Here is a 115,343-nt window from a genome sequence, read left to right as displayed (position 1 = left end):
GCCCGTACCCGTTCGATGTTCTTCGGGCTGATGGTCTCGGCGTGATCAAAGAACCAGGGCAATCCGTTGAAGGGAATGTCACGGTTGACCTTCTCGAACACATCGAGCATCCGCGAAATCGACTCATCGTAGGTGGCATGCAGGCGAAACGGCCAGCGCTGCTCCACCAGATGGCGCACCACCGGTTCCAGATCACCTTCCATGCCGCCTGCTAGGTCCGGCCGTGGCTCGAGAAAGCCTTCGAAATCGGCAGCCGAAAACACCAGCATCTCCCCGGCGCCGTTGTGCCGCAGGAAATCGTCGCCCTGGCCGTACTTGACCGTGGACGTCCAGTTGCGAAAGTCGGCCAGCTCTTCCTTGGGTTTCTGGGTAAACAAGTTGTAGGCAATACGCACCGTCAGTTGCTTGGCCTTGGCCAGTTGCTCGATCACCGCATAGTCATCGGGATAGTTCTGGTAGCCGCCCCCGGCGTCGATGGCGCTGGTCAGGCCCAGGCGGTTGAGCTCGCGCATGAACTGGCGGGTGGAGTTGACTTGATACTCCAAGGGCAGTTTCGGGCCCTTGGCCAACGTCGAATAGAGAATCATCGCGTTGGGCCGGGCGATCAGCATGCCGGTGGGGTTGCCATTGGCATCGCGCTGGATCTCGCCACCCGGCGGGTTAGGTGTATTGCGGTCATAGCCGACCACCCGCAACGCTGCCCGATTGAGCAAGGCTCGGTCATACAAGTGGAGAACGAACACCGGGGTGTCGGGTGCCGCCTGGTTGAGTTCGTCGAGGGTGGGCAGGCGGCGTTCGGCAAACTGGAATTCGTTCCAACCACCGACCACCCGCACCCACTGCGGTGCAGGCGTGCGCAGCGCCTGTTCCTTGAGCATGCGCAAGGCGTCAGCGAGCGACGGCACACCCTCCCAGCGCAACTCCAGGTTGTAGTTCAGGCCGCCGCGGATCAGGTGCAGGTGCGAGTCATTGAGCCCGGGGATCACCGTGCGTCGTTGCAGGTCGATGACTTGCGTGTCGGGGCCACGCATCACCATGACCTGCGCATCGTCGCCGACCAGCACAAAACGCCCCTCGCGGATCGCCACAGCGGTGGCCTGCGGCTGCTCGCGGTCTACCGTGTGCAGGCGGCCGTTATGCAAAATCAACTCAGCGGGGACAATACCCTGAGTGCCCTTAAGGATGGCTCCGGCTGCCAAGGGGGCGGCCGAGTACATCGCCCCGGCGGCACCCAATACGGAACTGGCGGCGATAAAGCGGCGACGGCTTTCCTGGTCTTCGTTCATGGCGGCTCCCTTGGTGCGGAATAAAGCGGCAGCGGCAAAAAGCTAAACGATAGACCAGTCTTGCCAGCACACCCGCTAGCGGCGACGAAACAGCGGGCGCGGCTCGATCACCGAACGCCCATACAACACACTCATCCCCGCCAGCCCCTTCAGTGCGTCCTCGGTGCATTTGTCTTCGCGCACCGCAAAGCTGTCGAAACCGCATTGGCGCATATGGCTGAGTTGATCGCGCAGCACATCACCAATGGCGCGCAACTCACCCTGCCAGCCGAGCCGGGTCCGTAACAGGTAGGCCTGGCTGTAGCCGCGGCCATCGCGAAAACTGGGGAAATCAATGGCGATCAGCGGTACATGAGGCAGCCACGGCTGCAACGCTTCAACCTCGTCATCCGGCCCCAGCCACAGACCATCACGACCATTGGGCTGCGCCAGCCAGGTGTTGAGCGGCACAATCCGCAAGCCCTCAGGCAAGGCTGTTTCCGGGTCGCGCAGCAGTTGCCAGGGATCTTCGCTCAGCCGTTGCGCCTGACCGTTGCGCAAGGCGATCACATTACGCATATCAGCTCCTCGGGGCGCTTGGCATACACCCGCTCCTTGAACGGCTCCAGGCCAACGCGGCGCACGGTGTCGACAAAGGGCTCGTCCAGCTCGCGATAGGCGCAGTAGGTGGCGATGATCTGCTCGATGACACTCGGAATTTCGGCGGCGCTGAAGGACGGGCCGATGACTTTACCCAAGGTACTGTGCTTGCCCTGCGCGCCCCCCAGGGTCACCTGGTACCACTCACTACCGTTCTTATCGACGCCAAGGATGCCGATGTTGCCGATGTGATGATGGCCACAGGCATTGATGCAACCGGAGATGTTCAGGCTCAGTTCGCCGAGGTCATGCAGGTAGTCCAGGTCCTCGAAACAGCGCTGGATCGACTGGGCAATGGGGATCGACTTGGCGTTGGCCAGGGCGCAGAAATCGCCGCCGGGGCAGGCGATGATGTCAGTCAGCAAACCAATGTTGGCGGTACCCAGGTCGCGCTCGCAGGCCAGGCGCCACAACGCGTGCAGGTCCTGCTTGCGCACGTCTGGAAGGATCAGGTTCTGTTCATGGGCAATACGGATTTCGCCGAAGCCAAACTGCTCGGACCAATCCGCTACCGCCTCCATCTGCGCGGCGGTCAGGTCGCCCGGTGGCGACGCGGCGCCAGGCTTGGTCGACAGCACCACGCTGGCATAGCCAGGGACCTTGTGCGCTTTGACGCAGCATGACACCCAGCGCGCGAAGGCGTGATCCTGGGCCAGGTGGGTTTCGTATTTCAGCTCACTGTCGACCACGCTGGCGTAAGGTGGCGGTTCAAAGGCAGCTGCCACGCGCTGGAACTCATCTTCGGTGAGCTGCGCCGGGCCGTCCTTGATGTGTTGCCACTCCTGCTCCACTTCCTGCGCGAAGGCCTCGATACCCAAGGCTTTGACCAGGATCTTGATCCGCGCCTTGTACTTGTTGTCGCGTCGACCGTGGCGATTGTAGACACGCAGGATCGCCTCAACATACGACAGCAGGTGCTGCCAGGGCAGGCCTTCGCGGATCTGCAGGCCGAGAATCGGCGTGCGTCCCAACCCACCGCCCACCATGACCCGCAGGCACATCTGCCCCTGCTGGTCGCGGTACAGGTACAGGCCGATGTCATGCATCATAATCGCCGCACGGTCATCCACGGCCGAGCAGATGGCGATCTTGAACTTGCGTGGCAGAAACAGGAATTCCGGGTTAATGGTCGACCACTGACGCAGGATTTCGGCCAGCGGCCGTGGGTCGAGCAGCTCATCGGCGGCGACCCCGGCGAAGGCTTCGGTGGTGATGTTGCGCACACAGTTGCCGGAGGTCTGGATGGCGTGCATCTCGACCTCGGCCAGGCGTTGGAGAATGTCGGGCACCTGGGCCAGCTCGATCCAGTTGAATTGAATGTTCTGGCGGGTAGTGAAATGGCCATAGCCGCGATCGTAGTCGCGGGCGATCTGCGCCAGGGTGCGCATCTGGCGGGCGCCGAGGGTGCCATAGGGAATCGCCACGCGCAGCATATAGGCGTGCTTTTGCAGGTACAGACCGTTTTGCAGACGCAGGGGCAGGAACTCTTCTTCACTCAGCTCGCCGCCCATGAAACGCTGCACCTGATCGCGAAACTGCGCCACGCGCTCGAACACCAGCGCACGGTCATACTCGTCATACTGATACATGGTTCGGACCTCATCACGGAGGCCGTTACTATGGCGCTGGGGTGTACTGGGTTACAGATTCAGGTTTGGGGGATTTATACGGATCAGATGGCGATGGGCCGACGCGATACAACGCTGCAACCCCCTGTACAACTGCCGTCATCCAGACACCTTGATTGCCTGGATGACGGCCGCTGAGTCAGGTGCTACGCATCGACGACATCGTTGGAGTGGCCGCAGCGCCCGAGGGCGATGCAGGTGCATGCACGCCTTCAGCCATGCCATGACACGCGACAAAATCCTCCTTACGCAACACCACCAAAGCGATCAGCGACACAATCCCGGTGCCGATGTAGAAGTACCACGGCGAAGAAATATCCCCGGTCTGCTGAATCAACCAGGTCGAAATCAACGGCGCGCTGCCGCCAAACACCGCCACAGGAATGTTGTAAGCCACCGCAATCCCCGTGGAGCGAATTCGCGTAGGCAACAGTTCACTCATGGTTGCGTAGGTAGACGAGGCATACAGCCCGAAAAAAATCGCCACCGCCATCAACGGCCAGAAGAATGACGCCGGCGTGGCCGTGGGCGCAGCCTTGAAGAACCAGAACATCGCCAGCGTCGCCAACACACCTACCACCATCAAGAACGGTTTACGCCCGTACTTGTCGGTGAACATGCCGCCAAACGGCATGACGAACGCCGCTGACAGGCTGGCAATGAACACGTAGAGCAAGGTGGTGCCACTGTCGAACTTGAGGATCCGCGACATGTAGGTGGAAGCGAAGGTCAGCACCAGGTAGAAGATCGAGCTGTGCAGGGTGATGATGAAGAACACCAGGGTGATCGCCCGCTTCCACTGCCAGACTTCCCGCAGCGGCGCCTTGGAGGTTTCGCCGGCTTTCTGCAGGGCGAGAAACTCCGGGCTGTCTTCGAGCTTGAGACGGATGTACATCGAGATCAGCCCCATGGGCCCGGCCACCAGGAAGGGAATGCGCCAGCCCCAGGCCTGCATCAGGTCGGCGCCGAGCATCCAGGTCATGCCATTGGCGACCACGCCGCCGAGCACCAGCCCCAGTACGGCGGTAACCATCAGCCAGCAGGTGGAAAAACCCCGCCGTCCAGGCCCGGCGTATTCGGAAATAAAGCTGGTGATGGTGCCGATCTCACCGCCGGCAGAGAAACCCTGCACACAACGAATCAGCACCAACAAGATCGGCGCGGCAATGCCGATGGAGGCATAGGTGGGCAGCAAACCCAACAGGCAGGTAGAGCCCGCCATCATCACCAGCACGGTGATCAAGGTTTTGCGCCGGCCGATCTTGTCGGCCAACGGCCCAAAGAACAACCCGCCCAAGGGCCGGATGAAAAAGCTCAGGGCGAAGGCGGCAAAGCTGCTGAGCAAACTGGTGGTCGGGTCGTCGGAGACGAAGAACGCTTGGCCGATGTACACCGCCAGAAAGCCATAGACGCCATAGTCATACCATTCGATCAGATGCCCTGAAGTGGCGCCAATAAAGGCGCGCCGCCGTTGCCGGGCCGGGTTGTGCTGATGCGTTGCCATAGAGGTATTCCTGTCTTGTTCTTATTGATGGAAAACAGTCCCGGGGGCGCCCCTCACGGGGCAACAACAGTGTCGGCAGCCTCCTGCAGCCTTTGACGCAGTGTGGTTTTGAGCACCTTGCCGTAGCTGTTCTTCGGCAGCTCGTCGAGGAACAGGTACTTCTTCGGTTTTTTGAACGAGGCCATGCGCTCGATGAACCAGGCGGTGAGCGAACGCTCATCCAATGGCTGGTTATCACGGGTAACCACAAAAGCCACCACTGACTCGCCCCACTCCGCGTCCGCTTCGCCGACCACGCACACCTCGAACACCTGCGGGTGCAGCGCCAGCACCTCTTCCACCTCGCGCGGGTACACGTTGCTACCGCCGGAGATGATCACGTCCTTGCAGCGATCGGTGAGGGTCAGATAGCCCTGATCGTCGAGGTAACCGATATCACCCGTCAGTAACCAGCCATCGACCAACGCCTCACGGGTTGCGGCTTCATTGCGCCAGTAGCCATGCATCACCGTCGGCCCGCGCACGGCGATCTGGCCCGGCTGCCCTGCGGCTAGCGGGCACAGTTGCGCGTCGAGCACGCGAAGCTGCACGCAGGAATGCGCCAGCCCCACCGACGAAACGATACGTGCCCAGTCTGGGCGCTGACGATCGGCGATCAACTCGCGGGGCAACGCGCTGATGGTCATTGGGCTCTCACCCTGGCCGTAGATCTGCACCAGGCGCGGGCCGAAGGTACTGACGGCGGCCTGCAGGTCGGCCAGGTACATCGGCGCACCACCGTAGACGATGGTTTTGAGGCCTTCACCGGCATAGCCCGACAGCCGTGCCTGCTCGACCATGCGCTTGACCATGGTTGGCGCGGCAAACAACGTCACATCGCCCAACTGGGTGGCCAGTTCGAACAGCTCATCAGCATTGAAACCACGCGACTGCGGCAGCACATGCCGAGCACCACAACGCACATGAATAAAGTTGTACAGCCCGGCGCCATGGGACATCGGCGCGGCATACACCACGGCGTCCTTGGCGCTGACCGCATCGACATCCAGCGGATAACACAGCGACATGGCCACCAGGTTGCCGTGGGACAGCATCACCCCCTTGGAGCGCCCGGTGGTGCCGGAGGTGTAAAACAGCCAGGCCAGATGATCAGCCTTGCACAGGTAAGGTGTGGTTTGATGATCGCCTGCGCCCTCCACCTCCCGTCCACGCCCGGCCAACTCGCGGCAGTTCAGGGCCAGCTCGCCTGGCGCAAACACCTGACCGTCATCGGTAAAGATCACTCGCGCCTGAGCGTTATCGACAATCCAGCCGGCCTCACTGCGGTGCAGCTTACAGTTGATCGGTACCGCTACGGCACCGATCCACCACACCGCATACATCAACTCCAGGTACTCGCAGCAGTTTTTCATGAACAGCGCCACGCGATCCCCCGGCTCGACCCCGTGTTCGTGCACCAGTTCATGTGCCAAGCCACGCACGTTGGCGGCGAAACCTTGGTAGTCGGCAACCTGTCGAGTCCCCTCGAACAACGCCGGGCGCTGCGGCCAGCGCTGGGCGGCAGCGTGCAGCCAATTGGCAATATTCACCGTCACGCCCTCCGCGCTTGCAGCACCGAGGCGTAGTTGGCCACCGCCATCCCGCCCATGTTGAACAGCAAGCCGAACTCGGCATTCGGCGCTGCCAGGCCAATCGGATTGCCCGTCAGTTGAGCAAACGCCAAGGCGTGCATCGACACCCCCGTCGCCCCCACTGGATGCCCCTTGGCTTTGAGGCCGCCAGAGAGGTTCACCGGCAACGTGCCGCCGTGCTGAACAATACCCTCCTCCAACGCCCGATGGCCCTGACCGTGCGGTGCCAGGCCCATGGCTTCATAGATGAGTAATTCGGCGATGGTGAAACAGTCGTGTACCTCAGCAAAATCCAGATCGGCGAGGGTCACCTGCGCCTTGTCCAAGGCGCAGCGAATCGCCCGCTGCGGCCCTTCAAAGGCCAACACGTTACGCTGCGACAACGGCAGAAAGTCATTGACCTGAACCATGCTGCGTATCGCCACCGCACGGCGGAACTGCTTGGCGCGCTTGGCCGACGCCAAGACAATCGCCGCCGCGCCATCGGTGACCAGCGAACAATCGGTCAAGCGCAGCGGCTGGGCGATGCAGGGATTGCTGTCGGACACCGTATTGCAGTGATCAAAACTCATTGCCTTGTGCATCTGCGCCAAGGGGTTGGCCATGGCATTGGCGTGATTCTTCGCGGCAATGGCGGCCATGGCCGCCAGCGGGCTCTGAAACAGCTGCTCGTACTGTGCCGCTGCCAATCCGAACAATTGTGGAAAGCTCAACCCTGCTTCTTCCACATCATGCTGATAGCCCGCTCCGGCCAGGGCCTGGGTCACTTGCGCAGTGGTATTGGAGGTCATCTTCTCCGCCCCCACCACCAGTACCAGGTCTGCGCTGCCAGACAGAATCGCATTGATCCCCGCCTGAATCGCTGCCGCGCCAGAGGCACAAGCATTCTCGCAGCGGGTAGCCGGTTTGAAGCGTAATTCCGGATCGGCCTGCAACATCAACGAAGCCGCAAACCCGTCAGGCACCAGCCCTGAATTGAAATGGCCGAGAAACAGCGCATCGACCTCCGACGCCGCCACCTCAGCATCCGTCAGGGCGGCACGGGTGACGTCGACAATCAGGTCTTCCAGGGTAGCGTCGCCAAGGCGGCCAAAGCGCGAATGCGCGGCGGCGACGATGCTGACAGAATCGGTAGCCATGGTTTTTATCCTTCTGGTTGAACAGGCGTTCCTTACAATGGCCCCAACCCCGAAGCCCTCGCTATTCGTGCAACTACGTATAGGGATGAGTAGCCCGACTGATGGATACTGCGAGGCAACACATCATCAGCACGCGGGAGGCCTGCGCCATGACCGACCCAGCCCGACAACTGCAAGACCTTGAACGCCTGGCCTTCCAGGTATCGCCTGCACCGCAAGTGATCACCGGCAACCGGCGCATGCTCGACCTCAACGAAGCCTTCCAGAGCCTGTTCGGCTACCAGCGCGACGACCTGCTGGGCGAACTGATCCTCAAGCTCTATCCCTCAAAGGCGGACTACCACGCCATTGGCGAACGCAGCCTGAGCTGGCTGCGCCATGCCAAGAATGGTGCGTATTCGGATGAGCGCTTTATGCAGCACCGCAGCGGCGAAGTGTTCTGGACGCGGGCCAACGGCTACACCCTGACCCCGGAAGATCCCTTTCAGTTGATGGTGTGGCACTTCGAACGCATGGACCGGGTATTTCGACCCACGGTCAACCTCACGCCCAGGGAACGGGAAATCTCTGCGCATATCGTCAACGGCCTGACCTGCAAGGAGATCGGGCGCAAGCTGGCTATATCGCACCGCACGGTGGAGGTGCACCGAGCGCGGTTGATGAAGAAGTTGCAGGCAAAGAACAGTGCGGAGTTGGTGTCGAAGATCATCGTATTGAACTGACGACGCCTGGCGGTTTCGGGGCTGTAGCAGCGGGAACTTCAGGTCACTGGCCTAGTCTATAAAGCGCCCAAACCACCCCCAGCCGAACAGCGTTTCAGCCGAGTCCCCCTGATGCCCACCAAGAGTCTTCTGCCAGGTCTTATCCTGGCGTTCTGCGCAGCCGCATCGCTAGGCTCGGTTGCAGCCGAACGCAGAACCTCCGCGCACAGCAACAACGCCTCTACCACCCTGATTGAAACCGCCTCGCAGCAGTATGCCGATGGCCAGTTGGACCAGGCTGCTGCCACGCTGGAGCGTGCGCTGCATATTCAGCCGAACAATCCTGCAACGCTGCATTACCTGGGTGTGCTGCGCCTTCAGCAGGGCGAGTACCAGCAGGCCGAAACGCTGGCGATGCGCTCCAACCTGCGAGTTGGGCGCAACATCCAGCTACGCAACCGCAACATGCAACTGATACAGGCGGCGCAGCGGGCCCAGGCTTCGGCAACCGCGCCCCATGCCGAGCCCAAACATCAGACTCCGCTCGGCGCCTATCTGGTGGGGGGTTGAGTCGCTGCAACTAGTTAACCGCTAGGCATCACACTCGACGTAGCTCGATTACCAGGTCCAGGGTTTCCACCAGTTCGGTGTCGCCCCACCGCCGGGTACTGCACCGGTATCGCCAAGTTGCATGTTGATCTCGTGAATCTCGTGCGAAAGCCCCGTAATCATTGAGGCCGCCGCACGCCCACACTTCTTGTACAGCGCAATTGCCTCCTTCATCTGCGCGCGAGCGTTCTCCAATCGGGCAACTCTCTTGAGCACCATGCCGTACACGCTCAGGCAGTCGGCAAACGCCCGGATGTCTGCCTTTCTGACGCTTCTGAAGGTTGCGACACCACGCGCCAGATAGGTCTCTGCCTCCTCATAGCGCTCTTGCTTGAAGTAGACCGAGCCGAGCAGGTAGCACGAATGAGCGATGCGCTGATCGTTGCTGGCAAATGCCGATTCACGCAAATACAACACTTGCACAAACAGCTGCTCGGCCTCCTCCAGGCGGTTCTGTTCTTCACGCAAAGCCGCCAGGCCATTGAACACGATGGCGCGGTCAGCCGTGTCTATCTCACTCAGGTCTTTGGCGATGTCCAGGGCTTCCAGGAAGCACTGTTCCGCCATCAAGAACTGACCACAGTTTTTATATTCCACGGCCAGATTGTTCAGGTACATCACCAGACCGCAGCGTGTAGCCGAGTCTCTGGCCATGAGCCGACGGTGTGCCAGCTCAGCCTTAAGGTGCTGTTGGTCCAACCTGAACGTAAGGCACTGGTTGAACATCTCCTGGGCGCTACTGGCGTCCCCGGTCGCGGAAGGAAAGTGTCGACTGCGCTCAACGGCATTGCCCAGCACCTCTTGCGCTTCAACCAGCATGCCTTGCTTGAGCAACAATTGCCCCAGGTTGCACTCCAGGGTGTAGAGCTGTTGATGGTCATCGGGCGCCGTATCAAGAAAGATTGCGTACGCTGTCTGGTAGGCCTCAATGGCATCCTTGACCTTGTCCAGGCCCGCGCACACGTTCCCATGAGTTACGAGTGCATGGATGCGGGTCGGATGCCAGCTGGGTAGCGAGTTTCCAGCAGCCTCCAGCGCTTTGGCAGCGAATGCGCGAGCTCGGATGTAGTCCTGTTTATCACAGTAGGTGTCCGCCAGAACGACTGTCAGGGTAATGAAGTCGATGTCGAACGCGTCGAAAACCTTGGCCGCCATTTTGAAACCATCGAGCAGCATTGCTTCTGCCGCGTCGAGTTTCCCCAGGTCCCTGTAGGTCAAACCGAGGTTGCTGAGTATCTGTACCAGGTCTCGATTGCCGTGCGGATAAGCCGCCAACTGGATCTTGTAAGCTTTGCTCCCGAGGCTCGCCGCCTCGGCAAGATCACCTTGCTGATAGCGGGCAAGCGCGATGACCGCCAACACCTTGCCGACTTCTGGGTGGTCCTTGCCGAACGCGGCTTCAAACTGGGCCAACACCTGCCGTTCAAGGCGTTCCGCCTTTTGCGGACGTCGACTGGCAATGTACATCGCGGCCAGGTTGGCGTTGTTACGCGCCTGCAGCGTGAGGTTGTTGTTAAAGCGGCCGGCAATCAATTCGGCAACAAATGCGCACCAGGCTTCGCACAGCGCGTTGTACGAAAGGTCGATGAACTGGTGGGTAATCTGGTTGCAAACCGCCAGATCCTCGACCGCCAGCGGAAACCAGAGCGGCGAGCTGGTTTTCCAGGCGGCGGTGATATTCGCTATCGCCTGAGCAGGCTCTGGCTGTTGAGCACCGAGCGTGGCGAAAGCTTGCATCAAGGTTGCCGGGGCAGACTGGTAGCAGGCCACGACGCAAAGCGGCTTTTGCAGATCCCAACGCAGCGTGTCCAAGGCCACGGCGTCGTCAGAATCCAGGGCAAGCAGCTCACAGGCTTGGAAAATGCGCTCGGCGATCACCAGCGGGGTGAAGCTGCCCAGCGCATTACTCAGCGACGGATGCTGGCCATTGCTCGCCCACCCCACGATGTGAATGATCTCCTGGCGAATAAGGATTTCATCTGCACCCTGCATGACGGCAGACTGCAGCGACGAATGCATCAGTTGCTCACGCCCCTCATAGCGCACCAGGTAAGGACGCAAAACCGAGAGCACGCGACTCATGAGCAGCTGCGGGGCGCGCTTCTGCCCGCTATCGCCTTCGGGCTCATCGTTGTCGCTTGCCAGCAGCAAGGCAAGTTGGCGCTCGGAAAGCCCCGCCCGCGAAGCGCACAGGTATTGTGCCGCCTGGGTCACGATCTGCGGATGGTTTGCCGTGCTCAGGTCAAGGTCCCACGCGGTGAGCATCGAGCGGAACAGGCTTCCAACATCCGCATGACTCAGCAACCCCTGAATATCTTTCTCAAGCGTTTCATGGGCCGAACGAATGCGCATTTGTTCAAGGACAACCCGCATGTACACCGGCAAGGTCATTGCTGGCGCCTGGATCAGCTGGTTGACCAGCGCATCCGGTAAACGCTTACGGTAGTTGAGGGTGTAGGTATCGATCATTGTGCGCAGAAGCGCAGCATCCGCGCGCTCAAGCCCATAGCGCCAGACCGCTTCCTCGCCTGCATCCAGGCTCGGTGTCGCCGACAGAATGACGATGACCTGTCCAGGCAAGGACAGCTTCTGGAACTGCCGCAGCGCCTGGCTTGGGTTATCGAATCGCTCGACACCATCCAAGAGCAGAATAAGCGGCTTGCCTTGCGCTGTGGCGACGCTTCGCGACAGCAACTGGACCAGTGCCTGCCACTTTTCGTTTCCAGAAGGCACTTGCGTCAATGCTTGCTCTGGCGTTACGCGGCCTTCAAGCAACACCTGAATGTCGTCAAGCCACTGATCGATTCCCCGCTTACCATCGGCACCGATGTGAAAGTCGAGGACTCTGGCGCCTGCAAGCACTGACTGGCGCGGCAGGTTGCGTGCCAGATAAGCCATCAAGGCGCTTTTACCTGCTCCCGGCTCACCGATAATCAACGCAGGTCGTTTTTCTTTGCCGCTCAGCCGGCTATGGCAATAGCCCAATACCGCCTCGCAAGACCCTGCTGGCGGCACATAGAATTTCAGGCGCGTGCTGGCAAAGTTCTCATGCGGGAGGCGCAGCAAAGCCAGGGCACCCTGCTGTTCCGGGTAGCGGCGCTCCAGCTCCTGCAGCAACTGAGCCTTTACCGACTCACCAAAGACTTCAACCGACGCGTAATTATCGATTTCGATGACGCCTGAGGCGCGAAGCTTGTGCTTGAGCACCTCAAGTTTGCCGTGGCCTGGGTCATAAAAATCGGTGGACTGCGCGCCGCCTGACTGACTGTACAGCTCACTGGTCAGCGCTTTGCTACGTAAATAGAACAATGCTTCGGCACGGCCCTGCTGATGCCCCTCAAGCGCGTAATCAAACTCAAGCTCAGTCACGCTGATGTTCTTGTCCAGCGCCGTCTGGATCTTGCCGACGTACTCACTGAGCTCCTTACCCTGCAGGTAGTCATTGAGCATCGCCTGGTCTGGAACCCAGCCGTAGCGCTCGCCCAGAAAACCGATAAAGAACGGCGGGAATTCACGGCAGCGGTCGATCTCTTTCAGACAGACTGCGACGGTTGTGCCTTTTTCAGCTTCCTGCTCGGTGATGCCCCAGCGCAGATCAATTTCAGTGAACCCCACCCCTCGGCTTTCACACGCCTCACGCACTTCGGGAAATACCCGTGTCAGCAGGTAGTGTCGCTCGGCCTGCATATCCTTGAATGTTGAGGAAAGGAAGACCCTGATTTCCCTGACTGTGCTGCTGTCATTTTGCATGAAGACGTCCGTGAGCGAGCTCGAAGCCGATAATGGCCAATCAATATCAAGTAACATTTAAAGCTGAATTGGAGCTGCCACGCAATAATCGGAAAGTTTTTCATAATAATGTCCATCTACGCCTCCTAATCCTTATCTCACCTCGATATGCTGGCGCTCTTTGAGTAAAGGCACATTGATGTCATGTCGAGTTTAGGCAGTAGCCCCAGTGCGCCGGATGCTCTCCAGTTGATGAGTGAATCCACAGGTATGAGCCAACCCCTTTCCATTGTCATTGGTGTCAGCGGGCATCGCGACGTTCTCACCCAGGACGCTGCGCGGATTGAACGTCAGTTCCGTGAGCTGATTGCGTCATTGCGCCGGCAGTACCCCGACCTGGCCCTGCGGGTGATCACCGGGCTTGCCGAAGGGGCCGATCAACTGATCGCCAGAACTGCCCTGGCGCTGCGAAAGGAAGGCTTGCCGGTTGAGCCGGTAACGGTGTATCCGATGCCGCTGGCGCACTACCGCGAAGACTTCCACGGCGCAGCGCTGGAGGCGTTCGATGCGCTCCACGCAGAGCTGGAGGCGCTCGGCCTGCCGGTACTGGAACTGCCGCAAGTGAGTGAGCGCCAGCAGGCCTACTGCAACCTGGGTGACTACCTGCTTAACAAGTCCGACATCCTGGTGGTGATCTGGGATGGCAACCTTTCAGCCAATCGCGGTGCGCAGCCCAAGCCTGGCGGCACTGAGCACCTCACCTTGCAGGCACTGCAACCGCTGGCACTGTTGGCGCGCACACGAGACACCGCCAGCCAGCTGCGCAACGACATCAGCCGCTACCTGCACGATGTCGACACCGTGCCGGTTTACCGCATCAGCGCCAATCGTCAATCTGCCAGTGCCATCGATCAAAACTGCGGCTACATCCTCAGTGCCGGCGCTGAAGGTGTCAGCGTCAGCGACAAACCGCCGGCCAACACCCTGGAACATCTGCGCGAGTTGAACCGCTCAAGCCAAGCCCTTGCCCACACCAGCAAGAGCCAAGGCCATTGGCCGAGCGGCGACCAGCCGTTCTACAGCCAGCGCTCTGCCGACCTGAAATCGATAGGCGAACTGTTCCAGCGTTTCGACGGCCTGGCCAACGCCATGCAACTCAAGACCGACCGCACCCACCGTACCGTGGCCGGGCTGACCCTGCTGTTGACCAGCGTGTTCCTGTTCTACGCAAAGATCCTCCCTGTCGCCCTGGTGCTGGCGGGCTATGTCTGCCTGTTTGTGCTGTCATTCCTCTGGTACCTGCGGGCCAAGCCCAACCGGACCAAATTCCGCTACGCCTTTTACCGCGCGGTTTCCGAGTCGTTACGTATCGAATTCTTCTGGCAAGCGCTGGGCCTGGTCGATCCGCAAGGCAACGCTTCGCTGGCGCAACGGCTACCGGCCCAAGGCCAGGACAAACGCCGCACCATCGTCTCCCTGATCAGGCAGGCGTCGCTGGGTGGCAACCACACCAGCGTGCTTCCCGTAGAGCGCAGCAAAGTGCTTAACGACTGGATTGCCGCCCAGCGCGCGTACTACCACAAAGCCCGCCATCGCCTGCACCTCAAGCACGAGAAAATCGAACGCGTAGTCAAGGCGACCATCTGCATTCCAGTGATCCTCTGTGTATTGCTGCTGTCCTTCTATTCCTTCTTCAAGCACACCACCTTGCCTGGGCTGGAGCTGGCCTGGAAAGACCTGATTGTGTTTGCAATCGGCTGGATTCCGGTGATCGGCGCGGTGCTGGAGCTGCACGCCAACAACACCTCCATCAAGGAACTGCACGCGCAGTACCAATCGACCGAGCGCTACCTTGAGCGCGTCGAAGCGCTGGTGGCGAGCCCGCAAGCCGAGGGCATGGGCCCAGCCGTGTTCGAAGTGGTCGGTGTTGAACTGTCCCGTGAGCACATGAGCTGGTTGGCCACCACCGAACGCAAGGCCATTGTTCCCGCCCACGGCGGTTGAGCGCCAATCAACGACACAAAAGGAAGCCTGTAGTGAATTCAGTCCTTCAGGGCATGGTCCGAAGCGAGGGCAAAAAGCGCCTGCTGACCATCGACGGCGGTGGCATACGCGGCGTGATCGCGGTAGAGATACTGGCCGAGATCGAACGCTTGCTGCGCGTGAGTACCGGCAACCCGCAGTTGCGCCTGTCCGACTGGTTTCACTTCGTCTCCGGCTGCAGCACCGGCGCCATTCTGGCAGCCGGATTGTCGCTGGGCATGGAGGTCGATGAACTACGTGACCTGTACAACACCTCCGGCCAGCGCATGTTCAAACGTGCGGGCTGGTGGCAACGCATGGGTTTTCATCGCTATGTTCACGGCGAGCTCGAGCGCCTGATGAAGGAGCGCTTCGGCGAACACACCACCCTGGGCTCCGAGCAACTGAAAACCCTGCTGATGGTGGTACTGAAAAACGCCACCACAGACTCACCCTGGCTGCTCACCAACAACCCCTATGCCCAGTACAACCAGCCGGGGCCAGGTTGCAACCTGGACCTGCCACTGTGGCGTATTGTGCGCGCCAGCACCGCGGCACCCACCTTTTTTGCCCCGGAAACCATCCATTTTCCGGGGTTGAAAAAACCGTTCGTGTTTATCGACGGCGGCCTTACCCCCTACAACAACCCGGCGTTCATCTCCTACCTCAGTGCCACGCTGCCGGCCTATCGCATGGGCTGGAAAACCGGTGAAGACGACATGCTGCTGGTGTCGGTGGGCACAGGCCTGCATCCGGCCTCGGCACCGGAACTGACCCCCAGACAGATGAACCTGCTCTACACCGCAACCTCGACACCTGCCGGCCTGATGCTGGCGTCGGCAAACCAGCAAGACATGCTTTGCCGTGCCTTTGGTAAATGCGTCGCGGGTGACCCGCTGGACAGTGAACTGGGCGACATGATCGGCCTGCAGCACAGTGCGCCGCTGTTCACCTATGCGCGTTACAACGTCGACCTGACCAGCCAGGGTCTGGCCTCAATAGGCTGCGAAGAACTGATTGGCCGCAACCTGCACCGCCTCGACGCCACCGACCTGATCCACGACATGCAGACCGTGGGCCGGGCCGTGGCGAAAAGCAGAGTCCGCCTGGAACATTTCGAGCGCTTCATCGAGCAAGTACCTGCGCATCAGCGGCAGGTAGTTGCTTGACTGAGTAGACGCAAACAACCCAAAAGCGCCCTGCAATTGCGTCCTGTCAGCCGCATCGCGGGGCAAGCTCGTGCCTACAATGTATCCCCACCGACAACGTTGTACCCCACCATGAACAAGGCCCGTTCAAGGTCCAGCAACCTGACAGATTGCCCCTGCGCACGAAGTGTCGAAGCCACCTGACGCAAGATCCGATTGCTGATGCGCACCAGATTCGCCCATTCCAACACCTGCTTGGGTGTGTATCCCAACTTGGAAAAACGCAGGCGGCCCAACGAAGGATTACGCGTGTCGGCCGGATCATCACGCTTACCGCCCCAGCAAAAGGCGAGATCATCTGGCACCGACTGCTTACCGTCTGCCAGCAACCAGCGCCGGGCCAGCAGCCCCAACGCGGCCCCTACGCGTCCGTCATAAATGATGATGTTGAGTGGATCAGCAGCCGCATATACCTTGGTCATCGTCGAGTTCATCAGCAAACGCTCGTCATCGAACGCCTCCAGCGATTTGCTACAACTCGGTTGAAGCAATTCGACCGCCAGCAGAATCGACTCACACAACGTCGCGCTGGCCACCTGTGCGTTAATCCAGGCGCGCGCGCCACCGTCCTTGCCCAACGCCACATTGCCCCAAGCGAACAATGCTTCGCAGGCCTGTTGCGCAGCGCGACAATCATTGGCCGCCAGCGCGACGCGCAGACGCGCTGCGATGCTGGCGAAATCATCAGGTGCCGGCTTTTCATACCAGGAGTAATGCGCGGCTGCCTGAGGCAAGGTATTGCACCACCACTCACCACGATGCCCGCGTTTTTTCCAGGTGTTCCAAGCACGGTGATCGGTAATCGCATAGCGGTGAACAAACGAATCCGCCTCACCCGCCCACAGCACCGCCAGGTGATCGGCGAAGGCGTGTTGGATAGGTGTCAAAAGGGATGCACCGGCATCGACCTTCACCGCCTCTTCAAGACCAGGACCGGCCACAGGCACAGCTGTCTGGTTCACCAACCAAACGCGGGAAGGCTTATCCGCATTGATCTCCACCACCCCGAGCTGTTGCAGAATCGGCAGCACATACGTGATGTTGCGAACCCCATATTTCCCCGACGGCAGCAGACGCGAGGCCAAGCACAGCGGGCCGGCCTTCTCGGGCGCATCGGCGGCGGCAATCTCACAGGGATTGCCAGCGTGATGGCCATGTGTGAGCAGATAGCCCAGAGCTGCTTCAAAGGCCATTCGGGGAAGCACCACCTTGGTTTTCGCCGACTTGCCGGTGCGAACTACAACACGATCGGCCGTCACCTCGCCGACCTCAAACGGTGAATTACGCGCTGGCGTACCCAGCGGCCCCACCCCCTGCATGTGCGGCCATAGCGAGGCGACTGTTTGCGCGGCCATCTGATTCATCGTGTGTTCAAACCTTGGGTATCAAATCGTGGCACGGATAATGGCAAATAGATGGCAATCTTCAAAGCCAGCAGTGTGAAATAGCGCCACTCGTCGCATTTGAAATTCCGTCACAAAAACCCACCAATCTCTGGCTTGGCTATTGCACAATGCGGCTCCAGCGGCCCGGAAAAGACATAATTCTGACGCGGCAGCGGCCAACACTAACGCTTGAGCACGCCCAACGAATGGCCTGCTCAGTTATCGGAGATGTACCGTGTCAACGCTCAATGAAATCGCAATGAACCACGCGAGAATGGTCAAACGGCTGGCGGAGGAATCGATCGTACTGGAACAGCGGCAGCCCCTGGTCGTGGGCGGTTTCGAGGTTACCTCCATTGACACGCCACACCCCCTGCCGCTGCCCTTCATCATTGATGCTCAAGACAGAAGCATGGACTTGGTTGCTGTAGCGGTCTGATCGCCAGACTGCACACCTGCTTCAACACGGGGCCGGCTTTCACTGCCAGAAAACCGGTCCAGCCTTATGCTGATGCTGGCAGGCCATGCACCAGATCTTCGACGGCTGTTCGGCATTACTCGCGTTATGTCGTAAAATGGCCGGTTGCCGAAAGAACCGTCATGGCCATAGCCATGAAGGGCTTTCATTCTTTCCAAATAACTGTGGTGAAGATGAACAAGCCTTTCATTTCGCTGTGCCCGGAAATTACTCGGGCACACGCACTGACACTGATGGATTGGTTGGAAGATGAGCGCGTTACCTGCTATCTGAGCGATTCGCGTCATGTCTCCCGCTCCATCGAGCAAGTCATTGATCGAACTCAATTGCCGATCCTGACCCATTTATTCAACCGGGGTGGCCGATTCTTCATGGCCTACGACCGGCATGATGCCCCGGTGGGCTTTGTCCGTCTGATCAAGACCGGCTCCAATTGCGAGATAGTTCTGGTTATCGGAGACAGCGACAAATGGGGCCGAAACCTTGGCGCCCGCACGATCCGCGAAGGCATGAAACTGGCCTTCCTCGACATGCGGGCCGAGAAGCTCATCGCCAAGATCCACCCGGACAACACGCGCTCGCTGAAAGTTTTTCTGCGCAGCGGTTTTCTGCTTGAGAGCGAAACGCCGACATTGAAGTCATTTTCCATGACGGCGGGGCGCTATCTCCAGTGCTTGCGTGAAGGTGCCATTGGCGACTCCACTGAGATCTACATCACTGAAATCGACAAGGCCAGGCTCGAGAGCCTGATCGCGCTCGAGGAAGGCCCGACCGTTGTTGAACTCGAACATGAGCTTGAGCGAGCCATTGTCGTCACGCCGCAGCAGGTGGCGCGCAATGTTGTCACGATGAACTCCAGGGCCTTGCTGCAGTTGGACGACGAAGAGATCGAAGTGGCCCTGGTCTACCCTGAAGACGCGGACAGCAGCGCCGGGAAGTATTCCGTGTGTTCCGACATCGGCGCCGCCATCCTGGGCTATCAGGAGGGGGACGCCATCGACTGGCGAGTATCTGACCGGACCCGCCGGATCGGGATCAGGAAAGTGCTTTACCAGCCGGAGGCCGCGGGCGATTTCCACCTGTAATTGCGCCTTTAGCTAAGTGTTCGACCATCAGGCGCGAAAATCCCCCAAGGCTTTCCGTGCCTGATGCGGGCCCTCTGCCACAGGCTGCGCCGTTCACCGCCTATGATCGGGCTGAAGCGGACGACTGGCCCCCGACTCAACGACCATGGCATGGGCCACATCCTCAACCAACGCCTTGGCCATCCCCACCAGATAATGCGCTGCCCACGCCGACGTACCGTCCTGCTCAAGGCCGGCTTGCAACGTCAGGTGGTGCGCACAGCCCATCATGATCGAAACCTGCTCCAGCACAAACGCCGCACCGTGCCCAGGTTGGACCCGAAACAACCGCTCAGCGCCTGCCCCGCCCTCGCCTTCAGCGAAGGTGCCGACGCCTAGCGTTTTGAGACTCGACCGCGAATCCTCATCCATCCCAACCTCCCTAGCCCTCAATGCAACTACAGGGCGACGCCAATACCTGTAGGAGCGGGTGTTGCCCGCGATCGAGCGCAAAGCGCTCGCCTATGCCAGACCAGCCACCCTCGCTCGACCACGGGAAACCCCGCTGTTACAGCCGCCAGATCAATGCCGCAACTGAACCTTACTCAACGCCACTTCAACCAAAGCGCGGGCGTTGTCGATTTCATGCATGGTGGACAAGGTCAGGATCTGGCCCGGAGAGCTGGAATGAAGCAGGACCGTCTGCTGTGCCACGGTCATGGCGCAGACCAGGTATTCGGAGATTTGGACGAGGATGTCTTCGAGGGATTGGTTGGGGCTGAGGGGTGGGTCTGGGACGATTTTTAGCATTGGTATTGCTCCGTTTGGATGGAGCTACCACGCCCATGCTGTCAAACAAAGGGTGGCAGCTGTACGCAGGTTGACAGACCGGTAAACGAAGAAACCCGGCGCACACGAAGGTGCCCCACGCACAGCCGCCATTACGCAGTTGCACTGATGGTTTCATTTGTTGCGGCCTGTCAAAGCCGGTCGTTGAATTGGCAACGACCTGCCGAGACTAGAGCGCTAATGGCACCATCGCAATGGCTTAAAGGCGGGGGGAGTATGATTCGGAAATGGACTACAGGGAATCGGGAAATTCTGAGAATTTGCATGCCACGGATTGCAAATCCGTCGGCAACCGGGAGCGAAAGCGTATTGCGGTGCACGGAAGTTGGTATGAGTTCCTGTGCTGAAGGAAAGCGAATAACCCGATGTAGGACCTGCCCTTCAGTTTTGTAGGATCTCGCGCTATCTTCGCTGGCGATATGCCACGATTTTAAGGACGCGAGATGCAATTTTTCTGGGTAAACCTGGGTACGACTCACAAGGAAGCGAGAGAAGGCAAATTTCTCTGGGCCCCGCTAAGCTCGCGTTCACAAACAGGCAAGGAACAAACCCGCCGTCACTGGGACAACGTCGGAAAGGTCAAAGTTGGAGACTTGATCTTCTGCTACCACGACAACTACCTACGGGCCATTGCTACGGCCGAACGAGATGCCTATCAAGCAGAGCGCCCCCGCTACCCGCTCGTTCAACGAGTGGAGTAACCAAGGGAACCGCGTTGATATTGCGCTCACCGACCTCAAGCGACCGTTACGCAGCGACAACATTGCACCAACCTATCAAGCGCAATTTGATGTCAACACTGAGCCGACCCTATTCAACAGCAAAGGTAGTGTGAATCAAATCTACATGGCACACCTGCCTGCTGATGCAGCACTGTACTTGTTGGAGCAGGCCGAAGTTATTGCTGACTACGAAGACCAGCTCATTGATGCTGGATCGCCAGGAAAAGCCCCTACCGTTACGACACGAGAAGCGCTCGTAAAGGCTCGAGTTGGCCAAGGCGCATTTCGAACGGGATTGCTCAAACGCTGGGAGAAAAAGGGTGCGTTGACCGGGCTAAAAAATCCCAATCTGTTAGTAGCCTCGCACATTCAGGCTTGGGCCTTAGCCGACAACCACGCCCGTTTGGATACAGACAATGGATTGCTGCTGGCCACCCACATTGATCGACTCTTCGACTGCGGGTTGATTCATTTGGTGAGAATGGGCAACTGCTGATCAGCGACGACTTGGCAGCGGAGGAACACAAAATCCTCGGGCTGGACCAATACGCATCGATTCCTACCTTGAGTGAAGGCAATCGACGCTATCTTGAGAAGCACCGGAAGCGATTTAGCTTTTCATAGGGGGCATTTTTCAGTTCGGGTAAACTCCCGCTTTTAGCTTTCACCTTTCTGACTTACGCGGCTCCATTGGCCCGAAATCTGAATCAACTGACAAGGCAAACGATATGGCACGGATGTGGATGGTTCGCGGCGAAGGGGGAAGCTTGTACGAAGCTTTTCGCGAGAGAGAAGTTGCGGCCATCGGATGGGTCCAATTAGCCCCCCATGCCAAGCCAGGTATTGGACGCAAACAATTGATGTCCTTGTATCAGTCGATCGAACCTCAAATGAAACAAGGCACCATTGTTTCAGGCGCCTCTCAGGTTTGGCGTTTCGTGAACGAAATCCAGAGTGGTGATTGGGTCATAACCTACTCTCCTGCTAACCGCCTCTACCTGGTCGGCACAATCACTGGGATGGCAGAGCACCACCCAGAGTGGGCAGAACAAGGCATGGCGCTGGTTCGAAAAGTACAATGGCAACGGCTTGAACTGTCACGCGAGAAACTGGGTGTAACCACCAAAAACAGCTTGGGGTCTACCCTGACCGTTTTCGAAGTGCCAGCCCGAGCTGCAGCAGAAGTCTTGGCAGCATTAAAAGGTGGCCCAGCTCCAGAGCCCGATGACGTCACCGATGAAGCTATTGCCGACCCACTCGCTGATATCGAATCTCAAGCAGTGGAGCGCATCAAAGACCGGGTGAGCGAGATTGATTGGGACGAAATGCAGCATCTCGTTGCGGGAATTCTACGTGCGATGGGTTACAAAACTCAGGTTTCACCACCAGGCTCGGACCGTGGGAAAGACATCGTTGCTTCACCGGACGGATTTGGGTTTGAGAACCCTCGTATTGTTGTCGAGGTGAAACACCGCAAGGGGCAGATGGGTAGCCAGGATATTCGTAGCTTCCTCGGTGGCCGTCATAAAGACGATCGTGGCCTGTACGTCAGTACGGGTGGTTTCAGTAAGGATGCACTTTACGAAGCGGACCGCGCTTCTATTCCGTTATCGCTGTGGACGCTGGATCATGTAGTTAGAGCGTTGATTGAGCACTACGATGCTACGGATGCTGAGTCCAAGAGGATTGTACCTTTGAAGAGGCTTTATTGGCCTGCTTAATCCCTGTGCGAAAAGAGTTGTTTGTAGACCCCGAAATACTGAACAAAGGCGAGACGGGGGTTCAAATCCCCTCGGCTCCACCAAATGATCAATCAAAGACGTCCACGGACGTCTTTTTTTGTGCCTGGAAGCCAGTTAAATCAAGGGTTTACTGCTCTTTTGAGGGCCACAACGGTTTTTTGAGTTCCAGCCTCCCCGGTATTCCCGGTGGTATTCCAGCCTACCTGGGGCTAATCTCGGGAATACCAAAAGGTGTCATGGAGCTCTCCCATGTGCGCTCAAACAGCTCGCCTCTCCGACCGCCAGCTCAAGGCGGTCAAGCCCAAAGACAAGGACTACGTCCTCACGGATGGCGACGGCCTCCAGCTCCGAGTCCGGGTCAACCGCTCGATGCAGTGGAATTTCAACTACAGGCATCCGGTCACTAAAAATAGAATCAACATGGCGCTCGGCTCCTACCCTGAGGTCTCTCTGGCGCAAGCTCGGCGAAAAGCGGTTGAGGCTAGGGAAGTACTTGCGCAGGGGATCGACCCAAAAGCTCAGCGCAATGATCTCGCGCAGGCCAAGCTAGCCGAGACGGAACATACGTTCGAGAAAGTAGCTACCGCCTGGTTCGAGCTGAAACAGGACTCGGTCACGCCGGCCTATGCCGAGGACATCTGGCGCTCACTCACGCTGCACGTGTTCCCAAGCATGAAATCGACTCCGATCTCGGAAGTCAGCGCACCGATGGTGATAAAGATCCTTCGTCCTATCGAAGCCAAAGGCCGCTTGGAAACGGTGAAGCGGCTTAGCCAGCGCCTCAACGAGATCATGACCTACGGGGTCAATTCGGGAATGATTTTCGCGAACCCGCTCAGCGGGATTCGGGCGGTATTCAAGAAACCGAAGAAAGAAAATATGGCGGCGCTACCACCCGAGGAGCTTCCTGAGCTCATGCTGGAAATAGCGAATGCCAGTATCAAGCGCACGACCCGCTGCCTGATCGAGTGGCAGTTGCACACGATGACTCGCCCCGCCGAGGCGGCAACTACTCGCTGGGTAGACATCGACTTTGAAAGGCGAGTCTGGACTATCCCACCGGAGCGGATGAAGAAGCGCCGCCCACACAGCATCCCGTTGAGCGATCAAGCCATGTCATTGCTGGAGATACTGAAGTCTCACAGTGGTCATCGGGAATACGTCTTCCCGGCAGACCGAAACCCTCGTACTCACGCCAATAGCCAGACCGCCAACATGGCGTTGAAACGCATGGGCTTCCAGGACCGCTTGGTCAGCCACGGCATGCGCTCGATGGCCAGCACCATATTGAATGAACATGGGTGGGACCCGGAGCTCATCGAAGTGGCGCTGGCGCACGTCGACAAGGATGAGGTGCGCAGTGCCTACAACCGAGCCGACTACATCGAGCGACGGCGGCCGATGATGGCTTGGTGGAGCGAGTACATTCTGAAGGCGTCGACGGGTAATCTATCGGCCAGCGCGATGAATGTGGCTAGGGATCGGAACGTAATACCCATCCGATAGGGCGCGGCTACAACGGCGACACTGGCGACAGACCGCGTGCCATCTACATCCTTGCCGTCTGAGCGGATGGCGACAGTCGCCAACTCGCCTCGATTTTGGCTTCTCCGGCTAAGCCCGTGAGCATGGGGAGGCTTCGCATCCCCATGCTCACGGGCTAACACTAGAAAAGCGACAAACGGCCACTCTGCCACTGACACCCACCGACTTCCAAGGCACGCCAGAGGTGGAATCTGGCGCATTTCCATGTGCCCGTCAACAATTGACCCGTGCCGCGGTGACCGATAGAACGAAGATTCAAAGCGCTGCCTTAGGCAGCACCCCAGATGACCAGAGCCTTCAAGGTCATGCCGCTAATCCGGTGGTTCATCCCAAAGTGCGATTCGCGCCCGGAGGCTCGCACGGTCATTCGCCAGAATGATGGACGCCCTCTAAACAATCCGCCTAGTGCGGCTGCCCACTAACCCTTTAGCCCTGCAGCAATGAACCTGCTCGGCCAACGTATTGCGCCAACCGTTCGCCCGTCTCTTTTTCCAGAAAAGAGACGGGCGCTCCTACCACTGCTGCAGCCCTGATCGCACAGGGCTTTGCGGCAATTCCCCGCGTGACAATCGGCGTGACAAACGCCGATGTCACCAGCAACAGCGCTGTAGATGATGGTGCCGCAGCCCAGGGAATGGACTGCACCTGACTGACAGTCAGGCATGTCCCGGTCATCGCAGTGCTGCTTGCACCTGGCTCAGGATCTCGCGGCACTGGTCTCGTCAGCCAATGCAGCCTCCACCCGCCCACCGGCAACGGTGCTCAGGAGGCCAGATCATGAGATGCCCTTGCTCCTGGTAGTAAGGAGCCGCCAGTCCCGCGTCAGTGGACACCCTCACAGGTCGCAGGGGCCTTGATCCCTGATAACACTCAGCATTCTTGGCGGGATGACGTGAGGGAGAGATCGGTAATTTATGGAGGAAGGCTATGCAACTGCGCGAAGTACAAGGGCCACCACGCCCCTTGTTGGAACAGCAGGTTACGCCCCTACCCTACCCGGTCGCGGCGCTGGGCGATCTATTGGGGTCTGCCGTGGAACGCATGGCCGATGTGATCGGCGTGCCCTGCGCCATGGCCGCGCAATCTGTTCTAGCCACGACAGCTTTGGCGAGCCAGGCGCACGCCAATGTTCACCTCGACGGCCGAATTTATCCGTTGCCGCTGTACTTGCTGACGGTGGCTTGCTCGGGTGATCGCAAGAGCGCGGTGGACCATATTGCGCTGCAGGCCGTACGCGACTGGGAAAGACAGCAGTGGATCGCCTATGGCGAACAGCTCAAGGCGCACCGAGCTTCAATGAGCCTCACCGCGAAGTCACCGACCTCGAAAAAGTCAGCACAGCTAGCGCTGGACGCCCAACCTGAACCCGTCCAACCGAGACTCCTCAGTGCTGAGCCGACCATTGAGGGCCTGGTCAAAAGCCTGTGCCACGGCTTGCCCAGCATGGGTCTGTTCAGCGATGAAGGCGGCCAGTTTTTAGGCGGCAGCACCATGAGCAAGAACAACATGATCAAGGCGATCACTCACTTGTCGACGCTGTGGGACGGCAGCCCGATTGATCGGTCGCGCGCGATGGCAGGGGAAAGTCTGCGTGCCTATGACCGCCGTCTCAGCATGCACTTGATGCTGCAACCCCGGCTTCAGGACGCAGATATCAAAGACCAGGGCATCCTGGGGCGCTGCCTGATCAGTTGGCCCGAGCGTCTGGTCGGACAACGGCTGTACAAAGCCATCGACCTGACCCGAGATCCAAAGGTGCACCTGTACCAGCAGCGCATCGCCGCGCTGATGCAGAAGCCTTGGTCACGGCATACAGATGGTGGCCTCACACCTGCGGTCATAGAGTTGAGCCCACGCGCCCGTGAAGCATGGATTGCCATTCACGACACCATTGAATGCGAGTCTGGGGAATTCGGCGAGCTGGTCAACGTGCAAGCTGCAGCGAGCAAAGCCGCCGCGAACGTACTACGCATGGCTGGTGTGATGGCGGTGGTTGAGGAGTCGACTGTATTGGAAGACATGCACATTCAGCGCGCCTCCACGCTGATGGATTACTACCTGGCCGAAAACCAACGCCTGACTGAACAGGAACCACTGAATAAGCTTCGCGCAGAGGCTGATTGCCTGCTGCGCTGGTTGATAAAGAAGAACTGGCCACCGTTTCGCCTGCGCGATCTCACGCGAAACGGCCCTCGGTTTGCCCGTAAAAGTACGCGGCACACCTTCGAGTTATTGCTGCAGCTGGTTACCCATAACTGGCTGGACAATGATGGGGATATATTCGAGGTGCGCCATGTTCCGACTCAATGACGCCGTGCGCCGCTATCAAGCGCAACATCGCTCGCCGACCGAGTTAAGGTGTGTCGCCGCCACAGCCACCACTTTGTCGCCACGTGCCAATCCAGATGCGGCGGGGGTTGTCGCCAGTGTCGCCGCTGTCGCCGCTCCAACATCTGAGTCAATCGACCTCGCTCGCCTCATCGAGCAATTGCAAGGAGAAGGGGCTTTGCTGCAACACAGCGAAAATGCCCTTCTTATCCGCCCAGCACACTTGGGACAATTGGACAGCATCAGCGCCCACTGGAAAGCCCTGCTGCTGCACCTACAAACCAACGATCAAGGTGAAGACAATGGTGCTGGTCGGTCGGCGTGACGGTCGCAACTTTGGCTATGGTCGCCAACTGAGCTATGCCGGGCGGCAGGCACTCGAGGATATGTTCGCAGGCGCCCACTTCGCCACCGTGAAAGCACACAGCGATCGCTGGCAAGCCTTCGTGCGCTGGTGCCGGTCACAGGACGGCCCCGGTTACAACGATGCGCGTCAGATCGATCGGCAGACGCTAAATGACTATGCCGCTTATCTTCGCCGAGAGATCCAGAATGGCGCACTGTGTATCGCCACCGCGCAAAACCGCCTGAGTAGCGTTAACCGAACCCTCGCAGCGCTGCGCGGTGATCAGAACGTGAGAGTTATCAGCCCGAGCCTGGCGTTGGGGCTGCAGCGCTCCAACGTACGCTTCCGAGCTCCAGATGGCCAAGAGCATGAACAGGTGCAGCGAGTAGTGCAGATATTGCTCGAACAACAGTACGAGCGAGTGGCAGCGATTGTCATGTTGAGCCGAGCAACCGGTATGCGCCTGCGCGAAGCGATCCTGGCGGACCTGCCGCGCTTGCAACACAAGGCCAAGCACTTGGGTCGTATCAATATCCAGGAAGGCACCAAAGGCGGCCGATCAGGCGCATCTGCACCGCGCTGGATCGCGGTAAATGAAAAGGTGAAAGCGGCGCTTTCCCTTGCCCAAAAAGCCTCGCCGGATGGAAGCCGCAATCTCCTAACCCGGGCGGAAACCTACGCTGCGTTCTTGCAGCAGACCGTGCGCTCGTCCCGTCACATGCTTAAAAAGCATGGATTGAAGGGATTCCATGACCTACGAGCAGCCTACGCATGCGAGCGCTACAAACAACTCACGGGGCATACCGCCCCGGTCAATAGCGGCGAAGGGGCTCGCATCGATCGCAATCTTGACCAAATTGCCCGCCAGCAAATAAGCCTTGAACTAGGGCACGGCCGAATCGATGTAGTGACTGCGTACCTTGGAGGCAGATCATAAGCAAGCCTTTCGACATGGAGCTTTTCTTAAGTGGTGTGCTGACCGGATCAAAATCGGTACAGCAACGACACATCCGCCAAGCCAAGATCATGCAGGCGGCAGTTCGTCAGCGCTGGCATCGAGAAAACCCTTGGACGTGGCAATATAAGCACTTTTTCTGGTTTCTCACTCAGCATCTGAAAATGCGGGCGAAAGACACCAGATATTACTACTACCTTACGGTTCTACTGATCCGGAAACGGCTCGGAGCCAAGAGCCAAATGAGAATCAATATCGACAGCAGAGATCCGCGCTTGGGTCGAGCACCGCGAACGGGAAAATCGCTGACTAACCGCCAGTGATTGAGAAAACCGCGGTTACAATTCACGGCTGCAGCGTTGACCAGATCGAAAGCTGTTTATAAATACAGTATAAACTTTGCATCAGAATCCGCCTGCACAGCGTCGAAGCTGTCTCGACACAGTCAATAAATCGGCTAGCTGTCAAGGGATTGACCCATATTTCTACACTGGTTGAAGGAACGGTCTTAGGTTTCCCTCACCACCCTGGCCTAAAGGGACTCGGTCATGCATCTACCGGTTGGCAGGAGAGAACATCCCGACCAGCAAAATAATCCCATAGGAATCAAAGGGATAAATTTGGATTCTCATCATGCTGTATCTGGGGGTTGCTTGCAGGCAGATCCATTTTCTAACACTATTGTGCCATTACGCCCTAATAAGGTCGAACCCGACGAGATGTCAAGTAAACTTTTTAGCCTAAGTATGGATGAGGCCCACGATGCGGCCGCAGCTATTGGCCAATCCTTTGGTTGCGCCCACGAGACGTCCGCTAGCTCGAACCCCGCCATACCCGGGCAGGAGAACATGAAAATTACCGATTTTTGCCCACTGCCCAGTGATGGGCAACCTCTACAGTTCGCGGACCTCTTCGCAGGCTGTGGAGGGCTATCACTTGGCCTGTCTATGGCGGGCCTCAGAGGTGTCTTCGCCGTCGAACGCGATAAAATGGCGTTTTCGACGCTATCAGCAAACTTGCTTGAAGGCCGGGAAGTACCAGTTAATCAATTTTCCTGGCCATCATGGTTGGAAAAAAAAGCTTGGGGTATTGATGACATCCTTAAGCAACACCCTGCCGACCTGTCCACGCTGAAAGGAAAGGTTCATATCTTAGCCGGGGGACCACCTTGCCAGGGCTTCAGCTTCGCTGGAAAGAGAGTAGAGTCTGATCCTCGGAACAAGCTTTTCGAAAAATATGTGGAAATGGTTGAAGCGATTCAACCGGCTGCGCTCGTTTTGGAAAACGTACCAGGCATGAAGGTAGCTCATACTGGTAAAGCATGGAAAGCGCTTGGGATTCAATTAAAGCCCCAGTCTTATTATGACAAGCTTGTAGAAAGCCTCAATAAAGTCGGCTATCAAGTTCTTGGAAAAATCGTTGACTCATCTCTCTTCGGCGTACCGCAAAAGCGACCACGCTTAATCGTTATAGGATTACGCAAAGATCTGGCGCTGAACCTCAAGGGAGGAGTTTCTCGGGCATTCGAGTTGCTAGAAAACTCTAGAATCCAACAATTGGAAGAATTCGACCTGCCAGAAAAAGTAAGTTCATGGGACGCTATTTCCGATCTTGAGACAGTGCACGCGGGCACTCGTCCATGCACGGACCCTTATTCTCGCAATGGGTTTCAAGAAATTGCTAACGCCAACGCTAGAACCACCTACCAACGACTTATGCGTGCTGGCAGCGGTACCGTACTAGATAGCGCTCGACTCGCCAAGCACAAACCCGAAATTCGTGAACGTTTCATGAACATCATTAACGATCCTGACTGTGTAAAAGGGTCATTGATGAATGCAGCGCAACGAGAAAAATATGGTCTGAAGAAGCATCGGATCTGTCTGATGCGTTCTAGCAGTCCCGCACCAACAATCACAACGCTTCCAGACGACGTCCTTCACTATAGCGAGCCGAGAATCCTAACTGTACGTGAGTCAGCTCGAATACAGTCTTTCCCTGACTGGTTCCACTTCCGAGGAAAATTCACCACAGGTGGAAGCCAGCGAACTAAAGAGTGCCCAAGGTATACTCAAGTTGGTAATGCAGTTCCTCCATACCTTGCGAGAGCAATCGGCTTGGCTTTAACGGCTGCGTTGAAAGAGGCGTCAGAATATGTCGATAGTGAAACAACAACACCAATGATACAAACCACATTAGATATAGCTTGATCTAGCGCTTAGTTAACCACTTGTCAAGCGCAAATGACGAGCCTAACTTTACTTCATATCTGGGCTGCGTGCATTGCGCGCGGCCAGATGCATCAAGGGTCTTTCTTCCCTCCAGGCTGTGTAAACTCAAGCGACACCTGGTCCGTAGAATCACTAAGATTTAATCTATAGCAAAGGGTTAATATGGAATCCAAAGAGCAAGAGGAATTGCTGTACCCAGAGGGTCTAATTAACTGGTCGGGCGCCAAAGACGGCGGGGTCAGAAAGCCGTTCCAGAAACAAACAGGACGGCCTGTTAAAGAACAGTTGACAACACCTCTCGTTGAAAAACTTTCAGAATGGGTGGACTCAATTTTAAACGGAGAACCAGAGGCACCAACGGCAATTCTACTGGTTGGGGGACCAGGAAATGGGAAAACCGATGCTGTGGAAGGAGCAATTGAGAGTTTTGACAAACTATCCGGCGCAAATGGTCAATTGCTAGCAAAGTTCGCAGCACAGTACGAACTACACTCTGACAGCCTCCCCCCTCGACGAACTGAAGTCATGTTAGATGGCCCACTCTTCGGGCTAAGCACCGTCACACCAACAATTAGGCTTGTGCAAGACGCCACTGACAAAGACCCAGCTCGCCCCGAGGAAACAGCTGAATCACTGCTGCTCAATGAACTTCGTGAAATTAAGGACGGCGAGTACACCGGCATATACATTGGCTGTGTGAATCGTGGCATTCTCGCAAACACCTCAGCATTGGCAATCCGAAACAACGACACAGAAATGGCGTCGTTTATTTCAAATATAATTTCTGCTGTGAGTGGCGGCGTGGATGCGCCTGCATGTTGGCCTCTCCTTGGAAGTCGCTTGGCGATCTGGCCAATGGATGTAGATTCGCTGGTGGCCCCTGTAAACAGTGCTACCAATAGAGCTGTCGCACATCAAATATTAGAAAAGGCATTAGCAGACTCCCAATGGAAACCAGCCTGCATCAATAGATCTGACTGCCCATTTTGTCAAAATAAAATGTTGCTTGCAAACGAAAAGGCTCGCGACAATCTAATTAAATTCCTTTACTACTATGAGCTGGCATCAGGAAAAAGGTGGACCTTCCGCGACCTCTACTCTCTAATCTCTCATCTTTTCATTGGTGAGCCTGGATCTTTAACGATAGACAGCAGAACCTATTCTCCGTGTGAGTGGACAGCCAGAATGCTCCTACTGGAAGATAAAGGTCCATCTACATTAGTTGGCGTGCGCGCGCGATACTTACTAACCTCCCGACTTTATCAACATAGGTTGTTTTCTAATTGGCCACGGCTTGCCTCAGGCAAACACCTTGAAGCATATCAGGCTGTGCTAGCTAGCTCTAAGCCCCCAGAACTACTGGACATCAAAGCTTTTAACAAGGCAAAGTATCATTTCGGATCTATCAAGACATTGTCCGAAAAAGAGCACAATGACATAAGTGAGCTTCTAGCTGGAGATTTCGCTACATTTCTAGATCCTGCACTACTGCACGGAGAACAACTTTTATATATAGATAAAGAAGAAGACTCAATCACAGCCAATACTGTAGACGAAAACTTCAGTCTATCCGTAAAAGATGGGCTAGCGCTCGTATCTACCAGGCTAACGGTAAGCGAGCGAAAACTACTATTGCAGCTTTCGGAAGCGGACGACGCCTTGATGGGCCAGTACCACCCGACGAAAGTATCGAAACAGGCTCGCCGCTTGCAATCTTCGATTAGGCAATTTGCGGGACGGCTAGCAAAAAGAAGCCTAGGTGTCAAATATGGCATCTCGAAGGATCTCGACTTATTTAGCCAATATGCCGACCTCTATAAAGCTGACGCCCAACATGAGTCCCTTGAGGATTTAGTCGAGCAGTTAGTCAATGATGACAGATCGTTCTTCAGAATACCTCTCTCGACGACATTCGGTCAGCCTGTAGCACATTGGGATCGAGAGGTTTCTCTTCGAGTGCGGAGTGTAAGAACCTCGATGGAAATGTTTAGAGGGGATATTCATCGCCCTGCTAATCGCTTTCCTTTCATGAAAGTCCACAACCGCTATATACCGGTAACTTTTGCGTTATACAAAGCATTAGTAGAGCTAGAAGAAGGTCTGGACCCAGCATCATTGCCAAGAGAAGTTTTCGCTTTATTCGACGAGGTAAAATCGGTAACCGCAGGCCAAATCGCGAGAGACAAGAGCTTTGTAGACGGCAACGTAGATCTCATCATCGGCAGAGACATTTTCCCATTGAAGGTGGGAAATATCATCAGATTCAAGGGGTAAGTACCATGGATAAATTGACTGAGTATTTGAATGATCCATGGAAACAAACCTACCTTCATGAGGCGTATAAAGATAGTTTTCTTCATTTGACGCCATCCCCTGAAGTAGCAACAGGCGAGATTCTGCTTGCGTCGCTATACCGCAACGTCGGCTTTTCTGATCACCAAAAGGTGGGGGAAAAGGTATGGGATTTAGGCACCCCGTACAAGAAACAACTATTGACCGAAAAACGCCCAGGTGATGGATCGAGTAGTGTAGCGTTCGATACCAAATTGTGGGCCACGGTGGTAGATCGTGTTATCGCAGCTCCGAATCTATCTGGACAATCTCGTCAGCGAGGAAACCAGATTGCTCCTTTGGTGCCAGACGCCACACTCTATTCCATGTCCGCCCGCCTAAAGGGAAACCCATGGAATCCTGGGAAACTAGTAGCGAAGATGATTGCGATTGGTTCCGGTGATTATGAGTCGGCGCTGAAATTGTGGTGCAAGCTTTTTGACAAGCTTAGCGTTTCTATTGAAGAGGATGACGTTTGGGCGAGAATGCTCCAGACAGAATTCGAATCATGGCGTGCAAGCAGCATCAAAAATGCCTGGCAAATGCCAAGCAAATTCCCTTTTGACGAAACACATTTCAACGACTTGCTAAATCTGGATTGCCCGGCAATACGTTTTGTAGAAGATCTTAAAATTGTCTTAGATCTCAAAAAGAACCTCACTCGTAGACAGTGGTCCAGCATGCTGGAGTCTCTCTGTAGAATAGGTTCAGCTTCCCATGTAACCTGGTGTTGTCATGCCAATGATAAGTGTCGTCAACTTATTGAAAATGCGCTTACGAATGACGCCCCGCCTACAGAGCAGGATGTTATTGAAATTCTATCAACTGGCAATGGATTTTGGAGCCTTGGCCAGCTTACGTCTAAGCCTTTGAAAGAAGCCGCTCGCCATTATATAGAAGGGCGCGGCGCCTTAAACTTGTTGCTACACATGCTTGAGCAAGCCAGTTTCGATATGCCAAGCATTCGACTTAAGTCAAGCTCAGACATAGCTGAAACGCTTAAATACTTAAGCAAAAATCGGTCTAAGTTTAACTTCAATAGCTACCTAAAAAACTTCAATCAAATAATTGAAAGTGATCCAAAAGTAGCTGATTGCAAGAAAGGCTCCTCAAAAAATGTTTTGGAATTTCTGGAGCACATTGTTCGTCAACGCATAACTTCAGAATCTGGTCTTGAAGGCTACGACCAAGGCTATTACATCGAGAAGAGAGGCAATTACGCCAGCTCTCCCTGGGTTGTAGGACTTGGTCCATTATCCACAATATTAATGGTTCACTGTGCCGCCAGCAGAGTCACTGGCCCTTGCACTGTCCAAGATTTATGCCACCAGTTGGCTGGATACGGCATAAACGCAGAGCTGGCCTTAGGGAAGGGTGAAATTTTGAATAAGAGATTACGAGACATGTCCATTGCTATTGATAGCCCTGACGCAGAGGGCGGCATGGTTATCGCAAGTCCGTTAGCTAGCAGAAACATGGAGGTTATTTAAGTGAACGGGGACTTCATCGAATATCTCGCATCCAAAATCAAAAACGACGCAGCCAAATTCATATCATCCGATGATAACAATCTTCGAGTGACGTTCACGGCACCTCCCTCAGGTATCCTTGACGAAATTTACGAAAAGTTTTCCACATGTGGTGACCGTTTAGAACTTACATCCAATGGGCATGTAAAATCTGTACCGGTGCTTCGCGTTCAAGAGGGAGTTGAAGATCCGCCACACCAGAACACTGCTCGTTGCTCAAGCAATCATGTAGTTTCGGTCCGTACTTCTTACGGGTCATATCTGGCGCTTTCAACACTTAATACTCCCCCTCTCCTTTCAACTGGGACCACCGCAAACAAGCTTGGCCTAAACCGGGTAAACCATGTGTCCTTTTCCACCTGGAAGGACGAACCATTTGTAAATGATGTCGTAACAGAAGTGTTGGCTAGGTTCTCCTATACCGAGGATGTGATCACCGAGCTGGTTTGGAAAGCCCTTGAGGAAGCGTTCATCGAATCCGCGCAAGCAGGAGACATGAGAGAGCCTTGGGAGCTACTTCAGGAACTATATGACCTTGGAGGTTATGGTAAAACTGGTCATGATCTGTGCCATGCTCTGGGAGTGCCTAAACTCGCTGAGGGTGAGATACCAGACACCACTATCAACCAAAATATTGCTAACTATTTGCAAGTTCAAGGTTTCACAGCTGGTACAAAGCTACTGCAAGAAGACGCAGGCTCAGAGCAAATTTCCGAGGCGCTAGCACGCTTCAGTCAGCACCTTGTAATGCTGTACCGAACGCCACAGCGATTTGTAGCGAGTCCGATACGAAACTACGCTAGCGTACGTAATATTCCTGACAGCTCATGGTGGGATGCACTGACGCAATCTATTTGGATTAAGCTATTAAACCAAGAAGAAAGCAAAACCTTCGGAACTCTTAAAGTAGCCTGTGAGAATGGGCTATTCCGCCCCACTCTGCCTAGCCAACAGGTAGTGGTGAAGGACACCCCAACATTCTCTCTCACTGCGGACGAGGAATTATTAGGGCAAGAGGTATCGGTTTATAGAGCCTCCGGACGAAAAGCTCTCGAACTCATTGACTCCATAAAAGTCGAAAAGTCAAAGACGGAGTGGTCCGACGACTCGTTGCCATGTAGCCACGAGCAACATCTTCGCTATGAGTTTATTTGCAAGAGCTTAGAAAAACCCGTCTCAATTAAGATAATATCACTTGACTCGTACACTCCCGCGATTGTTTTAAATTGCCGCTCAGCACAAAAATTAACTTCATTCAAGAGAAAAACCGTTGGCCGGGGAACAAATCTCAGCTCAGTATATGAATGCGAGCTAATCACCAATGGGTCCGGAACCCAAACCATCGAGTTATTCTACAATTGTGTAGCAAGTCTGTCCTCTAGTATATCCGGAACAACTGTAGAAGAGAGTGATTCCACCCCTACCAATTGGCCAATTACTAACTCTGAAGCAGAGAGCGGCCAGTCGCTAGCCGTCGTCGAAATTAGTGAAGATGGTCAACTTAATTTTGAAGTAAGGCTTCCAAATAGTGAAGTCACTACAAAATTCATTATCAATGTAAGCCCAAAGGAATTCACTGCCAAGGGCGCGCCCAGCGAATTTGCTCGACTAGTGATTAACAACTGTTCTCGATCGGAAAGCGTTGCGAAAACAGATGTTGAGCAGACCATGCTGACCTTACTTGAGCAATGGATATTAGATTCTGAAGATTCACACCAGCCTTTAATCATTGGCCCGGGATTTAAGGGTAGTTGGAGCCGCCCTGATTGGAAGCTGCGGCCGAAACTTTCCAATCTTGAAGTCTCTTTAGACCCACGCCCGAGAGCTGAAGAACTTTCTCCGACTGAAGAGTATTTGCGCTCGAGAGCGCGTGCATTGAAACTTTTAAGAGAACTTTGTAATGATAAAGGCTGTAGCATTGAGGCGCTCAGCCTCGGTCAAATCCTCCTCGACCAAAGCAACAGGGAAGTAATTGAATCATACATCCGCGAGTATGCGGAGTGGCTAGCAATCCCTAACTCTCTAGCTGGCTGGGCTGAGTTAATTACCGTCCACAAGTCTCAGTTCAACAGTGGATTTCTCGAATCAAAACCTGTAGCGATATTGCTGTCCCCATTCCATCCTGTACGACTAGCATGGCAGTGTAACGCTCAAATGCTGATGCAAGGCTCGATCAACGAAGGTTTGCCATGCCCGATAGCAGGCATCATCGAGCCATATAGTTTTCCTGACTGCCTCGCATTGAAATGCCGGGATATGGATGGTCGATTCACTCCAGTAGGGTATGTTGCCGTTAAAAGCTCTTCCGACTACTGGTCGGTATTATGGCGTACCGACCTTATCCATGAAGTTGCTCAAGCAAACTTTGTAGGGACATTCGGAGATGATCTTGGTATTAAACTAGAGGGCATGGTTAATGGATTCAATAAGCAGCAGGTAAAGCGCTCGCTAGACGAAATTCGACACCTGTACCCGGCAAAGTCTACCATTAGAGTCTCGCTGCATAGTGACCTGTCCGGGCATAGCTCCTGCAATGAAGGCATAGATGAGTGGTGCCTTGAAAATCTCGGCCCTGAGGTTGATGAGTGGTCCCCAGCACAAGGCTTAACGCTGAGGATTATTGACAAGAGACCACTCGACGAGCAGCCTAAGCCGGCAGTTCTAGCGTCTTTAACCGAACGCTCAGGCACTCAGATTAGATGGTACTCCAAGAGTACAGAAGGCCACGCCGAGCGTGACCTCTCAATAGTCGACCATCTACAGACTATGGACCAGCAGTTCCGTAAAGATGGCGTGCTCTCACCGGTCGATCCTACCTGCGTATCAAGATTCAGCATTAAAAAGAATGCGACTTCTCACAAGCAATACTTGTCCCTCTCCAGAGCAGGCCAATACGTTAGAGAACTGAGCGGTGACGGCCTACTGGAAAGTCTATCCAGAGCGCTCGATTTGCTGGAATCGCAGTGCGTCAATGAGGCTCAGTTTGACTGTTTGAGCTTTGCTCCAAACCTTCAAACTCTAAATGCTTCATTGAAGGACACCAGGTACAGCGCAATTTCCTCTGCGGCCGTAGACTCTACGTGTTTCCATAGCCCAGGCAACAATGCTTACCTTTGGGATTTTGAACTTCCTCGTTATGCTCCGGGCGCAGGTCACTCTAGCGGATTTTACTTGGTTGCGAAGCAGTCGCCTACAATGATTACGGCAGTTAGAAATGTTTTGATGCAGCTACCCGGCATCGAAACTACGAGCGACGAGCAAATATCTTCGCTACTTGACGAAATTTCTAAGAGAGGAATACCAACCCTTAAACGACTAACCAGCGGAGGTGCTGCTAGTTTAGGTGAAGTTGGTATGCTTATCGCTGCACGATTGCTCCAATCAAACTACAATACCAACGGGAAATTTGGCGGCTTAATCCCAGTAATCGGCAATCGGACTGTGAACCTTATTATTCCTGCCGATGTATTTCAACCTCGCTTTGATGAACTTCGTAAAGCACTGGGGGCGGAAACTAGAGAAAGACCAGACCTACTTGTTTTAAGTATCGCCTTTGGCATAGATTCCGGAACCAACTTCTTTGAGCCAAGCGCTCTTAAAATCACCCCCATTGAAGTAAAAACCCGATCCAATGAGATGACCGAAAAACAGCGTGATGATGCGTTAGCACAAGCGCAGTCATTTGCGACTTTCCTCTCTGAGCTGCAGGAACGCGCAATTGAATCCCCTCTATGGGGAATCGCTTATAGGGATCTAATTGGAGGCTGCGTGGATTATGGTTTCCGTGTCTACGGCGATACCGATGCAGCTCGCGCTAATCCTCACTGGGTAAATTACCATCAGCAAACAATCGCGGGATTGATGTCGGGAAGCTTGGAAACTGAAATAGATCAAGCGGGACGACTGATTTCTATTGAAAACACGCAAAATAGCAGAGTTCTCAGTTCAGGGAGCTCCCTACTAAAAAATATTGCCATCTTGGGATATGACTATGCTGGAGCATTGCTGGCTACAAATCAGCTAAAATCAATCAGCGACATGATAGATCAGGTAGATGACTGGGGGTTACTCGCTAAGATTAACACCGAATCAGTAGAGAAAACTTCTATTAACACTACCTCACAAGAAGGTGTGATAGAGCAGAATACTCTGCATGACGCGCATCCTTATCCTTTCATCCAACCCGAGTCAGCTTTCAAGGTCGCTGAACAGCATGAGACCGAGGAAACTTTCGAAACAATTAATCCATTATTTACAAAAGGATTAAACTTCAAGATCGGGGATACAAAAGACCTGATCGGGAGCAAGGAAGTATATTTCAATCCAGGCAATACAGAGCTTACCAATATCAACATTGGCGTAGTAGGTGACCTAGGCACTGGAAAAACCCAACTGCTAAAGTCACTAGTATATCAGATGGTAAAGCAACCCGAGCAAAACAGGGGGACTGCTCCTAAAGTCTTAATTCTGGACTACAAACGAGACTTCAGCGACCAAGAGGACACTTGCGAGTTTATCGAGAAGTCGAAGGTTAAGATTGTATCCCCATATAAAATTCCGCTCAATCTATTTTCAACTGGCGGAGACAGTTCTAACCGGGCGATGCTCGATAAAATTGGGTTTTTCAGAGACATTCTGCGTAAAATATTTTCAGTAAATGCACCAGTGCAAGATAAAAATCTCAAGGAAGCTATCAAAGCCGCTTATCATGACACTCGAGCAGCAGAAGACCGCGACCCCACCATATATGACGTGAGCAAACAATATTCTGCGCTCGTTGGTGACAAGCCTGACTCTGTCTTAGGCATAATCAGCGACCTGGTAGATTATGAGATCTTTGAAGAAGACCCTTCTAAAATTGTTAGTTTCGATGAATTTTTCGAAGGTGTAGTCGCGATAGACCTGAAAGACCTGAGTGATGAGAAATTAAAGAAGATGGTTGTGGTTATCTTCCTCAACCTATACTTCGACTACATGCTAAAATTAAAGAAAAGACCATTCATTGGGAAAAACCCGCAAACAAGATACATTGACTCTTATCTTTTAGTAGATGAGGCCCACAACATCATGCCATATGACTTTGATGTATTAACAAAGTTATTGGTACAGGGTCGGGCCTTTGGTGTAGGTGTTATTTTAGCTTCTCAGTATTTCAGTCACTTCAAAACTTCCAAGACAGACTATCTTGAGCCTATTGGCAGCTGGTTCATACATCAGGTACCTGGTCTAACGGCACGTGACTTGGACAAAATTGGATTACCTGCAGCGTCTGACAGCATAGTAAATCGCATCTCTAGTCTTGATAAATTCAATTCACTATGCAAGACACTTAACTGGAGCGGTGAATTCATTGAGGAAGTTCCATTCTACAAGCTTGACTAGTTAGATCTCACTACAAGCATGCCGGCACTTACGCATCAGTGCCGGCATGCCAAACTAAAACATCGACTGCTATTCTCACAAAACGAACCACAACATAAGTTCTCTTCAGAGCGGTACGCTACCACACTATTAGCTATACTTATATACATTCTCTCTGGAGGTTAACTATGGCAGACTTCCTAACCCCTGAAGAGCGCTCCGAAAGAATGGCCCGAATCAAGAGCGCCCACACTCGACCAGAAGTAGCCCTACGCAAGACTCTCCATAACCTCGGCTTGCGTTACCGGCTGAACAGCGCGACCCTACCAGGAAAACCAGATTTAGTTTTCCCTCGTTACAAAGCAGTTGTTTTTGTACATGGCTGCTTCTGGCATCGTCATCAGAATTGCAATATCGCTACGACGCCCAAAAGCAATACATCATTCTGGGTTGCTAAGTTTTCCAAGAACGTTGCACGTGACGAACGAGTTATTTCACTTCTGAGATCATTAGGATGGAGAGTTTTTGTAGTGTGGGAATGTGAAGTCAGCTCTTTAAAAAAAGCAAAAGCTACCGGACTTAAACTGTCCAATCTTATTCGCAGCATATAGAAGCACCATAGCACCTTGATTCTTCAAGGCCAAAACGCCTATGAATTGAAATTTCTTTCAGCTTCAAATTCTGGTTCGCGACTGCTCCCTCATAGCAATTGTATCGTGAACAGAGATAATCAGCACACCGTATCGACCTCTTGCTGACAGGGCTAGATACTCATTCAGATAAACTGTATTCCGGACGGCATTCCCAAAAGTTTTTATTGTTGAAAAAATTCATTAAGATCATAAATTTATAGAATCTGTTCAACTTACCCCGGCACGTCGACTCACATTGATGACCAGGCATTTGAGCCTTTCATCAAAGCTCTTCAGAGCGAAAGCAGGAGAAAAACCTACGCCCTGCTGGCCTGGGCATGCCTCCATCAGGCTTCACGATCTCAAGCGCACGGAGTAGCAGAGGAAGACCGCAAGGCACTTCTAGGGCACAAGAACGAAAGCATCATCAGTCATTACTCTGGCGACAAGCTAGGTCAGCTGATCGAGGCAGAAAAATTGGTATTGGCCACTGATTCGGGAGGACCAGTGCTGACGATTCTGACGAGAAGGTCGGGATGAAAAAACGCCAAGTCACTCAAAAAATCACTAAGACCAGAAACAACAAAGCCACCCGAAGGTGGCTTAGTCGTTCTAAATAATGGTCGGGACGGAGTGATTCGAACACTCGACCCCTTGCACCCCATGCAAGTGCGCTACCGGGCTGCGCTACGCCCCGACTGGGCTTGAAGCATGTTCCCCTAGTTACTGAGAACGTTGAAGAATGTACCCTAACCTTTTGAATTTTGGAAGCATTTTTTCCAAAATTCCCGGCCCGATACGGGCTACTTCTTCAGCACCACCAACACATCTTCCAACTCGACAATCATCTGCCGGATCAGCTGTTTGTACTGGGTGGTGTCGTCCTTGGCTTCATCGCCAGAGAGGCGCAAACGCGCCCCGCCGATGGTGAAGCCCTGGTCGTACAGCAGCGCGCGGATCTGGCGGATCATCAGCACGTCTTGGCGCTGATAGTACCGCCGGTTACCGCGGCGCTTCACCGGGTTGAGTTGGGGGAATTCCTGCTCCCAGTAGCGAAGCACATGCGGTTTTACCGCACAAAGCTCACTCACTTCACCAATGGTGAAGTAGCGTTTGCCTGGAATCGGCGGAAGCTCGTCGTTATGACTTGGTTCCAGCATAGGCCTCAACTCGGGCTTTCAACTTCTGCCCTGGACGAAAGGTGACGACTCGACGCGCCGTGATCGGGATCTCTTCCCCTGTTTTGGGGTTGCGGCCCGGCCGCTGGCGTTTGTCACGCAGGTCAAAATTGCCGAATCCGGACAATTTGACCTGCTCGTTGTCTTCTAGAGCGTGCCTGATTTCCTCAAAGAACAGTTCAACCAATTCCTTGGCTTCACGTTTGTTCAGGCCCAGCTCCTCGTACAGCCGTTCGGCCATCTCAGCTTTCGTCAGAGCACCCATACGCTATTTCCTTAACGTGGTGTTCAACCTTTGTTCGAGCGAGGTGAGGATGTTTTGCGTTGCAGTATTCACCTCTTCATCGTTAAGAGTGCGCGATGGATGCTGCCAGGTCAAGCCAACGGCCAGGCTTTTTCTATCAGGATCAATGCCTTTACCCTGATAAACATCAAACAGCCTGAGGTCCGTGAGCCATTCGCCTGCATTGTCACGAATTACTTCAAGCACCGAGCTCGAAGCAACATCACGTCCTGCTACCAAGGCCAGGTCACGACGCACTTCCGGGAATTTCGACAGTTCGCTGAACTTTGGCAGGCGGCCATCGGCCACTTCACCCAGTACCAGCTCAAAGACGAACACCGGACGGTCGAGGCCGAGGGTCTTGGCCAGCTCTGGGTGGATGGCACCCAGGTAGCCGACTTCGCGACCATCACGCTCGATGCGTGCGGTTTGGCCCGGGTGCAGCGCCGGGTGTTGGCCCGGTACGAAGCTGAACTCGGCCAAAGAGCCGGAGAAGCCCAGCACCGCTTCTACGTCTGCTTTCACGTCGAAGAAGTCGATGGTGTCGCGACCGTTTGCCCAGCCTTCTGGCAGGCGGCTGCCGCAGACGACACCGGCGAGCATTGGCTCTTGCTTGAGGTCGCCCAGCTGGCCGACGAAGCGCAGGCCGCTCTCGAACATGCGAACGCGGTCTTGCTGACGGTTGAGGTTGTGCTGCAGGGACTTGACCAGGCCCGGCCACAGGGAGGCACGCATGGCCGCCATGTCGCTGGAGATCGGGTTGGCCAGCAGCAGCGGCTCGACGCCAGGGGTGAACAGTTCGAACAGTTTCGGGTCGATGAAGCTGTAGGTGATCGCTTCCTGGTAGCCACGGGCAACCAGCAGACGGCGCAGGGCCGGCAGTTCGCCACGGGCTTCGGCCTTGGCTTGTGGGGCCAGGCGCGCTTGCGGGTAACGTACCGGCAGGCGGTTGTAGCCGTACAGGCGAGCCAGCTCTTCGATCAGGTCGACTTCCAGGCTGATATCGAAGCGGTGGCTAGGTACTTCGACCTGCCACTGCCCTTCCCCGGTGGTGGTTTTCAGGCCCAGGCCGTTGAGCAGTTGCTCGACTTCGGCGCTGGCCATTTCCATGCCCAGCATCTGGGTAAGGCGCTCGGCGCGCAGGGTGATCGGTGCAACCTTCGGCAGGTGCGCTTCGCTGGTGACGTCGACCACAGGGCCGGCTTCGCCGCCAACGATGTCCAGCAGCAGGCCAGTGGCGCGCTCGATGGCTTCGCGGGCCAACTGCGAGTCGACACCGCGCTCGTAGCGGTGCGAGGCATCGGTGTGCAGGCCGTAGGAACGGGCCTTGCCAGCCACCGAAATCGGTTCGAAGAAGGCGCTTTCGAGGAAGATGTCGCGGGTGGTGGCGGAAACACCGCTGTGCTCGCCACCCATGACGCCGGCGATAGCCAGGGCGCGGGAGTGGTCGGCGATGACCAGGGTGTCGCTACGCAGCGCCACTTCCTGACCGTCGAGCAGAACGAGCTTCTCGCCCTCCTCGGCCATGCGCACGCGGATACCGCCGTTGATCTCGGCGAGATCGAAGGCGTGCATCGGCTGGCCGAGTTCGAGCATCACGTAGTTGGTGATGTCGACGGCAGCGTCGATGCTGCGCACGTCGGAGCGACGCAGACGTTCAACCATCCACAATGGCGTTGGGCGCGACAGGTCGACGTTACGGATAACGCGGCCCAGGTAGCGTGGGCAGGCCGCTGGGGCCAGCACTTCAACCGGACGCACTTCGTCGTGGGCAGCAGCAACGGCCGGCACCGCCAGGCGGGTCACCGGTACGTCGTACAGGGCACCGACGTCACGCGCAAGGCCAGCCACCGACAGGCAGTCGCCACGGTTCGGGGTCAGGCCGATTTCGATGCTGGCGTCGTCCAGGTCCAGGTACACGCGAATGTCTTCGCCAACCGGGGCGTCGGCCGCCAGCTCGAGCAGGCCGTCGTTTTCTTCGCTGATCTGCAGCTCGGCCGCCGAGCACAGCATGCCGTTGGACTCAACGCCACGCAGCTTGGCTTTCTTGATCTTGAAGTCGCCTGGCAGTTCGGCACCGATCATGGCGAACGGGATCTTCAGGCCAGGGCGCACGTTGGGCGCGCCGCACACTACCTGGAAGGTCTCGCTGCCGTTGCTGACCTGGCACACGCGCAGTTTGTCGGCGTCGGGGTGCTGTTCGGTGCTCAGTACCTCACCGACGACGATGCCGCTGAATTGACCCGCCGCTGGCGTTACGCTGTCGACTTCAAGGCCGGCCATCGAAAGACGGGCAACCAGATCGTCTCGGGATACCTGCGGGTTGACCCAACCGCGCAGCCATTTTTCACTGAATTTCATCCTGCTCTCCTGAAAGATTCGTTACGGGTGCGCGACCTAGCGAAATTGCGCAAGGAACCGCAAGTCGTTGTCGAAGAACAGGCGCAAATCGTTGACGCCGTAACGCAGCATGGCCAGGCGCTCGGCGCCCATGCCGAAGGCAAAGCCCTGGAACTCTTCAGGGTCGATGCCCGACATGCGCAGCACGTTCGGGTGAACCATGCCGCAACCCATGACTTCCAGCCAGCCGGTCTGTTTGCACACGCGGCAACCTTTGCCGGTACAGATCACGCACTGGATGTCGACTTCAGCCGATGGCTCGGTGAAGGGGAAGAAGGACGGACGGAAGCGTACCGCCAGTTCCTTTTCGAAGAACACCCGCAGGAATTCTTCGATGGTGCCTTTGAGGTCGGCAAAATTGATGTCGCGATCGATCAGCAGGCCTTCGACCTGGTGAAACATCGGCGAGTGGGTCAGGTCCGAGTCGCAGCGATAAACGCGGCCCGGGCACACAATGCGGATTGGCGGCTGGCTGGACTCCATGGTCCGCACTTGCACAGGCGAAGTGTGAGTGCGCAGCAGCATGTTGGCATTGAAGTAGAAGGTGTCATGCATTGCCCGCGCCGGGTGGTGGCCGGGAATGTTGAGGGCTTCGAAGTTGTGGTAGTCGTCTTCGACCTCAGGGCCTTCGGCGATGCCGTAGCCGATGTGGGTGAAGAACTGCTCGATGCGCTCCAGGGTGCGGGTGATCGGATGCAGACCACCGGAGGTCTGGCCACGGCCCGGCAGGGTCACATCAATGCACTCGGCCGCCAGACGGGCGCTGAGTTCGGCTTCTTCGAAGGCCGCCTTGCGCGCGTTAAGCACCTCGGTGACGCGTTCCTTGGCGTCGTTGATCAGCGCGCCAACTTTTGGCCGCTCTTCGGCAGGCAGGTTGCCCAGGGTCTTCATCACCTGAGTCAGTTCGCCTTTCTTGCCAAGGAATTGAACCCGGATCTGTTCCAGGGCATTGATGTCTTCAGCGCGTTCCACGGCCTCCAGGGCTTGGGAGACCAGCGCGTCCAGGTTTTCCATGTACAGACTCCAGATACGAAATAGGGGAAGAGCGCAGGCTCTTCCCCTATTAAGACGTTTAACACCTGGCGCCGGAAATGACGCCAAGTGATTGTCGGGGGTACTTAAGCCAGCGTGGCTTTAGCTTTCTCGACAATCGCAGCAAACGCCGCTTTTTCGTTCACTGCCAGATCAGCCAGAACCTTACGGTCGATTTCGATCGACGCTTTTTTCAGGCCAGCGATCAGGCGGCTGTAAGACAGACCGTTGACGCGAGCACCAGCGTTGATACGAGCGATCCACAGAGCGCGGAACTGACGTTTTTTCTGACGACGGTCGCGGTAGGCGTATTGGCCTGCCTTGATGACCGCTTGCTTGGCAACACGGAATACGCGCGAGCGTGCACCGTAGTAGCCTTTAGCCAGTTTCAGAATTTTCTTGTGACGCTTACGAGCGATGACGCCACGCTTTACACGAGCCATGAGTAACTTCCTCTATCTTTAACCAAAAATTAACGAAGGCGCAGCATGCGCTCGACTTTTGCCACGTCCGACGCGTGCAGCAGGCTGCTACCGCGAAGTTGACGCTTACGCTTGGTCGACATTTTGGTCAGGATGTGGCTCTTAAAAGCGTGCTTGTGCTTGATGCCGTTAGCCGTTTTCAAGAAACGCTTGGCTGCACCGCTTTTGGTTTTCATCTTTGGCATGTTCGGATACTCCGCATTCAGTTGATAAACATAACCGCAAGGCCTGCCGTGCCCTGGTGGTTATTTCTTTTTCTTGGGGGCGATGACCATCAAAAGCTGGCGTCCTTCCATCTTAGGATGCTGTTCGACGGTCCCGTATTCGACGAGATCAGCTTCGATCCGCTTCAACAGTTCCATACCCAGCTCCTGGTGGGCCATCTCACGACCACGGAATCTCAGAGAGATTTTGGTCTTGTCCCCATCACTAAGGAAACGTACCAGGTTGCGTAGTTTTACCTGGTAATCCCCTTCCTCCGTCCCTGGACGAAACTTGATTTCTTTGATCTGGATGATCTTCTGGTTCTTCTTCGCCGCAGCCTGCTGCTTTTTCTTCTCGAACAGGCTCTTGCCGTAGTCCAAGACTTTGCACACAGGGGGTACGGCGTCAGCAGAAATTTCTACCAGATCCAGCTTCGCTTCTTCAGCGATACGAAGCGCTTCTTCAATCGAGACGATGCCCAACTGCTCGCCGTCAGCGCCAATTAACCGAACCTCACGTGCCGAGATATTCTCGTTGATCGGGGCCTTCGGTGCAGCTCGTTTATCGTTTCTCATTTCACGCTTAATAGTAATTACTCCGAATCTTGGCGACCACGCCGGGAAACCGCTTGCGCGAGCAAGTCCGCGAACTGGGCGACGGGCATCGAGCCCAGGTCTACACCTTCGCGGGTACGCACAGCGACAGTTTGCGTTTCGACTTCCCGATCCCCGATAACCAGGAGATAAGGAACCTTGAGCAAGGTATGCTCGCGGATCTTAAAGCCAATTTTCTCATTTCTCAAGTCGGACTTGGCACGGAAACCGCTTTCGGCCAGAGTTTTTTCCACTTGCTGAGCAAATTCAGCCTGTTTGTCGGTGATATTCATGATCACCGCCTGGGTTGGCGCCAGCCAAGCCGGGAACGCACCTTCGTAGTGCTCGATCAGAATTCCGACGAAACGCTCGAACGAACCGAGAATGGCGCGGTGCAGCATCACAGGGTGCTTGCGGCCGTTATCTTCGGAGACGAATTCTGCGCCCAGGCGGATCGGCAGGTTGAAGTCGAGCTGCAGGGTACCACACTGCCAGACGCGACCCAGGCAATCCTTGAGCGAGAACTCGATCTTCGGACCGTAGAAGGCGCCCTCGCCCGGCTGCAGGTCGTACGGCAGGCCGGCGCTGTCGAGTGCGGCAGCCAGTGCGGCTTCGGCGCGATCCCACAGCTCATCGGAACCCACGCGCTTTTCAGGGCGAGTGGACAGCTTCATTACCACGTCGGTAAAGCCGAAGTCGGCGTAGACGTCCATGGTCAGCTTGATGAAGGCTGCGGATTCGGACTGCATCTGCTCTTCGGTGCAGAAGATATGCGCGTCATCCTGGGTAAAACCACGCACACGCATGATGCCGTGCAGCGCACCCGACGGCTCGTTACGGTGGCACGCACCGAACTCGGCCAGACGCAGCGGCAGCTCGCGGTAGCTCTTCAGGCCTTGGTTGAACACCTGCACGTGGCATGGGCAGTTCATTGGCTTGATGGCATAGTCGCGGTTTTCCGACTGGGTGGTGAACATGTTGTCGGCGTAGTTGGCCCAGTGGCCCGACTTCTCCCACAGCGAACGGTCAACAACCTGCGGAGTTTTGATCTCCTGGTAGCCGTTGTCACGCTGCACCTTGCGCATGTACTGCTCGAGCACTTGGTACAAGGTCCAGCCGTTAGGGTGCCAGAACACCATGCCCGGCGCTTCTTCCTGGAGGTGGAACAGGCCCAGGCGCTTGCCGATTTTACGGTGGTCGCGTTTTTCTGCTTCTTCGATGCGCTGAATGTAAGCCGCCAGCTGCTTCTTGTCGGCCCAGGCGGTGCCGTAGACGCGCTGCAACTGCTCGTTTTTAGCGTCGCCGCGCCAGTAGGCGCCGGACAGCTTGGTGAGCTTGAAGGACTTCAGGAAACGAGTGTTCGGCACGTGCGGACCGCGGCACATGTCGACGTATTCTTCGTGGTAATACAGGCCCATGGCCTGTTCATCCGGCATGTCTTCGACCAGGCGCAGCTTGTAGTCTTCGCCACGGGCCTTGAACACTTCGATCACCTCGGCGCGCGGGGTGACCTTCTTGATGACGTCGTAGTCCTTTTCGATCAGCTGCTGCATGCGCTGCTCGATGGCCGCCATGTCATCAGGGGTGAAAGGACGCTCGAAGGCGATGTCATAATAGAAGCCTTCGTCAATGACCGGACCGATGACCATTTTGGCGGTCGGGTACAGTTGCTTGACCGCGTGGCCGACCAGGTGGGCGCACGAGTGACGGATGATCTCCAGCCCCTCTTCGTCCTTGGGCGTGATGATTTGCAGGCGAGCGTCGTGTTCGATCAGGTCGCAGGCGTCGACCAGCTTACCGTCGACTTTACCGGCAACGGTGGCTTTGGCCAGGCCGGCACCAATGGATGCGGCGACTTCAGCTACGGATACGGCGTGGTCGAAAGAACGTTGACTGCCATCGGGAAGAGTAATAATGGGCATGGCGCCTCCTCTCCTAGTGGTGACCCCTACCAAAGGTCACGTGGGTTGGGATGAGCCAGTACGCGATCCGCCCCTGTCTTTGCCAAAAGCAAAGCCTGCCTCACAGTGGCAGAAGCCCGAAAGCCTGCCAGGGAACGAACCAGAGTGACTGGAATAGTAAAAATACAGGTGTGAGCTGCAAGCCACTAGCTGCAAGAAAAGCTGGCGGCGAACTCAAGCCAGGCATGCTAGCACAAAGCTTTGCGGCGATTGCGGGCAGATTGACCGAGAGGGCAGAAAAATTCGGAAATTGCGCCGCTGGGGTGAACTTGCGTGGTTTTTTTCCGCTCAGAGTGGGTGAAGCGTCCTACTCTTGTGAGACTCGACCCCAAGGAGTGTTTGGTTATGCGACTTCAGTCTCTTCTGGCCCTGGCGGCTGCCTCTGCCCTGTTGCTGCCGCTCGGTGCACACGCCGGCAAGCTGCCTCCCGACTACCAGTCCACCTGTGTTGCGCAAGCGCAGAAGCAGAACCCAAAACTTACAATGGCCATGGCCGATGAGCACTGCGATTGCGCAGGCAAGGTGCTCGAACAGAAGCTTAGCGATAAGGAGATCAAAGACCTCGACACCCTGCAAGATGGCATAGACGCCGCTGTAATGGAGCGCGCGCAAAAAGAAATTGCAGCCGCCTGCCCCCCGAAAAAATAGGCCTTTGGCCGGGTTATCTATCGCTATTTTGCTCCAGATCAGCAATCTGCGAAGGTAAAAGGGGCTACAAGCCCATAATTAGACTATGATGGTCGGGTGCACCCTGTTGGCCTCGGCAACACCGCACTACTGAAAATCATGTTTCTTGGAGATACACCCATGTCTAATCGCCAAACCGGCACCGTAAAATGGTTCAACGATGAGAAAGGCTTCGGCTTCATCACTCCACAAGGTGGCGGCGACGACCTGTTCGTACACTTCAAGGCTATCGAAACCGACGGTTTCAAAAGCCTGAAGGAAGGCCAGACCGTTTCCTTCGTTGCCGAAAAAGGCCAGAAGGGCATGCAGGCTGCACAAGTTCGTCCAGAGTAAGCTCTGACCGAATAAAAAAACCCGTCCATGTGACGGGTTTTTTTGTGCCTGTTTTTTGGAGGGTACGCACCGTAGCCGCTGCCGCCAGGCTGCGATCGGCTGCGTGGCAGCCGCAAACGGGCCAGCGCGTACACTCAGCGGCGCTGTGACCGCTTCGCGCCCAATCGCAGCCTGGCGGCAGCGGCTACGTCTGGCGTCAGCCGCAGTTGACGCGGGTGACTACGCCTTGAGCATCGGCGTTTATGTTCAGGCGCTCGGAGCGGTACTCCAGGGTCACAACATCATGCGGGCCAAGGGCACGGGCCATTTGCGAGCCGCTGGCTTTGCGCGCCTGCTCAACCAACGCCGGAGTGACCTGCTTGCCGACGGCGAACTCCGCCCCGCGGGCCTCGCAACGACCATCGTTGTTCGCCGCTGCCGATGGCGCCGCCGACGACGAACCGCCTGTGTTGCTGCAACCGGCCAGAACGGCGACCGCCAATAGGCTCATCAATGATGCACGGAACATGAATCCTCCTTTGAATACGGGAATACTGCTGCCCATGAGACAGCCTCGCTGGTTTTTCGTTGCAAAACCCGTCAAGTCTGCCTGAGCCAGCGCACTCAGGTAAAAACCCAATCGTCACGGGATTTTGCACAACAGCCAGTACAGCTCAGTACAGATCGATGTAATCGCTCGAAGGTTTTGGCCAGTTGGCCTTCAACACGTTGAACACCTGCAACACCCAGCGCTCGTCCGCTGCCGCCTGTTCGCCAACGCAACCGGAGCCGGCCGACCAGGTTTCCAGACGAAAGGCCAAGCCCTCCAGGTCACGCCCACCGACCACGGGCGACAACCAGGCGATACCACCGCGGTTGACCCGCAACTGGTTGTGCACGGCATTGCTGCCAGCAGCGAGCAAGGCACGCACAGCCTCAAGGGTGAACTGTTCGGGGTTGTTCAAATCGATCTGCACAGCGCTGTTCCGACAAACTGGAAACCGTTAGTTTGCCATGCCCCCTGCTCTTATGCCTAAGTCGCAGTGCCCTGGCCAGCAACGGCATGATTTACTGCAGCCTTGGGCGGAGCGCAATCAGGCCTCCCCTTCAAACGCCAGGGCCCGGCATTTGAACCTACAGCGCGCGCAGTTTTATCCGGAATAAATCATGACAAGCCACATCATCGATGCCGACATCAAGGTCAAGTGGCCCGAGGGCCAAAGTGCCTACAGCCCCGCCAGCGCCGAAGAATTGATACTGATTGCCGTCGACCTGCTGGTCAAAGACCTCGGCTACGAGGCTGCCCGCAGCTTTGTGGCCCAGGTCTTCGAACACCACAAGCAGGCTACTTCAGACGCGCAAGCCGCGTACTGAGCAGGTCAAAAAAGCCCTGGGCATCGCCACTGTCGATCCACATGACGTTGCTCGGCTGTTCCAGCGTGTTGTACCAGTCAGCAATGGTCTGGCCATAGGTCGGGCCTTCGCGGCTGTCGACCTGCATGTTGATCTGCCGGCCCTTGAACAGCTCGGGCTTGAGCAGGTAGGCGATGACGCTGGCGTCATGCACCGGCCCTCCCGGCATGCCGTAGTGTTCCATGTCGGTTTTGACATAGGCATTGAGGATATCCACCACCAGCTTGCTGGCCTGGTTGTCCACCGCTGCCAGTTGCTTGAGCCTTGCTTCGCTGGTGAGCACCTTGTGGGTAACATCCAGCGGCAGGTACGTCAGTTTAACCCCGCTGCTGAGCACCACTTCGGCGGCTTCAGGGTCGGCATACAGGTTGAACTCGGCCACCGGGGTGATGTTGCCACCGTTGAAATGGGCGCCGCCCATCACTACCACTTCCTTGATGCCCCGCGTGATGTCCGGTGCCTGGATCAAGGCCAAGGCGAGGTTGGTCTGCGGGCCGAGCATGGCCACGGTAATGCTGTGCGGCTCAGCCTTGCTCAGGGTGTCGATCAGGTACTGCACGGCATTGCCTTTGGCCAGGCCTTGCTTGGGTTCATGCACCGGAACACCTGGCAAGCCCTCCTCGCCATGGATGTTCGCCGCGTAGATCGGCGTGCGCAGCAACGGCTTGGGCGCACCGGCGTATACCGGAATGTCTTCACGCCCGCCCCACTCCCGCGCCAGGCGCGCATTGCGCGAGGTCTTGTCCAGGCGCACGTTGCCCGCCACCGTGGTGATGGCGCGAATCTTCAGTTCATCCGGTGAGGCCATGGCCAACAGCAACGCCACGACATCGTCGGCACCCGGATCGGTATCGATGATCAGGTCGATCGGGGCGGCCTGGGCGGTACCCGCCGAGAGCAGAGACATAAGCACAATTCCTTGAAGCAAACGTTTGGCAGGTTGAATCAATTCAATCATCGGACACGTCCTTGTTGAGGCAAGAATCTAGAAAGTGACGCCAGCGATCAAGACGATATTGCTGTAGGGCTGGCATTCACCGGTGCGTACCACTGCGCGGGCAGCACGGCTGAGCTGTTTGAACTCGGTATGGCTGAGCAGATTACGTGCACCAAGCTGGCCATGGGCAAAGCTTTGTTCGATGGCGGTCAGGCCTGGGGGATTGGCTTTGAACATTTCCTCGGCGAGTACATGACTCTCGACCTGCATCTCGCTCAACACGGCACGCAGCACGCTGGCAAAGTCGGGGATCCCTGGGGTCAGCGCCAGATCAATCAGCTCGACGTTTGGTGGCACCGGCAAACCGGCGTCGCCGATGACCAGGATGTCGCCATGCCCCAGCGAGGCAATGACCCGTGACAGGGCGATATTGAGCAAGGGCGTCTTTTTCATGGCTGCAGCTCGGCCAGGTAGGGAATCGACGGTTGCGCACCCGCACGCGTGACAGACAGGGCGGCGGCACGCTGGCCGAAGGCAATTGCCTCGCCCTCCTCCACGCCCCGCGCCAGCGCGGCGGCGAAACCGCCCACAAAGGTATCACCCGCGGCGGTGGTATCGACGGGCTGAACCACCGGCGCCGGGAAGTGCCGCATGCCCTGGGCACTGGCAAACAATGCGCCTTGCGCACCGAGGGTGACAATCACGTTTTTGACGCCAAGGCTGCGCAAGTGACTGGCGGCAACTTCGGCGCTGGTCAGGTCAATCACCGGAAGACCGGTCAGCGCTTGTGCTTCACTCTCGTTGGGGATCAGGTAGTCGATAGCGCTGTGCCAGTTCAACGGCAATGGCCCGGTGCACGGTGCCGGGTTAAGGATCACCGTCTTGCCCAGGGCACGGCCGCGTTCCAGGGTGTAGGCCACCGTCTGCGGTGGTACTTCCAGCTGACAGATAATCACCTCGGCGCCCTGCAGCATGGCATCGAACGCCTGCACCGATTCCGGCAGCAACTGGCCGTTGCCACCGGGAATGATAACGATGGAATTCTGGCTGCTGGCATCGACCACAATCAGCGCCAACCCGCTCGACACCCCCGGGCACACCGCCACACCCTGGCAGTCGATCTGCTCGTCAAGTAGAGCCTGACGCATTTGCTGACCATAGGCATCGTCGCCAACATTGCCGATCATCGCCACCGACGCCCCGAGCCGCGCGGCAGCCACGGCCTGGTTGGCGCCCTTGCCGCCCGGCACCGTGGCAAACGACTCACCCGCCAGGGTCTCGCCGGCACGCGGCAGGCGCTGGGCGCGGGCGACCAGGTCCATGTTGAGACTTCCTACCACTACAACCTTGGCTCGCATGTGCATGTCGCTCTTAGCGGTAATCATTGAAAAGATCTGGTCGTGGCGCCGTGGACTCGCGCAGGACGATTTTCGGCTCGACGATGCGCTGCTCCGGCGCACCGCGCAGGGGCTGAGCGATACGCGACAGCAACAGCGCCGCGGCGCTTTCACCCAGTTCACGAATCGACTGACCGACTGTGGTCAGCGCCGGGAACACGTAACGGCTGAGCTGAATGTCATCGAAACCAATCACCGACAGCTCGCCAGGTACGCAGATATTGCGCTCGGCAGCAGCGCGCAATACACCGATACCGATCATGTCGTTACCGGCGAAAATCGCTGTCGGCCGCTGCCCTTCGAGCATCTGCGCGGCGGCGGCGTAACCGCCGAGGCTGGTGAAATCGCTGGTGGTAATACGCTCATCGGCCACCGTCATCTGCGCTTCGTGCAACGCTCGCTGAAAGCCCGCCAGGCGTAGCTGGGCGACGCTGGTGCTGGCGGGGCCGCCGATGTAGGCGATGTCCTGGTGGCCCAGTTCGAGCAGGTGCCGGGTCGCCAGGTAAGCACCCAGTTCATGGTCAATGCGCACCAGGTCCGCCTCAACGCCTTCCAGGGCCCGATCGACGATGACCATCGGCGTGCGCACATTGGCCAGGCTGCCCTGCAGGTCGCTGTCTTCACCGACTGAGGCAACGATCAGGCCGTCGATGCGCTTTTCCAGCAGCACGCGCAAATAGCTGCGCTGCTTTTGTGGGTTGTCGTCGGAGTTACACAAGATCACGCAGTAACCGTTGCGCTCGCAGGCATCCTCGATACCCCGCGCCAGCTCGGCGAAGTACGGGTTGACGCTGTTGGGCACCAGCAGGCCGATGGTGGCGGTGCTGCGCGCCTTCAGCGAGCGCGCCACGGCGCTGGGCACATAGTCAAGCTCGACAATGGCCGCCTCGACTTTCAGGCGCACCTGTTCGCTGACCGGGCGGGTCTTGTTCAGTACATGCGACACAGTGGTGTAGGAAATCCCCGCCAGTGCCGCGACATCTTTGATCGTTGCCATTGTTCAGTTCCGCCGACTTGCACGTCGGCTACGGTAGGTGTCGAGGACCACGGCGATGACAATCACCGCCCCGGTAATAATGCGTTTAGTCGGCTCCGATGCGCCGATCTGGGCCAGGCCTGCGGCCAGCACCGAGATGATCAGTACGCCGAAGAAGGTGCTGATCACCGAACCGCGCCCGCCCATCAAGCTGGTGCCGCCGATCACCACGGCGGCGATGACTTGCAGCTCAAGGCCGGAGCCGGCATTGGGGTCAGCGGCCTCCAGGCGGGAAATCTGGAACAGCGCCGCCAGGCCGGCCAGCAGCCCCATCAGCGAGAACACCAGAATCTTGTACGGGCGCGGGTCGATACCGGCCAGGCGCACCGCTTCTTCGTTGGTGCCGATGCCGATCAGGTAGCGGCCGAACACGGTGCGAGTCAGCACCAGTTGGGCGAGGATGATCACCAGCAGCGCGATGATGAACGACGGCGATACGCCAAATGCCAACGGGTTGGACAACCAGGCAAAGGCGTCACCGATATAGGCGGTGCGCGAGTCGGTCAGCTGATAGGCCAGGCCGCGAGCCATCTCCAGCACACCGAGGGAGACAATGAACGATGGAATCCGCCAGGCGACGGTAATCGAACCGGTGATACTCCCGGCCAGCGCCGCCACCCCCATGCCGAGCAAGGCTGCGGGCAGCACACTCCAGCCCCAGCCAAGCATCGCCACACTGACCGCCGACGCGGCCAGGGCCAGCACCGAACCTACCGACAGGTCGATGCCGCCGATAATCAGCACGAAGGTCATGCCTACCGCCAGCACCATCAGGTCGGGGATCTGGTTGGCCAGGGTGCTGAAGGTGCCGTAGGAAAGGAAGTGGCTGCTCAACAACGAGAACAGCACGATCATTGCCAGCAACGCGCCAGCCAGGCCCAGATAAGTTCCGAGACCGAAATAGGTGGCGCTGCGCTTGCTGCTGGGGGCAGCGGTGTCCAATGGCGTGGTTTTCATGGGGTTGTCCTGGGGGCTGCTTCATGCAGCAATGCATCACGTTTCTGATAGCCGGCGAAGGCCGCGGCGAGTAGTTGGTCCTGGCTCCAGTGATCGCGCTCGAAGGTGTCGATCAAGCGCCCGGCACTGAGCACCGCAATGCGGTCACAGATCAGCATCAGTTCGCGCAAATCGCTGGAGACCACCACCAGCGCCTTGCCCTGGCGCGCCAACTCAGCGAGCAGGCCGTAGATGTCGAACTTGGCACCGACGTCGATACCGCGCGTTGGCTCATCGAACAGCAACACCGCGCAGTCGCGCTCCAGCCAGCGGCCAATCACCACCTTCTGCTGATTGCCGCCCGACAACTCGCCGACCACTTGTTCGGGGCTGGAGCTGCGAATGCGCATGGCCGTGATCTGACGCAGGGCCAGCTCACGTTCGGCGCTGCTGTCGAGCACACCCGCGCGAGAAATGGCCGGCAGGTTGCCCAAGGCGATGTTGGCGCTGATCGATTGCGACAACAGCAGGCCTTCACCCTTGCGGTCTTCGGTGATCAGCGCAATGCCTTCACGCACTGCGGCCGAGGGTGAATCGATCTGCACCGGGCGCGCCGGATTGCCCAGCTCGATACTGCCGCTGTCGGCTTGGTCGGCGCCGTAAATCAGGCGCAACAACTCGGTACGGCCCGCGCCAATCAGCCCGGAGATACCGAAGATTTCGCCGCTGCGCACCTGGAAGGACACATCGCACACCTTGTCGGCGCGACTCAGGCCATTGACCTTGAGAATCGGCGCACCGATCTGACGCCGCCCCAGGTCGATGTGTTCGGCCAGTTCGCGACCGACCATCAGGTTGACCAACTGCGCGCTGCTGTAGCGCGCCATAGGCTCGACACACACCAGCTTGCCGTCGCGCAGGACGGCGATGCGCTGGGCGATACGCTTGAGTTCTTCCAGGCGGTGAGAGATGTACACGATGGCCACCCCACGCTGCTGCAGACGTTCGATTTGCGTAAACAGCAACTCGACCTCGCGCGCCGTGAGCATGGCCGTGGGCTCATCGAAAATTAGTACATGGCAGTCGCCGATCAGGTTGCGGGCGATTTCCACCATCTGCTGGTGACCGATGCCCAGCTCGCCGACGGGCATGTCCGGGTCGATGGCCTCCAGGCCGACTTGGGCCATAGCCGCCTGGGCCAACTGGCGCAGGCGCTTGCGATTGATCCAGCCAGCGCGGCTGGGCAGGTTGTCGAGAAACAGGTTCTCGGCCACCGTCAGGGTCGGCAGCAGGTTGAGCTCCTGCATGACCATGCGCACGCCAAGACGCTCGGCAGCGGCGCGGCTGCCAGGCTTGTACGGCTGCCCCTGGTAGTGCATATGGCCGGTGCTGGGCAGCTCAAGGCCACCGATGATTTTCGACAGGGTACTCTTGCCCGCGCCGTTCTCGCCGGTCAGGGCCAATACCTCACCGCGATACAAGCTCAAGTCGATATCGCCCAGCACCGGCTGGGCATATGTCTTGCCGATGGCGCTGACTGAAAGTACGACATCCGTGGTCGCTGACATTGCCTTTTTCTCCTGGCGCCTGCCACTGGCAGGCGCGCATTGGGCGACTACGGTTGGGTCACCAGCTCGACCGGGGTCTGGATGACATTGTCAGCGTCAACTTCCGTTTTTTCGCCTTTGAGCATCTTCAGCGCCGCTTCAATACCGAACACCGCCTGCTTGGCGGCGTACTGGTCGGCGGTGGCGAGGACACGACCGTCCTTGAGCATCGGCTTGATCGCCTTGATATTGTCGTAGCCCACCACCTGCACCTGGCCAGCTTTGCCCGCCGCACGCACGGCCGAGACCGCGCCCAGGGCCATGCTGTCGTTACCGGCAAGCAGCGCCTTGATATCGGGGTGAGCATTGAGCATGGAGGCGGCAACCGCGTTGCCCTTGGCAATTTCCCAGTCGCCCGATTGCACCGAGACGATCTTGATCTGTGCGGCCTCCATCGCATCCTTGAAACCGGCGGTACGTTGCTGGGCGTTGGTGGTAGTCGAAACACCTTCGATGATGCCCACCTCGTCACCCGCCTTGAGCTTCTGCTTGGCCAGGTACTCACCCACCAAGCGTGCACCTTTGCGGTTGTCGGGGCCCACGAACGGCACACTGAGGTTTTTGCTCTTGAGCACCTCGGGGTCGAGGCGGTTGTCGATGTTGACCACAGTGATGCCGGCATCCATGGCCTTCTTCACCACCGGCACCAAAGCCTTCGAGTCAGCAGGCGCAATGACCAGGGCATTGACCCCGGAGACGATCATCTGCTCGACGATGCGAATCTGGTTGCTCGAATCGGTCTCGTCCTTGATGCCGTTGGAGACCAGGTCAAAATCGGCGGCGTGGTCTTTTTGGTAAGCCTTCGCCCCCTCTTCCATGGTCAGGAAAAACTCATTGGCAAGGGATTTCATCACCAGGGCAACCTTGGGCTTTTCGTCAGCCTGGGCCTGGGACAGGGGCATAGCGAGGGACAGTGAGGAAAGTACGGCGACCGCCAAGAGGCGTCCTGCGAACGGCAGCTTCATGAATTCACTCCGGATCTTATGATTTTTATCGGGGTCGCAAACGTTTGCGTTAACTCACTATGCGAATGCCATCTGGCTTTGTCAAATTCACAGCCGGAAACACTCTTAACGTTACATGTCGGAATTATCGTCAAAACCACCGGAAAACCGAACACCCTTTACAAGAATATTCGGCAGGCCGAACATTCGCGGGCCAAGCGTGCGTTTCCATCTTAAATAAAACTCATATAAATCAATAGACTGGAGATGAAACACGACGAACGGCAGAGCTGGCCCGTTTTCTGCTCCCTCCTGCATGTTCACCGCAAACACCATTAATAAGAGAGATCAACAATGAAAGCTGCGCTTAACACCCTCCTTCCGGGCGCTTTGGCCCTGATGCTGCTACTGCCCGCCGGCGTCAACGCCAAAGAAGTCGAAAACCAACAGAAACTGGCCAATGTGGTGATCCTCGCCACTGGCGGCACCATCGCCGGCGCTGGCGCCAGCGCGGCGAACAGCGCGACCTACCAGGCCGCCAAGCTGGGCGTAGACAAGCTGATCGCTGGTGTTCCGGAACTGGCAAACCTTGCCAATGTGCGCGGCGAACAGGTGATGCAGATCGCCTCCGAAAGCATCAGCAACGACAACCTGCTGCAACTGGGCAAACGCGTCGCCGAACTTGCCGACAGCAAAGACGTTGACGGCATCGTCATCACCCACGGTACCGACACCCTGGAAGAGACCGCCTACTTCCTCAACCTGGTCGAGAAGACCGACAAGCCGATCGTTGTCGTCGGCTCGATGCGTCCAGGCACCGCAATGTCCGCTGACGGTATGCTCAACCTGTACAACGCTGTCGCTGTGGCCAGCAACAAGGATTCGCGTGGCAAAGGCGTATTGGTGACCATGAACGACGAGATTCAGTCGGGTCGTGATGTCAGCAAAACCGTCAACATCAAAACCGAAGCCTTCAAGAGCCCATGGGGCCCGCTGGGCATGGTAGTGGAAGGCAAATCCTACTGGTTCCGCCTGCCAGCCAAGCGCCACACCATGGATTCGGAATTCGACATCAAGAAGATCGACAGCCTGCCTGCGGTGGAAATCGCCTACGGTTACGGCAACGTCTCCGACACCGCCTACAAGGCCCTGGCACAAAGTGGCGCCAAGGCGATTATCCACGCTGGCACTGGCAACGGCTCGGTATCGTCACGCGTTGTGCCAGCGCTGCTGGACCTGCGCAAACAAGGCGTACAGATCATTCGTTCCTCGCACGTCAACGCCGGCGGCTTCGTGCTGCGTAACGCCGAGCAGCCTGACGACAAGAACGACTTCGTCGTGGCTCACGACCTGAACCCGCAAAAAGCCCGCATCCTGGCCATGGTCGCTCTGACCAAGACCCAGGACAGCAAAGACCTGCAGCGGATCTTCTGGGAATACTGAGTCCAGCTCCCGGCAACGCTTGCCCGCCCTGTAGGACGGGCAAGCGCACCTCCCCCCACCCTCAGCAAAAAAACTTTAAACAGGCCGCAGCAAACAGCGCGGTTTGCGGTCACATGCGCTCTTTCACTGACAAGCTGTTGCGAAAATGCCTACAGTAAAATACTGTATGCGCATACAGCTAAATAAGGAACGTTTCGTGGCCACCACTTCCGCCCCTGCCAGCAGTTACGAGCAACTGGGCATCCGCATCCAGAAAATCATCAATTCACCGACCGCACAAAAGGCGCGAGCCGCACTGATCTTCCGCCTGGAGCATGAGTCGCCTGACGATTGGGCAACCCTGCTTGAGGAAATCGCCGAGAACGACAACGTCACCCTCGCCTACCGCGATGACGGTGGCGTGCAGATTTTCTGGGTTGTGCCAAAGGAAGATTGACCGCGCATGAGAGTTTCGTTTTTTGCAGTCGCTTGCCTGCTGTTCAGTATTACTGCCGCCCACGCCGATGCACCCCGCACCTTCAGCGAAGCCAAGAAGATTGCCTGGCGCCTGTATGCGCCGCAGTCCACCGAGTTTTACTGTGGCTGCAAGTACAACGGCAACAAGGTCGACCTTGCGGCGTGCGGCTACGTTCCACGTAAAAACGCCAACCGCGCTTCGCGCATCGAATGGGAGCACATCGTCCCGGCCTGGCAAATCGGCCATCAGCGCCAGTGCTGGCAGGACGGCGGGCGCAAGAACTGTACCCGTAATGACAGGGTCTTCCAGCGCGCTGAAGCCGACCTGCACAACCTGGTGCCGAGCATCGGTGAGGTCAACGGTGATCGCAGCAACTTCAGTTTTGGCTGGTTGCCCGAACAGCGCGGACAGTACGGGTCGTGCCTGACCCAAGTGGACTTCAAAGCCAAGAAGGTCATGCCACGCCCGTCAATCCGCGGGATGATTGCACGCACCTACTTCTATATGAGCAAGCAGTACAGCCTCAAGCTGTCGAAACAGGACCGCCAGCTCTATGAGGCCTGGAACAAAACCTACCCGCCACAACCCTGGGAGCGCCAGCGCAATCAACGTGTGGCCTGCGTGATGGGCCACGGCAATGAGTTTGTCGGCCCGGTTAACCTCAGCGCCTGCGGCTGAGGTTCAGGCCAGCGCCTGCAGGTAGGCGCTGGCCTGCTGGTAGCGGGCCAGCCGTGCCATGTCTTCCGGGCCAGGCATGGCGATGCGCGAGAGGTCACTGTTATCGGCAAGGTCGGCAAGTTTCACCACCCGCGCCAAGGGGTCGCCACCCAGGCGGATGACGAATGCCTCATAGCTTTCTTCGTCCCGGCGGCTCAGTGCCTGCACTGCCGCCAGGATCTTCAGGGCAAAGCCCTCACGGGCCAGGTCCGACAAGGTCATGGCCGAATCTTCAAGCACATCGTGCAACACGGCGACGATGCGCTGTTCGGCAGTCGAGACCCGCAGCATCACCCGCAACGGATGCAGGATATAAGCGGCGCCGCCCTTGTCCTGCTGCCCCTCGTGCGCCCTGGCCGCCACTGCAATGGCCCGCTCCAGTGTAGACATAAGGCCCTCCTGCTCAACGTTCACGTCGTTTCAGACGTGCCATGCTGTAAACGTCGGTCAACCTGCCGTCCCGCAAAGCATAGTCAAGCAATTGTCCTTCGACATCAAAGCCATGGCGCTTGTACAAGGCCAGCGCCGGTTGATTGTCGGTGTAGACCGTAAGCTCAACCCGCTGCAGGCCCATCCAGTTGTCCGCCACCTCAAGCGCCGCCGCCAGCAAGCGACTGCCCACGCCCTGCCCTTGCCAGGCGGGCGCCACGGCCATGCCGATACTGCCACTGTGCGCGCGACGCACGCGGGTGCTCTGATCCAGCGAGCAGTTGCCGATCACTTCACCTTGATGCACGGCGACCAGGGGCAAGATGTGCTCATTGTGCTGGCTCAGGCGCTGGCGCCAGAGATCGCCTGACAGAAAGGGCAGTTGCGTGGTTTGGCGGGTGACTTGCGGGTGGCTGTACAGCGCGACCAAGCCATCGATGTGTTGAGCGGTGGCGCGCTGCAGGGTTATGGCGGGGGATGCATCCTTCATCACGGCTCTCCTTGCGTTGAGCCGTGAGTGTACGGGGCCGGGGAAGGCCCTGGCTAGCGGGTGACGCCGTGCTGGATGACTACCGAGTCGGTGCCCAGGCGCGCCATGACATCCTCTTGGCGGGTTTGCGCTTCGGCCTTGGTAGGGAACGGGCCGAGCAGAACAACCGGTTTGCCGTCACGGTATTCAACGGACGAAGGGATCTGCTTTTCGATCAGGCGCGCGGTCATGTCACTGAGGGCGCCCATGTTCGGGCCCTGGACGATTTCGACATCCCAGCCTTCAGGCGCCGGCTGCTCAGCCAGGGCGTCGGCACGGCGCTGCAGATCGGCACCACCACAGATGTCGCGGATACGCAGGTTGCTGCCCTTGTCGGCGAGGATGATTTCGTAGCCGTCGGCCTGCTTGATGGCGACATAGCTGCGGTAAGGCAGGAAGGCACCGGCGTCGTCTTTGCTGCGCACCTGGCCGCAGATGGCGCCCTGCTTGTCGATCCGCACGTTGCCGAACTTGGCTGTTTTGGGGTTGGGCAACTGCTCGGCAATTTGCTTGTGCACGCCTTCGACTGCATTTTCGCAGCCGGCCAGAGCCAATACCGCCATTACCATCGCCACTTTGCGCACGCGTCTACCTCCTGAATTCAAGCGGCGGATTTTAGCATTTGTGGGCTACCCCAGGGGGTACAATCGGTGGCCTTGCCGGCGATTGGGCTGCAACGCAGCCCCGATATTGCAGTAATCCGAGCGCAGCAGAATGCAAAAAGGGCGATCCTTTCGGATCGCCCTTTCTGTCGAGATTTGGTAGGCACAATTGGACTCGAACCAACGACCCCCACCATGTCAAGGTGGTGCTCTAACCAACTGAGCTATGTGCCTGCTGTGGGGCGCATAATACGCAGGTCTGTACCTGTCGTAAAGCGAAATTTTATAAAAAAATCAGCAGCTTTGAACTTTTACACAAAACGCCGCAAAACAAAAAAGGCGACCCTCTCGGATCGCCTTTTCAGCACCGCCAGCAGGGGCGGATTTGATTTGGTAGGCACAATTGGATTCGAACCAACGACCCCCACCATGTCAAGGTGGTGCTCTAACCAACTGAGCTATGTGCCTGCTGTGTGGCGGCATTCTACGCATTCGTCAGACAGTGTCAACTGTTTTTTTCAAGCTAACTCACTGAATATCAAACGTATTTGCCAAAACCGGGGGGGTAAAGGATTTTTAACACACGACTAGCGGGTGTTTATTATTATTGATAGCATCGGTACAGTCGTAAAAAATATAAAACAGAGGTTTCGCAGCATGTCCAATACCCCCTACCCTCAGTCCTACTACGCCGCATCGGCCAATCCGGTACCGCCGCGCCCGGCGCTGCAGGAAGAGGTACAGACCGACGTCTGCGTGATCGGCGCAGGCTACACCGGTTTGTCCAGCGCCCTGTTCCTGCTGGAAGCGGGCTTTAGTGTGACCGTGCTGGAAGCCGCCAAAGTCGGTTTCGGCGCTTCGGGCCGCAACGGTGGCCAGATCGTCAACAGTTATAGCCGCGACATCGATGTCATCGAACGCACCGTCGGCCCTAAACAAGCACAGCTGCTCGGCCACATGGCTTTCGAGGGCGGGCGCATCATCCGTGAGCGCGTGGCCAAGTACAACATCCAGTGCGACCTGAAAGACGGTGGCGTATTCGCTGCCCTGACCCCCAAGCAGATGGGCCACCTGGAATCGCAAAAACGCCTGTGGGAGCGCTTCGGCCATACCCAACTGGAACTGATGGACCAGAAGCGCATTCGTGAAGTCGTCGATTGCGATCAGTACCTGGGCGGCATGCTCGACATGAGCGGCGGCCACATCCATCCGTTGAACCTGGCCCTGGGCGAAGCCGCCGCGGTCGAGTCGCTGGGCGGCAAGATCTACGAACAATCTCCAGCGGTACGCATCGAGCGTGGCGCCAACCCGGTTGTGCACACTCCGCAAGGTAAAGTGCGCGCCAAGTTCATCATCGTGGCCGGTAACGCCTACCTGGGCAATCTGGTGCCGGAACTGGCCGCCAAGTCCATGCCGTGCGGTACTCAGGTGATCACCACTGAGCCACTGGGCGACGATCTGGCCCGCCAGCTGCTGCCGCAAGACTACTGCGTCGAAGACTGCAACTACCTGCTCGACTACTACCGCCTGACCGGCGACAAGCGCCTGATCTTCGGTGGTGGCGTGGTGTACGGCGCGCGTGATCCTGCGAACATCGAAGCCATTATCCGGCCGAAAATGCTCAAGGCCTTCCCCCAGCTCAAAGACGTGAAGATCGACTACGCCTGGACTGGTAACTTCCTGCTGACCCTGTCGCGCCTGCCTCAGGTCGGCCGTCTGGGCGACAACATCTACTACTCGCAGGGTTGCAGTGGCCACGGCGTCACCTACACCCACCTGGCGGGCAAGGTGCTGGCCGAGGCCCTGCGTGGTCAGGCTGAGCGTTTCGACGCCTTCGCCGAGCTGCCGCACTACCCGTTCCCGGGTGGCCAGCTGCTGCGCGTACCGTTCAGCGCCCTGGGTGCCTGGTACTACAGTCTGCGCGACCGCCTGGGCTTCTAAGCCCAAAGCCCGCCCGCGCCGTCACTGCCCCAGGGCGCTGACGGCCTGGCGGGCTGCTTGTTCCTGGCCCGCCTGGGCCAGGTCATTGGCCGCCTTCAGCCAACGCTGACGGTCAACTTGGGCCGGCAATTGGCCCGGCGGCTGCACCAACACTGCCCAACTCCCCTGCTCATTCCATGCCGATGTGAAGTCATCGAAGTCCATCAACATGCGCCGGTGCATACCGGCACGCAGCAGTACCCGCTGCTTGTAGCTGTCGTAACCGACCAGCACGGCATAGCGCGGTTCAGAGAAGAACGTCGAGCCTTCGGCATAGCGCAACAGCACTGGATTACCTGCGGCCACCTGGGCCAGCAAGGCGTTCAGTTTCGGCTCCAGTGGATAGACCACCATGCCGTACTGACGGGCGACGTTTTGCATCGAATCCTGCAGTTTGTCCACGCCCTGCGGCAGACCCAGGGGTTGCTCAAGCAAACCTGGGGTAATGCGCACGCCCTGTTGCGAAAGGATCGCTGCCAAGGCCATCGGCGCGCTCTGGTTGGCGTTGCCGCGGTAGAACGGCACTGAGCCGATTTCGACCCGCTGCGGCAAACCCTTGATCGGCGCTGCAGGCTGACTGGCACAACCGGCCAGGGCTAATGCCACCGCGCAGGCGGCCAGCAGGCGCCGCGGGGCGATTGAAGAACATCGGGTAGACAGTGGCAGCATGAACGCTCGCTTGTGCTGATGCCTGGCAGACAGCGCCCGGCCCTGGAGTGCGATCATAGGCTGGCTAGCGTCGTGGGTATAGAGTGCAGGCGGCTTAGAACAAAGCGGCCCAAGGGCCTAGACCATCGGTCAATAGCCTGCAACATGGCTTCGGCTAGACTCTAGGGGTGTCCGCATGGCAAGCATTATGGGCTGGCCAGGGACCTGAGGAGGCAGACATGAGCCTGACAATGGCGATCATCATGCTGGTAGGCGCCTGGTTGAGCGTCGCCGCCGCCATGCTGTGGGGCGTGCTGCGGATTGCCCGCCGCCATCACCCGCATCACACCTTGCCGAAGAACACCAGCGAGCCTGTACCGACCCGGCGTAGCCGCCGGCATGCCAATGCACATTGACCTGCAAAAAAACCTGTGGGAGCTGGCCCTGCCAGCGATGCAGGCACTGCGCGGCAACTGACACCGCGTCGAGCCCATCGCCAGCAAGACTGGCTCCCACAAGGGACCACTCCACAAGGGCAAAGCCCTTAGTGACTACTGCGCCTCGCCTTCAGCCGCTTCGCGCTTCAAGCGCGCCCGGCGCGACATGATGTTCAGCGCTTCAATCGCAGTAGAGAATGCCATCGCTGCATACACATAACCTTTCGGTACGTGAGCGCCAAAGCCTTCAGCGATCAGGGTCATGCCGATCATGATCAGGAAGCCCAGGGCCAGCATCACCACAGTCGGGTTGTCGTTGATGAACTTGGCCAGCGGGTCAGCGGCCACCAACATCACAACCACAGCGCTAATCACGGCGATGATCATGATTGGCAAGTGCTCAGTCATGCCCACTGCAGTGATGATGCTGTCGATCGAGAAGACGATGTCCAACACCAGGATCTGGCCGATAGCGGCAGCAAAGCCGAGGGTGATGGTCGAGGACGCCTTGCTTTCAGCCTTGGCCCGCGGGTCGACACTCTCGTGGATTTCAGTAGTTGCCTTCCACAGCAGGAACAGACCACCGGCAATCAGGATCATGTCCTTCCAGGAGAAGGTATGGCCGAACACATCAATGACCGGCTCGGTCAGCTGCACGATCCAGGCAATGGTACTGAGCAGACCCAAGCGCATTACCAGCGCCATGCTGATACCGATGCGGCGTGCCTTGGAGCGGAATTGCTCAGGCAACTTGTTGGTCAGGATGGAGATGAAGATCAGGTTATCGATGCCGAGCACGATCTCCATGGCCACCAGGGTGGCCAGAGCTACCCAGGCGGTCGGGCTTGCAGCGAGTTCCAACAAGTATTCCATGAATCAATCCTGCATCGAGGTAAGGGGTGGGTCAGATTTCTTTAGCGTTGTCGTCGCTTTCGGGCTTGGCAGCCTTGTCGCCTTCGGAACCGGTGGCTTCGCTGAGGGCCTGCTGGGCGGCTTCGTTGGTTTGGTCGATGGCTTGCTTGGCCGACTCCGCTGCTTGGTTGAGCATCTGCTGAGCGGATTTTTCCGCCTGCTCGCAGCCGCTCATGGTCAGCAGTGCCAGCAGCAACACCAGGGGTGTACCGATGGATTTGAGGTAAAGCATAGGTAGATCTCCATGTCATAGATCAGTGCCTGCTTAAAGGCACCGTGATGGCTGGGGATTCTAAATATCTTGATACATCAGGAAAATTCGTATTTTTACCGTTTATACTTCGGTTTTTTCGAATCGAGAAACAGCCATGCTCAATTACCGGCAGCTACATTACTTCTGGGTGGTGGCCCGCACCGGCAGTATCGTGCGTGCCGGCGAGCAGTTGAACCTGACGCCGCAAACCATCAGCGGGCAGATCAGCCTGCTCGAACAGACCTACGGCATCGAACTGTTTCGCCGGGTCGGGCGGCAGTTGGAGCTGACCGAAAGCGGCCGTCAGGCACTGACCTATGCCGAACAGATGTTCCAGATTGGCGGTGAGCTTGAGGCGATGCTGCGCACCCGCCCGGATGAGCAGCAAATTCTGTTTCGAGTCGGGGTGGCGGATGTGGTGCCCAAGTCCATCGTCTATCGCCTGTTGGCGCCTACCATGGACATGGAAGACGCCCTGCGCCTGAGCTGCCGCGAAGACAAGCTCGAGCGCTTGTTGGCCGACCTGGCGATTCAGCGCCTGGACTTGGTGATTTCCGACAGTCCGATGCCCAGCTACCTGGATATCAAGGGCTACAGCCAGCGCCTGGGTGAATGCGGCATCAGCTTCTTCGCCACCCCTGCCCTGGCCGCGGGTTTGGACAAGGATTTCCCTGCCTGCCTGCAACACGCACCGCTGTTGATTCCCGGCCAGGAAACCGTGGTTCGTAGCCGCCTGCTGCGCTGGTTCGCCGAGCAGCAAATCCAGCCGCGGATTGTCGGCGAGTTCGACGACAGTGCACTGATGCAGGCCTTCGGCCAATCCGGCAGTGGGATCTTCATCGGCCCCAGCGTGATTGCCGATGAGGTCTGTCGACAATATGGTGTTGAGCGGATCGGCCAGACCGACGCGGTCATCGAGTCGTTCTATGCCATTTCGGTGGAGCGCAAGGTCAAGCACCCGGGCATCCTCGCCATCACCGAAGGTGCCCGACGCCAACTGTTTAACTGGTAGCGCGGCTGTCACCCATGCGCATCAGCCCCAAGGCCAGCAAGACCGAGGCGCCAATCAACACCGCGGCGGCATAACCGAGGCTGGCCAGGCCCAGGTTGTCGATCACCCGACCGCCAATCATCGCCCCGAGACCAATCCCCAGGTTGCCCCCGGCGATGTTCAGTGACGCGGCAAACGCCGGTGCCTGGGGCGCAGCCTTGATCAAGCGTACGTGGCTGACCAGAAACAACGCAGCCTGAGTCGCCCCCCAGATTGCCAACGCCGCCATCAGGCCATAGGTGGAATGAATGCTCGGCACCAGGGCGATCAGGCCCACCAGCATCAGCGCACAAAAGCCGCCGGAGGCCAGCAGTGGATGGCGGTCCACAGCGCGACCGCCGAGGCTGTTGCCGATCAGACCCACCGCGCCAAAGCCCATCAGGTACCAACCGACCCGCGCACCGTCGAAGCCGGCCAGGCGCTCGAGGATATCGGCCAGGTAGGTGTAGACGGTGAACATGCCGCTGAACACCAGCACCGAGAGCAGTACATGGCCTTGCAGCAAACGGCTGCGCAGGATGCCAAACTGCCCACGCAGCGAGGTAGCCTGGTTATGCCTAGGCGTGCGGGGCAGATAAAGGTGCAGCAACAACGCCTTGGCCAGCGCCAAGACGGCCAGCAAGGCAAAGGCTGCGCGCCAGCCCAGGGCATCGCCCACCAACGTGCCGACCGGAATGCCAAATACCGTGGCACAGACCACACCAAAGCTGATTTTCGAAATGGCCCGCCCGGCATAGGCCGGCCCGACAATGTCCACCGCTGTTTCACTGGCCAGCGCCCAGAACACCGGCAACCCCAACGCTGGCAGCAACCGCGCCACACCCATTACGTAGATATTCGGGGCCACAGCAGCCAAGGCATTGCAGGCGGCGAACAACACCAGGATGCCGACGAACAGACGCTTGCGATCAAAGCGCGCGCACCAGGCGGTGAGAAACGGGCCGAAGCACGCCACGGTAAAGGCAAACAGGGTCACCAACAGCCCGGCCTGAGGCACGCTGACCGCCAGGTCACGGGCGATGCCGGGCAGGAGGCCAACAATCACGAACTCGGTGGTCAACACGGTGAAGCCGGCCGCAGCCAGCAACAGAATCGGCAGTAACATCTACACTCCAAAGCGCTAAACATCCACGGCGCTGGGCCGTTTCCAAGGGGCGCGCATACTACACGCCTGTCCGTCGGTCTGACACAGGGCAATCACCGATCGTGCCCTGCTGTGCTAAAGTCGCGCCCCTTTCGTGGCCCTGATCGCCCGACGCCCTCGTATTTCCCGGCGTCGCGACGGGCCGGCTGCCCTTTTACAAGACTGAGAAACACCCGACATGACACCTGTTCTAAAGATGTTGAACCGTACCAGTCTGGTGGTACAGATCATGATCGGCCTTATGGCCGGTATCGCCCTGGCCTTGATCGCCCCCGAGGTTGCCTTGAGCCTGGGCTTTATTGGCAAGGTGTTCGTCTCCGCCCTTAAGGCCGTGGCGCCGATTCTGGTGTTCATCCTGGTCATGGCCTCGATTGCCAACCATAAACACGGGACCGAAACCCATATTCGGCCGATTCTGGTGCTGTACCTGTTCGGCACTTTCGCCGCTGCCGTGGTCGCTGTGGTGGCCAGCATGGCCTTCCCGTCGAACCTGGCCTTGAGCACCTCAGATGTAGCCCTCAGCGCCCCAGGCGGTATCGCCGAAGTGTTGCAAAGCCTGCTGCTGAGCGTGGTCGACAACCCGGTCAGCGCGTTGATGAACGCCAACTTCATCGGCATCCTGGCCTGGGCTATCGGCTTGGGTGTGGCTATTCGTCACGCTGGGCAAACCACTCGCACCGTGGTCGAAGACCTGTCCAATGGTGTCACCCTGATCGTGCGGGTGGTGATTCGCTTTGCGCCGCTGGGTATTTTCGGCCTGGTGGCCTCAACCCTGGCGCAGTCCGGCCTGGACGCCCTGCTCGGCTACCTGCATTTGCTGGCCGTACTGATCGGCTGCATGCTGTTCGTCGCCCTGGTGGTCAACCCGCTGATCGTGTTCTGGAAAATCCGCCGCAACCCATTCCCGCTGGTACTGCTGTGCCTGCGCGAGAGCGGTATCACCGCGTTCTTCACCCGCAGCTCGGCGGCTAACATTCCGGTCAACCTGGCCTTGAGCGAACGTCTCGGCCTGCACGAAGACACCTACTCGGTATCGATTCCACTGGGTGCGACCATCAATATGGCCGGCGCTGCGATCACCATTACCGTGCTGACGCTGGCCGCCGTCCATACCCTGGGCATTGCCGTCGATATTCCAACCGCCATCCTCCTCAGCGTCGTCGCTGCGGTGTGCGCCTGTGGTGCTTCAGGTGTGGCCGGTGGTTCGCTGCTGTTGATTCCGTTGGCGTGCAGCCTGTTCGGCATTCCCAGTGAAATCGCCATGCAGGTGGTTGCCGTGGGTTTCATCATCGGTGTGCTGCAGGATTCGGCGGAAACCGCGCTGAACTCCTCCACCGACGTGCTGTTTACTGCCGCGGCCTGCATGGCCGAGGAACGCCGGAGCGCCTGATCCTGAGCAGCAGCCGGTGCGCCCTGCACCGGCTGCTTGTGTTTTACCCTGTCACGCACCTAGGCTAGAGGCCTTTCTTCGCATAGAGACAGGGCCATGTCCGCTGAAACCGAATCCCCCGCACAAGCGCGTTTCAACAGCAGCGAAATTCGCGTGCTGGGCTCGTTGATTGAAAAGCAAGCCACCAGCCCGGAAACCTACCCACTGACCTTGAATGCCCTGGTTCTGGCCTGCAACCAGAAGACCAGCCGCGAGCCTGTGACCAACCTCAGCCAGGGCCAGGTTGGCCAAGCCTTGCGCGCTCTTGAAGGCCAGGGTCTGACCCGCCTGCAGATGGGCAGCCGCGCCGACCGCTGGGAGCAGCGCGTTGACAAGGCGCTGGAGCTGGTGCCCGCCCAGGTCACCCTGCTCGGTCTGATGTTCCTGCGTGGGCCGCAGACGGTCAACGAACTGCTGACCCGCAGCAACCGCATGCATGAGTTCGAGGACGCCGAGCAAGTCGTGCATCAGTTGGAGCGCCTGATCGCCCGTGGCTTTGCCCTGCACTTACCGCGCCAGGCCGGCCAGCGTGAAGACCGCTATACCCATGCACTGGGTGACCCGGGTGAGATCGAGGCCATTCTTGCTGCCCGCCAGCAAGGGCCGGAGCGCAGTAGCACGGGTGCCGTGTCACTGGAGCGGGTCGAAGCGCTGGAGGCGCGGATTGCAGCGCTGGAAGAGCGCTTGGCGGCGCTGGAGTAAGGCCGACTAGCCCCAAGCCGCCATCCGATTACGTATGGCGGCGCAGCCTAGGCCCTGTACGAAAAGCCTTGATACTCGATGATGCTGCGTTGAAAACAGCCTCGGATGCTCATTTACAACCCGTAAACTCCGCTTCCTCGGCTGTTTTCGCCTTGCCTGACCTTCGTCTCAAACTTTTCATACAGAGCCTAGTCACTTGGTAAGTTAACCATTGCGACACAGCTATAATAGTTACCACGCTGCAACTTTATTACAAGCGTGTTACGTAGCAAAAACTTACAGTTGCCACGTCGCTATTTTACCGAGCACTCATTAATATTTATCTGGGCGCGAGGTCGATCTTAACTATGCAGGATGCGTATAGATACGGGGCAATTGACCTCGCACTCTCCTAAGCTGAATTTTGTTCCCCAAGAACATTTACCGTGAGCATGTTAACGCGTGCTCGCGGTTTTTTTGCTTTCTGCCCCCTGCCTACTGACGCCCACGCCGTCGCACATTCAAGCCACACAGCAAACATAATTACTTAATGGAAACAATATTTCAAACTTGAAACCGTACATAACACTATCACTTCAAGTCTGTTACGTAGTAAAAAATTACAGTTAGCCCATCGATATTTAAACACCCATCATTTAGTATTTCACTCAGCGCGAAGTGCAACTCCAGTGTCGGCACTGTTTCAGGAGAAGCTCCTCGCGCTGAACTCCTCTAGCTAAATATTTACCGTGAATTCTTGAGCGAGAATTCGCGGTTTTTTTATACGCCGAATATCGCGGCGTCAGCACTTACACCCGCGCATAAGCCACCGCCAAGGCCACCTGCTCAGCCGTCGGCCGTACACCGGTGTACAACACAAACTGCTCCAGCGCCTGCAAGGCAATGACTTCCAGGCCGGTGATCACGGCCTTGCCCTGCCGCTGCGCCTCAATGATCAACGGTGTGCGCGCCGGCATCGCCACCACATCAAATACCCGCTGCGCTGCCGCGATTGCATCATGGCTGAACGCTAATTGCTCAGCGTCCACCCCGCCGGCCATGCCGATCGGCGTGACGTTGATCAGCATGGGTGGGCACAGGTCGCCTAGGTCTGCCTGCCACCGATAGCCACAGCCATCCGCCAATTGGCGACCGGCCTGCTCATTACGGGCAACAATGATGCCCTGGCTGAAACCGGCATCACGTAACGCGCTGGCCACGGCTTTGGCCATACCGCCGCTACCGCGCAGGGCAAAGGCGGTGTCAGGGTCGACCTGGTGCTGTTCGAGCAGTTGGCGCACCGCCAGGTAGTCGGTGTTGTAAGCTTTGAGCCGCCCTTCGTCATTGACGATTGTGTTGATCGACTCGATAGCTAGCGCCGACGGGTCGATCTCATCGACCAGCGCCATGCAGGCTTCCTTGTACGGCATTGATACCCCGCACCCGCGGATACCCAGCGCGCGTATTCCCCCCACCGCAGCGGGCAAGTCCTGGGTGGTCATGGCCTTGTAGTAAAAATCCAGGCCCAGCTGTTGGTACAAATGGTTGTGAAAACGTACACCAAAGGTGCCTGGACGGCCGGCCAGTGAAATGCACAGGACGGTGTCTTTACCAGGGACATGGGCCATTTACGCTCCTTTGAAATCAAATCGGCAGACTAATAATTAGTTTGCTTGGTAATTTTGGGTTTGCTCGCGTAACTCACATGGGGGAGAATTGAGCACCGGCATTTGGCCACCACACGCGCGTAAGAGCCAAGTACAGCTGAGATTGGAGTGAGAGATTGAGATATTTTTTCCTTGGGTGGATCGCAGATTATGAGCAGACGATGATTAAAAATCTATCGCTGCGCCATAGCACCAAGATCATCAGCACGCCCAAAAAAACCAAACGCCTCAATCGCTACATCACAAAAATTAATAAATTCTTCAAGGCCAACGTCATCAACAATGCGTGGTTGGCAAAAAAGTTATGGCGGCCGCACAACGTCACCACCCGCGATATCCTTATCTGCAATGATTGGCAGTTCAAACGAAGCTTTCAGCCAACCTTGATTAAGCATTTCAACGGCAAAAAAGTACTGTTGGTTAGAAACATAGTCGACGCAGACTTCATGCACAGCATCGAAGGGATTTTTGACAAGGTCTACAGCTTTGACGCGGCGCAATGCCAAGCGTTCGGCATGGACTACATGAATCAATTTTTCCCTTATGGGGTTGACGATGCCAAGCATCTGCATAACCAGGTAGCCGAGCCCAGCCATGCAGCGAAGTGCTTCTTCTTAGGCCGCGATAAAGGCCGCACGGCGGCTATCGAGTCCATCGCGGAAAAGCTTCGCCATGTAAATTGCATCGCCGATTTCCATATCGTCAAGGACGATAAAACCCAGGCAGTGTCGCAATACCATATCGACGAAGGCCTTTCTTATGACGAAAACCTCAGAAAGTCGATTAACGCTACGGTACTGGCAGACATCAACCAGGCCGGACAAACCGGTATTACCTTGCGGGTACTGGAGTCGATGTTTTTCAACAAAAAACTTATTACGTCAAACCCTACGATTGCGGCGCATGACTTTTACCGCCCGGAAAACGTATTCATCATTGACCAGCACAACGCCGACAACCTTGATGCCTTCATAAATACCGACGCAACAGCCCTACCCAATGAACTGCTGCATCAGTACAGCCCTGATTACATGCTGGAAAAAATCACTCGCGACACATCACACACGGCCCATGCATAACCCGAGCGGCCGGCTGCCCACGCTTTATAACCTTATGACTGAAATCGGCCCGCGGCAGGCGGCGACTGGGTATATGGCGGGGCAGCTACCGGGTACGCAAAAGGGCACAAGATTAAATTTCGTTCATCTATGGCCCAAGGCTCACGGGCGAATCGACAGACTCTAGGCCATATTCCAGAGATGTTTTTTGCGGTTGGCTGAGTTCCTGAATGTGGCGAAACCCAGCAAAAATGGGCCTTTCGCCACCCTCCATCACGCTCGACAACCCACCGAAACACAGCGATTGGTACAAAAATTGGTACGAGATCGTTACCCGATCTGCGGCGTTCTGTCGACCGAACTGAACGTCCTAAATCATAGTAGCCACTGGCAAAGCCAGTAAAACCAATCCGTTGAGTCGCCCGCAGCTGTTCACGTTTGTCTCATAAGACCTACAGAAGTACACGCTGACAAACGGCGTGATTCACGATCTGTACACGCTACCTCTCCGGCGTTCTGCCACCAGGGAGCTGCTTCCATTCCAACGTTCTCCTCGGCAGCAAGGAGATGAGTTTAATACTCCTCGCTACCTATAGCCGGCCGCAAACTACCTGAGCAGGCCCGCAAATACCTTCGCCAGATTCTCCACCGAGGCGCGCATCTCGCTAGGCGTGTGTGCCGCGAACCCCATCAACACGCCAACATCATTCCTCGGTGTCGCATGCAACCTGCCGAGCCCCAGCAGGTCGATACCAACCGCTTTTGCCGCCGTGACCACAGCATCTTCCGGCAGGTCCTGGACGAAATGGCAGGGCATCTGCAATCCTCCGGCAGGGATGCGCGGCGCTAGAAACTCCCCCAGACGCTTGTGCAAAAGTTCAGCTAGTACGTCCCGTCTCTCGGCATACAGCGCCCTCATGTTCCGCACATGAGCCGTGTAGTGCCCGCCTTCCATAAACCTTGCCAATGTCAGCTGGGCAATAGACGCCGTATGCCCATCCTGCAGCGTGCGTGCACTCGTCATCGGGGCGACGAGGGAGGGTGGCAACAACATGTAGCCAATACGTAGCCCCGCGAACAGCGACTTGGTGAAGGTGCCGATGTAGAGTGTCCGCTCATGCGGATCCAGGCCCTGCACGCAAGCAGTCGGCCGGCCTTCGTAGTGGAATTCGCTATCGTAGTCATCCTCAATGATCCAGGCACGCTGCTGCCTTGCCCATTCGATCGCGAGCAACCGTCTATCTAGCGACAACGTCGCACCAGTTGGATATTGATGGGAAGGCGTAAGAAAAACCGCCCTGGCATTAGTGGCCAGCGAGCTCATACCCTCCACCTGCATGCCGCTATCATCCACCGGCACAGGAACGCACTTGAGGCCTGCGGCGACGACAGCTTTGTGGGTGCCTTGGTATAGCGGGTCTTCGACCAGCACCTGGTCGTCCGCATCCATGAGTATTTGCGCACACAGGCCAAGCGCCTGTTGTGAACTGGTGAGAATCAGCACCCGATCGGCGGACGCCTTCGCCCCACGCTCAAGGTTGAGGTAGTCAGCGATTGCAATCCGCAGTGAGGCCATGCCTTGGGGCGCACTGTGCTCCAGAGCCTGGGTGCCATATTCCTTATACACTTGGCGCTCCAGCTTTTCCCAGATCGCCAGGGGAAAGCGCCGGGTCTCGGCTACCCCAGGTGCGAATGGGCGTGGCGCTTGAAAGTTGTCCACGCCCCCGCCCTGAAGCACGCCCATCGCCCTGCGGCTAAGCGGAGGTGGGCCATCGCAGACGGCCTCACGTTGGCGCTTTCGTAATGGCAGGTGCCGAGCGCGTTGCGACACGAAACTTCCACTGCCCACGCGGCGCTCGATGTAGCCCTCTGCATGCAACTGGCTGTAGGCAGCCTCTACGGTATCCCGTGACACGCCTAGGGAGTGGGCCAACGGACGTGAGGCAGGCAACGCCTTGCCGACCGGCAGCGCGCCATCAAGAACCAATTGACGAATCGCCCTCTGGATACGTACATGCAACGACAATGCTCCGTGGGCGGGATCGCTCATCCAGGCTTTGACTGACTGCAACTGTGAGTGCTTGAACATTGGTCTGGTTCATTTGAAGAAAGTGGTAGGGCAATTCCTGCCATTCTATCGTTATAAATGCACCTGTTTTCCAACCATCTCTCACACTGAAAGGGGTTTCACGATGACAGCTGCACAACAATTCGTTTCCGTTCGCAACTTGGAGCAGAGTGATTTTCAACAATGGTCCGTGTACTGGGATCAGTATCAGGCGTTCTACAAGGTGGCACTGGACAAGGAAACGACGGAGCTGACCTGGGCTCGTTTCTTCAACTCGGCAGAGCCCGTGCACTGCGCCGTTGCCACGGACGGTAGCCGGCTTCTCGGCTTCGTCCATTTTGTTTTCCATCGCTCGACCTGGGCGCGTAACGACTTTTGCTACCTGGAGGACCTGTACGTCTGCTCTAGTGCCCGAGGGAAAAGGGTCGGCAAGCAGTTGATCGAGTTTGTTCAAGGCCAGGCGCAGGAGAAACGCTGCGATCGGCTCTACTGGCATACCCAGGAGACTAACCAGACCGCACAGCGGCTGTACGACTGGATAGCCGAAAAGCCGGGGGTGATCGAATACCGGATGGCGCTGCCTGGGCAGGACTAAAGCGAACATCATGCAGCGCTTGAGGATAGAAAAATTTCGGAGCTCACACCCCAAAATTTCTGAACTCCGAGCTTTTCGAGCGCGCAAAGAAAAACCCCGCAGACGTTAATCTGCGGGACTTTCAGTAATTGAGGCCGCGGTCGGAATCGAACCGGCGTAGACGGAACTGATTTTCACCCCTCCTCCGGCGTCCTGCCGACCGAAAACAATCCCCTCCTCCCTGCAGCTCGTCACACTGAGCTGAAGAATCGACAGATGCGCGGCTGCTCGCCTACCTGGGGCGGTACTCCGCCCGCACCAGATAACCGTCAGACCTGACATCCACACATGCAGAACCGCCAAGCAGGCGCCGCAGCAGAACCAGCAAGGCACAAACGGCCCAGGGATGAACCCGGCATTCATTGCAGGCCAGCTTGGACACTCTGTCCAGGTACTGCTGTCAACCTGTGCGAAGTGGCTGAACTCGGCCAATGACTGGTCCGAACTGGAGAAGTTTGAAATGCAGCTAATTGGTACAGAATTGGTACAGGATTAAATTTCGTTCATGTTTGGCCCAATGTTTACAGGCTAATCGACAGACTCTAGGCCATACTCCAGAATGCGAGCGTTTTTTTGGGGGAAAACCCTTGCACAGCCAACGACATAACAACTTTTAGTGAGCCTCGACGTGAAAACTTCCCTGTCCATCCTAAGCCTACTGCTAATGCTCACAGGTACGGCGACTGTCACTTCGGTCGCTGCTGCGCAACCCCCGGTCCAGGAAAAACGCGATCCCTCCAAGTTGCGCCTGGCTTCTGGCGCCGCCTTGCTGATCGACCTGCAGACCAATCAGGTGCTGTACGCCAACAATGCCGACCGAGTAGTGCCTATCGCTTCGGTCACCAAGCTGATGACCGGCATGGTGGTGCTTGATGCCAAGCAGAACATGGATGAGATGCTTACCGTTACCATCGCCCAGAACAAGGAGATGAAAGGCGTGTATTCGCGGGTGAAACTGGGCAGCCAGTTAAACCGCAAGGAGATGTTACAGATCACCCTGATGTCGTCAGAAAACCGTGCAGCTTCAACCCTGGCGCACAACTATCCAGGGGGCTACAACGCTTTCATCAAAGCGATGAACGCCAAGGCCAAGGCATTGGGCATGGCCCACACCCGGTACGTGGAGCCCACCGGTCTGTCGACCTACAACGTGTCTACCGCACGCGATCTGGGCAAGTTGTTGCTGGCGGCGCGCAACTACCCGATGCTGAGCCAGTTGAGCACCACCCGCGAGAAGACCGTGGCGTTTCGCAAACCCAACTACACCCTGGGTTTTCGCAACACCGACCACCTGGTCAACAAGAGCAATTGGGACATCAACCTGACCAAGACCGGCTTTACCAACGATGCCGGGCATTGCCTGGTGCTGCTGACCCGAATGGACAACCGTCCGGTGGCCATGGTGATTCTCGATGCTTTCGGCAAGTACACCCACTTTGCCGATGCCAGCCGCATGCGCCAGTGGCTGGAGACCGGCAGTACCAAACCGGCACCGGCAGTAGCCATGCGCTACAAGTCTGATCGCAGCCAGAACCGTCCCGCGCTTGACTGAAGTCAGCGGGCCTGAGCGCGTTACGCGCCAGGCCTGCTGGGGTCAAGCGCTGGTGCTGACCATACTGCCCGAGCTGCTGCCGCCGCTATCGAGCAGGGCCTTGAGCAGTTGCGCGGTGGCGGACTGAATCGCGCCCATGGTCGAACTCACCGCTGACTGCGCGGCAGCGATCGCCGATGCCTTGGCAGTTTCTTCCATGTTGCTGGCCATCACCGCCTGCAACTGCTTCTGCTGTTCTGCCAATTGCTTTTGCAGCTTCTCGATCATCTGGCGCAATTGCTTGATATGGGCCGGTTCGCTGCTTTCGCTGCTGTCACTCGACTGTGCCTTATTACTCTGAGCAACGCCGGCAAGATCAACCTTGAGGGTGCCCTCTTGCTCACTCGCCGTCGGGTCTTGAGCGCCAACATTGACGCTCGCCGCGCTCGCGCCGCTCAAAGCGTTGCTATTGATCGAAACCGCACTGATGCCAACCATGTGCTTATCATCCTGATGGTCTATGGGTTGTCCTGTCTATCGGCGATGTGCGCGCGAACTTTAGCCATTTGTGGTTAGCGGGCCTGCTGCGCGAGCGCCTCCACAGCCCGGACAAGCCGCGACGCGCCATAAATTTACCCCCACCTCATTCGTCCTCCTGATACCCAAGCTTTGCCCAAAGCACACCGGTGCGCCGGGCAAGCCGTTCCGATCAGCCCAGCGTTGAGATGGCAATGACCCAGACCAAATCCCGTTCCCGCAAAGCCCTGTACATCGGCCTGCCGCTTGCCCTGGCAGTGGCCGTGGGCGCCGCTGCGGGCTACTTGTACCTCAGCACAGAGCCCGCTTACCCCGCCAAGATCGTCGAACAAGCCAACACCCTGCATGAACATATGCTCTCGTTCGACAGCCATATCACCGTCCCCCTGAGCTTTGGCAGTGCTGGCCACGAAGCCGACAAGAACGGCAGCGGCCAGTTCGACTTGGTCAAGGCCGGTCAAGGCCGGTTGTCGGGCGCCGCCCTGACTATTTTCGGCTGGCCGGAGCTGTGGAATGGCCCCAATGCCCCGCACCGTCCTACTCCCGGCTTTGTCGACGAAGCCCGGCACCAGCAGGAAGTGCGCTATCAGATCATCAGCACGATGGTCCGCGACTTCCCCAACCAGGTCGGCATTGCCTATACCCCCGAGGACTTCCGTCGTCTCAACGGTGAAGGCAAATTCGCCGTGTTCATCAGCATGCTCAATGCCTACCCGCTGGGCCACGACCTGTCGCAACTGGACCTGTGGGCCAAGCGCGGCATGCGCATGTTCGGCTTCAGCTACACCGGCAACAACGACTGGGCCGACTCCTCACGGCCACTGCCGTTTTTCAATGACACGGCCGATGCCCTCGGCGGCCTGTCGCCATTGGGTGAACAGGCGGTCAAGCGCTTGAACCAGTTGGGCGTGATCATTGATGTCTCGCAGATGTCGACCCTGGCCCTGGAAGATGTTGCGCGCCTGAGTCATGCCCCCATCGTCGCCTCGCATTCAGCGCCACGCGCGCTGGTGGATATTCCGCGCAACCTCAGCGACAAGGAAATGCAACTGATCAAAAACATCGGCGGTGTCATTCAGGTGGTCGGCTTCAGCCAGTACCTCAAGCCGCTGACAAAGCCGACCCTGGACAAACTCGAAGCCCTGCGCGCTCGCTTTGATCTGCAACCGCTGCAGGGCCTGGCCAATGCCTTGATGCCCGGCGATGCGGTGATCGCCATCTGGCCAGAAGCGCGCTTCGGCGAGTACGCCGGCAGCCTCTACGGCATCCTCGAAGAAGAACCCAAAGCCAGCGTCAAGGACCTGGTCGACGCCATTGACTACACGGTGAAAAAAGTCGGCATCGATCATGTGGGCATCAGCTCGGACTTCAACGATGGCGGCGGCCTGGAGGGCTTCAAGGATGTCAGCGAAATTCGCAACGTCACCGCCGAGTTGCTCAGCCGTGGCTATACCGAGGCCGATATCAGTAAGCTGTGGGCCGGCAACTTCCTGCGGGTCTGGGAACAGGTACAAAAAGCCTCGGCGCCGGTTGCTGGCTTGACGCCCTGAGTACTGCAGCAAAAAAACGGCTCTTCACAGATTGTGGGAGCCGGTCTTGCCGGAGATGGTATCGACACAGTGTCAGTTGCTGCGCGGTGCCTGCATCGCTGGCAAGACCAGCTCCCACAAAAGCAGTGCAATGCCTCGCACTATGCTGGGGCCGGTAGCGTCACCCAATCAACGGAATAGCTCGCGCCCTACGCCCCACCCCCAAGAACATCTTCCAGCCTGGCACTCAACTGGCGGTGGCCAACAGCGAAACCTGAGCCACACGCTGGTGCCCACGCAGCTTATCCTGCTCATACAGTGACGCGGCAATTTCGTCGGCACGCACCGGCAGGACCGACAGCAAGGTATCACTCAAACCGTGACTGGCCTGACTGAACCCCTGCATATACAGACTGGCCTTGCAGCGTTCGTCGGTCAGCAGACGATAGCTGCGGTCGACTTCATAACCCTGCAGATAAGCGTCCAGCGGCGCCAGCAACTGGCGATGCAGTTGGCGCTCATAACCGGTCGCCAGCACCACCGCATCATAGTGCTGCACCTGAGTTTCACCGGTAGCGTTGTTACGCATCAGCAGCTCCACACCCTGCTCGGTACTGCGCGCCTGCTCCAGGGTGGTCAAGGTATGGAAACTGTGACGGGCCACACCCGAGACTTTCTGCCGGTAGAAGATCGCGTAAATGCGCTCGATCAAGTCCAGATCGACCACCGAGTAATTGGTGTTGTGGTATTCGTTGATCAGGCGTTCACGCTCGCTGGCCGGCTGCTGGAACACCAGGTCAGTGAACTCGGGCGAGAACACCTCGTTGACGAACGGACTGTCGTCAGCCGGCTTGAGCGCCGAACCGCGAATGATCAGGTCGACCTGCACCGACGGATAGCTGTCATTGAGGTCGATGAACGCCTCTGCCGCACTCTGCCCGCCGCCGACAATGGCAATGCGCATGGGTTTGTTGTCGACACAAGGTTGCGCCGCCATCCGCGCCAGGTACTGGGAATGGTGAAACACCCGGGCATCGCTCTTGAGCCCTTCGAACACGGCCGGAATACGCGGCGTACCACCTGGGCTGAGGACCAGCGAGCGCGTCGTACGGGCAATTTCCACCCCGCGGGCATCGCGCGATATCACCCGCAACGCCTCGACCTGCTGACTGTTCAGCACCGGCTCCACCCGTAATACCTCCTCGCCATAGCGGCTATGCGCTTCGAAATGCGAGGCCACCCAGCGCAGGTAATCATTGAATTCCATCCGGCAGGGATAGAAGGTGCCGAGGTTGATGAAGTCCACCAGGCGGCCATGCTGCTTGAGGTAGTTGACGAACGAATAGGGGCTGGTCGGGTTGCGCAGGGTCACCAGGTCCTTGAGGAAGGAAATCTGCAGCTCGCTCTGGCTGACCAAGGTGTTGCCATGCCAGCGGTAGTCCGCCTGCTTGTCCAGAAACAGCGTATCGAGCGGGCCCTGCAGTTGTCCCCGTTCTTCCAGGGCGATGGCCAGCGCCAGGTTCGAAGGGCCGAAGCCGATGCCGATCAGGTCGTGAACGACGGCCGATTCAATTGCCTGAGTCATATCCAGTGTCCTCTAGATAAGCCCCGATGGTCGGGGTGAAAACAAAGTAACCCTGTCGGTCATTGGCGAGGCGGCAGGTCGTCTGTTGACTAGGAACGAGACCAATGGCGGAAAATTTAACCCCTGTTGCAGAGCGGCGGTTCCCGCACGCCTGGCGCTTGCTCTGACGGTAAATTTTTCCTTGCCGCGCTCGTCCACCCCAGACAGCAGCGAACCAAGAGAAGGCAATGACACGACCACGTTGGCAGAACACCCTGCGCTACGGCCTGCCGGTGCTCCTCGCGCTTGGCGCAGGCGCCAGCTGGTGGGCTTGGGGTCAGGGCTACCGGGACAATCCCGGCTACAGTTTCGCGGTCATACGCCAAGCGAATGAGGTGCAGCAACGCCTGCTGTCGTTCGATGGCCATGTCAGCGTGCCACTGACCCTGGGCAGTGCGCACAACCCGGTGGATGGCGACAGCCTCGGCCAGTTCGATTTGCCCAAACTGCAGCGTGGCGGCCTGTCCGCTGCAGCGCTGACGGTGTTCGGCTGGCCGCCCATCTGGCAAGGCGAAGGTGCACCTCACCGCCCCACGGCCGAATTCGTTGCGCAAGCACGCGCACAACAGGAAGCCAGCTACCGCATCATCAGCAACATCGCCCGCGACTTTCCCGAGCGCGCTGCCATCGCCTACAGCCCTGACGACGTACGCAGGCTGCAAGGCGAAGGCAAGTTCGCGATCTTCATCAGCATGCTCAACGCCTACCCGTTGGGCACCGACATCAACCAGCTGGACCTCTGGGCCTCCCGCGGTCTGCGCATGTTCGGCTTCAACTATGTGGGCAATAACGCCTGGGCTGATTCCTCACGGCCGATGCCCTTCTTTCAGGACCGTGCCGACGCCCTCGGCGGCCTTTCACCACTTGGTCAGCAGGCGGTCCGCCGCCTCAACGACCTGGGGGTGATCATTGATGTGTCGCAGATGTCCAGCCAGGCCCTGCGCCAGGTCAGCGCCCTCAGCCGCGCGCCCCTGGTGGCCTCGCACTCCGGCCCGCGGGCGCTGGTGGATATCCCGCGCAACCTGAGCGACGATGAAATGCGCCTGATCCGCGACAGCGGCGGCGTGGTCATGATCCCCACCTACGGCGACTACCTGCGCCCGATCAGCCAGGCGACCCGCGAGCGGCTCGATCAGCTGCGCCAACGTTTCGACTTGCCCGCGTTGCCCAACCAGGCCTGGGCGCTGATGCCGGGCGATCCGGTGATTGCCAGCTGGCCCGAACAACGTTTTGGCGAGTACGCCAAAGCGCTGTACGCGATCCTTGCCGACGAGCCCAAGGCCACCCTCCAGGACTTCGGCAACGCCATCGATCATGCGGTCAAGACCATCGGCATCGATCACGTTGGCATCAGCTCCGACTTCAACGACGGCGGCGGCCTCAAGGGTTTCGAGGATGTCAGCCAGGTCCGTAACGTCACCGCCGAACTGCTGAGCCGCGGTTACGCCGAAGCCGATATCAGCAAGCTCTGGGGCGCCAACTTCCTCAGGGCCTGGGCTCAGGTTCAGCAATCCTCCAAACCCCTCAGCGCGCGATGAAACCAAGCCATGACCGACCGTAGAACATTTCTCAAACAGGCCGGGCTGTTCGCCGCTGCCCTGCCACTGGCAAGCACACTGGCCCCCAATGCCCTGGCCAGTCTGCCGGCAGCGACGCCCAGTGGCGACAAGTGGGCGCAGTTTCGCCAATTGTTCGACCAGGACCCCAACTACATTCATTTCGCCAACTTTCTGGTCACCTCGCACCCCAGACCGGTACGCGAGGCCATAGCCGTGCATCGCGCCAACCTCGACCGCAACCCTGGCCTGGCGATGGACTGGGACCTGGAGGAAACCTGGACCCGCGAAGCCGAAGTACGGCGCTGGGCCGGAAAATACCTCAACGCCAAGCCGGCGCAGATCGCCCTCACCGGCAGCACCACCGAAGGTCTGGCGATGATCTATGGCGGCATTCACGTGCGCCCCGACCAGGAAATTCTCACCACCCGTCATGAGCACTACTCGACCCATCATGTGCTGAACTTTCGCGCCGAGCGCGAAGGCACCCAGGTTCGGCGCATCGAGTTGTTCAAAGCGCCCCAGCAGGTATCCAGTGACGAGGTCCTGGGTAATATCGCCGCTAACATCCGCGCGAACACCCGCGTGTTGGGCATGACCTGGGTGCATTCGGGCAGTGGCGTCAAACTGCCCATCGGCGAGATTGGTGAACTGGTCGCCGAGCACAACCGCAAGCGCGACGACAAGGACCGCATCCTTTACGTGGTGGACGGTGTCCATGGCTTTGGCGTGGAAGACCTCGACTTTCCGCACATGCACTGTGATTTCTTCATCGCCGGCACGCACAAATGGCTGTTCGGCCCACGCGGCACCGGCATCATCTGCTCACGCTCGGAACAACTCAACGATGTCACCCCGCTGATACCGACCTTCTCCCAGGACAGCGACTTCGCCACCAGCATGACCCCCGGCGGCTACCACGCCTTCGAGCACCGCTGGGCCCTGGACAAAGCCTTTGAACTGCACCTGCAACTGGGCAAGGCCGAAGTTCAGGCACGCATCCACCAGCTCAACGCCGAACTGCGTCAACGCCTGCAGGCCATGGCGCAGATCGAGCTGGTGACACCGACCCATCCGGCCTTGTCTTCAGGTTTCAGCTTCTTTCGCGTCAAGGGCAAGGACAGCGACAAGGTGGCCGCCGAACTGATGAAGCAACGTGTCGTCGCCGACGCCGTCAACCGTGACGTTGGACCGGTGGTACGCACCGCTCCGGGCCTGCTCAACAACGAAGCCGAGATCGAGCGCTTCATGGCCATCCTGGCCAAGGCCGTCTAGTGCCGCCCTTTTCCATTATGTGAAACCGAGAGACCAATGAACTCACCGAAGCCCCGCACCTCGACCGCCAAGGCTATTACGGGCCTGGCCCTCGGCGCCCTGTTCGCCAGCCTCGTCCCCGGCCTGGTCCAGGCCAGCGAACCGCCCAAGCCAGGCGAAGTGTTCAAAGACTGCAAGGATTGCCCGGAGCTGGTTGTACTACCGGCCGGCACTTTCACCATGGGCACGCCGGAAGACGAACAGGGCCGCGAGGCCGATGAAGGCCCGATGCACGAGGTAACCTTCGCCAAGCCCTTGGCCATGAGCCGCTTTCAGGTGCTCAGCGGTGAGTGGAATGCCTACCTCAAGGACAGCGGCTACACGATGCCCAATGGCGACGACCGCCCTGGCCGCGAATGCCTTGCCGGCGTACCGCGCTACGCGCTCAGCGACGAGTACAAGCGCGGCGACAAGCATCGCTATCCGGCCGTGTGCATGGACTTCCACGAAGCCCAAGCTTATGCCGCCTGGCTGTCGAAAAAGACAGGTAAACACTATCGCCTGCTCAGCGAAGCCGAACGCGAATACGCCGCCCGCGGCGGCAGCAAAGGCCCGCAGCCCTTCCCGCGTGATGAAGGCAAGGCCTACAGCATTGCCAAGCATGCCAACACCTATGGCCCCGAAGACGGCTTCAGCTACCTTGCCCCGGCGGGCAGCTACGCGCCTAACGCCTTTGGCATCTACGACGCCCACGGCAACGTCTATGAGTGGACCGCCGACTGCCAGAACGACAGCTACGCGGGTGCGCCCAGTGACGGCAGCGCCTGGACCCAAGGCGATTGCGTGGTACGCATGATCCGCGGCAACGACTGGACCGAAGCGCCGATTTTCTCCCGCTCCGGCAACCGTAATTACCGCCGGCCGGAAACCCGCGGCGACTGGATCGGCTTTCGCGTGGTACGCGAACTCTGAGCCCTGAGCACGGGCCGACAGCCAGTTGGCAGCGTTAAATCCACCCACACCTGGCTCGTCTTTCAACACACGGCTAGCGCCCGCTCTGCGGGCCAGCCCTCCCCGCCCTAGGCTCCCAGCCCGTTGCGAACGAGGTAGTTTCATGACCGCAGCATCGCGTAGCGCCACCCGCGAACTCTTGAGCCTGCTCAAGCCCTATCGCCTGGTGGTGTTTTCTTCTATCGTCCTGGGCATCATCGGCGGCCTGGCCGTCACGGCCTTGCTCGCCACCGTCAACCAGGGCCTGCACAATGACGACGGCATGAGCAACGGCATCGTCCTGGCCTTCATTGGCCTGTGCGTGGTGGCCTTGCTCAGCAGCATTGCCGCCGACATCGGCACCAACTACGTCGGCCAGCATGTGATCGCCAGACTGCGCAAGGACCTGGGTGCCAAGGTGCTGTCGGCGCCCATCGAGCAGATTGAACGTTATCGCAGTCATCGCCTGATTCCCGTGCTGACCCACGACGTCGATACCATCAGCGATTTCGCCTTCTCCTTTGCCCCCCTGGCCATTTCCCTGACCGTAGTGGTCGGCTGTCTGGGTTATCTGGCCAGCCTGTCACTGCCCATTTTTGCTCTGACCCTGGTCGCCATCGGCCTTGGCTCGGCCATCCAGTACGTCGCCCAGAGCAAGGGCCGCCGCGGCTTCAACGCCGCGCGCGAAGCCGAGGACGATCTGCAGAAACACTACCAGGCCATTGCCGAAGGCGCCAAGGAACTGCGCATTCACCGCCCGCGCCGACAGGCCATGCTTAAACGCAACATTGAGGGCACCGCCGACCACATCCGTGACACCCATGTGCGCTCGATCAACATCTTCGTGATCGCCAAGAGTTTGGGCACGATGCTGTTTTTCGTGGTCATCGGTCTGGTTCTGGCGCTGCAATCACTGTGGCCCAGCAACGACCCGGCGGTGATCAGCGGCTTCGTGCTGGTGCTGCTGTACATGAAAGGTCCGCTGGAAAGTCTGATTGGTACATTGCCGATCATCAGCCGCGCACAAATCGCCTTTCGCCGTATCGCTGATCTTGCCGAGCGCTTCTCCTCGCCTGAGCCGCACTTGCTGCTCAGCGCCGAGCCGGGCCCGGCGCCGGTACTCGAACGCCTGGAGCTGCGCAACGTGCAGTACCGTTTTCCGGCGGTACCCGGCAGCGACCCGTTCACCCTGGGGCCCGTCAACCTGAGTATCGCACCGGGCGAGATCCTGTTTATCGTCGGTGAAAACGGCTGCGGCAAAACCACCCTGATCAAACTGCTGCTGGGCCTCTACACGCCGCACCAGGGCCAGGTGCTGCTCAACGGCAAGGCCGTCGATGCGCAAAGCCTGGACGACTACCGTCAGCATTTCACCACGATTTTCGCCGACTACTTCCTCTTCGAGGATTTGATGAAAGACGGCCGCAGCTTGCCTGCCGATGCTGGGCAATACCTGGAGCGCCTGGAGATTGCGCACAAAGTCAGCATACGTGACGGCGCCTTCACCACCACCGACCTGTCCACCGGCCAGCGCAAGCGCCTGGCCCTGGTCAGCGCCTGGCTGGACGAACGCCCGGTACTGGTGTTCGATGAATGGGCAGCCGACCAAGACCCGGCCTTCCGCCGCGTGTTCTACACCGAGCTGCTGCCGGACCTCAAACGCCTGGGCAAGACCATCATCGTCATCTCCCACGACGATCGCTATTTCGACATCGCCGACCACCTGGTGCGCATGCAGGCCGGCAAGGTCGTCAGCGAGCCCAGCTTCGCCTGACGCCCCCGCGGCGAACGCCCGTGGTTCGCCGCTTCACGTGTAAATCCGACTCGTCGTCCTTCGTCTTTCTGAGAACGCACAATTCCTCTGCCGACGGCGACGAGATCGATGATAAACCCAGAGTACTCCCTTCCCGAAGACGACCTGCTGGCCTTGCTCATGGCCGACGAGGCAGGTACCCCGGACGCCATCGCAGCCAACACCGACCAGCAGCCACAACCGCTGTCGTTCGCCCAGCAACGTTTGTGGTTTGTGCAACAGTTCGCGCCACAGAGTTCTGCCTATAACGTGCCTCGCGCCTTGTCGCTGGAGGGTGAACTGGCGGCCGATGCCCTGCAAGCAGCACTGCAGCAGGTTATCCAGCGCCATGACATCCTCAGAACGCGTTTCGAGGAAATCGACGGCCTGCCCATGCAAGTGCTTGAGCCGCAGGCGTACCTGCAGCTGCAACGCGAGGACCTGTCAGCTCTCGGTACAGAGGAACGCGATACCCAGTTGCAGCAGCGACTACTGGCTGAGGCGGCAAAGCCGTTCGACCTGAGCGGCGCACCACTGATCCGCGCCAGCCTGATCCGCCTGGCGCAAGACCGTCATGTGCTGCTGCTGAACATGCACCATATTGTCTCGGACGCCTGGTCCAACCCGATTCTCATGCAAGACCTGGCCAGCGCTTACCGCAGCGCCTTGCAAGGCGACAGCCAGGCCCTACCGCGCCCGGCCATCCAATACGCCGACTATGCCCGTTGGCAGCGCCAGGACTACCCCGCTACACCGCAGCATGCCAAGGCTGCCCGCTACTGGCGCGAGTACCTGGGCGAGCAGATTGTTCCGCTCGACTTGCCCGTAGACCGCCCTCGCGCCGAAGACCGGGTGGCGGTCGCTGGCAGCTTCACCGCGCACCTGCCTGCGCCCCTGCTGAGCCGCCTCAATGCCTTCTGCCAGGCTCACGGCCTGACCCCGTTCGTGGTCATGCTCGGTGCCTGGCAACTGCTGCTCGGTCGTCATGCCGGGCAGAGCGACTTTACCGTTGGCGTGCCCAACGCCAGCCGCAACCAGGCCCAGACCCAGGAACTGGTGGGTTACTTCGTCAGCAGCCAGATCTACCGTGCGCAGCTTGATGGCAGCCAACCGGTACTGAGTTTTTTACACGTGCTACGCGAGCAGTCGCTGGCCGCCCTGGAGCATGCCGACTACCCCGTGGAGCTGATCCTCGAGGACTTGCAGCTGCAGCGTAGCAGCCAGGCCAACCCGCTGTTCCAGACCCTGTTCAATTGGCGTGTCGACGCCGGCGAACAGGGCCCGCTGCGTTTTGTTGACCTGGCGTTGGAATTCCTCGCGCTGGGTCAGCAGGAAGCCAAATTCGACCTGTCGCTGGACATCGCCTACAGCCCGCGCAACCTCCAGGCCCGCTTCGAATACGACAGCACCTTGTTCGAGGCGGCCCGTGTTGAGCGCCTGGCCCGCCACTGGCAGAACCTGTTGGCTGACCTGCTCGAACGGCCACAGTGCGCGCTGGGCGAGCTGACCCTGTTCGACCGCGACGAGCAACGGGCGCTATTGGCCGCTGGCAATCCTAACGCCGTGGCGCGGCCAAACTTGCCCGCCGTGCATCTGCAGGTCGCTGCACAAGCCGCCCGCACGCCTGAGCGCCTGGCCGTGGCGTGCGCCGGGCAATCGCTCAGCTATGCCGACCTCGAATGCCGGGCCAATCGCCTTGCCCATCGGCTGATTGAACTGGGGGTGGGGCCCGAAGTGTTCGTCGGCGTCGCCCTGGAGCGCAGCGTCGAACTGGTGGTCAGCTTGCTGGCAATCCTCAAGGCCGGAGGTGCCTACCTGCCGCTGGACCCGAATTACCCGCGCGAACGCCTGACCTACATGATGCAGGACAGCGGCATCACGCTGGTCTTGCAGCCGGCTGAGCACAACCACGGCATCCCGTTGCCGACGGGTATCCAGGCGCTGTACCTGAGTGGCACCGGCGACGAACTGTTGAGCTATCCCGGCGTCGCGCCCCAGGTAGCGGTCGACCCTGAGCACCTGGCCTACATGATCTACACCTCCGGTTCCACCGGCCAACCCAAGGGCGTTCAGGTTCGCCACGGGGCGCTGGCCAACCACATGGCCTGGATGCAGCAGGCGTTGCAACTCCAGGCCGAGGACCGGGTACTGCAAAAGACCGCGATCAGCTTCGATGCCTCGGTCTGGGAATTCTGGCTGCCCCTGCAAAACGGCGCCCAGTTGCAACTGGCCAGCCCAGCCCTGAGCCAGGACCTGTCGCTGCTGTGGCAAGAGATCGCGGCCGAGCGCATCACCGTGCTGCAGATGGCGCCGTCGCTGTTGCAGGCGCTCTTGGCCCAGGCTGACGCGGCTCAGTTGGCCAGCCTGCGCCTGGTGCTGCTCGGCGGTGAAGCCCTGGGCGCGGCGCTGGTCACTCAATTGCAAGCGCTGTGGCGCGGTCGCATCATCAACCTCTACGGCCCCACTGAAGCGACCATCGACAGTTGCCACCACAGCATTGACGGCCTGGTCGACAGCGCCATTGCCTCGATCGGCCTGCCGATCGACAACGTCCGCGTCTATGTACTCGACGCTCAGTTGCAAGCGTGCCCACAAGGCAGTGCCGGTGAACTGTGCATCGCCGGTGCTGGCCTGGCCCGCGGCTACCACCAGCGTCCAGGCCTGACCGCCGAGCGTTTCGTACCCGATCCTTTCGCCAGCAACGGTGAGCGCCTGTACCGCAGCGGCGACCTCGCGCGCCGCCGTGCCGACGGCAATCTGGATTACCTGAGCCGTATCGATCACCAGGTCAAGATCCGTGGCCTGCGCATCGAGCTGGGCGAGATTGAAGCCCACTTGCTGCAACAGCCAGGTATCGCCGAAGCGGCGGTACTGGCACAACCGACCGCCAACGGTGCACAACTGGTCGCGTACCTGGCCAGCGCCCAAACCTTCGAGCATACCGCCGCCAGCCTGCGCGACGCCCTGCTGCAGAGCCTGCCGGATTATATGGTCCCGGCCCATTACCTGTTCCTCGACAGCCTGCCGCTGACCGCCAACGGCAAGCTCGATCGCCGCGCCCTGCCCGCCCTCGACACGCCCCAGGGACAACGCGCATACCAGGCACCTGGGGATGCCCTGGAGCAACAGATCAGCACCATCTGGCAGGACGTGCTCAAGCTCGATCCGATCGGCGTCAATGACAACTTCTTCGAACTGGGCGGTGATTCGATCCTGTCCATCCAGGTGGTCAGCCGCGCCCGCCAGGCAGGCATCCGCTTCACCCCCAAAGACCTGTTCAAACACCAGACCATCCGCAGCCTGGCCCAGGTTGCGCAATGGGGTGAAAACAGCGTCCAGACCGATCAGGGCCCGGTACACGGCGAAGCCCCCCTGCTGCCGATCCAGCAGGCCTTCTTTGCCAGTGACATCGACCGCCGCCAGCAGTGGAACCAGTCGGTGATGCTCAAGCCCGCCACCGCCCTGCAGCCGGACACCCTGCGCCAAGCCCTGGCCGTGCTGGTCGAACACCACGACGCGCTGCGCCTGCGCTTTCGCCAGGACGACAACGGCTGGCACGCCATCCATGGCGCCGTAGCCGACGCAGGCGAACTGCTGTGGCGATGTCCAGTGGCTGATGCCCAAGCGCTGGAAGCCGTCAGTAACGAGGCCCAACGCAGCCTCGACCTGAACAATGGACCATTGCTGCGCGCGGTACTGATGACCCTCGCCGACGGCAGCCAGCGCCTGTTACTGGTGATCCACCATCTGGTGGTCGATGGTGTGTCCTGGCGCATCCTGTTCGAAGACCTGCAGCAGGTCTACCAGCAACTTGAAGTCGGGCAAGTACCCAAGCTGATGGCCAAGACCAGTGCGTTCAAAGCCTGGGGAGAGCGCCTGCGCGAGCACGCCCGCAGCACCGCGGTCCAAGCCGAGTTGCACTACTGGCAGACGCAACTGCAGGGCGCAGTCGGCGACCTGCCGGGCGCCAATGCCCAAGGCAGCCTGCTTGGCCGCTACGCCGGCAGCGTCGCAGTGCAATTGAGCCAAGCCCACACCCGTCAGTTGTTGCAGAGTGCCCCCGCCGCCTACCGCACGCAAATCAACGACCTGCTGCTGACCGCCCTGGCCCGTGCCGTACAGCGCTGGAGTGGCCAGACTGAGGTGCTGGTACAGCTGGAAAGCCACGGCCGTGAAGAGCTGTTCGACGACATCGACCTGACCCGCAGCGTCGGCTGGTTCACCAGCCTCTACCCGGTGCGCTTGTCGCCCCAGGCTGAGCTGGGCAGCTCAATCAAGACCATCAAGGAACAACTGCGTGCAGTGCCAAACAAGGGCATCGGCTATGGCGCGCTGCGCTACCTGGGCGACAGCACCGTGCGCGAACAGCTCGCGGCGCTGGCTCAACCGCGCATCACCTTCAACTACCTGGGCCAGTTCGACGGCAGCTTCGATGGCGACAACGGTGCCCTGTTCAGCCCAAGTGGCGAACCGGTCGGCGAAGAGAGGAGCGCCGATACCCCACTGGGCAATTGGCTGACGATCAACAGCCAAATCTACGACAACCGCCTGAACATGGCCTGGAACTTCAGCCAGCAGATGTTCACCCAAGCCCAGATTGAGCAACTGGCACAGCACTGCCGCGAGGCGCTGGAGCAACTGATCGAACACTGCAGCAGCGGCGCGCATCTGGGCCTGACGCCTTCGGACTTCCCCCTGGCCACGCTCAGCCAGCAGCAGCTCGACGCTCTGCCGATCCCGGTACGCAACATCGATGACATCTTCCCGCTGTCGCCGATGCAAGAAGGCCTGCTGGTGCATACCCTGCTGGAGAAGCACTCAGGCATCTACTTCATGCAAGAGTGTTACACCATCCGCGAAGCCATCGACTACACCCTGTTCGATGCCGCCTGGCAGCAGGTGGTACAGCGTTACGAGGCGATCCGCGCCTCGTTCCTGTGGAACACCGGCGGCGAGCTGCTGCAGGTGATCCACCGAAACAGCAAGGTGCAGGTCGAGTTGCTCGACCTCAGTGACCTGGCCCTGGAACAGGCCGAACCCCGCATCATCGACTTGCTGCGCGAAGAGCGCGAAGCCGGTTTTGACCTGGCCAAAGAGCCACCGATCCGCTTCAAACTGATCAAGCTGGCCGACCAGAGCCATCGCTTCGTCATGAGCAACCACCACATCCTCATCGATGCCTGGTGTCGTTCACTGCTGATGGCTGACTTTTTCGAGATCTACCACGCCGCACGTGAGGGCCGCCCCAGCCAGCTGAGTACCCCCTATCGCTTTCGCAACTTCATCGAGTGGCTGCAAGCGCAGGATCCGCTAGCCGCGCAACAGTTCTGGCAAGCCCAGCTCCAAGGCCTGGAACAGGCCACACCGTTGCCCACTGACCGCCCGCAGGTCAGCGCTGCAGCGCATTCGGTGATCGACGACAACTACACCTGGCTCAGCAGCGAGCAGAGCGCGCAACTGCTGGAGGCGGCCAACCAGCAGCGGCTGACCGTCAATACCTTCGTCCAGGCTGCCTGGGCGCTGACCCTGCACCATCACAGCCGCTCACGCGACATTGTCTTTGGCGTGACCGTGTCCGGGCGCCCGGCACATATTCCCGAAATGCAGGACACCGTCGGCCTGTTCATCAACAGCGTGCCGCTGCGGATCACGCTGCCGTCACCGGACCTGCGCAGCAGCACCCTGGACTGGCTGCACGGCATCCTCGAGACCAACGTCTCGCTGCGTGAATACGACTACCTACCCCTGGTCAACATCCAGGCCTGCAGTGAGCTGCAAAAGGGCCAGCAACTGTTCGACAGCCTGTTCGTCTTCGAGAATGCGCCGATGGCCGCTTCGGTCGGCCTCGATGCCCAGGACATGGGGGTGATCTCCGAGTCATCGCGTACCCACACCAACTACCCGATTACCGTCGTGGTGTACCCCGGCGAGCAACTCGGTCTGCACCTGTCGTACGACACGCGCTACTTCGACCGGGCGACCATGGACACCTTGCTGGCGCAGTTCCAGCAGTTCCTGATAGCCCTGCCCGGCCAGTTGCAGGCCCCCCTGGAGCAGGTGGCGCAACTGGAGCGTGGCGAGCACCGCGAATGGATCCTGCAGCACAACCAGACCGAAGTGACCCACGCCCTGGACCGCTCGTTCATCGAGCTGTTCGAGGCACAGGTCGATCAACACGGCCAACAGCAAGTCGCCAGTTGCCAGGACCGCGCCTGGAATTATGCCGAGCTGGACCGCCAGGCCAACCGCGTGGGCCATGCCTTGCTCGCCCATGGCGTCACCCAGGACCAACCGGTGGCATTGCTCGCCGAGCGTAGCCTGGAGCTGCTGGCGAGCATCGTCGGCGCCTTCAAGGCCGGCGCCGGTTACCTGCCGCTGGACCCGAGCCACCCCGATGAACGCATTGCCAACATCCTGGCCGCCAGCCGCACCCCGGTACTGATCTGCAGCGCCCGCTATGAACAACGTGCGCAGGCATTGCTGGCAACCCTGGCGCAGCCAGTGCAACTGCTGGTCTGGGAAACGCTGCTCGCCGGCGACTACAGCGATAGCCGTCCGGGCATCTACAGCGCCCCGAACAGCCTGGCCTACGTGATCTTCACCTCGGGTTCCACCGGCCTGCCCAAGGGAGTAATGGTCGAACAGGCAGGCATGCTCAATAACCAGTTGAGCAAGGTGCCGTACCTGAGCCTGGACCGCACCGACATCATCGCCCAGACCGCCTCGCAGTCGTTCGACATCTCGGTCTGGCAGTTCCTGACCGCGCTGCTGTGCGGCGCCCAGGTGCGCATCATTCCCGACGAGGTTTCCAAACATCCGGCACGCCTGCTGGCGGAGATCGAGCAGCAACGGGTGACGGTGGTGGAGATCGTTCCGGCGCTGATCCAGGCCCTGCTCGAAGAGCAGCACAGCGAACTGGCGGCTCTGCGCTGGCTGCTGCCCACCGGCGAAGCGCTGCCTGCCGAGACCGCCGCCGCCTGGTTGCAACGCTACCCGCGCATCCCGCTGATCAATGCCTACGGCCCGGCCGAGTGCTCCGACGACGTGGCGTTCTATCAGATCGACCCGGCTTCGACCGCGCGCACCTACATTCCTATCGGCTACCCCACCGACAACAATCGCCTGTACCTGCTCGATGACTACCTGTGCCCGGTGCCCGACGGCGCCGTGGGTGAACTCTGTATCGCCGGTGTCGGGGTCGGCCGCGGCTACTGCGCGGACCCCGGCAAGACCGTCAGTGTATTCGTGCCCAACCCCTTCGCCTTGCAGCCGGGTGAGCGCCTGTACAAGACCGGCGACCTGGCGCGGCGGCGCAAGGACGATGGCGCCCTGGAATACCTGGGCCGGGTCGACCAGCAGGTCAAGGTCAACGGCTTTCGCATTGAGCTGGGTGAAATCGAGGCACAGATCAGCCAGTTCCCGGGGATTCGCGAAGCCGCAGTGCTGGTGGTTGAGCATGCGCTGGGCAAGCAACTGGTGGCGTTCCTCACCCTGGAGTCAGAGTCGCGTGCCGACCACGGTGGGCTGGACGCCTTGCGCAGCTTCCTCAAGCGCCGCCTGCCGGTCTACATGAACCCCAGCCTGTACCAGGTGCTGGAGCAGATGCCGCGCAATGCCAACGGCAAGCTCGACCGCAAAGCCCTGGCCCGCCTGGAAACCCACGGCCCGGAACACCTGTTCCGCGCGCCAGAAAGTGCACTGCAACAGGCCGTGGCGAGGATCTGGCAGACCGTGCTCAAGGCCGAGCAGGTCGGCCTGGATGACAACTTCTTCGCCTTGGGCGGCAACTCGCTGCTGGCCACCCAGGTCACCTCGCGCATCCACCTGGAACTGGCCATCGAGGCGCCGCTGGCGGCGCTGTTCGAAAGCGCAAGCCTGGAAGACTTTGCCCGGCGCTTGCCGGCCCCAGTCGCGCCAACCACTGAAACCGAATTGACCGATCTGTTCGATCTGCTCGATGTGCTGGAGACTCAATGATGCAAAGTAAAGCCCTGTCCGACTTGATCGAACGCTTCATCAAGTTGCCAACAGCCCAGCGCAAAACGCTTTATCAACAGATGGTCAGCAAGGGCGTGAACATCGCCCGTCTGCCGATCCCGACGACCCGCGAGGCCTTTGAGCATGTTCCGCTGTCGTTTGCCCAGGAGCGCCAGTGGTTCCTCTGGGGCCTGGATCCGAGCAGCAGCGCTTACAACCTGCCCACCGCCCTGCGCTTGCGCGGCACCCTGGACACTCAGGCGCTGCAGGCCAGTTTCGATGCCCTGGTCGCGCGCCATGAGAGCCTGCGCACGCGCTTCGTCGAGAAGGATGAGCAACGCCTGCAATTGATCGATCCCATGGGCTGCATTGCCATTGAGCAACTGACCCTGCCCTTGGCGCCAACCGCTGAGGCTGAACAGCTACAGGCCTACATCGCCGAGCAGATCGCCCGGCCGTTCGACCTGCACAACGGACCGCTGCTGCGGGTGCAATTGCTGCGCCTGGCGGCCGACGATCACGTCTTGCTACTGGTGCAGCACCATATCGTCTCCGACGCCTGGTCGATGCAAGTGATGGTCAAGGAGTTAGTCACCGGTTACAGCGCTTACCTCGCTGGCCACAGCAGCCCCCTGCCTGAGCTACCCATCCAGTACGCCGACTACGCACTCTGGCAGCGCCACTGGCTGGAAGCCGGCGGGCGCGAAGAACAACTGGCTTACTGGACTGAGCAACTGGGTGACGAGCAACCGGTATTGCAACTGCCCGCCCGCCGCCCGCGCCCAGCGCTGCGCAGCGACCGCGGCGGACGGTACAAAGTAGCGCTTGAGGCCAGCCTCGGCCAAGCGCTCAAAGCCCTGGCCAAGCAGCAAGGGGTGACGCTGTTCATGCTGATGCTGGCTTCGTTCCAGGCCTTGCTGCAGCGCTGCAGCGGCCAGGACGATATCCGTGTCGGTGTGCCCATCGCCAACCGCAATCGGGTGGAAACCGAAGGGCTGATCGGCTTCTTCGTCAACACCCAGGTGATGCGCGCGCAGATCGACGCTCAACAATCGTTCAGCGAGCTGCTGCAACAGGTCAAGCAACGCGCCCTCGGCGCCCAGGCTCATCAGGACCTGCCGTTCGAACAGTTGGTCGATGCCTTGCAGCCGGAACGCAGCATGAGCCACAACCCGCTGTTCCAGGTGGTCTACAACCACCTCAGCGCCGCGCCGAGCGACACCGAGGCGGCGAGCCAGGTGCAGGGCCTGACGGTAGAAGCAATCGAGTGGGCCAACCAGACCGCGCAGTTCGACCTGGCGTTGAACACCTACGAATCGGAGCAAGGCCTGTGGGCTTCGTTCATCTATGCCTGCGACCTGTTCGACGAACAGGACGCGCGCCTGCTTGCCGGTCACTGGCTGAACCTGCTGCGCGCGATCGTCCGCGATCCGCACCAGCGCCTGGGTGAGCTGGAGCTACTCGGTGAAGCGCAACAGCACGCGACCCTGGCCCAATGGAACCCGGCGCCGCGCAGCTTTGCGGTCGAACATTGCCTGCATCAGTTGATCGAGCAACAGGCTGCACGACGCCCCAATGCCATCGCCCTGACCCACGCAGGTCAGCACCTGAACTACGACCAGCTCAATCGTCGCGCCAACCGCCTGGCTCACCAACTGATCGCCCAGGGCATCGGCCCTGACCAATTGGTAGGGCTGGCCTGCGAGCGCTCGTTCGACATGCTCGTCGGCATCCTCGCTATTCTCAAGGCCGGCGGTGCCTATGTGCCGCTTGATCCGCAGTACCCCGACGACCGTCTGGCCTACATGATCGAAGACAGCGGCATCGTCCTGCTCCTCGGTCAGTCGGCCGTACTTGAGCGTTTGCCGGTACCGCCGGGGCTGGCGACGTTTACCCTCGACGGCGCCGCGGCAGGCTTGCCCGACAGCAACCCCGACGTCACCGTGCATCCTGATAACCTGGCCTACGTCATCTACACCTCCGGCTCTACCGGCAGGCCCAAAGGCACGCTGTTGCCGCACCGCAATGTGCTGCGCCTGTTCGACGCCACCCAGGACTGGTTCGGCTTCGACCACAACGACGTCTGGAGCCTGTTTCACTCCTACGCGTTCGACTTTTCGGTGTGGGAGATCTTCGGTGCCCTGCTCAAGGGCGGCCGTCTGTTGATCGTGCCACAGGACATCACGCGCTCGCCCGACGATTTTTATCGTCTGCTTTGTGACGAGGACGTCAGTGTCCTCAACCAGACCCCCTCGGCCTTCCGCCAGCTCATGCACGTGGCCTGCGCTGCGCAAAACCAGCAGCGCGACAACCGTCTGCGTCACGTGGTGTTCGGTGGTGAAGCGCTGGATGTCGGCAGCCTGGCCCCCTGGTTCCAGCGCTTCGGCGACCAGGCTCCGCGCCTGGTCAATATGTACGGCATCACCGAAACCACGGTGCACGTCACCTATCGACCGCTGTCGCTGGCCGACCTAGAACAGGCCAACGTCAGCCCCATCGGCGAGCCGATCCCGGACCTGTCCTGGTACCTGCTCGACGCCCAGCTCAACCCGGTCCCGCACAATTGCATCGGCGAGCTGTACGTTGGTCGTGCGGGTCTGGCCCGCGGTTACCTCAACCGTGCCGACCTCAGCGCCACCCGCTTCATTCCCAACCCGTTCGACAACGATGGCAGCCGTCTCTATCGCACGGGCGACCTCGCACGCTTCGGCGCCGATGGCGTGATCGAGTACATCGGCCGCATCGACCACCAGGTAAAGATCCGCGGCTTCCGTATCGAACTGGGTGAGATCGAGACCCGCCTGCAAGCCCTTGAAGGCATCCGCGATGCCGTGGTCCTGGCGCCAAACAGTGCCACCGGCCCACACCTGGTGGCCTATGTAGTACCCGAAGGTGTGCGTCCTGACATCGCCCAACTCAAGGCCCGACTCAAAGCGGCGCTGCCCGACTACATGGTTCCGGCGCACGTGCTGCTGCTCGACAACCTGCCATTGACCACCAACGGCAAGCTCGACCGCAAAGCCCTGCCCGCGCCCGATGCGAGCCTGGCGCAGCGTGACTACGTAGCGCCGCGCAGCGCGCTGGAACAGCAGATCGCGGCGATCTGGCAAGCCGTGCTGCACGTCGAACGCGTGGGCCTGGCCGACAACTTTTTCGAACTCGGAGGCCATTCGCTGCTGGCCACCCAGGTCCGTTCGCGCATCCGCCAGCAACTGGGTATCGATGTCGCCCTACGCACCCTGTTCGAGCACAACTCCCTTGAAGCCTTGTGCCTGGCGCTGGGACAGACCGCAGTCAACGAACACCCCGCATTGAGCCGCGTCGACCGTAGCCAGCCATTGCCGTTGTCCTACGCCCAGGAGCGCCAGTGGTTCCTCTGGCAATTGCAGCCAGAGAGCGCGGCCTACCATATTCCGGCGGCGCTGAAACTGCGCGGCAAGCTTGACCTCGCTGCCTTGCAAACAGCATTCAACCAGGTGCTGGCCCGCCATGAAAGCCTGCGCACCCGCTTCGTCGAAAGCGATGGCCAGGCCCTGCAACACATCGCCGAGCCTGAGCCGTTCCACCTCGAGGTGCAGTCACTGGCGAGCGGTGCCGACCAGGAGCTGCGAATCCGCGACTACGTAAAGGTCCAGGTGCAGCGCCCATTCGACCTGCGTGAAGGGCCGCTGCTGCGGGTCAACCTGCTACAGGTCAGCGACGATGAACATGTCCTGCTGCTGGTGCAGCATCACATCGTTTCCGATGCCTGGTCGATGCAGGTCATGGTCGAAGAGCTGGTGCAGCATTACCGTGCCTGCAGCCAAGGCTTGCAGACCGATTTACCGCCCCTGGCAATCCAGTACGCCGACTACGCAGTGTGGCAGCGGCAGTGGATGGCCGTCGGTGAGCGTGAGCGCCAGCTGGACTACTGGACCGCGCAGCTGGCCGGGGCCCAAGGCGTGCTCGAACTGCCTGCCGACCACCCACGCCCGGCGACCTTGAGCGCCCGTGGTGGGCGGGTCGACCTGCAACTGGATGAGGGCCTGGTCGAGCAACTGCGCCAGTTGGCCCAGGCGCAGGAAGTCACCCTGTTCATGTTGCTTCTGGCCTCGTTCCAGACCTTGCTGCATCGCTACAGCGGTCAAGATGACATCCGCGTCGGCGTGCCGATCGCCAACCGCGATCGCCTGGAAACCGAGCGTCTGATCGGCTTCTTCGTCAATACCCAGGTGCTCAAAGCGGACTTCAGCACGCACCGCTCCTTCCTCGAACTGTTGCAACACGCCAAGGAAGCGGCACTCGGTGCCCAGCAACATCAGGAGTTGCCTTTCGAGCAACTGGTCGAGGCGCTGCAACCGGAGCGCAGCCTCAGCCACAACCCGCTGTTCCAGGCCATGTACAACCACCAGAGCACCACGCGCCAGGCCGAACCGCTGACGCTGCCAGGCCTCACGGTCGAAGCACTGGAGTGGGACGCCGGCACTGCGCAACTGGACCTGACCCTGGAAACCCAGGACAGCGGCCACGGGCTGTCAGCGGCACTGATCTACGCCAGTGACCTGTTCGAGCACCGCAGTATCGAGCGCATGGCGCGCCATTGGCTGAACCTGCTGCAGGGTATCGTCGCCGATCCGCAGGCCACGATTGCCGGTCTGCCGTTGCTCGATGGCGAGGAGCAACGGCAGATCGTTGCGCAGTGGAACGCCACCGCCGCCACATACCCGTTGGACACTCCCGTGCACCGGCTGATCGAACAGCAAGTGCGTGCCACCCCCGATGCCCCAGCCCTGTGCATGGGCGAGCAGCAACTGAGCTACCGCGAACTGGATCAGCGCGCCAACCAACTGGCTCACCAACTGATCGCCTTGGGCGTCGGTCCTGAGGTATTGGTCGGCATCGCCGTCGAGCGTAGCCTGGAAATGGTCATCGGCCTGCTGGCGATCCTCAAGGCCGGCGGTGCTTATGTGCCGCTGGACCCGGAATACCCTGAAGAACGACTGGCCTACATGATCGAGGACAGCCGCATTGCCTTGCTCCTGACTCAGTCGCACCTGCGCCTGCCATGCCCAGCCGAACTGCCCGTGCTGGCCCTGGACCGTTTGGCGCTAGAAGATTTCCCTGTGCACGCCCCGGCGTTGACCCTGGACCCCGAGCAGCTGGCTTACGTGATCTACACCTCCGGTTCCACCGGCAAGCCCAAGGGCGCTGGCAATCGCCATAAAGCCCTGACCAACCGCCTGTGCTGGATGCAGCAAGCCTACGGCCTCGGCGCGGGCGACACGGTGTTGCAGAAAACCCCGTTCAGCTTCGATGTCTCGGTCTGGGAGTTCTTCTGGCCGCTGATGACTGGCGCGCGCCTGGCCATGGCCGGCCCCGGCGATCACCGCGACCCGCGGCGCCTGGTCGAGCTGATCCACGCCCACCAGGTCACCACCTTGCATTTTGTACCGTCGATGCTGCAGATGTTCCTGCTCGACGAACAGGTCACCGGTTGCACCGGCTTGCGCCGAATCATCTGCAGTGGCGAGGCATTGCCGGTGGATGCTCAGACCCAGGTCCTGGCCAAGCTGCCGGCCGTCGGGCTTTACAACCTCTATGGCCCGACCGAAGCGGCGATCGACGTTACTCACTGGACCTGCCGCGAGGAAGGCCGCGACAGCGTGCCGATTGGCCTGCCGATCGCCAACTTGCAGACCTACGTCCTCGACGCCGAACTGCAAGCCGTGCCGGTGGGCGTGGTCGGCGAGCTGTACCTGGGCGGTATTGGCCTGGCGCGCGGTTACCACCGTCGCCCGGCGCTGACCGCCGAGCGCTTCGTCACCAGCCCGTTCGGCCAAGGCGAGCGCCTGTACCGCACCGGTGACCTGGCCAGCCAGCGGGCTGACGGCGTTATCGACTACCGTGGACGTATCGACCACCAGGTGAAGATCCGTGGCCTGCGCATCGAGTTGGGCGAGATCGAGGCGCGCCTGATGGAACAGGACGTGGTGCGTGAGGCGGTGGTGTTGGCCATCGAAGGCGCCCTGGTTGCCTACGTCGTGCCTGGCGAGTGGGCGCCGGATGCTCAGGAGGTCCTGCGCGAAGCGATCCGTGAACCTCTGCGCCAGACACTGCCGGACTACATGGTGCCGGCGCAGCTGCTGTTCATCGAACAGATGCCACTGAGCCCCAACGGCAAACTGGAGCGCAAGGCCCTGCCCAAGCCTGATGCCAACCGTGTGCAGAAAGCCTACGTGGCGCCGCGTACGGCGCTGGAACAGCAAATCGCCGCGATCTGGCAAGACGTGCTGAAGGTTGCGCAGATCGGTCTGGCCGACAACTTCTTTGAACTTGGTGGCGACTCGATCATCTCCATCCAGGTGGTCAGCCGTGCGCGCCAGGCCGGTATCCGCTTTACCCCCAAGGACCTGTTCCAGCATCAGACGGTCAGGGACCTGGCCAGCGTCGCCAGCCTGGACGAGGGCCTGCTGGCCATTGATCAGGCACCCGCCAGCGGTGTCACACCGTTGCTGCCAATCCAGCACAAGTTCTTCGCCGAGGTCAGTCAGGAGCGTCACCACTGGAACCAATCGGTGCTGCTCAAGCCGAGCCGTCCGCTGCAAGCCCAGGCGCTGGAACAAGCGCTGCAGGCACTGGTGCACCAGCACGACGCGTTGCGCCTGGTGTTCAGCGACACCGACGATGGCTGGCAGGCACGCTTCCTCGACCGTCAGGCGCGTCCGTTGCTCGAACAGCAGCCCGCGACCCTGGCCACCCTCTCCGACCTTGCCAACCAGACCCAGCGTAGCCTGGACCTGCAACACGGCCCGCTATTGCGCGCCGTCCTGCTGACCCTGGAAGACCACAGCCAGCGCCTGCTGCTGGTGATCCACCACCTGGTGGTCGACGGCGTGTCCTGGCGAATTCTCTTCGAAGACTTGCAGAGCGCCTACACCCAGGCGCTGACCGAGCAGCCACTGCAGCTGCCGGGCCGGACCACCTCGGTGAAAACCTGGGCCGAGCGCCTGGAACAGCATGTCAAGTCTGGCGGACTGGACCACGAGCTTGGCTACTGGGCTGCGCAACTGGACGGCGTCAACACCGACTTGCCAGCGGATCATCCATGCGGCAGCCTGCAGAACAAGCATGCCCAGGGCCTGCAACTGCGTCTGGACAAACACACCACCCGCCGCCTGATACAAGAAGCGCCACTGGCCTACCGCACGCAGATCAACGACCTGCTGCTGACCGCCCTGGCGCGGGTGATTGCGCGCTGGACTGAGCGCCCACAGGTGGCGATCCAGCTCGAAGGCCATGGCCGCGAAGCCTTGTTTGACGACGTCGACCTGACCCGTACGGTCGGCTGGTTCACCAGCCTGTTCCCGGTGCTACTGACTGCTCATGAAGACCCAGGCGTGAGCCTGCGCGGGATCAAGGAGCAGCTGCGGGCAGTCCCGGCCAAGGGTGTCGGCTATGCCGTGCTGCGCCACCTGGGCAATGGCCTGGCCGGACTGCCCGAGCCACGCATCACCTTCAACTACCTGGGTCAGTTCGACAGCAGCTTCGATGCCAATGAAGGCGCGCTGTTCGCCCCGGCCGCTGAAGGCAGTGGCCAGGAGCAAAGCCCGCACGCACAACTGGGCAACTGGTTGACCCTCAATGGGCAGATTTTCGATGGCGAACTGAGCATGAGCTGGCTGTTCAGCCAACAGATGTTCGAGCACGCCACGGTTCAGGCCCTGGCCGATGACTACCAGCGCGAACTCGAAGCCCTGATCGCCCATTGCTGCGATCCACGCAACCGCGGCTTTACCCCCTCCGACTTCCCTCTGGCACGCCTGCAGCAGGCCCAGCTGCACGCACTGCCGGTTGCAGCCGAACGAATTGAAGACATCTACCCACTGTCGCCGATGCAGCAAGGCATGCTGTTCCATACCCTGGAAGCCGGTGAAGCCGGTCTGTACATCAATCAGATGGCGGTACCGGTCGAGGGGCTGGACATCGCGCGCTTCAGCGCGGCGTGGAACACAGTGATTGCCCGCCATGACATCCTGCGCACCGGTTTCTGGAGTGACAGCCAACTGGCCGAGCCGCTGCAACTGGTTTATCGCCAGGTGCAAATGCCAGTGACCGTGCTCGATTGGCGGGATCGCCAGGTCGAGCCGCAGGCACTGGCGCAACTGAGCGCAGCGGATTACGCCAAAGGCTTTGATCTGCTGCAGGCGCCGCTGATGCGCCTGACCCTGGTCCAGCTCGACGAGCAACGGGTACACCTGTTGTGGTCCGGCCATCACATCCTGGTCGATGGCTGGAGCAATTCTCGGCTGCTCGGCGAGGTGCTGCAGGCCTACGACGGCTTGCCTTCAACGCCGGGTGCAGGGCGCTACCGCGACTATATCCAGTGGCTGGCGCAACAACCGCAAGCCACCCTTGAGCAGTTCTGGCGCGGCAAGTTCTCGGGCTTTGACAGCCCTACCCATCTGGCCAGCAGCCTGGCCTCACGTCCAGACCCCACATTGCAAGGGCATGCGGCGCTGTACCTGGAGTGGGACCCGGCGCAAACCGTGCGCCTGCGCGAGCTGGCCCAGTCGCTGCGGGTCACGCCCAACACGCTGATCCAGGCCACCTGGTTGCTGCTGTTGCAGCGTTACACCGGGCAGGCCAGCGTGTGCTTCGGCGCCACCGTGGCCGGACGGCCAGCGAGCCTGCCAGGCGCAGATGAAATGCTCGGGCTGTTCATCAATACCTTGCCAGTGATTCAGTCTCCACAACCGGCCACTTCGCTACAGGACTGGCTGCTGGAGCTGCAAGCCTACAACCTGGATATCCGTGACCATGAGCACGCCTCGCTGGCCGATATCCAGCGCTGGGCCGGCCTGGGTGGCCAAGCACTTTTCGACAGCATCATTGTCTTCGAGAACTACCCGATCGACGAGCGCCTGCGTGAAGCCGGCCAAGGCCAACTGCAATTTGGTGAGGTACAAGGTCGCGACGTGACCAACTTCGCCATGGACTTGGCCGTCAACCTCGGCACCACCCTGAGCATTGAGTTCCTGTACTTGCGTAACCGTTTTACGGGAGAGGCTGTCGAACAGATTCGCGCCAGCTTTGAAGGCTTGCTGCTGGCGATGCTTGACGCGCCGACAACGCAGCTTGGCAATCTGTCGTTGTTGAACACGGCACAACGGCAACGCCTGCAACACGATAATCGCTTGAATGTCACCCGCACGCACGCGCCTCTGCTGGCCGAACAGCTGCGCCAGCAGGCCGAAGCGCGCCCGGACGTGGTGGCGGTGGTCTGCAACGACCAGCAGATGACCTGGGCCGAACTGGAATCGCAGGCCAACCGTCTGGCCCACTACCTGATTGCCCAAGGTGTGGGGCCAGAGATGCGCGTAGGTATCGCCCTGGAGCGTTCGCTACAGGTGGTGGTGGCCTTCTACGCAGTAATGAAAGCCGGTGCCGCCTATGTGCCTCTGGATATCGACTACCCGCAGGAGCGCCTGCAATGGATCGTCGAAGACTCCGGCATGAGCCTGATGATCAGCCAGGACAGCCTGCGGACTCGCTTTGACTGGCCGGGGGCCGCCCCGCTGATCGCCATTGACCAGCTAGCCCTGGACCAGATGCCTAGCCGTTGCCCAGCGCAACGGACGCTTGGCGACAACCTCGCCTACCTGATCTACACCTCCGGCTCAACCGGCAAACCCAAGGGCGTAGCGGTGGCTAACGAGCCACTGCGCATGCATTGCCAGGCCATCGCCCAACGCTACGAAATGAGCCGCGACAGCCGCGAGCTGCTGTTCATGTCGTTCGCCTTTGACGGCGCCCAAGAGCGCTGGCTGACCACCCTGTCCTGCGGTGGGCAACTGGTGCTGCGCGACAACCGCCTGTGGACGCCGGAAGAAACCTGGCAGGCCCTGCACACCCATAAAATCAGCGTGGCGTGCTTCCCGCCGGCCTACCTGCAGCAACTGGCCGAATTTGCCCAGAGCCAGGACCAGCCACCGCCACCGGTATCGATCTACTGCTTTGGCGGCGACGCTGTGGCCGAGGCCAACTTCGAGCTGGTCAAACAGGCATTGCGCCCCACTTGGCTGACCAACGGCTACGGCCCAACCGAAACCGTGGTCACCCCACTGCTGTGGAAAGTGCCAGCCAGCGGTCACTGCGATGCCGTCTACGCCCCCATCGGCAGCCGCGTCGGCGAGCGTACCCTGTACGTCCTTGATGATGCCCTCAACCCGGTGCCGCCAGGCGTCGCCGGTGAGCTGTACATCGGTGGCCAAGGGGTCGCGCGTGGTTATCACCAGCGTCCGGGGCTGACGGCCGAGCGCTTTGTCGCCGATCCGTTCCAGGCCGACGGCACGCGCCTGTACCGCAGTGGCGACCTGGTACGCCAGCGTGCGGACGGCACCTTCGACTACCTCGGACGCCTGGACAACCAGGTGAAAATTCGAGGTTTCCGGATCGAGCTGGGGGAGATCGAGTCGCGCCTGCGGGGCATGACCCAGGTCCAGGATGCAGTGGTCGTTGCCCGCGAGCACAACAGTGGCAAGCAACTGATCGGCTACGTCGTCGCCGAGGCCGACGAAGGCCTCGGTGAACGCTTGCGCAGCGCCCTGCTGGAGGAAATGCCCGACTACATGGTGCCAGCGCAGATCCTGACCTTGGTCAGCTTCCCGCTGAACCCGAACGGCAAACTCGACCGCAACGCCCTGCCCGACCCGGACTTTAAAGGCCGCGTTTTTATCGCCCCACGCAATGCCTTGGAGCAAGCGCTGGCGCAGATCTGGCAGGAAGTTCTAGAGCTTGAACAGGTCGGCGTGACCGACAACTTCTTCGAGCTGGGTGGTGATTCCCTGCGTATTCTCAAGGTGCTTTCCAAAGTGCGCGGCCAGCCTGAGCTGGGCTTGCAGCTCAAATTGCGCGACCTGATGGGCAAGCCGACCATCGCCGAGTTGTCCGGTTACCAAGGCGAGGAACGCAACCTCAATCCATTGCTGTTGCTCAACGCCTCGGTCCCTGCGCACACGCCGCTGTTCTGCCTGCATGCCGGCTTCGGCACCGTGTTCGATTACGAGGCCTTGGCCCGGCGTCTGGACGGTCGCTGCAGCGTCTATGGCCTGCAATGCCGCATGCTGCTGGACGATGATTGGCAAGACGAATCGCTGCAAGCCATGGCTATCGACTACGCCCAGTACATCCGCCAGAAACAGCCACAAGGGCCTTACCACTTGCTGGGTTGGTCGCTGGGTGGCCCGTTGGCAACGCTGGTGGCTGACGAGTTGATCAAGCAGGGCCAACCGGTCGATTTCGTTGCCCTGGTCGACAGCTTCACACCCGAGGCTGATGCACCACTGGCTGCCGAGGACTGTTGCGAAGATTTGCGCGGCCTGTTGTCGGTGGTGCTCGGCGTACCATCAACAGCCGTGCCGCGTGTGGTGGTTGACCAAGATGCGGGCCTGGCGCAGCTGCAGCAGGTGATCGATCAGGCCCGCCAAGGCCTGACTCAAGCCGCTGGAGCCCTGCGCGAGATCGGTTCGGACGAGCTGGCTCGTACCTTCCTGACGGGCATGAAACTCAAGGCCTTGGCCGCACGCCTGGCACAAATGCCGCGCTGCGTTTCCAACAGCCACTGCTGGTGGGCGGGCGCCAACAACGTCGCACAGGCAGCTGCCTTTGCCGACAGCCGCCAGCATGCACCGATTGACACCGACCACTACGCCATTCTTCGCCACCCGACGTTTATCGAAGGGCTGCTGGAGCATCTGCCGCAGTCCGAGCCGGTAACCCCCTGACCGACAGGGCCGCCGCAACAGCGGGCGGCCCTTTACCTCTTTACAAGGAACTGCAATGTCTCTGGACCCCGACCTGGAAGCGTTTCTGGAACTGGCCGAGCTGGGCCGCCTGACCGGCAAGAGCCAAGCCATGCATGAATTGAGTGTGGCACAGGCCCGCAGCGAATTTGAAAAGACCTCAGCGGTACTCGATCCGTCGCCGCCCGCGACCCTGAGCGTGACGGCGCTGAAAGTACCGGCCCGCGACGGGCACCTGCTCGACGCTCGCCTCTACCAGCATGCCGAGCTGGCGACCGATGCCCCTACCCTGCTTTATTACCACGGTGGGGGCTATGTGGTCGGCAGCCTGGATTCCCACGACTCGATCTGCCGACGCCTGGCTGCCAGTGGCCGTTACGCGGTGTTCGCTCCGGCGTATCGACTGGCGCCGCAAGCGCCGTTCCCAACGGCGGTGAATGATTCACTGGACGCGGCTAACTGGTTCGCCGAACAGGCCGCCCAACTGGGGCTCAATGCCCAGCGCTTGATTCTTGCCGGTGACAGTGTCGGCGCTACCCTGGCAACCGTGTTAGCCATCGCGGCCACAGGTGCTGAGCCGACCTTGAGCTTCAAGCCTGTAGCGCAGTTGCTGTTCTACCCGGTAACTGACATTACCCGTCAGCGCCCTTCGCATACGCGTTACGCCGAAGGCTACCTGCTGGAAACACCGACGCTGGAGTGGTTCTACGACCATTACTGCCCGCCCGCCGAGCGCGGTGACTGGCGCGCCTCACCGCTGCTGGGCAGCTTTGCGCCGTTGGCCCCTGCCTATATCAATGTCGCTGAGTATGACCCGTTGCATGATGAAGGCATTGCCTACGCGAATGCGCTGGAGAATGCCGGCGGCGAGGTGACCCTGGTCGTGCAGGCGGGGTTGACCCATGATTTTTTGCGCATGTCCGGGATCAGCGGGCAGATCGAGGGGGTGTATCAGGCAGTGGAGGATTGGCTGGTTCAACATAGCTGACGTGCTGTCGCACGGCCGCACACATTAAAGAACCAGCAAGGCAGCAGCACGACTTGCTGTAGCCGCTGCCGAGGCACGAGGCTGCGATCGACTGCAGCGCAGTCGCAACACGGGCACCGCGTTGGGCCTGGCGAATCGCGGTGGTAGGTTTTACGGCCGTTTCACGCCCGATCGCAGCCTGACGGCAGCGGCTACGGCGTGCTGCCGCTGCCGAGGCACGAGGCTGCGATCGACTGCGTTGGGCCTGGCAAATCGCCGTAGCCAGGTTTTACGGCGGCGGCTACAAGGGGTCAATAACGCCGCCACATCGAATGGATAAGTTCGCGCCCCAAGCCTAAGAACACCTTTCCCCGATACTCCGTGAAAAACCCAAAAAACCGCCTCAAGGGCGGTTTTTCATGTTGCTGCGGATCACACCAAGGTCATTCAAAGGTACCGCGCAAGGTCAGGGTGAAGTTGCGGGGTTCACCGTAGTAGTTGCCGTACTCCGAGGTGCCTACACTGGCATAGTACTTACGGTCGAACAGGTTGTTGCCGTTGACCGCAACGGTCCAGTTGTCATCAACCTTGTATTCGACCATCGCATCGTAGACCGCATAGCCTGCCTCGCTGAACTGGTAAGGCTGCTTGTCGATGACGTTCCAGCTGCTGTCGAAGCGGTAGGATTCGCCTTCCACGTAAGTCGCGCTTTGGGCGGTCACACCACCACCGACGCGCCAGTCGGAGAAATCACCCGGCAAGGTATACATGGTCCACAACTTGAGCAGGTGCTTGGGAGTGACGGTGCTGTAGAGCGTCTCTTCCGTATTGTTGTGCACCTGGTTATAGGTGTAGCCGGCCAATACTTCCCAGCCCGGTGTGATCTCACCGGTGGCTTCCAGATCGATGCCTTTGCTGGTGATTTTGTCCTGTGCCAGGAAGCAGCACGAACTGCTGTAGCTCGGCGACGGGTCGGGATACGCGGGGTCTTTCGCTGCCTGGTGCTCACGCTTGGTATAGAACAACGCGGCGCTGACGTTCAGCCGGCCATCGAGCAACTCGCCCTTGATGCCCGTTTCGTAGGTCTTGCCGGTCATGGGCTCAATGGAGGTCTTGTCGGTTAGCGGCCCCTGCATCTTCTGCGCCTGAGGCTTGAACACTTCGGCATAGCTGACATACGTGGACCACTGATCGTTCAAGGCGTAGATCAGGCCGCCGAACGGTACCAGGGTGGTCGGCTCGCGATCCGACACCCCAGGCTCCTCGCGTTTCCAGGTACCAGTGCCCGGTCGGTTGCGCATGCTGTACTCCTGCTCGAACTTGTAACGCTGGGCACGGGCCCCCACCACCAACTTCAGTGGATCGGTCAGCTGCAGGCGCAAGGTCGAATACACGCCGTACTGCTCGCGTTTGTTCGGGTAGTAGTCACGGTAGAAGTTGTGGTTCGACTCGTCAGTCGGCAGCGGCGTGGATTGCGGGTCCCAGAGGTCGATCAGTCCACCCAGCCCGACCTTGCCCTGAGCCGCACGCCAACGGCTGGTAACTTTCTGGTAGTCGGCACCGAACAGCACTTCATGACGGCGATTGAACGCCTCGAAGCCGCCGGAGAGGTTGATGTCGAATACCGACTGCTTGCTCCAGCTCGACACATAGCTGCCCCACCAGTAGGGACCGGTGTTGGTGTTCTCGTCCACCGAGCCGTAGGGAATGATGCCTTCGGTGGTGGAGTCGTTATAGGAGTAGGTATAGGACGTGTTGAGCTTCCAGTCTTCGTTGAAGTAGTGGTCAAGCTTGGCGAACCATTCGCGGGTGTAGCTATCGGACCAGGCCTGGTTGGTGGTGTACCAGGTATGCCGCGGCAGGCCCAGGTCACCCCCGGTGCTGTAGCGCGGCAGGCCGTCACCGGTGCCGTTTTCTTTGACCTTGTCGTAGCTGCCACCAAAGGTCAGCATGGTGTCGTCGGTGACGTCCGCTTCCAGCACACCATAAAGAAAGGGCTTCTCGGTGCTACGGTTATCCATGAAGTACTGACGGTCGGTGTAGGCCGCGACCATGCGCCCACGCAGCTTGCCGTCAAAGGCCAGCGGCCCGGTCAGGTCGACTTCGCTGCGGTAGTTGTCCCAGGAACCGGCAGAGGTGTTGAGCTTGAGCTGGTAGTGGTCCAGTGGGCGCTTGCGCACCAGGTTGACCACGCCGCCTGGATCACCGGTACCGGCCAGCAGGCCGCTGGAACCGCGCAGGACTTCAACGTGGTCGTAGGCAGCCATGTCATAGATACGGTCGCTGTAAAACGTACCGACACCGGTGCCGATGTCCATCGGCGCGGCGCCGTCGATCTGCACGTTGTCGATACCAAAGCCGCGCGAGTAGAACTGCTGAGAATGGTAGTTGTTGTTGCGCAAGGTGATGCCAGGGGCTCGTTTCATGGCCTCGGGCAAGGTGGTGATACGCTGGTCTTCGATCATCTTCTGAGTGATGACCGACACCGTCTGCGGGGTGTCCTTGAGGCTCACTGGCGTCTTGGAACCGACACTGACCAGCCCGGTGGTATAGGAACCAGAGTTCTCGGTGGCTTCACCCATGCCTTGGCCGACGATGCTGGTGCTCCCCAGCTCCACTGCAGCGCCGGTACTGGCGGTGTTGCTGATGATCACCGTGTCGCTTTCGATCCGGTAGGACAGGCCAGCATCACGCAACATGATGTCGAGGGCGGCGCGCGGCTCCATGTTGCCGGACACTGCCGTCGAACGCTTGCCACTGACCAGACCCGGCTCGAACAACAGCTGCAGACCGGTCTGCTGACCGAGCTGGGTCAGCGCTTCGCTCAAGGGTGCCGAGGGAATGTTGACCTGTTTGCTTTCGGCCTGGGCCGCGCCGGCCATGCCCAGCGCGAGCCCCAGTACCACCGCCGATGCCGATGTGCGCCAGTGAGCCCGTTCCCAGATCGAGGGGCGCCGCGCAAGCCTTGGCTGATCAGATTTCATGTGTTGAATTACTCCAATGCGCTCTTGTGTTGGACAGCCGCCGACTCTGAGGTCGGCTGATCGTGAAGTGTGTAAACCGTCCTTGGAAATCCCCATCCTGAGGCAGGCTGGCGACACAAGTCGTAGCTGCTCGCTGACTAGACGAGCGTGGTATGAACGAAATTAGGAATATTTTTCTTTTGATGTATTTCACACTCTGCGGCGCCTGGTTTAACCAGACAGCTAAACGATGTTCTGCCAGGTGCAGGACGCACCCGGCAGAACATCGTGAAGGGGGTGTCAGCTGCCCTGCCCTTGCAAAAGCCGGGCTTTCTCCAGCAGCTTGGCTTTCTCTTCCGGGGTCATGGCATCCAGACGTAAGCGTGCTTGCGCCAGCTTTTCCAACTGCCCCGGCGCGGTTTCCTGCAAACGCAGAACCTGGGCCAGTGCCGCAGGGCTAGGGTTATCAAACACCACCCCCGGATGCACCTCACACTGCAACAACGTGCGGATGCCTGCGACCAGTTTGATCACTAGCAACGAATGGCCACCCGCCGCGAAGAAGTCCTGCTCCACACTCAGCCGCTCAAGCCCCAGCAATTGGGCCATGCGCTGGGCCAGGACCGTCTCCAGACCATCACGGGGTGCAACATAGACCTGCTGCGCGGCACTGAGGTCAAGCTTGCCCAGGGCCTGACGATCAATCTTGCCATTGCCCAGGCGTGGCATGCTTGCCAGCACCTGGACCTGGCGCGGCACCATCACCGCGGGCAAGCGCTCAGCCAGTTGCAGCTTGAGAGTGGCTGCCCAATCCTGCCCCGACTCACCACGCGCCGTTACGAAGGCGACCGGTTCCTGATAGGCATCGAGCATCACGGCCACTTCGTTCACCTGTTCAAGGGCAGACAACTCGGCCTCGATCTCCGCCAGCTCGACGCGAAAGCCGCGCAGTTTAACCTGCTGATCGGCGCGACCATACAGTTGGATGCCACCTTCAGGGCGATAGCGCGCCAGGTCACCGGTGCGGTAGATCCGCGCGCCCGGCAGCAGCGGATGCTCGATGAAGGCTTCGGCCTGCTGTTGCGCCGCATTGAGGTAACCACGGGCCAGTTGCTCACCACCAATGTACAGCTCGCCCAGCTCACCACTGGCCACCAGCTTGCGCTGCCCATCGAGTACCAGCACTTGGTTGTTGGCCAATACCTGGGTCAGCGGCACCCCCGTGGCGTCCGGGTCGTGTGCACTGAGCGGGTGAATCATCACGCCGACCGTGGCTTCGCTCGGCCCATAGTGGTTGAACAGGCGGACATCGCTACGGATGCTCAGCAGCCGTTCGACCAGCGCCGGTGACACTGCTTCGCCGCCCAGTACCAACGTGGCGGGCAGCACTGGCGCCTGATTGTCGATCAACGCCGCCAGGTGCGACGGCACGATCTTCAGGCAATCGATGGCCTGTTCTTCGATAAAGCGGGCAAACGCCCGGCCATCCTGCACGGTCGCCTCATCGGCCAGGTGCAACGTCGCACCGTTGTACAGGGCACCGAACACGGCGGTGTGGCCGAGGTCAGCGACGACGCTGGAGCTGAAGGCAAAGCGTCGGCATTGCGCCAGGTCCAGCGCAGCGCTGGCCGAAGCAACGTAATTGAACAAGGCGCGATGCTCGATGGTGACGGCCTTGGGCGTGCCGGTCGAACCGGAGGTGAACAGCACATAGGCGACGTCGTCAGCCGCCAGCGTCGGATGTTCGGATAGCGTCAATGTCTGATCGGCGCTGTTGAGCACGTCGAGATCGAGCACCGGCACTTCACCCATCGCCACCAAACCTCGACCCACCAGCAACGCCGCATCCGCCTGCTCGACCAAACGTGCCAGACGCGCCGTGGGCCATTGCGGATCCAGCGGCAACCAGGCCGCGCCCAGACGCCAGGCTGCCAGCGCCGCCACCAGCCATTCGGCCGAGCGCGGCAGGACCAACGCCACCCGCTGCCCAGCGTTCAAGCCCTGACAATTCATGGCCGCAGCCATCTGTTGGACACGGTGTTCCAGCTGCGCATAGCTGAGCGTCTGGTTGTCGCAGACCAACGCCGGGGCCTCAGGGGTTCGCGCGGCCCATTCGCTGATGCGCTGGGCCAGGGTCAGGCCCGGATCAATCGGTTGCGGCGCCGGATTGAACGCCAGCAGTCGCTGACGTTCGGCCGCGCCCAACAAGGGCAGCTCGCCCACCGGGCTGGCGGGCGCGGCGGCGATGCCCCGCAGCAACACCTGATACTGCTCAAGCAGACCGGACATGGCCACGCTGGCGTAGTGTGCTGTGCTGAACATCACGCTCAGCACTTGCGCCGAGCCCTGAGCATCGATGCTGACCTGCAAAGCCAGTTCAAAGCCAGGATCGAGCGCCTCGGCAGCACTGGCTGACCATTGCCCGCCCTTGACCTGCGCGCCAGGCAGCAGCCGACGCAGCGCAAAGCCATAGCTCGGCTGCACAGCACGGGCTTCGTTGCTCCAGTACTCCTGCCAGGTACGGTGCTGTTCGAGCAGCCCCGAGAAATGCGCCAGACACTGATCGAACGGCACTGCCGGATCCAGTGTCAGCTGCAGCGGCAAGGTCTTCTCGAACAGCCCCAGGGTCTGCTCGAAATATTCATAGTCAGCCCGGCCGTCATGACGCCAGCCCGCAATAAACGCCGAGCGACCGCTCAGGCGCGCCAACAACAGCCACCAGCTGGCTTGCAACAACGTTTCCAGGGTTACCTCGCAACCTGCGGCAACCTGTTGCAAGTCTTCGCGCAGGGCTGCCGGCAGCTCTGCCTCAACCTTGCCCACCGCGCCCACTGAGGCACCTTTACGCCGAAAGGGCAGCGTCGGCTGGGTCGGTACGTGCGAGCCGATATGGGCTTGCCAGTAGTGCGCGGCCTGCCCGGCATCTTCGTCCAGCACCACTTCGCCGCGCCACTCCAGGTACTGACTGAACTGCCCCAGTTCCTCGTCTGCACCGCTGGCGCCTTGCTCGTAGGCGTGCAGCAATTGTTCAACAAGCAACGGTACGCTGGCGGCATCTACCAGCCCCCGGGCCAATGCCAGGTTCAGGCGCCAATGGCTATCGTCCAGGCGTTGCAGCAAGGCTTGGACGAAATGTTCCTGTTGCAGCTGCAGCGGACGTTGCAACCATTGCACTTGACGCTGCGCGGCGACCTCTTGCGCGACCGCTTCATGTTCAATTTCCAGGGTCAAGCGCGGCTGGCCTATGCCCGGGAACTGGCGCAGACCGTGAAAACCGGCAACCGCGTGCAAGCCGGTAGTCAGCACTTGCTGACGCACCGTCAGGTCATCGAGTGCGGCTTGCAGGGCGGGTAAATCGAGCGAACCGCGAATCTCCACCTGCAGCACATGGGCCAGCGCTGCCCAGCTCGCCCCGGACTGCGCCGCTGCGCTCCATTGTTGCTGTTCGCCAAGCAGAGCCAGCCCGGCGCCGAGTTGTTGCCCGTTGATCTCACTCATACCTGAGCCTCTTGTTCAAGGGTTGCCGGGCCTGGTGCGGGTTGCACCGCCTTCAGGCTACGCCGTTCGACCATCTCCCCCATGGCGACAACAATCTTGCGCGGCCCCTCGAAAGGGTCGCGGGCATGGGCGGCGAGCATGTTGTCGAGCAAGATCACATCGCCCTTGCGCCAGTCGAAGCGCACCGCACACGCCTCATACAACTCACCGATCACTTGCATGACCTCGTCCTCGATCGGTGAACCATCGCCGTAGTAGACATGCCGTGGCATGCGCTCAATGCCGAACAACGCCAGCAGATCCTCGCGGACATCGGCATCCAGGCAATAAATGTGGTGCAACTGCACCTGGTTGAAAAAAGTCTTCTCGCCCGTCAGCGGGTGGCGAATGATCGCCGGGCACGGTGTGCGGATCTGCAATTCGTCGTTGTCGAGCCAGGTCCACTGGATACCGGCTGCCTGGCAACGGGCCTCAACCTGGGCGCGGTCATCGGTCTTGAAGAAGTGCTGCCAGGAGACGTCCAGCTTGTCGGCGAAGGTCCGCACATACAGCAGACCTTTTTGCTCAAACGTTTCGCGCAACGCTTCGGGCAGGCGCAGGTACATCTGTCGGCAGTCGACCACCGGGGTGGCACCGCCCACTGGCGATGGCTGCTCACAGAAGAACAACTGCTTGCGCGGCCAGGTGTCCTGGTGCGAGCTTTCGTTGTGGAAGAGGATCATTTTCTTTTCTGGGTACGGCGTTGAGCGGTAGGTGTTCTTGCCGCCCTCCTTCTTTGGCAAGTCGCCGTACTGACCATAGAGCCCCGGCTGCACCGCCTCGGCCAACGCCTCGAAGGCGTGGATGTCATGCAAGGCAAAGCCGCGCAACAGAATCCCGGCATGGCGGGCAAGCTTTTCTTCCAGCCACGGCCGGTTGTGGTTGACCCAAGCCACCAGGTCAAGCCCGGGATCGTTCGGCTCTACCAGTAACGGAAAGACCTGCGGCGGTGCCAGCAGCGATTCGCGTACGGCGCTGGCAACGGCCTCACGGCCAGCTGCCTTGGGTTTTTTCAGGAACTTGCCGAGCTTGTCGGCCTTGGGCCCGGCAGCTGGCGTCGGCGCGGCCGCAACAGTGGTATCCGTGGTCATGGTGATGTCTCCTAGTCTGATATGCGGCTCACACACAATCTGTTCGAGCATGCCGGTCCAATCCTGGGCCAGCTGGCTGATGCGCTCGGGCTTGAACAGCGCGCTGGCGAACTGCCAAGTGCCACGCAGCCCCTCGCCGTCCTGGTCGAGGAACAAGGCCATGTCGAATTTCGAGTAGCTCGTCAGTGCTGGCAGTACCTCGACCTTGAGGCTATTGAGGCTGCTGTCGCGCACCGGCAGGTTGTTCATCACAAACAGCACCTGCACCAGCGGATTGACGCCGCGCTGACGAGCGACCCCGGAAGCTTCGACGATCATGTCGAACGGCAGGTCTTGATGCTCGAAGGCACTCAAGGCAGTGTCACGGGCAACCCCCAGGTAATGGCTGAACCTCTGCTGCGCGCTATAACGCGAACGCAACGGCAGGATGTTGACGAAGAAGCCGATCAGGCGCTCCAGCTCCGGCTGTTGACGGCCGGCAACATCGGCGCCAACCAGCAGGTCATCACTGTTACTGACCCGGTGCAACAGCACCTGAAAGGCCGCCAGTAACGTGGTGTACAGGGTGGCATTGGCCTGCGCGGCAACGGCTTTGAGCCGCTGTACCAAGCCCGCATCGAGGTGGAACTGCAGGTCGCTGCCAGCCGTGCAAGCCACAGCTGCACGCGGGTAGTCGGTCGGCAGCGGCAGGTGCCCGCTGCTGGTGGCCAATGTGCGCTGCCAGTAATCGGCCTGCGTCGCCAGGACGCCGCTGTTTTCGAGCGCCTGCTGCCAGCGGGCGTAGTCGCTGTACTGCACCTTCAGCGCTGGCAACTGTGGCGGTTTACCGGCTTGCTGCAAGGCATAGAGTTCAACCAGTTCATTGACCAGCAGCGACATCGACCAACCATCGGAAATGATGTGGTGCATGCTGTACAGCAACACATGCTCGCTGGTGCTCAGGCGCAGCACGCGGCCACGCAGCAGCGGTGCCGTGAGCAGGCTGATCGGCGTGCTGGCATTGTCCAGCACGGCCTGTGCCACCTGAGCTTCCTGCTCGGCGCGGCTCAGGGCGGACAGGTCAAGCAGCGGTAAATCGAC

At 59.1% G+C, this 115,343-nt stretch carries 81 protein-coding genes, 3 tRNA genes and 3 pseudogenes (2 of these 87 running past the window's edge); 42 read left to right on the top strand and 45 right to left on the bottom strand.

Annotation, left to right across the window (positions count from 1 at the left end):
• From CX511_RS10105 to CX511_RS10080, 6 genes are all read right to left on the bottom strand, one after another.
• Window positions 1-1,286 carry the 5' portion of an amidohydrolase gene (locus tag CX511_RS10105; RefSeq protein ID WP_101292885.1) on the bottom strand. The gene continues 679 nt to the left of window position 1, outside the view, so only the first 1,286 of its 1,965 coding nucleotides appear in the window; its start codon is at window positions 1,284-1,286; its stop codon lies off the left edge, out of view.
• Window positions 1,287-1,361: 75 nt separating this feature from the next.
• The gene (locus tag CX511_RS10100) at window positions 1,362-1,844 is read right to left on the bottom strand and encodes a DUF934 domain-containing protein (protein WP_101292884.1); all 483 of its coding nucleotides are present in this window, start codon (window positions 1,842-1,844) and stop codon (window positions 1,362-1,364) included.
• A complete protein-coding gene (gene nirA, locus CX511_RS10095; RefSeq protein WP_045184144.1) occupies window positions 1,832-3,514 on the bottom strand; it encodes a nitrite reductase NirA in 1,683 nt (560 codons plus the stop codon). The genes CX511_RS10100 and nirA overlap by 13 nt, the downstream gene beginning before the upstream one ends.
• Window positions 3,515-3,692: 178 nt before the next feature.
• Complete coding sequence (locus CX511_RS10090) at window positions 3,693-5,057, bottom strand: MFS transporter (protein WP_045184146.1); 1,365 nt, start codon at window positions 5,055-5,057, stop codon at window positions 3,693-3,695.
• A gap of 53 nt (window positions 5,058-5,110) precedes the next feature.
• Window positions 5,111-6,646, bottom strand: a complete 1,536-nt coding sequence (locus tag CX511_RS10085; RefSeq protein WP_101292883.1) for a class I adenylate-forming enzyme family protein — start codon at window positions 6,644-6,646, stop codon at window positions 5,111-5,113.
• A gap of 2 nt (window positions 6,647-6,648) precedes the next feature.
• A complete protein-coding gene (locus CX511_RS10080) occupies window positions 6,649-7,827 on the bottom strand; it encodes a thiolase domain-containing protein (RefSeq protein WP_101292882.1) in 1,179 nt (392 codons plus the stop codon).
• 149 nt (window positions 7,828-7,976) lie between these two features.
• Between CX511_RS10080 and CX511_RS10075 the strand changes: the two genes are divergently transcribed.
• Complete coding sequence (locus tag CX511_RS10075) at window positions 7,977-8,549, top strand: LuxR C-terminal-related transcriptional regulator (protein WP_101292881.1); 573 nt, start codon at window positions 7,977-7,979, stop codon at window positions 8,547-8,549.
• Window positions 8,550-8,660: 111 nt separating this feature from the next.
• Window positions 8,661-9,053 (top strand): annotated as a pseudogene (locus CX511_RS10070) (tetratricopeptide repeat protein); the annotation flags it as partial.
• 93 nt (window positions 9,054-9,146) lie between these two features.
• Here the strand turns inward: CX511_RS10070 and CX511_RS10065 are convergent.
• On the bottom strand, window positions 9,147-12,887 hold the full coding sequence (locus CX511_RS10065) for a tetratricopeptide repeat protein (RefSeq protein ID WP_158240003.1): 3,741 nt from the start codon (window positions 12,885-12,887) through the stop codon (window positions 9,147-9,149).
• A 249-nt stretch (window positions 12,888-13,136) separates the two neighbouring features.
• On the opposite strand from CX511_RS10065, the gene CX511_RS10060 reads away from it, so the two are divergent.
• A complete protein-coding gene (locus tag CX511_RS10060; RefSeq protein WP_101292879.1) occupies window positions 13,137-14,870 on the top strand; it encodes a hypothetical protein in 1,734 nt (577 codons plus the stop codon).
• A gap of 32 nt (window positions 14,871-14,902) precedes the next feature.
• The gene (locus CX511_RS10055) at window positions 14,903-16,057 is read left to right on the top strand and encodes a patatin-like phospholipase family protein (RefSeq protein ID WP_143527740.1); all 1,155 of its coding nucleotides are present in this window, start codon (window positions 14,903-14,905) and stop codon (window positions 16,055-16,057) included.
• Window positions 16,058-16,131: 74 nt separating this feature from the next.
• Here CX511_RS10055 and CX511_RS10050 read toward each other — a convergent pair whose 3' ends face one another.
• Complete coding sequence (locus tag CX511_RS10050) at window positions 16,132-17,451, bottom strand: hypothetical protein (RefSeq protein WP_143527738.1); 1,320 nt, start codon at window positions 17,449-17,451, stop codon at window positions 16,132-16,134.
• Between the two features lie 265 nt (window positions 17,452-17,716).
• Between CX511_RS10050 and CX511_RS10045 the strand changes: the two genes are divergently transcribed.
• Together CX511_RS10045 and CX511_RS10040 are read left to right on the top strand one after the other, a co-directional pair.
• On the top strand, window positions 17,717-17,920 hold the full coding sequence (locus tag CX511_RS10045) for a hypothetical protein (RefSeq protein WP_101292877.1): 204 nt from the start codon (window positions 17,717-17,719) through the stop codon (window positions 17,918-17,920).
• Window positions 17,921-18,081: 161 nt separating this feature from the next.
• Entirely contained in the window at window positions 18,082-19,044 is a 963-nt protein-coding gene (locus tag CX511_RS10040; RefSeq protein WP_045184170.1) for a bifunctional GNAT family N-acetyltransferase/nucleoside diphosphate kinase regulator, read from the top strand.
• 93 nt (window positions 19,045-19,137) lie between these two features.
• On the opposite strand, the gene CX511_RS10035 is transcribed toward CX511_RS10040, so the two are convergent.
• Both CX511_RS10035 and CX511_RS10030 read right to left on the bottom strand, forming a co-directional pair.
• The gene (locus tag CX511_RS10035) at window positions 19,138-19,455 is read right to left on the bottom strand and encodes a DUF3077 domain-containing protein (protein WP_101292876.1); all 318 of its coding nucleotides are present in this window, start codon (window positions 19,453-19,455) and stop codon (window positions 19,138-19,140) included.
• A 150-nt stretch (window positions 19,456-19,605) separates the two neighbouring features.
• Window positions 19,606-19,833, bottom strand: a complete 228-nt coding sequence (locus CX511_RS10030) for a hypothetical protein (protein ID WP_101292875.1) — start codon at window positions 19,831-19,833, stop codon at window positions 19,606-19,608.
• Between the two features lie 687 nt (window positions 19,834-20,520).
• Here CX511_RS10030 and CX511_RS10025 point away from each other — a divergent pair.
• From CX511_RS10025 to CX511_RS25475, 13 genes and pseudogenes are all read left to right on the top strand, one after another.
• A complete protein-coding gene (locus CX511_RS10025; RefSeq protein WP_101292874.1) occupies window positions 20,521-21,090 on the top strand; it encodes an HNH endonuclease in 570 nt (189 codons plus the stop codon).
• Window positions 21,091-21,322: 232 nt separating this feature from the next.
• A complete protein-coding gene (locus tag CX511_RS10020; protein WP_101292873.1) occupies window positions 21,323-22,315 on the top strand; it encodes a restriction endonuclease in 993 nt (330 codons plus the stop codon).
• Between the two features lie 270 nt (window positions 22,316-22,585).
• Window positions 22,586-23,842 (top strand): integrase domain-containing protein, encoded by a 1,257-nt coding sequence (locus CX511_RS10015; RefSeq protein WP_101292872.1) that lies wholly within the window; start codon window positions 22,586-22,588, stop codon window positions 23,840-23,842.
• Between the two features lie 966 nt (window positions 23,843-24,808).
• Window positions 24,809-26,191, top strand: a complete 1,383-nt coding sequence (locus tag CX511_RS10010) for a YfjI family protein (protein ID WP_101292871.1) — start codon at window positions 24,809-24,811, stop codon at window positions 26,189-26,191.
• The gene (locus CX511_RS10005) at window positions 26,175-26,534 is read left to right on the top strand and encodes a hypothetical protein (protein ID WP_101292870.1); all 360 of its coding nucleotides are present in this window, start codon (window positions 26,175-26,177) and stop codon (window positions 26,532-26,534) included. Before CX511_RS10010 ends, CX511_RS10005 begins: the two co-directional genes overlap by 17 nt.
• Entirely contained in the window at window positions 26,512-27,492 is a 981-nt protein-coding gene (locus CX511_RS10000; RefSeq protein WP_101292869.1) for an integrase domain-containing protein, read from the top strand. The genes CX511_RS10005 and CX511_RS10000 overlap by 23 nt, the downstream gene beginning before the upstream one ends.
• Window positions 27,489-27,833 carry a hypothetical protein gene (locus CX511_RS09995; RefSeq protein WP_101292868.1) on the top strand — a complete coding sequence of 115 codons (345 nt, stop codon included), beginning with the start codon at window positions 27,489-27,491 and terminating at the stop codon, window positions 27,831-27,833. Before CX511_RS10000 ends, CX511_RS09995 begins: the two co-directional genes overlap by 4 nt.
• A gap of 525 nt (window positions 27,834-28,358) precedes the next feature.
• A complete protein-coding gene (locus tag CX511_RS09990) occupies window positions 28,359-29,720 on the top strand; it encodes a DNA cytosine methyltransferase (protein WP_101292896.1) in 1,362 nt (453 codons plus the stop codon).
• Window positions 29,721-29,903: 183 nt separating this feature from the next.
• The gene (locus CX511_RS09985; protein ID WP_143527736.1) at window positions 29,904-32,015 is read left to right on the top strand and encodes a hypothetical protein; all 2,112 of its coding nucleotides are present in this window, start codon (window positions 29,904-29,906) and stop codon (window positions 32,013-32,015) included.
• A gap of 5 nt (window positions 32,016-32,020) precedes the next feature.
• On the top strand, window positions 32,021-33,562 hold the full coding sequence (locus CX511_RS09980) for a hypothetical protein (protein WP_143527734.1): 1,542 nt from the start codon (window positions 32,021-32,023) through the stop codon (window positions 33,560-33,562).
• Window positions 33,563-38,983: an ATP-binding protein gene (locus CX511_RS09975; protein WP_143527732.1), complete on the top strand. Its 5,421-nt coding sequence runs from the start codon at window positions 33,563-33,565 to the stop codon at window positions 38,981-38,983.
• A 167-nt stretch (window positions 38,984-39,150) separates the two neighbouring features.
• A complete protein-coding gene (locus tag CX511_RS09970) occupies window positions 39,151-39,573 on the top strand; it encodes a very short patch repair endonuclease (RefSeq protein ID WP_101292858.1) in 423 nt (140 codons plus the stop codon).
• 326 nt (window positions 39,574-39,899) lie between these two features.
• Window positions 39,900-40,134: pseudogene (locus tag CX511_RS25475) on the top strand (tyrosine-type recombinase/integrase); the annotation flags it as partial.
• An 80-nt stretch (window positions 40,135-40,214) separates the two neighbouring features.
• Here the strand turns inward: CX511_RS25475 and CX511_RS09965 are convergent.
• The 9 genes from CX511_RS09965 to thrS all read right to left on the bottom strand — a co-directional run bounded on the left by CX511_RS09965 (window position 40,215) and on the right by thrS (window position 47,688).
• Window positions 40,215-40,291: transfer RNA gene (locus tag CX511_RS09965), tRNA-Pro, on the bottom strand.
• 106 nt (window positions 40,292-40,397) lie between these two features.
• Entirely contained in the window at window positions 40,398-40,754 is a 357-nt protein-coding gene (locus CX511_RS09960) for a MerR family transcriptional regulator (protein WP_010222411.1), read from the bottom strand.
• Window positions 40,735-41,037, bottom strand: coding sequence for an integration host factor subunit alpha (gene ihfA, locus CX511_RS09955; protein WP_002553164.1), 303 nt, complete (start codon window positions 41,035-41,037; stop codon window positions 40,735-40,737). The genes CX511_RS09960 and ihfA overlap by 20 nt, the downstream gene beginning before the upstream one ends.
• Before the next feature lie 3 nt (window positions 41,038-41,040).
• Entirely contained in the window at window positions 41,041-43,416 is a 2,376-nt protein-coding gene (gene pheT / locus CX511_RS09950; protein ID WP_045184200.1) for a phenylalanine--tRNA ligase subunit beta, read from the bottom strand.
• Between the two features lie 36 nt (window positions 43,417-43,452).
• The gene (gene pheS, locus CX511_RS09945) at window positions 43,453-44,469 is read right to left on the bottom strand and encodes a phenylalanine--tRNA ligase subunit alpha (protein WP_045184202.1); all 1,017 of its coding nucleotides are present in this window, start codon (window positions 44,467-44,469) and stop codon (window positions 43,453-43,455) included.
• Window positions 44,470-44,573: 104 nt separating this feature from the next.
• Window positions 44,574-44,930 (bottom strand): 50S ribosomal protein L20, encoded by a 357-nt coding sequence (rplT, locus tag CX511_RS09940; protein ID WP_045184205.1) that lies wholly within the window; start codon window positions 44,928-44,930, stop codon window positions 44,574-44,576.
• A 29-nt stretch (window positions 44,931-44,959) separates the two neighbouring features.
• Entirely contained in the window at window positions 44,960-45,154 is a 195-nt protein-coding gene (rpmI, locus tag CX511_RS09935) for a 50S ribosomal protein L35 (RefSeq protein ID WP_027620572.1), read from the bottom strand.
• 60 nt (window positions 45,155-45,214) lie between these two features.
• Window positions 45,215-45,766 carry a translation initiation factor IF-3 gene (infC, locus tag CX511_RS09930; protein WP_177409684.1) on the bottom strand — a complete coding sequence of 184 codons (552 nt, stop codon included), beginning with the start codon at window positions 45,764-45,766 and terminating at the stop codon, window positions 45,215-45,217.
• Window positions 45,766-47,688, bottom strand: a complete 1,923-nt coding sequence (thrS, locus tag CX511_RS09925; RefSeq protein WP_045184218.1) for a threonine--tRNA ligase — start codon at window positions 47,686-47,688, stop codon at window positions 45,766-45,768. Before thrS ends, infC begins: the two co-directional genes overlap by 1 nt.
• A gap of 384 nt (window positions 47,689-48,072) precedes the next feature.
• Here thrS and CX511_RS09920 point away from each other — a divergent pair, with 384 nt between their 5' ends.
• The gene (locus CX511_RS09920; RefSeq protein WP_101292854.1) at window positions 48,073-48,375 is read left to right on the top strand and encodes a hypothetical protein; all 303 of its coding nucleotides are present in this window, start codon (window positions 48,073-48,075) and stop codon (window positions 48,373-48,375) included.
• Window positions 48,376-48,534: 159 nt separating this feature from the next.
• The gene (locus CX511_RS09915) at window positions 48,535-48,747 is read left to right on the top strand and encodes a cold-shock protein (RefSeq protein ID WP_007956027.1); all 213 of its coding nucleotides are present in this window, start codon (window positions 48,535-48,537) and stop codon (window positions 48,745-48,747) included.
• A gap of 196 nt (window positions 48,748-48,943) precedes the next feature.
• Here the strand turns inward: CX511_RS09915 and CX511_RS09910 are convergent, their stop codons facing one another.
• Together CX511_RS09910 and CX511_RS09905 are read right to left on the bottom strand one after the other, a co-directional pair.
• Window positions 48,944-49,255, bottom strand: a complete 312-nt coding sequence (locus CX511_RS09910) for an I78 family peptidase inhibitor (RefSeq protein ID WP_045184225.1) — start codon at window positions 49,253-49,255, stop codon at window positions 48,944-48,946.
• 145 nt (window positions 49,256-49,400) lie between these two features.
• Window positions 49,401-49,703 carry a hypothetical protein gene (locus CX511_RS09905; RefSeq protein WP_045184228.1) on the bottom strand — a complete coding sequence of 101 codons (303 nt, stop codon included), beginning with the start codon at window positions 49,701-49,703 and terminating at the stop codon, window positions 49,401-49,403.
• 190 nt (window positions 49,704-49,893) lie between these two features.
• Here CX511_RS09905 and CX511_RS09900 point away from each other — a divergent pair, with 190 nt between their 5' ends.
• Complete coding sequence (locus tag CX511_RS09900) at window positions 49,894-50,100, top strand: hypothetical protein (RefSeq protein ID WP_045184230.1); 207 nt, start codon at window positions 49,894-49,896, stop codon at window positions 50,098-50,100.
• Here the strand turns inward: CX511_RS09900 and CX511_RS09895 are convergent.
• The 8 genes from CX511_RS09895 to CX511_RS09860 form a co-directional block, all read right to left on the bottom strand.
• On the bottom strand, window positions 50,072-51,097 hold the full coding sequence (locus CX511_RS09895; protein WP_177409683.1) for a nucleoside hydrolase: 1,026 nt from the start codon (window positions 51,095-51,097) through the stop codon (window positions 50,072-50,074). The two genes, CX511_RS09900 and CX511_RS09895, sit on opposite strands and share 29 nt — an antisense overlap.
• A 27-nt stretch (window positions 51,098-51,124) precedes the next feature.
• Complete coding sequence (rbsD, locus tag CX511_RS09890; protein WP_045184235.1) at window positions 51,125-51,529, bottom strand: D-ribose pyranase; 405 nt, start codon at window positions 51,527-51,529, stop codon at window positions 51,125-51,127.
• Window positions 51,526-52,434, bottom strand: coding sequence for a ribokinase (gene rbsK / locus CX511_RS09885; RefSeq protein WP_101292894.1), 909 nt, complete (start codon window positions 52,432-52,434; stop codon window positions 51,526-51,528). The genes rbsD and rbsK overlap by 4 nt, the downstream gene beginning before the upstream one ends.
• A gap of 13 nt (window positions 52,435-52,447) precedes the next feature.
• Entirely contained in the window at window positions 52,448-53,470 is a 1,023-nt protein-coding gene (locus CX511_RS09880) for a LacI family DNA-binding transcriptional regulator (RefSeq protein WP_101292852.1), read from the bottom strand.
• A 3-nt stretch (window positions 53,471-53,473) separates the two neighbouring features.
• Window positions 53,474-54,466, bottom strand: a complete 993-nt coding sequence (locus CX511_RS09875; protein WP_045184240.1) for an ABC transporter permease — start codon at window positions 54,464-54,466, stop codon at window positions 53,474-53,476.
• Window positions 54,463-56,013, bottom strand: a complete 1,551-nt coding sequence (locus CX511_RS09870) for a sugar ABC transporter ATP-binding protein (RefSeq protein ID WP_101292850.1) — start codon at window positions 56,011-56,013, stop codon at window positions 54,463-54,465. Before CX511_RS09870 ends, CX511_RS09875 begins: the two co-directional genes overlap by 4 nt.
• A gap of 47 nt (window positions 56,014-56,060) precedes the next feature.
• Entirely contained in the window at window positions 56,061-57,017 is a 957-nt protein-coding gene (locus CX511_RS09865) for a sugar ABC transporter substrate-binding protein (protein WP_101292848.1), read from the bottom strand.
• Between the two features lie 111 nt (window positions 57,018-57,128).
• Complete coding sequence (locus tag CX511_RS09860) at window positions 57,129-57,320, bottom strand: hypothetical protein (RefSeq protein ID WP_143527730.1); 192 nt, start codon at window positions 57,318-57,320, stop codon at window positions 57,129-57,131.
• A 30-nt stretch (window positions 57,321-57,350) separates the two neighbouring features.
• Here CX511_RS09860 and CX511_RS09855 point away from each other — a divergent pair, with 30 nt between their 5' ends.
• From CX511_RS09855 to CX511_RS09845, 3 genes are all read left to right on the top strand, one after another.
• On the top strand, window positions 57,351-58,439 hold the full coding sequence (locus tag CX511_RS09855; protein ID WP_045184250.1) for an asparaginase: 1,089 nt from the start codon (window positions 57,351-57,353) through the stop codon (window positions 58,437-58,439).
• A gap of 145 nt (window positions 58,440-58,584) precedes the next feature.
• Window positions 58,585-58,875, top strand: coding sequence for a DUF1654 domain-containing protein (locus CX511_RS09850; RefSeq protein ID WP_082071336.1), 291 nt, complete (start codon window positions 58,585-58,587; stop codon window positions 58,873-58,875).
• Between the two features lie 6 nt (window positions 58,876-58,881).
• A complete protein-coding gene (locus tag CX511_RS09845; RefSeq protein WP_101292846.1) occupies window positions 58,882-59,574 on the top strand; it encodes an endonuclease in 693 nt (230 codons plus the stop codon).
• A 3-nt stretch (window positions 59,575-59,577) separates the two neighbouring features.
• Here the strand turns inward: CX511_RS09845 and CX511_RS09840 are convergent, their stop codons facing one another.
• The 5 genes from CX511_RS09840 to CX511_RS09820 form a co-directional block, all read right to left on the bottom strand.
• A complete protein-coding gene (locus CX511_RS09840) occupies window positions 59,578-60,003 on the bottom strand; it encodes a bifunctional (p)ppGpp synthetase/guanosine-3',5'-bis(diphosphate) 3'-pyrophosphohydrolase (RefSeq protein WP_045184318.1) in 426 nt (141 codons plus the stop codon).
• Between the two features lie 13 nt (window positions 60,004-60,016).
• Window positions 60,017-60,532, bottom strand: a complete 516-nt coding sequence (locus CX511_RS09835) for a GNAT family N-acetyltransferase (protein ID WP_045184320.1) — start codon at window positions 60,530-60,532, stop codon at window positions 60,017-60,019.
• Between the two features lie 53 nt (window positions 60,533-60,585).
• Window positions 60,586-61,155 carry an SPOR domain-containing protein gene (locus CX511_RS09830; RefSeq protein ID WP_045184323.1) on the bottom strand — a complete coding sequence of 190 codons (570 nt, stop codon included), beginning with the start codon at window positions 61,153-61,155 and terminating at the stop codon, window positions 60,586-60,588.
• A gap of 175 nt (window positions 61,156-61,330) precedes the next feature.
• Window positions 61,331-61,407: transfer RNA gene (locus tag CX511_RS09825), tRNA-Val, on the bottom strand.
• Between the two features lie 157 nt (window positions 61,408-61,564).
• A tRNA-Val gene (locus CX511_RS09820) sits at window positions 61,565-61,641 on the bottom strand.
• Window positions 61,642-61,830: 189 nt separating this feature from the next.
• Between CX511_RS09820 and CX511_RS09815 the strand changes: the two genes are divergently transcribed.
• The gene (locus CX511_RS09815) at window positions 61,831-63,114 is read left to right on the top strand and encodes an NAD(P)/FAD-dependent oxidoreductase (protein ID WP_045184326.1); all 1,284 of its coding nucleotides are present in this window, start codon (window positions 61,831-61,833) and stop codon (window positions 63,112-63,114) included.
• Window positions 63,115-63,135: 21 nt separating this feature from the next.
• On the opposite strand, the gene CX511_RS09810 is transcribed toward CX511_RS09815, so the two are convergent.
• Window positions 63,136-63,879, bottom strand: coding sequence for a peptidase C39 family protein (locus CX511_RS09810; RefSeq protein WP_101292845.1), 744 nt, complete (start codon window positions 63,877-63,879; stop codon window positions 63,136-63,138).
• A 161-nt stretch (window positions 63,880-64,040) separates the two neighbouring features.
• Here CX511_RS09810 and CX511_RS09805 point away from each other — a divergent pair, with 161 nt between their 5' ends.
• On the top strand, window positions 64,041-64,217 hold the full coding sequence (locus CX511_RS09805; RefSeq protein ID WP_177327785.1) for a hypothetical protein: 177 nt from the start codon (window positions 64,041-64,043) through the stop codon (window positions 64,215-64,217).
• A gap of 135 nt (window positions 64,218-64,352) precedes the next feature.
• Here CX511_RS09805 and CX511_RS09800 read toward each other — a convergent pair whose 3' ends face one another.
• A complete protein-coding gene (locus tag CX511_RS09800; protein ID WP_101292843.1) occupies window positions 64,353-65,111 on the bottom strand; it encodes a TerC family protein in 759 nt (252 codons plus the stop codon).
• A 31-nt stretch (window positions 65,112-65,142) separates the two neighbouring features.
• Window positions 65,143-65,382: a hypothetical protein gene (locus tag CX511_RS09795; protein ID WP_045184334.1), complete on the bottom strand. Its 240-nt coding sequence runs from the start codon at window positions 65,380-65,382 to the stop codon at window positions 65,143-65,145.
• A gap of 136 nt (window positions 65,383-65,518) precedes the next feature.
• Between CX511_RS09795 and nhaR the strand changes: the two genes are divergently transcribed.
• Complete coding sequence (gene nhaR, locus CX511_RS09790) at window positions 65,519-66,415, top strand: transcriptional activator NhaR (RefSeq protein ID WP_101292840.1); 897 nt, start codon at window positions 65,519-65,521, stop codon at window positions 66,413-66,415.
• Here the strand turns inward: nhaR and CX511_RS09785 are convergent.
• Window positions 66,405-67,559, bottom strand: a complete 1,155-nt coding sequence (locus tag CX511_RS09785; protein WP_045184341.1) for an MFS transporter — start codon at window positions 67,557-67,559, stop codon at window positions 66,405-66,407. The genes nhaR and CX511_RS09785 overlap by 11 nt on opposite strands.
• A gap of 217 nt (window positions 67,560-67,776) precedes the next feature.
• Here CX511_RS09785 and sstT point away from each other — a divergent pair, with 217 nt between their 5' ends.
• A complete protein-coding gene (sstT, locus tag CX511_RS09780; RefSeq protein ID WP_045184344.1) occupies window positions 67,777-68,988 on the top strand; it encodes a serine/threonine transporter SstT in 1,212 nt (403 codons plus the stop codon).
• Between the two features lie 96 nt (window positions 68,989-69,084).
• Window positions 69,085-69,729 carry a YceH family protein gene (locus tag CX511_RS09775; protein ID WP_101292839.1) on the top strand — a complete coding sequence of 215 codons (645 nt, stop codon included), beginning with the start codon at window positions 69,085-69,087 and terminating at the stop codon, window positions 69,727-69,729.
• 788 nt (window positions 69,730-70,517) lie between these two features.
• Here the strand turns inward: CX511_RS09775 and CX511_RS09770 are convergent.
• Window positions 70,518-71,336: a shikimate 5-dehydrogenase gene (locus tag CX511_RS09770; protein ID WP_101292837.1), complete on the bottom strand. Its 819-nt coding sequence runs from the start codon at window positions 71,334-71,336 to the stop codon at window positions 70,518-70,520.
• 155 nt (window positions 71,337-71,491) lie between these two features.
• On the opposite strand from CX511_RS09770, the gene CX511_RS09765 reads away from it, so the two are divergent.
• Complete coding sequence (locus CX511_RS09765) at window positions 71,492-72,454, top strand: WaaS/CpsH family glycosyltransferase (RefSeq protein WP_495122341.1); 963 nt, start codon at window positions 71,492-71,494, stop codon at window positions 72,452-72,454.
• A 586-nt stretch (window positions 72,455-73,040) separates the two neighbouring features.
• Here CX511_RS09765 and pdxR read toward each other — a convergent pair.
• Window positions 73,041-74,522, bottom strand: coding sequence for a MocR-like pyridoxine biosynthesis transcription factor PdxR (gene pdxR, locus CX511_RS09760; RefSeq protein WP_045184356.1), 1,482 nt, complete (start codon window positions 74,520-74,522; stop codon window positions 73,041-73,043).
• 103 nt (window positions 74,523-74,625) lie between these two features.
• Between pdxR and CX511_RS09755 the strand changes: the two genes are divergently transcribed.
• The 3 genes and pseudogenes from CX511_RS09755 to pbpG all read left to right on the top strand — a co-directional run bounded on the left by CX511_RS09755 (window position 74,626) and on the right by pbpG (window position 76,687).
• Window positions 74,626-75,096 (top strand): GNAT family N-acetyltransferase, encoded by a 471-nt coding sequence (locus tag CX511_RS09755; protein WP_045184359.1) that lies wholly within the window; start codon window positions 74,626-74,628, stop codon window positions 75,094-75,096.
• Between the two features lie 382 nt (window positions 75,097-75,478).
• Window positions 75,479-75,631: pseudogene (locus CX511_RS09750) on the top strand (integrase); the annotation flags it as partial.
• Between the two features lie 132 nt (window positions 75,632-75,763).
• Window positions 75,764-76,687, top strand: coding sequence for a D-alanyl-D-alanine endopeptidase (pbpG, locus tag CX511_RS09745; RefSeq protein WP_045184363.1), 924 nt, complete (start codon window positions 75,764-75,766; stop codon window positions 76,685-76,687).
• A 42-nt stretch (window positions 76,688-76,729) separates the two neighbouring features.
• Here pbpG and CX511_RS09740 read toward each other — a convergent pair whose 3' ends face one another.
• A complete protein-coding gene (locus CX511_RS09740) occupies window positions 76,730-77,164 on the bottom strand; it encodes a hypothetical protein (RefSeq protein ID WP_045184365.1) in 435 nt (144 codons plus the stop codon).
• Between the two features lie 233 nt (window positions 77,165-77,397).
• On the opposite strand from CX511_RS09740, the gene pvdM reads away from it, so the two are divergent.
• The gene (pvdM, locus tag CX511_RS09735) at window positions 77,398-78,753 is read left to right on the top strand and encodes a pyoverdine-tailoring dipeptidase-like protein PvdM (protein WP_101292835.1); all 1,356 of its coding nucleotides are present in this window, start codon (window positions 77,398-77,400) and stop codon (window positions 78,751-78,753) included.
• Window positions 78,754-78,979: 226 nt separating this feature from the next.
• Here the strand turns inward: pvdM and CX511_RS09730 are convergent, their stop codons facing one another.
• Window positions 78,980-80,317, bottom strand: coding sequence for a lysine N(6)-hydroxylase/L-ornithine N(5)-oxygenase family protein (locus CX511_RS09730; RefSeq protein WP_045184369.1), 1,338 nt, complete (start codon window positions 80,315-80,317; stop codon window positions 78,980-78,982).
• Between the two features lie 227 nt (window positions 80,318-80,544).
• Between CX511_RS09730 and CX511_RS09725 the strand changes: the two genes are divergently transcribed.
• The 7 genes from CX511_RS09725 (at window position 80,545) to CX511_RS09695 (ending at window position 106,693) form a co-directional block, all read left to right on the top strand.
• Window positions 80,545-81,894 carry a dipeptidase gene (locus tag CX511_RS09725; RefSeq protein WP_045184371.1) on the top strand — a complete coding sequence of 450 codons (1,350 nt, stop codon included), beginning with the start codon at window positions 80,545-80,547 and terminating at the stop codon, window positions 81,892-81,894.
• A 9-nt stretch (window positions 81,895-81,903) separates the two neighbouring features.
• The gene (pvdN, locus tag CX511_RS09720; RefSeq protein WP_101292833.1) at window positions 81,904-83,187 is read left to right on the top strand and encodes a pyoverdine-tailoring periplasmic protein PvdN; all 1,284 of its coding nucleotides are present in this window, start codon (window positions 81,904-81,906) and stop codon (window positions 83,185-83,187) included.
• Window positions 83,188-83,223: 36 nt separating this feature from the next.
• Entirely contained in the window at window positions 83,224-84,138 is a 915-nt protein-coding gene (gene pvdO / locus CX511_RS09715; protein ID WP_045184373.1) for a dihydropyoverdine dehydrogenase, read from the top strand.
• Between the two features lie 142 nt (window positions 84,139-84,280).
• Entirely contained in the window at window positions 84,281-85,930 is a 1,650-nt protein-coding gene (locus tag CX511_RS09710; protein ID WP_045184375.1) for a cyclic peptide export ABC transporter, read from the top strand.
• Window positions 85,931-86,038: 108 nt separating this feature from the next.
• Window positions 86,039-93,925 (top strand): non-ribosomal peptide synthetase, encoded by a 7,887-nt coding sequence (locus CX511_RS09705; protein ID WP_101292831.1) that lies wholly within the window; start codon window positions 86,039-86,041, stop codon window positions 93,923-93,925.
• Complete coding sequence (locus tag CX511_RS09700; RefSeq protein WP_220639161.1) at window positions 93,925-105,687, top strand: non-ribosomal peptide synthetase; 11,763 nt, start codon at window positions 93,925-93,927, stop codon at window positions 105,685-105,687. The genes CX511_RS09705 and CX511_RS09700 overlap by 1 nt, the downstream gene beginning before the upstream one ends.
• 55 nt (window positions 105,688-105,742) lie before the next feature.
• Entirely contained in the window at window positions 105,743-106,693 is a 951-nt protein-coding gene (locus CX511_RS09695; protein ID WP_101291865.1) for an alpha/beta hydrolase, read from the top strand.
• Window positions 106,694-107,115: 422 nt separating this feature from the next.
• On the opposite strand, the gene CX511_RS09690 is transcribed toward CX511_RS09695, so the two are convergent.
• The 3 genes from CX511_RS09690 to CX511_RS09680 form a co-directional block, all read right to left on the bottom strand.
• Window positions 107,116-109,656, bottom strand: a complete 2,541-nt coding sequence (locus CX511_RS09690) for a TonB-dependent siderophore receptor (RefSeq protein ID WP_101291864.1) — start codon at window positions 109,654-109,656, stop codon at window positions 107,116-107,118.
• Between the two features lie 279 nt (window positions 109,657-109,935).
• Complete coding sequence (locus CX511_RS09685; protein WP_101291863.1) at window positions 109,936-113,133, bottom strand: non-ribosomal peptide synthetase; 3,198 nt, start codon at window positions 113,131-113,133, stop codon at window positions 109,936-109,938.
• Window positions 113,130-115,343, bottom strand: partial view of a non-ribosomal peptide synthetase gene (locus tag CX511_RS09680; RefSeq protein ID WP_409077860.1) — the 3' end only. 8,058 nt of this gene lie beyond the right edge of the window; the window shows 2,214 of its 10,272 coding nt (coding positions 8,059-10,272); its start codon lies off the right edge, out of view; the stop codon is at window positions 113,130-113,132. The genes CX511_RS09685 and CX511_RS09680 overlap by 4 nt, the downstream gene beginning before the upstream one ends.

This window comes from Pseudomonas sp. S06B 330 (genome assembly GCF_002845275.2).
In the GTDB taxonomy this organism is placed as follows: Bacteria; Pseudomonadota; Gammaproteobacteria; order Pseudomonadales; family Pseudomonadaceae; genus Aquipseudomonas.
The sequence above is the reverse complement of the archived record's forward strand: the minus strand, read 5'-3'. Positions and strand labels throughout refer to the sequence as shown.

Excerpts from the sequence above, each read along its gene's own strand:
- CX511_RS10100 (WP_101292884.1), bottom strand. The coding sequence starts at position 1,844 with ATGCGTAATGTGATCGCCTTGCGCAACGGTCAGGCGCAACGGCTGAGC.
- nirA (WP_045184144.1), bottom strand. The coding sequence starts at position 3,514 with ATGTATCAGTATGACGAGTATGACCGTGCGCTGGTGTTCGAGCGCGTG.
- CX511_RS10090 (WP_045184146.1), bottom strand. The coding sequence starts at position 5,057 with ATGGCAACGCATCAGCACAACCCGGCCCGGCAACGGCGGCGCGCCTTT.
- CX511_RS10080 (WP_101292882.1), bottom strand. The coding sequence starts at position 7,827 with ATGGCTACCGATTCTGTCAGCATCGTCGCCGCCGCGCATTCGCGCTTT.
- CX511_RS10075 (WP_101292881.1), top strand. The coding sequence starts at position 7,977 with ATGACCGACCCAGCCCGACAACTGCAAGACCTTGAACGCCTGGCCTTC.
- CX511_RS10065 (WP_158240003.1), bottom strand. The coding sequence starts at position 12,887 with ATGCAAAATGACAGCAGCACAGTCAGGGAAATCAGGGTCTTCCTTTCC.
- CX511_RS10060 (WP_101292879.1), top strand. The coding sequence starts at position 13,137 with ATGAGCCAACCCCTTTCCATTGTCATTGGTGTCAGCGGGCATCGCGAC.
- CX511_RS10050 (WP_143527738.1), bottom strand. The coding sequence starts at position 17,451 with ATGGCCGCGCAAACAGTCGCCTCGCTATGGCCGCACATGCAGGGGGTG.
- CX511_RS10040 (WP_045184170.1), top strand. The coding sequence starts at position 18,082 with ATGGCCATAGCCATGAAGGGCTTTCATTCTTTCCAAATAACTGTGGTG.
- CX511_RS10035 (WP_101292876.1), bottom strand. The coding sequence starts at position 19,455 with ATGGATGAGGATTCGCGGTCGAGTCTCAAAACGCTAGGCGTCGGCACC.
- CX511_RS10030 (WP_101292875.1), bottom strand. The coding sequence starts at position 19,833 with ATGCTAAAAATCGTCCCAGACCCACCCCTCAGCCCCAACCAATCCCTC.
- CX511_RS10025 (WP_101292874.1), top strand. The coding sequence starts at position 20,521 with ATGCCTATCAAGCAGAGCGCCCCCGCTACCCGCTCGTTCAACGAGTGG.
- CX511_RS10020 (WP_101292873.1), top strand. The coding sequence starts at position 21,323 with ATGGCACGGATGTGGATGGTTCGCGGCGAAGGGGGAAGCTTGTACGAA.
- CX511_RS10015 (WP_101292872.1), top strand. The coding sequence starts at position 22,586 with ATGTGCGCTCAAACAGCTCGCCTCTCCGACCGCCAGCTCAAGGCGGTC.
- CX511_RS10010 (WP_101292871.1), top strand. The coding sequence starts at position 24,809 with ATGCAACTGCGCGAAGTACAAGGGCCACCACGCCCCTTGTTGGAACAG.
- CX511_RS10005 (WP_101292870.1), top strand. The coding sequence starts at position 26,175 with ATGTTCCGACTCAATGACGCCGTGCGCCGCTATCAAGCGCAACATCGC.
- CX511_RS10000 (WP_101292869.1), top strand. The coding sequence starts at position 26,512 with ATGGTGCTGGTCGGTCGGCGTGACGGTCGCAACTTTGGCTATGGTCGC.
- CX511_RS09990 (WP_101292896.1), top strand. The coding sequence starts at position 28,359 with ATGAAAATTACCGATTTTTGCCCACTGCCCAGTGATGGGCAACCTCTA.
- CX511_RS09985 (WP_143527736.1), top strand. The coding sequence starts at position 29,904 with ATGGAATCCAAAGAGCAAGAGGAATTGCTGTACCCAGAGGGTCTAATT.
- CX511_RS09980 (WP_143527734.1), top strand. The coding sequence starts at position 32,021 with ATGGATAAATTGACTGAGTATTTGAATGATCCATGGAAACAAACCTAC.
- CX511_RS09970 (WP_101292858.1), top strand. The coding sequence starts at position 39,151 with ATGGCAGACTTCCTAACCCCTGAAGAGCGCTCCGAAAGAATGGCCCGA.
- CX511_RS09960 (WP_010222411.1), bottom strand. The coding sequence starts at position 40,754 with ATGCTGGAACCAAGTCATAACGACGAGCTTCCGCCGATTCCAGGCAAA.
- ihfA (WP_002553164.1), bottom strand. The coding sequence starts at position 41,037 with ATGGGTGCTCTGACGAAAGCTGAGATGGCCGAACGGCTGTACGAGGAG.
- pheT (WP_045184200.1), bottom strand. The coding sequence starts at position 43,416 with ATGAAATTCAGTGAAAAATGGCTGCGCGGTTGGGTCAACCCGCAGGTA.
- pheS (WP_045184202.1), bottom strand. The coding sequence starts at position 44,469 with ATGGAAAACCTGGACGCGCTGGTCTCCCAAGCCCTGGAGGCCGTGGAA.
- rplT (WP_045184205.1), bottom strand. The coding sequence starts at position 44,930 with ATGGCTCGTGTAAAGCGTGGCGTCATCGCTCGTAAGCGTCACAAGAAA.
- rpmI (WP_027620572.1), bottom strand. The coding sequence starts at position 45,154 with ATGCCAAAGATGAAAACCAAAAGCGGTGCAGCCAAGCGTTTCTTGAAA.
- thrS (WP_045184218.1), bottom strand. The coding sequence starts at position 47,688 with ATGCCCATTATTACTCTTCCCGATGGCAGTCAACGTTCTTTCGACCAC.
- CX511_RS09920 (WP_101292854.1), top strand. The coding sequence starts at position 48,073 with ATGCGACTTCAGTCTCTTCTGGCCCTGGCGGCTGCCTCTGCCCTGTTG.
- CX511_RS09915 (WP_007956027.1), top strand. The coding sequence starts at position 48,535 with ATGTCTAATCGCCAAACCGGCACCGTAAAATGGTTCAACGATGAGAAA.
- CX511_RS09910 (WP_045184225.1), bottom strand. The coding sequence starts at position 49,255 with ATGTTCCGTGCATCATTGATGAGCCTATTGGCGGTCGCCGTTCTGGCC.
- CX511_RS09900 (WP_045184230.1), top strand. The coding sequence starts at position 49,894 with ATGACAAGCCACATCATCGATGCCGACATCAAGGTCAAGTGGCCCGAG.
- CX511_RS09895 (WP_177409683.1), bottom strand. The coding sequence starts at position 51,097 with ATGATTGAATTGATTCAACCTGCCAAACGTTTGCTTCAAGGAATTGTG.
- rbsD (WP_045184235.1), bottom strand. The coding sequence starts at position 51,529 with ATGAAAAAGACGCCCTTGCTCAATATCGCCCTGTCACGGGTCATTGCC.
- rbsK (WP_101292894.1), bottom strand. The coding sequence starts at position 52,434 with ATGCGAGCCAAGGTTGTAGTGGTAGGAAGTCTCAACATGGACCTGGTC.
- CX511_RS09880 (WP_101292852.1), bottom strand. The coding sequence starts at position 53,470 with ATGGCAACGATCAAAGATGTCGCGGCACTGGCGGGGATTTCCTACACC.
- CX511_RS09875 (WP_045184240.1), bottom strand. The coding sequence starts at position 54,466 with ATGAAAACCACGCCATTGGACACCGCTGCCCCCAGCAGCAAGCGCAGC.
- CX511_RS09870 (WP_101292850.1), bottom strand. The coding sequence starts at position 56,013 with ATGTCAGCGACCACGGATGTCGTACTTTCAGTCAGCGCCATCGGCAAG.
- CX511_RS09865 (WP_101292848.1), bottom strand. The coding sequence starts at position 57,017 with ATGAAGCTGCCGTTCGCAGGACGCCTCTTGGCGGTCGCCGTACTTTCC.
- CX511_RS09855 (WP_045184250.1), top strand. The coding sequence starts at position 57,351 with ATGAAAGCTGCGCTTAACACCCTCCTTCCGGGCGCTTTGGCCCTGATG.
- CX511_RS09850 (WP_082071336.1), top strand. The coding sequence starts at position 58,585 with ATGCCTACAGTAAAATACTGTATGCGCATACAGCTAAATAAGGAACGT.
- CX511_RS09845 (WP_101292846.1), top strand. The coding sequence starts at position 58,882 with ATGAGAGTTTCGTTTTTTGCAGTCGCTTGCCTGCTGTTCAGTATTACT.
- CX511_RS09840 (WP_045184318.1), bottom strand. The coding sequence starts at position 60,003 with ATGTCTACACTGGAGCGGGCCATTGCAGTGGCGGCCAGGGCGCACGAG.
- CX511_RS09835 (WP_045184320.1), bottom strand. The coding sequence starts at position 60,532 with ATGAAGGATGCATCCCCCGCCATAACCCTGCAGCGCGCCACCGCTCAA.
- CX511_RS09815 (WP_045184326.1), top strand. The coding sequence starts at position 61,831 with ATGTCCAATACCCCCTACCCTCAGTCCTACTACGCCGCATCGGCCAAT.
- CX511_RS09810 (WP_101292845.1), bottom strand. The coding sequence starts at position 63,879 with ATGATCGCACTCCAGGGCCGGGCGCTGTCTGCCAGGCATCAGCACAAG.
- CX511_RS09805 (WP_177327785.1), top strand. The coding sequence starts at position 64,041 with ATGAGCCTGACAATGGCGATCATCATGCTGGTAGGCGCCTGGTTGAGC.
- CX511_RS09800 (WP_101292843.1), bottom strand. The coding sequence starts at position 65,111 with ATGGAATACTTGTTGGAACTCGCTGCAAGCCCGACCGCCTGGGTAGCT.
- CX511_RS09795 (WP_045184334.1), bottom strand. The coding sequence starts at position 65,382 with ATGCTTTACCTCAAATCCATCGGTACACCCCTGGTGTTGCTGCTGGCA.
- nhaR (WP_101292840.1), top strand. The coding sequence starts at position 65,519 with ATGCTCAATTACCGGCAGCTACATTACTTCTGGGTGGTGGCCCGCACC.
- CX511_RS09785 (WP_045184341.1), bottom strand. The coding sequence starts at position 67,559 with ATGTTACTGCCGATTCTGTTGCTGGCTGCGGCCGGCTTCACCGTGTTG.
- sstT (WP_045184344.1), top strand. The coding sequence starts at position 67,777 with ATGACACCTGTTCTAAAGATGTTGAACCGTACCAGTCTGGTGGTACAG.
- CX511_RS09775 (WP_101292839.1), top strand. The coding sequence starts at position 69,085 with ATGTCCGCTGAAACCGAATCCCCCGCACAAGCGCGTTTCAACAGCAGC.
- CX511_RS09770 (WP_101292837.1), bottom strand. The coding sequence starts at position 71,336 with ATGGCCCATGTCCCTGGTAAAGACACCGTCCTGTGCATTTCACTGGCC.
- pdxR (WP_045184356.1), bottom strand. The coding sequence starts at position 74,522 with ATGTTCAAGCACTCACAGTTGCAGTCAGTCAAAGCCTGGATGAGCGAT.
- CX511_RS09755 (WP_045184359.1), top strand. The coding sequence starts at position 74,626 with ATGACAGCTGCACAACAATTCGTTTCCGTTCGCAACTTGGAGCAGAGT.
- CX511_RS09740 (WP_045184365.1), bottom strand. The coding sequence starts at position 77,164 with ATGGTTGGCATCAGTGCGGTTTCGATCAATAGCAACGCTTTGAGCGGC.
- pvdM (WP_101292835.1), top strand. The coding sequence starts at position 77,398 with ATGACCCAGACCAAATCCCGTTCCCGCAAAGCCCTGTACATCGGCCTG.
- CX511_RS09730 (WP_045184369.1), bottom strand. The coding sequence starts at position 80,317 with ATGACTCAGGCAATTGAATCGGCCGTCGTTCACGACCTGATCGGCATC.
- CX511_RS09725 (WP_045184371.1), top strand. The coding sequence starts at position 80,545 with ATGACACGACCACGTTGGCAGAACACCCTGCGCTACGGCCTGCCGGTG.
- pvdN (WP_101292833.1), top strand. The coding sequence starts at position 81,904 with ATGACCGACCGTAGAACATTTCTCAAACAGGCCGGGCTGTTCGCCGCT.
- pvdO (WP_045184373.1), top strand. The coding sequence starts at position 83,224 with ATGAACTCACCGAAGCCCCGCACCTCGACCGCCAAGGCTATTACGGGC.
- CX511_RS09710 (WP_045184375.1), top strand. The coding sequence starts at position 84,281 with ATGACCGCAGCATCGCGTAGCGCCACCCGCGAACTCTTGAGCCTGCTC.
- CX511_RS09705 (WP_101292831.1), top strand. The coding sequence starts at position 86,039 with ATGATAAACCCAGAGTACTCCCTTCCCGAAGACGACCTGCTGGCCTTG.
- CX511_RS09700 (WP_220639161.1), top strand. The coding sequence starts at position 93,925 with ATGCAAAGTAAAGCCCTGTCCGACTTGATCGAACGCTTCATCAAGTTG.
- CX511_RS09695 (WP_101291865.1), top strand. The coding sequence starts at position 105,743 with ATGTCTCTGGACCCCGACCTGGAAGCGTTTCTGGAACTGGCCGAGCTG.
- CX511_RS09690 (WP_101291864.1), bottom strand. The coding sequence starts at position 109,656 with ATGAAATCTGATCAGCCAAGGCTTGCGCGGCGCCCCTCGATCTGGGAA.
- CX511_RS09685 (WP_101291863.1), bottom strand. The coding sequence starts at position 113,133 with ATGAGTGAGATCAACGGGCAACAACTCGGCGCCGGGCTGGCTCTGCTT.